Below are 111890 nucleotides of genomic sequence, written 5' to 3' on the forward strand. Positions count from 1 at the left end.
ACCGGTGTTGCACCCGCCTGAATTAACGCACCATGGTGGTTAGATTTATGGTTGTTACGGTCAAATAGCACCAAATCGCCCGGAGCCAACATCGCATTCAGCACGACTTTGTTTGAAGAAGAAGTCCCGTTCAATACGAAGTAAGTTTTATCAGCGTTAAAGACTTTGGCCGCATGCATCTGCGCGGTGCAAGGAGCGCCTTCATGGATAAGCAAGTCACCCATTGATACGTCAGCGTTACACAGGTCAGAACGGAATAATGTTTCGCCAAAGTAATCAAAGAACTGGCGACCGGCAGGATGGCGGCGGAAGAACTGACCACCTTGATGCCCTGGGCAGTCAAATGCAGCGTTACCCTGCTGCACATATTCAACGAGGCTACCAAAGAAAGGAGGCAAAACCTCTTTCTCATATTTAACCGCAGCGGCTTCCAGTTGTTTGCCGTAGAAATCAACGTTGCCATCACACAGCTCAAACACGCCAGTCACGCGTGGCAGCACTTCTGCTGGCAATTCTTCTTCGCAGCAAACGGCAACAAAAACAGGAATACCGAAACCAGTTTGTTCAATCGTATCCAGCATGCCTGAAACCGCATCTTCAACGGAAATAACGGCAGCGGAAACGTCAGTAAAGTTAGTATTATTAATATCTACAGTTTCGCGTTCAGTACTAAAGCATTCAGAGGTGTTGTTATTAACTGCTATTTTTAGTTTTTCCATTTTATTTATGGTCTCTTATTTTATTAATAGTCATTAATTTAGGGTAAAGCATAGCCGTCAGATATTCCCCTTAGGGATCCGAAGCGTAATTATTTTTTAAAGGCAATATTACCCTGCAATAATTCAGGTTACTGAATTACTGGAATAGGTAGATAAATGCCAGGTGGCTAAGCCACCAGATTGGCGCATGAGTTTATTGGGATAGTCAAAATCTGCTTACCGAATTATGGATAAAACTAGATTATTCAGATAGATACTAGATTTACCAACGAATGAGATCGGGCAAGCATGACGATCCGCAACAACGGACGCCGTAGGAGGGGGGATTATTTAGAGTTGAAAAGGTGAAAGTCAAAGCAGCTACGATGGGCCATCATCATCAGATGAGTGACGCGTCGGATATGCGGCATAGCTTTATTGTTATTTTCCATTTCCTATTTCCTCTTTATGTGGAAACCGAGGACATTGTAACCCGTGCGATTATGTAAACCGTGATATTTATCACATTTACGAGGTATATAATAAATAAAAAAATACTATTGTCCAGCCTTGAATGCATATTTAAGCACCAGTAATAGTTAGTAATATGTAACGAATTCCTTTTATCTGTATTATTAAAATAAATCCTATCATTAAAGGAATTCGGCAACCTTGAATTTTTTGGCTGATACAAATAATGCGGTTTTATTATTTATTGATGCGTATTTGTAAACAAAATGTTTTACCTTTGGCTGCGCTATGACGCCTCATATGATTTTTTAACTGATAAAAATGCTTAAAAATTCATCTAACAAATTAACACCACTGACTATATAATTTTGAACCATGGTTTTTATCTCTCAGGACCTGCATCTCATCACGAGCAATGCGTCTTTATTGAGCGCTTAAACCATGAAAGTGATAAATTTATTGACGCGGCGCCGCTGATACGGTTTAATGCGCCCCGTTGCCCGGATAGCTCAGTCGGTAGAGCAGGGGATTGAAAATCCCTGTGTCCTTGGTTCGATTCCGAGTCCGGGCACCATCTTCAGAGCCTGTCCGTTAAGGGTTGAGATCCTTAACGGGCATGACATAAGTACCCGAAACAGCTTCATGTGATAAATACGCTTATCGCATCGATTGTTGAACATTCGGGACTAAGAAGCCGGAGAGTGTTCGTCGCACTCTCTGGCTTTCTCACGTCCTTCCGATAAGAATTTTGACAGTATCCCACCGGTAGTGTCAATCTTATGTAAAGAAAAGCTTCATTTTTTTGCTTTCAGTCACTTAGATTTCACTTTAGATTAATCCTAGCGACCAAAAACCTCCTCTAACGCTATACGTAAACTGTCCATGTTGCCTTCAACGTACTCCAGTGTGACAGCAACACTTGAGTGCCCTAACAGTGTTTGAACAACTTTCAGATTACGATCAGGGGATTTCATCATGTCGGTAGCAATGGTATGCCTAAACCTATGTGGCGTAATAACACACTGGCACTCAGTTGAAAGTCGGCGGAAGAAGCCACGCAGGGGTTGATAAGCCATCACGTCTGTTAAGATATTTTTTCGCCCATCAAACCTGCTCGCATTAAATAACATATCGCCATGTGCTGCTCCGCGCTCAACCGCAGCCAGCATCAATCGTTCAAGCCTTGGTCGTAATAATCGCGTAATCGGAACCCGGTGTTCTCTGTGATTTTTTGAAGCTTCAGGACGCAAATTTATCCATCCCCCTTCTAAGTGAACATCTTCCAGGCGGATGTTGAGTAGCTGATTCTGCCTCATACCGGTATAACGGAGCGTATCTACCACGCTGAGCCAGAACCATGCCGGTCGCAGAGCCGAGCGTGATTTTTCAATTATCCCCAAACTTTCCTCTTTTTCTCTCGCTTCGAGTAATAAATATATTTTTTTAATCTCTGACTCGGTGAGCGTTTTTTTCCTTTTGATATCTGGTCTGGCAATCACACCATTGAAGGGATTATCTTTTAGAGTAACGAATTTTTGCTGCAGTGCATGATTATAAATTGCACGCATATGAGCAACTTTATTATTCCAAGTTATTGATGATAGTCCCTGCTCACTTAAAACATGCCGACGCCAGTTTAAAACTGTTAGTCTATCAACCTGACCTGGGAAAACGTTATCTCCAATATAACGTCGGAATGAATTGATAACTTTTCTATAACTCCACTCAGTGGCTGGCCTCAATGTCTTACTAAAAAAGTAGTCCTTAAGGATATCGTCATAACTAATTAATTCCATCTTCCTCTCCCTATACATCAATTAAATGCTTTAACTATTTATTAGGTGACAACCACTGACTGTCAGATAGAACGACACCTTCTTTAAGCAGTTGTGTTGCAAAAACCATATAGCCTGACATTCGGGTAAAACGCCCCTCACGGCCCTCATTCTCATATTTCTTGTAGATGTATATCCCCTTTCCACTTCTTGAAAAATGTTTGTTCAGCGCTTCAAAACTTTTTTGAATATCATCTTTGTCTGACTCTGTTTTTTCTTGTGTCGCCAGATATCGGTAAAAACAATCCGGCGTCTGAATAAAGACGTACTGAGCCATAACATGCAACAGACTGTCCTGTGCATTAACACTGAGTGCCCCTTTCTCAATGGAATCAACCAGCCAGTCCCAAAAAAGTTCGCCCAATGTGAATGTTCTGGCAGAATCAGACTGCTTTAATGTTTCCACGACGGGGTTATCATCAGAGGTTGTTTCATCGACTACTTCAGCGTTTGTCATTTTATCCAGCAGCGTCAACAAATCACCGGGGGTTACTCCCTCTGACGGCATATCTGCATGCACATCAGCAAGACTTTCGGCCTGACTGGATTGGCCGATAGCTGAGACCAGTTCTGGCATGATCGGAAGAGCATCCGCGCTGCTTAGTGAAGATATCTTATTGTCGTCAATTTCATTGGAAACAAAGGATTGAACAGGAATTTCATTAGTAGGATGCTCGGCAGGATCAGAAGAGGCGCTCTGACTTAAGGCTTCAGTATTATCTGTGGCAAGTTTGACTGAAGGCTGAGCAAATGTGTCTTGAGCGAACAGTCCACATTTTTCGCGAGCCTCACTCACTGCGGCATGAAGAATGGCCCCGGCAGGTTTATTACCTGACAGGTAAACCAGTAATGCGTCAGCCAGCGCTGGCCAGCGCGCTACCCAAATAAGCCCTTCGTAAGGTATCAGGCGATAAGCGCAAGTGGCAGCGCGAACTGCAGAATTTGTGTCTTGCTCACAAAATTTCATCCGCCAGGGAGCTTCAGGCATCCCCAGACCTGGAAACCACCGGCGGCCATCTTCGTAGAAAGCCGCCATCTGTTCGAGGCTGCCCAGGTCATGCATCAATGCTGCCCAGAAAATGGCTGTACACCAGGCTGCGCTCTGCGCCGACTGTTCTTCCGGGGGTGCCCCTGGCGGCAGCATCCATCCCCTGGATAACCTCACCGCGCAAACGGCCACCTCAAGCGCTTCATCTAGCATGCCGCCTTCGAGTGCGTAGGGTCCCGATGACGCAGCCGGCAGCTGCTGCAGGCTCACTGCCAGCCGCTTCACCGGCTCCAGCCAAAATGTCTCCCAAACTGGCCTGGAGAAAGGGCTATTGTCCCATAATTGCTGCAGCGCCTGTTTTCTGTGTCGCGTGGACAACAGTGCATCTGCGCTCAGCGGTAAAAACCACCCCGCAGCAGTTGGTCTCTCTGACTCCTTACGCACCTTCGGTGCGGTATCTATTTTCTGATTATGAAATCTGCCTGTCATCCACTTCAGCATTGCCGCCCCCGTCAGTCATCGATAAAGGGGCATTACGCTATGCTTTCCCCCTTTTCTGGCAAGCGAGAACTCTATATTCGTTTCCTCGATTAACCCCTTGATCTTTATTTTTTGGATCTGCATGAATAATTTTTGCAGGCCATGAGCGTCCAAACGTGCCTGAATGTGGCTTTTCAAAGAGAAGAAACCGCCATGAAATCGAACGCTGTTCCTGTGGCCATTATAATCACCTGCTGGATGTTGATTTGCTCAGCGCTCACAACCCTCATCACTAATGGACTTTTCACATTGGACAGTCTGATCGTATTTATCACGCTCACCGGTACGCCCGCGCTGTTCAACCCCCTGGCAAAAGTTGTGTTTAATCTCAGGCCATACCCCTTCGTATTGATGAAAAAGAGACGCCGGTTATGGCTACACCTCAATCCCTGGCTTGCTGTCGGCCAGCCGGGGATCCGGGATATGAAAGGTTACTGGCATGCCCTGTCAGACACTCTCCGCACTGCCATGAAAACGCCCCAGCACACAATTATCCTGTCGTCTCACCTGCTCAGTCCCCGACGAACAGCCCGGTTGTTACGACACTTCCCCGCAGATCATTATTTCTGCCACACCCTTAGCAGACCCATCGGCCACGCGGAACGAACTGGCTTGCAGATCGACACATTTCTGAAGGAATGGCGTTGGTACACTCCCTCAATGCAATGCGGCGTCCTGGTGATACGCAAAAAAGAAAAGAGGTAATGACGACGATGCTCTCCTGGAAACTGATGAAAGCCACCGAACGCGCCTGCAGGAACATCTGTGAGGAGGAAGAAGCGGCCTTTCATTACAATTACCAACTAAGTCCTTTTGATCGTCTCTTACTATGGATTAAAGGCTTCATCGCTGGCTGGCCACTGGAGGAAGAATACAAACCGCTGTTTGGAAACATAATTCGTCTCTGGAGACGAAAACAGCGGTGAATAGCTCTATCCCGGAATATTAATTTGTAAATCTGAATACATAATTTCCCGTTAAATCTCTGTTTCAACGTATTCATACTGGCTACATGAAACGTATCGATCTGAACGATCGAAATTGTCCGTTATACAAAAGCACAACACCCGATTATTGTATTCACATCGAATACAAATAATAAAAATCATAAATTTTAGTTGGTTATACCAACATCCTATTCAACACCGGGGAGTCTCATGAGTCTTAGTGTCACGTCACTGCTTTCACGCCTGACCCTGGAACAGGACGATAAACTCAACGTCCTGCTCAGCGCAGCGGCGACAGAAAGTAAAAAATCGGGCGACCCGCTGGCGGTAAGATTTAAACCTGGGATCCGTGAGTACATAACACTCGCCTCTGCAAAACTGGGCATATCAGCGTCTGAATTCATCAATATCTTAATTGAAGGCGTGATAAGGGAAACGCTGTCCCCCTTTCAAACACGCGCTACCCAGGTCGTGGAACGGTTTCAACTGCTTATGGACGCCCACGGTTTGAACATCACTGACGTCGCGACGCTGCTGTCACCGTGGAATATCGGACTGAGCGTACTGGAAAGCCGTGAGCGCACCATGGATTATCTGACTGACCCTTTGCTTTCCGAAATAGCGGAGTGGTTTAGCATTAATAAAAGCTGGCTAACAGCGGCGTCATCATCACCAATTGTCGCACCCGGCAATAATCCCGACTGGCATAAGTTAGCACTGCAAATTAGCAATAAAATAGCGGATGTTTCATTAAAAGCCTTACCGCAGATTATTTTAATTCGGGATACTCTGGCTCCCTCAGTCGTTCACTTCAGTTATGAAACGCTGATTGGCGTGTGTTTAATCACTGTGAAATTGAAAAATGGGTTCCCCCTGCGCGTTGCTGAATACTTAGGCGAACAAATACCGTATGGCGGACACGAACAGCTCTTTATTGATTTCATGGCCTATTGCGGTGTCTTACAAAAGAAAAGACGGGCCATTGTTACAACCTGCACAACAGACGTCTCTTCTTTAAAACTCTTGTCATCCGGTAAAGTCTTGCCCGTCATGTTATTGGATAATCGACTAAACCAGAATTATTTGAATCAATGGGAAAAAGAAGAACTTAATCTGCTGCATTATCCGGAGAAATACGTCACAGAGGAGTGGCTAAAAGAAATAGATAATTTGAACTAATAATAAACTCGTTAAGTAGCAAATCTTTTTATTGGTGCGTCTGCACCAGGGAATTCTTTTACCTAAAAAACATAAACTGCACAGGAAAATATAATGATGAAAGCCACGTTAATAACACGCTGTCTGATGTTTGCCGGGCTGGTCTCTTCACTGCCCGCGGCACATGCTGCCGGCACCTGGTTTGAAGCCAGGAACGATGCGATGGGAGGAACCGGCGTTGCTTCATCAAAATACGGCGCGGCTCCGTTGCTTAACCCGGCCTTACTAACAAAGTCAGAACCCGGAAATAACCTCAGCATTATCCTGCCAACCGTGGGCGCCCAGGTCAGTGACCCGGACAACCTGCAGGACGGCTTTGATAACGTCAAGCATGCCTGGGATGACCTCGAGAATGCCAGCGGCACCGGCAACAGCGCCTCCTCAGCGACAGAACTCAAGAAATCGCTGACCGATATTTCTGGCCACAGCGGCCGAGCGAATGCCGGCGCAGGCGTAGTGATTGCCATACCTAATGACACACTGCCCTTTGCTCTGGTCATTAAAGGCTGGGGTCAGGCGAAAGCCCGCGCTGAGGTGAGCAACAGCGATCTGGCTTATCTCGATGCCGCCAGTGCTGGCCTGGTTCATCCCGATGAAACTGCCCTTAACAGCCTCACCTCACGCGCTGAAGGCGTGGCAGCTCTGGTGAGCGAGTACGGCATCGCGATGGCACATCATTTTACACTGGGTGATATTCCTGTATCGGTTGGGATCATTCCCAAATTTCAGCGTGTTGATACCTGGAATTACAACGTAGCCATCAATAACTACAGCACCTCCGACTTTCGCAGCGGTGACTGGAAGCGTTCAGAGAGCGGCGCCAACGTTGACCTTGGTTTTTCTGCTGACCTGACGCCTGAATGGACTATCGCCCTGGCTGGACAAAACCTCGTGGCACGCAATGTTGATACCCGTGAAGTGAATGGCCTGCAGGACAACTTCAAAATCCGCCCTCAGGCTACTGCGGGCACAGCCTGGAGTAACGGGCTCGTGACTTTTGCAGCCGACGTAGACATGACGCCCGCCAGCGGATTCACCTCCGATGAGAAAAGACAATATGCCGGCGTCGGTGCAGAGCTCAATGCCTGGTCCTGGGCGCAGCTGCGCGCCGGCTACCGCGTTGACATACGTAACAGTGACAACAACGTCGTGACAGCAGGTATTGGTATTTCCCCATTCGACGTCGTTCATCTCGATCTGACCGGCATGGCCGGGACAGATCGTACTTATGGAGCCGTGGCTCAGCTCTCTGTGACCTTCTGATTCTCATTGGGCATGCTCAACATGCCCTTTTCCTTCAATGGAGAAACACCATGACAGCAGTAAAAGAACGCCACTTACCTTCGGTCATTTTAGTCATCGCGGTGCTAAGTAGCATGCTCCTTACCGCCGCGAACGCGCGAGCCTCGACACTTACCAATTCAACAGAAAAGGCAGCCGGAGAAGTCTTAATTCCGCAGGCTTGTGGGAGCTGCGTTTCTTATGATGTATCAGTTTGGATGTTTACGCCGACGCGCCCTGACGCGCTCAAAAACATTCTCCAATCACTTAATACACTCCCTGAGGGGGAGCCTGATGAGGTCGAGGGCCAAAGGGTAATTTCACCCGATAAAAGCACTGTCGCTGCTGACACTTTTAGGCAATCAGGAACATTAGATCCTTTAGTGCTTTGGCATGCGATGTCTATTTTTGGGGAACCACTGCCATTGGAATTAGTTTCGTCTGCTGGAACTTTCCGCGCTGAACTCAACATGAAGGCTGTCCCTTCAACCACGTTCTTGAAGCCATCGTCTGAAACGTTCAATCAAAAAATATTGAGCCTTTCGCGCAACGCAGACAACGAAGATTCAACCTCTCAGATTCAAACGTTTTTGAACTTCAAGCTTATAGCAGGCTTGCCAGTAGGTTCTGGCAGTGGGGTTAATGACATCGCTAGCAGCAGCGGGCGAATGCTGATTAAAAACGGCGGTGCGTTATTGAATGTTAACCGCATGGGGAATCGCTACCTGGTTTGGATAGTTCACGCGACTTATATCAACTTCTGAATCTGACCGGGGCAGGCATTGCATGCAAGCCCCTTTAACGGAGATATAACATGACGATCGTAAAACAACTTCGCTTTACCCCTGCCATTTTGGTTATAGCAATGCTGCTAGGAGTGACAGGATGCAGCAATAACGACCTGAACGCGATAACGCATCAGGTCAGCACCCTGAGTTCCTCGCTGATGCCTTCAAATGCTTCAAACGACAATGTGAAATCACCTGAATGGGGTGAAGTCAGCAAAACCCTGACGGTGCATGCAGATATCGATACAGCCGCTGTAAGACTGAAACGTTATTACCGCTTTACCTCAACCGATGAAATCACCGCAGCCGGTAACAGCGGTAAAGGGAACTCGGGTTGGGTCGCCAGCGCGATGGCTGAAGGCACTGACTGGAGCGCCCAGCCAGGCTCTTACTACCGTATGAGCCGTATATGGGGAAAAGCGGACCACCTAACTCTTGAGGTCAGTCGCGAAGGGAGTCACAGTCAGGTCATTGCAACCTATCGCTCAACTGATCCAGCTCATCTGAAAGAAGCCTGGACGAAAAAGCTTTGGGCGCAAATTGGACCAGTGGCGGAAGGTAAAATTCGTTAGGCATCCCTTATCCATCAGAACCCGTACACGATTTTTCGGGCATATCCTCTACCCAAGTTATACTTTTAAAGTTTATTTGTTCAATGCCGATAAGTGCTTAATTGCTTTTATTTAACGGTAATACAATATGGATAATTCTATAGTCAGTTCCAAAAGTAATAAAGTTACAGACTATGAACATTTGAAGGAATGTTTAAGAATAGAAGTGATAAAAAGAGATGGGGCAAGGCATTCTCATGGTTGAAAGTTCTTCACCGTGTTGCTTTTAATCGCAAAAAACGCTTCTACTTTTGGTGGCGAATTGCAAACTATTTGTATAAATCCCCATCATCTCGTCAGCAGAGAATCGCCAAAATAATTGGAGTTAACTTAGCCAGAAAGTATGGTGCAGACATAAGCATTGCTGCGCATATCGGAACCGGTATGAAAATAAACCATTATGTGGGGATCGTAATCAGAGCTGAATGTGTGATTGGCGACAATGTGAATATCCGTCAAAACACGACTATTGGAAGGAAAAAATCAACACCTGATATAGGATATATCACAATCGGTAATAACGTCGATATCGGTGCTAACTCCTGCATCCTTGGGGACATAGTTATTGGAGACAATGTCACTATTGGGGCAATGTCATTTATCAATAAAGATATCCCCGCAAACGCCCTTGTTTATAGTCAAAAAACTACTCAGATCGTAATTAAAAACATCGAGTCTACTAATCAGCATTGATTGTGTATCAAACGACACGCCAATAAAAAAGCCTCTTCAAAAAAAGAGGCTTAACTTTTGCTTACTCACAACTTAATTTGTCTTTCTTAGACGTAATGACCAGTTTCCAATCCAATGCGCCGGCGTATACATCACTCGCCTGCGTTCACCGTTCAGTGCGTTGCCCGTAACAACTTCACCTGCTACCCCCATCAGAGACAATTGTATATAGGCCATTCCGGATGCCACAGTATCAATATCGGTACAGGAAACCCACAGACGTCGCGTTGGATTGAATCCCTTTTCGCGTAAGACTTCTGCAATAGCCAGGAGCATGCCAGCAGAACCACATGCCGGCTCGTAAACAGTAAAAAAAGGTTTATCGGCCAGCAGGCTGTCGATATCACCCAACTGCATTTCTGCCATCATTCGTGAGACGCAAAACGGCGTAAAAAACTGACCACGCGCTGCTTCACCGAGTTCCAGTGTCATGTAAAGCGAGCCCAGGAAGTCACCACTCCCAGCTTCCAGCCCCATGACAACCTCTGCCAGTAACATGGCCATCCGCTCAGCATCTTTTGCCTCGTACTGGCTTACGGTTTCCATGTACTCATTTTCCAGCTCGTCATTACAGTTTATTCCGTTATGAATCGACGCTGCAGCAAGGGTAATAAAGTCTCGGAAGACTTTATTACGGTGATGATAGCGGGCGGTTTCATTGAAAATTGAGATGAATTGTTTCTTATGATCAACCATGATTTTTATCGCATATCTCCGGGGAAATATGCCCTGAAGGGGATATTTCCCCTTCAGGATGGTAAGTGATGCGGAACGACGTTTCGCTTATGTTATTGAATTGTTAACACTCAATATAACCTGCACGTAATTGTGTTTCGGACACATCAATGAATACGTCACATCCCTTATTAATGACCTCTTCCAGGAAGGTGCCCCAAAAATCGTTTCCAAGAACCTCCCCAAAGTCATCGCCGCCCACTTCGAGATAAGCCTTTTCATACCAGTCTTTGTTTTCAGTTAATCGGGGATCAAAACCCTCCGCATAGGCGATATGCAGCCTGCGGCCTTGTCTGAATGCGCCCTTTTCAGCCATCAGGTAAATGCCTTCATCTTTCACTAAAAGCATGTTCCCTCCTTTTTCCTGCAGTTCTTCCATCACAGGTTTCAGAACGGCATTTTTGAACAACAACATGATTTTCACCTTCATAAATTAAGGGGAAAATCACCCCAGGGGGATGATTTTCCCCTAGGGTTTGGTTAACGAGATATCAGCCTGAACATGGGCCTACCAGTCATGGACGGCAAATCCGGCCAATATCTCACCACAGCAGTCAAAATGAACGAGCGAAACATTAAACCGCTTCGTCAGTACGTAGGTCAGGCGGCGCGCATCTTTTGAAAACCCCCGCTTCTTTAATTCAAGCTGCGGAAAGTTATAGGCACTCAGCCGCACTAAATAGCCGGTACCGGTGAGGTGGATCCACTCGGCATCCCCCCACTCGCAACGCTGATGCCCCAGACGATGAAACAGTTCAGCATCTTGTTCAGTCAGGTGCGCCGTACTGCACACGACATACTGGTACAGTTCCACCGGTCGCACATCGTTGATAGTGACCATGTTAAGCATCCCCTGCCGGTGATGCACTTTGCTCCTGCACCGGCAGCGCCTCCGGCGGGAAAGCCATCAACAGAGCCGAAAACGGCCCCGCCCCGTACTTCCCGCTGTCAACGTGGTCTCCGCGGTCATAACAGTCATAACCCAGGACACCGTTGACCGGCTCCTGATACCAGTGGCGGATCTCACAGTCAAACACGGCCGAGAGTTCCCCCATCAGCTCGCTGGAAGGCGGATATGACGGTGAATCAAACTCCAGGCGCAAACTGTTTATACGATCACGATGCCAGAGAACGTTATGGCCACACGGCCACTCCACCCCGTGGATGCGGCTGTACAAACTGCCCGTACTGGACATACCTGCCAGCAGGCGGCTGTTGCCGTTGATTTCCGCCGCAAGCCGGGAAGGAATAATCATCAGCATGTCGCAGTGACAGGCACGCTCAGGTCTTCTCCCCTGTTTCTCCCAACATTCACCACCGTTGATATGGGGTGACCAGGTGGCCACACCAAACCAGTCAACGTACTGCCGGGTCATCAGCTGCGCCATTATCTGACGTGCTCCTATCGGGAGAGCTTCCCACCGGACAGCACCGAGCCCTGACTGCGTCCAGATACGGTCAATTTGTCTGACGGTATCCGGATTAAGTACCGCATCCTTCTGCAGTAATTCCAGCCAGTGCTGGAAAGCCAGGTTGGAGGCGACAGCCGGACCGGTTCCGTGGGAGACCAACTCCGGATAAGGGAGATACTCCACAGTTTTCACCGGCTTAAGCACCCCGCCTGAGCCTGCCAGAAACAGCTGAATGCTCTGTTGTACGGCGTGGCGGTATAGCGGCACCTCATCGCCGGTAACCCACTGCAGCATGACGTCGATAAACACGGAACGGCCGGTAATTTCCAAGCGGTTTTTGCACCATTCAAACATCGTTACTTCTCCTCTTCAGACTATAAAAGAGGGAGCCTCCCCATCGGGGGAGGTCTCCCCCGATGGGTGGTTTACAGGTTAAGTCGGGTCAGCCCCGGATCACAGGTGGCTGATAATCCCGAGTGTGGCACCGGCCTCAAGGCCGGCAATCAGCTCATCGGCCGCGCTCAGATAAGGCGAGCGTGGCAGGTAAGCAGAGTCTTCAAGGTGCGTCAGATGATATTTGTCCACCAGGTCATTAATGGCTTCAAAGGGCTTCACGCCCGCTTTTTGCAACGCTGCCACACAGGCATCGTCGCATAAATCGGTATCATTCAACGTCAGGCCATAGTGCCTGGCCAGCAGCGCCGATGCGGTGGCCTGCCAGAATTGTGGTGTCTGCATCATTGTCTCCTTCAGGCCACTTTTGAGGCCGTTGATACTGCCTGAGTGTCAGCCGTCAGAGTTAAGAGAAACTCTGACGCTTCCCGCGCCTGCCGGCATGCCCGGAACAGCGCTCTTTTGTCTTCTTTGAGGGCCTTTAGCCAGCCACTGACGTAGCTTTCATGCTGCACCTCACCGTAAACGCCAAGTTCTGCGCAGAGAAAGGCGCTGCCCATCTCGGCAATGAGCTCCTCAAACGCATATACCGGATCTCCGAATTTTCGGGTTGATGAAGTTATTCCCTCCCGGTTTAGCCGTTTTTGATGCCCACTCGCATGCACCAGTTCGTGAAGTAACGTGGACCAGTAATCAGCCTCAGTAAAAAACTGCCCGGAGGTGGGCATCACTATCTGATCCACCACCGGCCGGTAATAGGCACGGTTTTGCTCCAGAAAGTTGACGGCCACGCCGCTCGCGTTGAAAATTTCCATCACCCGGTTCATCACAGGTACAGAAACCGTCTCCACTTCTTCTTCAGTCATCAATATGTCCAGTTCATCGGAAAACGCTGCCGGCAGACCGTCGCACTGCTGGATGTTAAACAGCTGCAGAGGTCTGATCATCGTCCGGGACTCCATGACGGGGTTACCATCCTCGTCAGTAAGTTTGGTGCCCTGCTTATCTTCCGCCTGGACCTCAAACGGTTTGAAAATTACAGCAAGACTGCAGGTCTCTCCCGGGCGGACGTGTCCGCCGGCGAGCTGCGCCCGCCGGAAGGTGAGCCAGCGGTCAGAGCTAAACCCACACTCCTCCGCCGCCATCCAAAGCAGTGGAATATTTATCCCGCTGTAGGCTTTGCCTGTTGTGGCATTCGCTGGCAGGCAGCTGCCGGTTCTCTTTTGTGCAGCACGCCAAGGTTTACGCCAGGGCGCGGTGCCTTTCTCAAGAGCCGCAATGATTTTGTCAGTGACCTGCTGATACAGGTCCGCACGTTCAGTTTTGGATGCCCTGCGGGCTGAGGTATGTTTTTTCATGGGATAAACCTTAAAAAAAGGGCGTATCCCGGCCAGTGGCGGGATACGCCACTGGGAGTGGATGAAAATTAATGCGTGAGATAAGGGGTGATAATGTCCCCTGTCGGTGTCACCGAACTTATTCGGTCTTTGAGCCGGGAGAACGCGCGAACAAATTGTTCGTGGTCAGCCGGTTTTGCCCGCTTGCAATCAGTACGGATAACGTCATCGAGCACATAAAGTGCCGCCAGACGCCACGCTGCTTTCTCCCGCCGACCTACGCAGGCATGAAAGTGTTTATGCGACTGATCAAACATCCGTTCGATACCATTTCGGAACTCTGCGACCGGTATAAAAACTTTCTCCGGAAGCCGGGTTTCACTCCGTACGGTTGAAATCAGGGGCGTCACCAAGAAGTCATGATGTTCCTTGAGGATCGCCTCCCTCGTGGTGTGACTGATAAAGAAGGTGAAGGAATAGTCGATGCCTGGAAGCAGTTCGTAGATCTTTTCCTCCCATCCATCGTCTCGTCGGGGATCGAAACCCTCGGCATAAGCCATGTTCATATACCCGGGTTGTTTTTCATCCTCAGCCCGGATGTAAAAGCCGTAGCCGTTTTCTAACGTGATCGGTTTATTCAGGCCGGACGGGAGAGTTAATACCTTACGCAGAGAAGCGGAAGTAAAACGGAACATGATAAAGACCCCTGTGATTCACAGGAGAGACTTCCCGGGAGGAAGTCTCTCCGGGAAGTAAGGTCAAATAAGGTATTACGCGACGTTTTTAGCACCATCGCTAAAACGATAACGGTACAAAGCCAGATCGCGGGCCATTATTCGGGCCGCTTTCATGGCCTGACGTGCAGATCGCCATTGGCCGCAGGTACCAAAACCCTGTACCTTCCAGTCTCTGGAATTGCACCCCGTGCGGCACGCTATCGTGGCGATAAACTGCCCCTGGCCGTTTCGAATCACCTCGGGACGAAAACTCAGATGCCCCGTACGATTAGTAAACCAGTCATTGTCGTTCTGCCCAAGCACAGCAGAACAATGAGCCAGGACATCGGACGCCTTCTGTAAAAATGAAATGATAATTTTCATGGTGTTTCTCCTGCAGTTGAGCGGAGAAATCTTCACCACCAGCGGGGGAAGTTTCCCCGCGTGGGTGGTCAGTTAGATAGTCCCGTCAGGACATGAGTGAAACGCAATTAATAATCGTAAACAGCCTCGACGCCTTTACGGAAACCATAACTCCAGGCGTATGCATCTATAGCGTGACCAAGAAGCACGAGCTCGGTCACATACTTTTGAAAAAGATAATCTGGTATCAGGCCGGACTCGCAGGCCTGGCCGAGATGTTTAGCGATCCAAATTATTTCCCAGGTTCGTGATGGGAAGCCGTCAGCATCGACGTCATCCGCAATACCACAACGTTCCAACGCACGTATCGACAGTAATGCCGTTTCAATGTCAGAAACCAGCACAATAAAATCGACAGTTGAACGTGTACACGCATGGATACGCCCGACAGTGATGTCGTATGAAGACATGGTAAAATCCTCGAAGTAAAGGGGTACCATGCCCGCAGGGAGCAAAGTCCCGGCAGAGTAAAAAATGTGAAAAGCTAGATGGCAAAACGCCGTGAGGTAGAGCGAAAAGAGTAAAACGTGTGAAGTGAGCCTTAACCCGAAGGTCTCTGTTTGCAAAGGTTAACAGATTTAACACCGCCCGAAAGCGCCATCTCTCAGGTCATGATGGCATTGGCATGTGATTACCCGAAGGCGTCCCTCTCAAATCACCGGAACATTGGCAGTTGTCAGAGACAACGTAAGCAAATTAATCGTACACAATCCGCGCATCTCCGGCAATAGCGTCAACGTATAGATTTTCCCACGTAGTACTATAAGCTGTATTAGCTCAGACTTGACCTGATACAGCAGCGGCACAGAGCCAAACCTAATCTGAAAGGCCGCTCTGTGTTGTGAGTTCAACCGATGGATGCAACACATTGGTTAAAACGCTCTGCGGGTGATTCATAGTCTAGCGTTTTTCTTGGCCTCTCGTTGAGCTGCATGGCAACACTGTTTAGTCTTTGTTGGCTGTGAACTGATAAGTCAGTTCCTTTTGGAAAATACTGCCTAAGCAATCTGTTCGTATTTTCATTGGAGCCGCGTTGCCAGGGAGATTGAGGATCACAAAAATAGACCTCAATTTCTGTCGCTACAGTAAAAAGGGTGTGATTAGTCATTTCCGCCCCTCGATCCCAAGTTAATGTTTTATACAGTTCAACAGGCAGCTGCCCGGCTTGTTTGATTAGTGCGGATATGACTGTGGCTGTCTTGTTATCACTGATTTTGGCAAGCATAACAAAGCGGGAATGGCGTTCTACCATCGTGACAATATATGAGTTTTTAGAGCCCTGTATCAGGTCTCCCTCCCAGTGACCTGGTATGGCTCTGTCTGCAACATCAGATGGCCTTTCGCTGATAGATATTGCATCCGGAATTGAGCCTAATCCCTTTCCTTTAAGTGATGTCGTTCTGGATTTACGTACTACTCTTCCGCTTCTTAGGCACTGCTGCAGCTCTTTTTTTAAAGCTCCCCGGGTTTGTATAAAAAGCGTTTTATAAATCGTTTCGTGTGACACCTGCATTTCCTGATTATCCGGATAACAGCGTTTAAGCCAACCGGCGATTTGTTCCGGCGACCAGTCCTGATACATCTTCTCTGCAATGATTTTACACAATGCGGGGCATCCAATTAGCTTGCAAGGTTTTGGCCTCAGGGCACTGTCCCACGCGTCCTTATCAGCTTTTGCAGCTCGGTAATGTTTTGCACCTCCATGCCTTTTGATCTCGCGGCTAACAGTTGAAGGGGCTCTTGATAATTTGTCAGCGATGTCCCTGATGCTACTTTTTGCTACCAGCCCCCTGGATATTTCCTCTCTTTCATCAAGTGAAAGAGCCAGCCGGTGTCGCTTTCTGACAGGAGGGCGATAACCACCAGTTTGGTGAATAGTGGGCATAACAGAAGAGTGATATCTGTCGAACATTCTGGCGATATCATGCAGGGAATCACCTTGCTTATACCTGTCCCAGATAATCGCTTTCTGTTCTGGCGTGTAGTAAATGCGCGTTCTTCGTTTCATGGCAACGTCCCCCCCCCTTTTTTTAAGGATAGCGTTGCGTCGACCCGTTGAACTCACAGTCAGGAGCGGACGTTAAGTTGTTCAAGAAAAGCTCTCATATCTTGTCCAATGTATGTCGACCACTTGACTTTAACAATCATAATGGCTTCGCTGATACCGCAGAAGTACCTGATGAACACACACGGGAAGACCATCACCGGATGATTCGCAGTACATCCTGAAATGTGGTTCAAGCCCAGAGTACCGCAACGTCCAGTAGGTCTAGATTTGCCTTGTTCTTTATTTAGCTGAACTGCCATGAGCGAAAATCAGGAAGTGACATGAATTAAAGTCCTGGCCTTTCGCCCAGGACTTTTTTTCTTGCTGACAACTGCCATAGGCAGCCATTGTCCAAATTTATTTACGTTTCCTACGTGATTTTAACACGATCAAGCCAAGAATGAGCACCACCAAAACGACAACAATCATGCCGGCTTTTGCCAAGACAAGCAGCGGAGAGGATTCGCCTCCCTGACGCAGTGCTTTCACACGCGCCGGCGTGGTTTGGACTTTAGGGTCGCCATAGGTAGTGAACAAATAGTTCACCAGCGTTGCGACCTGTTGGTCGTCCAGATTGTCATTGAAAGCTGGCATCGCCTGTCCTTTCGAGGGTATAAGCCCCTCTAAAACGGCCATCACCGCATTGTCTGCAACCGGACGTCTTAGCGCAGCGTTATTGAAGAGTGCAGGTAGACCATTGCTACCCTGTCCTGAGACCTGATGGCACGCGGCGCAATGCGAGGCATAGAGCTTTGCGCCTTCCGGCGCACTACCATTCATCAGAGAAATGTCGGAACTTTCCGGCGCTGCTCCCTTCCGTTTTTCCGAGGTCGCATTCATGCTTTGAGCCGGGACACTTTTAATGTAAGTCGCAATAGCTTTCAGATCTTCAGGAGACAGTTTGCTAAAGCTTTTATCAATGGCTTCAAGCATCGGTCCTCCTGCCTGAGAGCCATTTTCAGCGCGCCCCGTTGCCAGATAGCCCATCAAATCCTGTTGTGACCAACTGCCAATACCCGCATGCGGATCGGACGTAATGTTCGGCGCAAACCATGTCCCCAATGAAGCACCCGCCAGTGACTTGTCTGACTCCTCGGCCATCAGCGGATTTCTCGGTGTGTGACAGGTTGAACAGTGCGCCAACCCCTCGGCTAAATACGCTCCCCGGTTCCACTCAGGCGATTTGGTGCTGTCTTCGACAAACGGTTTTCCTTTGGCAAATAGCAGGTTCCAGCCCGCCATTGATAAGCGAATATTAAACGGGAAAGGAAGCGCAGTTTCAGGTCCTTTAACGTCAACAGCCGGCACGGCAGACATGAAATAGGCATAAAGCGCCTTCATGTCGTCATCGCTTATTTTGGAATAAGAGGTGTAAGGCATGGCCGGATAGAGATTTCCCCCGTCCTTGCGCACACCGTTACGCACGGCGTTATCAAATTCTTCGAGCGTGTAGTTGCCAATGCCAGCCGTTTTAGAAGGGGTAATATTGGTTGAGAATATTTCACCAATGGGCGTTTTTATCGCCAGACCACCGGCAAATTCCTTGCCGCCAGAACGGGTGTGGCAGGCACCACAGTCGCCGGCAACCGCCAGGTACTGACCCTTTTCAATCAGTGACTGACTGTCACTTTGCTGCCCCAGCGCGGCAAGGCTCAATAACAGTCCCGTCATCACTCCTGCAATCTTTAACGAAAGCAACGTTTTCATAGTAACTCTCCTTAAATTTTGCCAAGAATAGCGTCGGCAGTCCGCAGTCCTAATGCACAGGCGGTGAGCGTCGAATTTGCTGTGGCCACCGTCGGCATGACGCCGGTCGATACCATATAAAGATTGTCATATTCCCAGGCTTTACCCACGCGATCGGTCACCGAAGTTTTCTCATTAAAACCCATCGCCAGCGTGCCGGTAATGTGCTGATTGTTGCTGTAAACGCCGGGAGCTGAATAACGAACGTCGGTGGCACCTAACATTTTCGCAATATCGGCATAGACGCTTAATGAATGTTGCATCCCTTTTTCCACATACTCATCGTAAGAGTAAGAGAATGACGGCGTGGGCAGTCCCAACGCATCTTTCTTACCTGAGCTCAGCATGGTTCTGTTATTGGGATCCGGTAGCTGCTCCAGCACATTTTTGATGCTGAGTTCGTGGGATGAGCGAAAGCGAATAGCTTCCTCCAGTTCCTGCCCGGTCAGCCCTTCTTTAATGGCATTGGTGGTGACGCCGGCAACACGCGAGGAGTTCGAGAAGTCGATGCGGAAGGCCGCAGATTCTGAGCGGAAATCACCATCGCGCATCTGCTGGATGGATGAAGGACTCATCGGGCCACGGCCTGGCCACAGCGGTTCATCGACGTAAAAAGTGGCTGAGTTGGACGGGTGATCCATAAGATTACGTCCGAGCTGATCGTAGTTGTTGCAAAGCCCGTTTGGATTTTTTGCATCAGCCGACAAGAACAAAATTTTTGGTGTTTCGATAGCATTTGCGGCCATCACAAACACTTCAGCCACAACGCGGTGCGACACCTTATTCCAGTCATAGTAGTGGGCGGCGGTGATTTTGCCGTGACCATCTTGTTCCAGCTTATACACCACGGCCTGCGGGATTAATTTAACGCCTGCTTTTTCTGCCGCATCCGCTGCAATACCGCCGTGGTATTGCGCATCAATCGGGCAAATGGGCATGCAGTTGTTATTTCCGCAGCACTGAGGGCGGCCATCATAGGGCAGCGAGTTACGGCCCGTGGTGTTGGTCATCAACTCATATTTAGGCGAAAGGCGTTCGGTAACCCGCTGTTCTAGATAGGATTTTTTGACAGGAGGAAGAGGGAAAGCTTCTTTACGCGGAGAATACTTTGCCATCTCGGCCGGACCAGAAACCCCCCAGAGTAGTTCTGCTTCGTAATAGTAAGGTTCGAGCTCGTCATAGCTAATCGGCCAGTCGCGCCCTACGCCATACTGAGATTTCAGCCGGAAATCATTGGGAACCAAACGCCATGCCTGCGCGGCCCAGTGCCAGCTGGTCCCCCCTACCACGCGGAGATATTCCGGTTTATAAGGCTTTGGCCCTGCCTGATCCAGATATCCATTATCTTCGGGTTTATAATCAGGGAAAGGCGCTATTTTGGAATTTGGATAAGGTGCAATAAAGTCGTCTTTACGCGCTGAGTGCCTAAAATTAGTCACAATATCATCGCGCTGTATTCTTGGACCTGCTTCAAGCATCAACACCTGCCGCCCGGCCAAAGCCAGCTTACGTGCCGTCAGCGCGCCAACGACGCCCGAACCAATGACGAGGACATCGGTAGTTATAGTGTCAGACATTTTTGTCACTTCTTCTTAATGAGTCGAATTGAGAACGAAATATGTACCATGGAAATCAAACCGGTTTTGCTGCCCAACTGCCGTAGGCGCCATAGGCATAACTGGGTGGTCTGAGTACGTCGGCCACTTCTTTGTTGGCCAATGCATCGACGTAGGCCACGCAGACAGCTTTGTGTCCCGAACCCACAATGCCGAGATACCATCCGGTAAGCAGCAGCCCTGGTAACCCCATTAAATCGGCAACGGACAGATCCGCGTTCAGTCTGGTTTTTAAATCTGCCGCTTTGATTGAGTTTGCGTCGATGTAAGCGCGCAAGTGAGAAAGTTTAGCGGGAATGGTGTTATCAAATTTGGTTAACGCGGAATAGAGTGCGGTGCTGTAGCCTGCCGAAAGCTTTTCACGGCCAGTCAGAAAAATTGAAATTGTTATAAAATCGTTACTTATAGCCGATGAGGCATACGCGGGAAAAACGCCCGTAGGGACTAGTGTAGTTGCAGCAAGCACCCCCATCCCTTGCAGCAGGCGTCTGCGCGTAAAACGGCTAGGTATATCAATCATTTAGCGTTCCTGGATTTGTTGTTCTTCTGAAAGTAATCAATTTATAGAATGAATTTTACGTCTCGGGTGAGCGTAAGAGCCCTATCTAATAACATTAGTCATTATATTGAGTTAGCAAATGATCGCCAATGACGTTAGGGGAATGGTCGAGGTGAGACGGGTTTTTTGATTTTGTAGGAATGATGATAAGTGTGTTTTTACAAATGTGAAACTGATGTGAATTTTTAAAAAAATGAAACATTACATGACGTTATGGCGCTAATTTTTTTTACTGTGTATGAGTGGTAGAAAAAAGTGTAGCTCTTTAACTTGTATAACATCTATAGATAAGTTGTGTAACAACTGATTTCTTCTGCTACGTATGCTTATTTTTTTGCTGAGATCACTCAAGGATGACCTTGCGGAACGTTTCTTTTTAGGGATACAGCCCTGGATGTGTGTACCCACGAAATAACCATTCTGGGCTCACTGAGCTGCGCCGACAAACGTCGTGTCTTAGTTATGTCTACGGACTTGAAGTACTCCAAAATCCTTAAAAAAATACTTTTGACAGCCTCACTTCAGAATAAAATGCCAGGCTAAATGTGATAACTGGAATGCGTTACATTTTGAAACAGACACGTATTATTGTATAGTCTTTAAGTCACTTCCTTCCGGACCCTAGTCTCTGCACGATAGTCATGCTTGTACGAGGTGTATGAGGCCAGCCGGCGGTCCGCCGGCGTCACGAGGACTTCGGTATGGAACTGAAACCAGTGCTGGTTCGCCAGTATATGCGTTTCCGTCTCGGCCGCTGGGAAAACGTGTGCATGCACACGCGCTCCTTGCCAACCCGCTGATGGAAAATCCGGAGGAAGTGACAACCTCATTTCATGCCACATCCTGCCCCATCATTAATTGATAATGTTCCCGATCGTCTACAGCGTCAAACACGCGCTCAAACCAATCCAGGTAATGCGCCACAGATGCTGTTTCGAGCAGTTTTATATTACGTGCATCCGCATGAGAATGACGGTTGATATAACGTGCGAATGCCCGCAATCCCGGCGCGCCTTGTTCACGAGCAAGTCCATCAAGTGTGGCGCTTAGCTTCGCGTGTTTGCCTGAAAAACCGAAATAGTACTCCAGGATCTGTCGCATGGTATTTGGAATGACAATCGAAGCAAACTGCTCGTCTCGGGACTCTTTCAACACATGCCACATCGCCTGATAATCGTTCAGCAAAGCATTACCCGAGATAAGACTGGCTATACTGTGAGTATTTTTTGAAAGACGGTAAAGTAACCACCCAGGTGGCAAACCTTTTCGGTCTTTTTGACCCGGAGCGGAAATCAGCATTTCCTGGAAAAAGAATAAACTGTGAGTCAGAACGATCACTTTGGCGGCAATGCGGCTTCTAATCACTCGATGTTGTATAAGTGAGGCAATTTCAAAAATATAATTTTGCGAGAGACTCGAAATAGGATCGTCAATGACGATCAGTTTTTCACGGACATCATGATCATCGCGATTGGCTCTGCCTTCGCAAGTTTCCAGAAAGTATAAAAAAGCGATCAGGGTCTTCTCCCCTTCGCTTAGCGTATCGAATATTCCTTCTTCACTCTCTCTGCCACTCCTTACAAGCCGATATGAATCCTGTGCGGCATCATGAATATCAATTCTGAAACCATGTATTCCAAGAGCCTCTAAGCTAAGATTGATATTTTCGACAGTGTCGCTGCAGTTAATAATTTGAGCATTCAGCAATCGCATCTGTCCGTATAACTCGCGCACTTTGTCTGTCAGTGAATTATGATCTTTAACGATAGTTCCGATAGCATCAGACAGTTCGCGAACCTGGGTGTCATGCCCACTGATTACCTCAGCAGACAACGCCCGGATATGGCTGCGAAGACTGTATGCCATTTTTTGATATTCGATCTGATAATTATCCGCACGGTGATTATGAGTAGAAATGCACTCAGACACTGCAGCATAAGCATTACGGAAATCCGCAACTTCGCTGGCGATATCGTCAAATACAACAGATTCAGAAGGCGTGGCAATTTTTTGTTCAGCGCGTCGGTGGTTCTCGGACCATTTATGTGTCAGCGCGACAAGTGCAAGCAGCAGTGGATGTTTGGCATCAACCAGTGGGCAGAGTTTCGCTGCTGTACTCCACGTTTCTGCTCTCTCTAACCAACTTCCTATTTGTGCAACAATGTCCTCCATACGCCTCATTTTATCTTCCCAGCTGCGATCAAACAGAGACGTAATGTCTTTGCGCAGATGTTCAGCATCAACGCTGTTCTGACAAAATGGGCAGACATCTTGAGTGAGCCAGGCTCTTCCAGCCGAGACCCATTCTGAATTTCCAAGTTGTGCTATAGCGGCAGAAAGTTTGCTGTCACCTGAGGGAACTAATACGGTAGCCAGCAGAGCTGTATCTTCTTCATTGATAATTAGCATATCCAACTCGGCAAGCGGCAATAAACGGTTGCCCTGGCTTGACCGGAGTTGTCGAAATGCCGCATCCAGTTCTGCGGTTGTAGTGGCGATAGTATCCGGATGACCCGTAATAGCCTGAAACAGACGAGGCCCCTGCTTCACCCCTTCCATTAGATCCCACAGATCTGTTTTTTTAATTTCAGCAACGCTGCCTTTGATGGCTTCCTCGCACTGCTCTCTCACGCGTGCGATCATGTCCGTCTTATTCTGGTGGTCTCGTCTATTGGTTTCAATTTCCACGCCCAGCTGGCTGATTACCTCTTCGAGCGCAGCTATTTCACCTCGAACTGCCGTATTTTCTTCGCTTAATGAAAAAACACCGGGCTGGAACGGGGCACTAAAAATATCAGTTACATATTCCTGGCTGAAAACAAGAGTGCGCATATCTATAGCCGGGGACAACGAGCAGGAAGAAAATTCGGCCTGATTAGGATGATAAAAATAACCAGAAATAGTTGATTTACCTGCACCATTCTGACCATAGATCATGGTAACTGGGTTGCTAAAATCAAATTGCACCGGCGCTGGGCCGCGATAGCTTCGTACATTGTGTACTGAAAGAGTACTCATGATTTATCCCTCCTTGGGATCACAATATAAACCTCATAATGTTTCGATTTAAATCACTTTGATAACCATCAAATCAATTCGGTAACCGGTACATCAACATACGCTGTAAGGTAGAAAGTACAGTTATTAAGATGGCGGCCCTACCAGTCGCAGCATGCCAGTTTGCAGATAATGTGTACAAGAATATGTTTTTTTCTGAACTATTTTTCAACTGGTGAGTAGTGGCTAGGCTGGACGGATTTATGGGGGGAGTTAAAGAGTATTTTGGTTTATCAGCGATAAAAAAGCCCGCGACAGGCGGGCAAGTACATCAGGATTCATTTTTATTTTGAGGGTGTAACCAAAATAAGATATGAATCGCTACGGGTAATCTAGACACTTCCGGGCCGTTGATGATACTGCTGTTCATATTCATTCGGCGACATTTGATCGCTTGAACCATGCCGACGCCTACTGTTATAAAACATTTCGATGTAATCAAAAATATCGCTGCGGGCTTCTTCCCGCGTTCCATAGATCTTTTTCTTTATCCGCTGACGCTTTAAAAGCTGGAAAAAACTTTCTGCAACTGCATTGTCGTGGCAGTTGCCGCGTCGGCTCACGCTGCCTTCCAGACCATGTGACTTCAGGAATGACTGCCACTTATGGCTTCTATACTGACTGCCTTGGTCAGAATGTACCAGTACCTATTTTCGTGGACTACGTCGCCACAGTGCCATCAGCAACGCATTCAGAACGATATCTTTCGTCATTCGGGATTGCATCGACCAGCCAATGATTTTGCGGGAGAACAGATCGACGATCACTGCAAGATAAAACCAGCCTTCATGCGTCCTGCTATACGTAATATCTGTCACCCAGTGCTCATCCGGTGCAATCGGATTAAATTGCCGCTGGAGTCTGTTAGGCGTCACAATTCTTGCTTCGCCCTTGTACGATCTTGGACTGCGATAACCCACCTGAGCTTTTACTCAAGCGCCGTGCATCAAACGCCAGACCCGGTTTGCACCACACCGCTCACCCGTATCGCACAGATCTAGGTGGATCTTGCGATAGCCATATACATATCCAGATTCAAGCCAAAAATGCTTAATCAGCACGGTCAGCTTCTGGTCTGTGTGGTATCGCCGTGAATGTGGTTGCTGAAGCCAAGCATAAAAACCACTCGGATGAACATCCAGAACACGGCAGAGCAAACGAACCGGAAAGCCACGACTGTTGTCACGAATAAAGACTTACCTCAGTCGGACAGCTTTGCGAAATACGCGGCTTTTTTTAAAATATCTCGTTCATCAGTAACCCGTTTCAGTTCCTTCTGGAGCCGTCGGATCTCAACCTGAGCATCAGACTGGTCTTGATTTACCGAAGAATCTGGGCCGTACTTCTTTATCCACGCATAAAGACTGTGTGTGGTGATATCGAGGCGTGTTGCAACGCTTAAAACGGAATGGGCACGACCAACAACCTGTTTGACCGCTTCAATTTTAAACTCATCGGGATAACGCTTACCGCTCATGGGCACCTCTTTTTTAAGCCATTTTAAATGTCTCTGAGGTGTCTAACAAACCCGTAGCGATTCACAAGGCTTTTGACATGTACCGGCTTATACCATCCAGAAAGAACCAGCCGGGCGATACCAAAAGCATCATTTTGATCGGTTTTATTCAACTGCATCGACAAAGCGGCATGGACGTGCCTGGCGTGGACACAATCAATATCCAGGCCAAGACTCTTGAGTGAATGGTAAAGCCAGACGCAAAGCGGCCCTGTTTCCAGACCGATTTTTGACTTATCAAAACCTTCAGAAAAGAGATAATCAGCTATAACCCCAGGATGGGTATCGACGTTAGCCATACGAATTTTATTGCCATTATGGTCTATCACACAAACGCTTGTTTTCTTCTGAGAAACATCAAGCCCAACGAAAGTTTTCATGACAGTCACCTCGGATATCACAGACTGGGATCGTATTAAGATTACAGCATGTGGTTCCAGACGTGCCCCTGCCTGCGAAGTACCTGAAAAAGCTTCTTAAAACCGTAGCGGGGATAGCGCTCAGCGACCTCGGTCAGCCTCTGGATCACCGCTTCATCACGTCGCGTATCCGGTTGATAACGAAACACCGTCCTGCTTAGCGATAACGTCCTGCATGCCTGGCGTATGCTCATCGTAAATTGCGTGGTCAGATAGTTGACGATCTCACGCTTTATCGCTGGTTTTAAAGCTTTTTTCGATGACGTCTTTCAGCGCCCGGCATTCCAAACTCAGATCGGCAAACATTTGCTTCAGACGACAATTCTCGTCCTCAAGGTCTTTGATTTTTTTGATATCAGCGGCTTCCATCCCGCCATATTTTGCTTTCCAGTTGTAATAGCTGGCTTCAGAAATAGCAGCATCGCGGCACACATCTTTGACGGTCCTGCCAGCCTCGACTGATTTCAGGACGGCGATGATCTGGTCCTCAGTGAATCGGATCTTACGCATAGCGATCTCCTCAGGGGACATAATCAGTATGTCGGAAGATCTCTAAAAATGAATGGCCCGTTTTGGTGGGATACTTACAACAACTTCCAAGCCCTTAAACCTGCACCTTCAAGTTAAGTGTGTATAAGTTTACCACTTCCCTAAGGAATGAAGTTATTGAAAAATCCATTACTCAATATAATCAAGCAATAACAAAGCAGAAAGTGTCTTTGAACATACAAATAAAAAACATATGCCGTCAGAAGGTAATATTCTATGCGAAGGCCATCTGCATATTATTAAAACTAAGCTTTATAATGAAAAGCCATTAGAAGTGGCCATAAATGTAAGCTGGGCGAAATGAAAGTTATTTCATGCAAAAAATTTACTTCTCCTCCATTAAACTCGCGATAAAAATCTGGGGAAGATTTAACAAAAACCATTAAATCCAAAAGTAAGATTTGTGCTCATGTTTATTATGGGGTGAGCAAATGTGCTATGTCGAACTTGAAATTATTGGCACTTTGGACAGATGGATTAAATTACGAAATACTTGCTGCCAAATACATACCCTTTATCTTTAAATTTTCTACCTAAGATAGTTCACATGTCTTTATTCAGGGATTCACTAAAATAGTAACACAGCAGATAAATAAGAAATAATATTGCATGGATTTTATCTTGTATTTTTCATTTCGCGCCACAAAAAAAATAACCCTAGATGTTTTATAGGTTATATTTTCTCGATTAAAGAATCTAAACATCAGCACGCTGCATTTAAAATGCTACCCTTATTAAAAGATTGCTGGTGATGGTTTTTAACTTGGCAAGAATACCTGCATCGTTATTTTTGAACCCGGCAATGGACCAGGTAAATGCCCATGAATTTAATGGATGGTCTTTACGGTTTCTTAAAAAATTAATCTATGGTTTACCTGTGAATGAAAAGCTGATATTGAACCTTTTTAATTATTATTCTAATCATGACCTGTATGTTCTGGTATTTCATTAGAGCATGCACAGAGAAATTCTGATGAAAGTACTTATTGATGAAAATCATTCAGGGGCTTAAGGTTTTTGCTCAGGAGTTATTGAAAATAGATTATGAATTAAATTCTAAAATATTCGAGTTGTTTTTTCAAATTATCTCCGATTTTCTTGACAGCAAACGTCAGGCTGAAGTGGTCAAAAATCAAACACATTAAGCAGTGAATTTATATCTCCGTGTATTAATCAATTGTATGAGCAAAAAAAGTTAAAGAAATGACACTTTTGTTATGTTATAACATAACTCAAATTTGTTTTTTAATGTAATAAATTGAGGATGTATGAGTGTAATGGTTGGAACTCCTGAAGGTCCCCTAGCGGACGCACAGGCAATGAAGGATAAAGCGAGTAACATTGGGCTTGATTGGGTAGGAATGGAAGGAATAGCTCTTCCCGTAGAAATCTCAGGGAGGCCGGTAAGTGCCTTTGTTAATGCGGGTATTAACCTCATCTCCAGAGATGAGGGACAGAAGGGAATACATATGTCTCGCCTTTATCAAGGGCTCGATGAGCTCACGCAAGGGGAGCTTACTCCACAGCGTATCGAAAAAACGCTCAACCACTTCCTTTCTTCTCATGAAGGTCAAACTTCACAAGCCAATATGCGTGTTAGTGGGGATATATTACTGTCTCGCTCTTCAATGTTATCCGGCAATAGAGGATGGAAGGCGTATCCATTAGAAATTGATGCCACACTTGCTGATAGCCTGATATTGACGCTTAAAATAGGCGTACCTTACTCGTCGACATGTCCTAGTTCTGCAGCTTTAAGTGTCCAAGTTGCACAACAGCAATTCAATCTTGACTTTGACAGTCACGGGGACAGTGTGTCTCAGAAAGATGTATCCAAATGGCTTATAGAGCGAGGGCTTCCCGCTACACCTCACAGTCAGCGAAGCTGGGCCTGGATAACGGTTAGATTAGGCCTTAATGCCTCTCAATTCCCAGTTATCGAATTAATAAATCGAATTGAAGTGGCACTGTCTACCCCGGTACAAACCGTGGTTAAGCGCAATGATGAACAAGCTTTTGCAATTGCAAATGGACAAAACCTCATGTTTTGTGAGGATGCGGCAAGAAGGCTTTATAATGCGTTAAAAAATCAATGTCACTTTGATCGCGTTGATATTCAAGTTGAACACCAGGAAAGTCTGCATGCACATAATGCAGTCGCTCGTACAAGTTGGAAAAGAGGTTTCTATGCTGCGTAAAAATCCATCCGGTCATACCCCTACTGTATCTGAAAAAGCCTACGTTGATCCCACCGCAATTATTTGTGGGAAAGTTTTTATCGAAGATTACGTCTATGTTGGCCCTTATGCGGTTATCCGTGCTGATGAACTCAACGAAGATGGGGATATGTCTCCTATTATAATAGGATCTCATTCCAATATTCAGGATGGTGTTGTTATTCATTCTAAAAGCGGTGCTGGAGTAGTTATTGGATCACATACCTCGATAGCGCATCGTGCGATTGTGCACGGACCTTGCGAAGTTGCAAGCCGTGTATTTATCGGATTTAACAGTGTCCTATTTAATTGTGTTATCGGGGAGGGTTGTGTTATTCGCTATAACGCTGTAGTCGATGGTATAACACTTCCGCCTGCACTTTACATACCCTCTTGCGAACATGTTGGACCGAATAGCGATCTCAATACTTTCACAAAAGTAGATTTATCTTCCCTGCAGTTTTCAGAAGATGTCGCGGCAACTAACGTTAGGCTCGTTGAGGGTTATAGTCGTTTGAGAAATGAGTTTTAAAGAGCCAGGGAATGCAATTTATGGATAAGCATAATCTGAGGGGAAGAACACCACTCACCATACTGAATGGCTTTCTTGGTGCGGGAAAAACAACGCTACTAAAGAGCCTGATTTTTAAATTACATACCAAAAAAGTCAGGCTTGCCGTTATCGTTAACGATATGAGTGAGCTTGATATCGATGGCGTCATTATTGCTAACACTGAATTGGTAAGTAAAGAGCAACTGAACTTTGTAAGTATCTCAGCAACAAGCATAAGCAGCAATGAGGGAATAGAAAAGCTGGATATAGCAATCTGTAAACTCCAGGCTGAATTTGATCCCGATATTATCTTGCTTGAAACTTCGGGCAGCAGTCACCCGGCGCCTCTTTTACGGTACTTCAACGAGCATCCCAAGGTGGCTTTAAAAGGATTTCTTACCTTAGTGGATGCGGTTATGCTTAAAGAGGATTATGATTCAGGAAAAAAACTAATAGGAGTGTTTCAGCGTAATTTATCCGCAGGAACTCATAGTATTGAGAATCTTTTAGTAGAACAGATAATGCTTTCTAGTAAATTACTTCTCACTAAAGTTGATCGCATTCAAACAGATATCATTAGTAACATTGCTCAAGAGTTACATCCCTTAAATCCTTATGTAGATATTATCGCAACACAGTGGGGTGAGCTCGATCCAGAAGTGATTTTTTCTCTTCCTGATTATAACTTTCATCTTGTCAGTAAATTACTTGAGGAAATGGAAGACGCTTTTGAACTAACCCCAGGAGGGGGTATAGGCTATCCATTTGAACTCACAACACAAGTTATTGATGATCCCCGCCCATTTCACCCACAGCGTTTATGGGATACTTGCCAGAGATTTCTGGGAAGAGGTATACACCGTAGTAAGGGGTTTTTCTGGATGGCCAGTCGTGATGATTTGGCTCTTTTATGGAACCAGGTTGCCGGAAGTATCAATCTAGAATTTGTCAGTTATTGGAAAGCTGGCGTGTTGGCACATAATAATAATGGATTAACAGTTGAAGAACGCGAGGCTTTGGAAAAGCAACTCGCCAAAAAATGCTCACGCTTTGGTGATCGCCAGTGCAGATTAACCGTCATCGGAGAAAGCAAAGATGTCGCTGAATTTACCAGGGCTTTAAGACGGTGCTTTTGTACTGAACTAGAAATTGAGGACTGGCTTAATGGCGGAGCATTTGATGATCCGTGGCCAAAACGCGTTGTAAGATTAAAGGCAAAACAATGAATGTGACATTAATAAAAAATGCGACGATTATTAATGAAGGAATAAGACGTGAGGCTGACCTGCTTATAAAAAATGGACGTATTGAGAAGATAGCCCGTGACATCAAAGCGGCCCCTCAAATGGCCATCGTCAATGCAGATGGTAAGTGGCTTATCCCAGGAATGATTGATGACCAGGTACACTTTCGTGAACCCGGTATGCCGACTAAAGGTACAATAGCATCGGAATCACGAGCTGCTGTAGCGGGGGGATCACCAGTTACATGGAAATGCCTAATGTCGTTCCGCAAACAACCGACCGTTTAGCTTTACAAGATAAATTCGCTCGTGCTGCTCAGGTCTCCCTCGCCAATCATAGCTTCTACCTGGGGGCCACCAACAATAACCTTGATGAGATTCGTCAGTTAAAACCGGATGAAGCATGCGGGGTTAAAATTTTCATGGGAGCTTCAACGGGAAACATGCTGGTTGATAAGGAGGACACGCTAGCAAAGATATTTGCTGATTCACCTGTACTCATTGCCACTCACTGTGAGGATTCTCCGTTCATTAAAGAGCGGGAAAAAGCTTATCGGCTGAAGTACGGTAATGAGGTGCCTGCCTATGAGCATGCAGAAATCAGGAATGTTGAAGCTTGCTACCGGTCTTCCTCACTGGCGGTGTCGTTGGCCAAAAAATACGGGTCACGCCTTCATGTCTTACATATTACAACTGCTGAAGAGCTGGCACTTTTTGAAGCAGCGCCCACCCTTGAGCATCTTAAAAAAAAGCAAATTACGGCAGAGGCATGTGTACATCATTTGTTTTTTAACCAGCTGGATCATCATCGGTTAGGCCACCTCATAAAATGCAACCCCTCTATAAAGGCGCAGTCTCACCAGGTTGCGTTGTGGCAGGCGCTTAACGACGGCGTTATTGATATTATTGCTACGGACCATGCCCCCCATACTTGGGAAGAAAAAAAGGGGCATTACTTTAATGTGCCATCTGGCTTACCGCTCGTGCAGCATGCATTACCCGCACTTTTAGATTTATGCGTACGTGGAGTAATGACACCTGAGCTTATGGTGCAGAAAATTAGCCATGCTGTAACTGAGCGTTATCAAATCAAAGATCGAGGCTATCTACGAGAAGGTTATTGGGCCGACGTCGTGCTTATTGATCCAACAGAACGTTATAATGTTCGAAACAATGAACTGTTTTATCAATGTGGCTGGACACCATTTAACGATTATGTGTTCAACGGGGGTAGCATAAAACAAACGTGGATAAACGGGCACTGTGTTTATCATAATGGAGCAATACTCCCCGCTCCTACCGGCCAGCGATTGACATTTAACCGTCAGGCTTAACAGTCGCACTCTTCATTATCACAGCAGCAACCTGCTGCCCGGAGTGCAAAAGTAAAGTATGGTTGTCGCATCACTGCAGTTGCTGGAGTGAAAAAATGAAGCCAAAGAGCACGAAACTAAGAACCATGACAGTTAGCAGACCCACAAGTAATTTCCAGCCCAACACTTCCCCCTCCATCAAGTTAATTTGATAAATCTGAACGATATTAATGCTATTGTTGGATGATCAATCATAGCGGGAGCATGAACTAACTGGGTTTCGAACAGTTAAGAACTGCCTTAACAATTAGGTGAACGGATTGCACTGATACTGGTGGGATCCGCTTACATTCCTGGCCATTTTCTGATGTAAAAAACCTGTAAAATCAATGACATTTTAGGCAGTGATAATACCTGGATACTTACTGGGTATCTGCCGTTGTCTATAGTGGGCTTTCAAATTCGCCTGAGAAGTGGGAAGAAACATTTCCGTTCTTATCTTCTATGAGGAGGTGACCTTTTTCGTCGATCCCCTTGCAGTTTCCTGAAATCCAGTGCTGCTTGTTTTCATCCAAAGAAAATCTTATCGACTCTCCAAAGAAATGCATCCGGCTATTATATGAAGCCACAAGCGCCCCAAAGCCGTAGGTTTGCCACATGTCATAATAGTCCTCCCAACGTTCGACAAGTGAGTGAACCAAGTTTGACGTATCGGCATCGGTTATCTCACCGAGAGTGACTGTTGGGTAACCAATATCTTCAGGCTTCGCAACCCTGTTTATCCCAACACCAACAAAGAGCGCTTTCTCATTCGCTTCAACCAGAGTGCCTGAGACTTTAGCCCCATTGATGAGAATGTCATTTGGCCATTTGATGGTCAGGGTTCTGCTTTTTGTGACTAGGCTCGAAAGAACATCATAAATTGCCAGCCCTGTGACCAAAGCAATTGTGGACATTTCGTTCTTGTTCTCAGGAACGGGGACAACAATAGTAACCGCAACATTTCCCCGTGGGGTCTGCCATACCCGGTTGAAACGCCCCCTTCCAGCCGTTTGCACATTTGATGATACAGCAAAGGACATATCTCCTGTTTCTTTCATGATCCTCAGAGCTTCACTGTTCGTGCTGTCGACCGTATCGAACTCATAAATCTTCACTTGCAATCCCCCCGTACATTTTTCCATTTAAATATCACAACAAAGGAACATTCTAACAATGGGTGAGGATTTAGTCATGTTCACATCTGATCCTCATTTCTTCATCTGCGCTGATTTGTCCCTGAACAACCTAAGCGGCACAGAAGCATTCCCTGCGCTTATCCGTCAGCCCCACCGAAGCAAAAGTGGGGACAGCAGACGGGGCTTATGACATAAAAGTGTGCTAAGACGAGCGGCGGCGTAAGAAAACCAAGCGAATACCCCCGCCGAGAACACGCGACGGTTAATGCTCATCAGAGTATGTTGACAAAAATCAGGCGATGGCTTACAGAAACTGCGATCGAAACGCTTATGTGCCGGCTCGGTTGTTCGGTGCACACCTTATGCTGCGTTGCTATGAAGTGCCGGTCAGTGAGGCTATGACCTATACCATACATTAACAAAACGACGCGCGCAGGCTGCCAGACAGTTTATGGACTCACTGAGAAAAATGAGTAGCAGGTTAGTTGTGATCAAAACTGATCGATTTAACAAAACCCTTTTCACCCCAAATGTAAATTTTTGGTTAACTAAAGTATGTGTCTGTTTTTATAGCTTTTCTGTGGCTACATCCCCATTGTTCTTCGTACAAATGGTAGTTTCCCTCTCCCACAAACCAATATTGACATGGTTATGTTAACCACATAACATGGTATGTTATAACATAACAATTTGAGTGACTTAATCGTGCTATTTAAAAGAAATGCTTTATTGACCATGCTCCTTTCGTTCAGCAGCTTGGCCGCGGCATCTACCAATTACCCGCAGACTTTGGATAATTGTGGTCACACTGAAACATTCACGCAACCACCAACTCGCGTGGTGACCATCGGGCAACATGAAACAGAATTATTGCTGGCACTCGGGTTACAAAATAAAATCGTAGGGACGTCCGTGTGGTTCGGTAGTTTACCTAAGGAGTTTAAAGACAGCGGGCACGCTCTCAATCGTCTGGCTAACAATGCGCCGAGTTTCGAGGCCGTTGTCGCACAAAATCCAGACCTGGTTCTTGCACAATACAGCTGGCATGTAGGGCCTCAGGGGGAAGTCGCAACCCGTGAACAGTTTGAGAAGTTGGGTATAAAAACATGGATATCGCCTGCAGATTGCATGGGTAAATCCGTTACAGAGCGCTCAAATGGTGACGGTGCACGTACGACCCCATACACACTTGATTATATCAAGAGTGAAATCAGCGATATTTCTAAAATATTTGACGTTAGTGATCGTGGGGAGAAGCTTGAACGTGCGCTCGCATCAAGGATCTCTCACGCTCAGCGTGAAACCGAGCAGGTAAAAACACGTCATCTAAAAGTCGTTTATTGGTTCTCAAGCAGCCGTCTGAAAGGGGACCCTTGGGTAGCTGGCAGTAATGGCGCTCCGGGATGGATCAGTAAAACCTTAGGGATCCAAAATATCATCGACTCCAATGATGAATGGCCTGCCGTCACTTGGGAACATATTGCTGAGTCTAAACCGGATATTATTGTCGTAGCAGACATGGAAAGAAGGCTTTATCCTGCCGATGATGTAGCCGTAAAACTTGCCTTTCTAAAAAATGACCCTGTTACACGGGAAATGCCCGCGGTCAAAGAAGGTCATATCATTGTTGTACCCGCCATGTCACTGAACCCATCACTTCGAAATGTTGATGCCGTCGAACTCATCGGTAACAAAATTTCTACATTTAATAACCAACCATGAAAGGCATAGGTAGGATTCAACGTCGCATTGTTATCTTAGCCATCGCAGGCACAATAGCTTTGCCTGCGATGATGGTGATAGCATCCTCAGTTGGGGACATGCAAGTGTCATTAATCAATACGATTCATGCCATCACTAATGGTCTGGGTATCACCCATTACCAGATGTCACCTATTGAGGCAGGAATTATCTGGCAGTATCGCATGAGCCGGACTTTGATGGCGGTCTGCTGCGGCGGTGGTCTTTCTCTCTGTGGGCTTGTCCTTCAGGCTGTACTGCGTAACTCTTTGGCTGACCCCTATCTTTTAGGTATTTCATCGGGAGCTTCTACCGGGGCGGTGTGCATCATGCTGCTCGGTTTTGGAGGCGGGGTGCTGTCTGTCGGACTTGGGGCTTTCATCGGGGCATGTGCGGCTTTTGGCCTGATTATGTTTCTTGCCGGCGGTATGCGCAATAGAACAGGACATATCATCCTGGCAGGCATTGCAGGATCACAGTTGTTCAATGCGCTAACGGCTTATGTTGTCAGTACATCAGCTAATGCTGAACAATCACGAAGTGTCATGTTTTGGTTACTGGGCAGCCTGAGCGGCGTTCGCTGGCCGGATGCTATATTGGGACTGATTGTTACCGTCGTGGGCCTTATTATTGTCCTCTGTTATGCCAGTTCACTGGATACTTTTACCTTCGGTGAAGAAGTCGCAGCAACACTAGGAATACGCATATTGTATGTCCGTTTTATGCTCTTGCTAACGACAGCGCTTATCACTGCAACCATTGTGAGCTCAATCGGAGCGGTGGGATTTGTGGGGCTTGTCATACCTCATATTACAAGGATGCTGGTTGGGCCTCGCCATATAATTTCTATCCCCGTTACGTTTCTAATCGGATCTCACTTTATGATCATTGCGGACCTCATTTCAAGAACTCTCATCACCCATCAGGTTCTGCCAATAGGTGTAGTGACCGCATTAGTCGGGGCTCCTGCTTTTGCCTTCATTCTTTATCAAAATCGGGAGAAATCCTTTTGAAAGTGAATGTAAAAGACCTGAATGTAGAATTAGGGGGAAGCCCAATACTTAAAGGTATTAATTTTGAGGTAGGTTCAGGGAAAGTCGTCGGTTTACTCGGCCCGAATGGTTCAGGTAAGTCAACCCTGATAAAATGTCTTGCAGGGCTTATTCCTACTGCAATGCCGTACGTTGCCATAAATGATAAATTGTTATGTGATATGACGCGCAGATCGCTGGCACAAAAGGTAGCGTTTGTCCCGCAACATGCAGAAGCAGATGGTGACCTCAGTATTCTCGATATTGTTCGTTTAGGACGGACGCCTTTTCGTGGTGCCTTTAGTTTTTGGAGTGAGGAAGACAACAGTGCCGTAAGCGATGCTATGGTATACATGCATCTGAATACGCTTAAGGATCGCGCCTGGCGACACCTATCGGGTGGAGAACGTCAGCGTTGCCAAATAGCCAGAGCATTGGCGCAGAAGCCAGATGTTTTAATACTGGATGAACCGACAAACCATCTGGATATAGAGTACCAACTTGAGCTTATGCGTCTCATTATGGAACTTCCTATTACCGTCATTGTTGCATTGCATGACCTTAATTTAGCTGCCAATTACTGCCAGCTGCTCGCAATCCTCGCCAGGGGCCAGCTTGTTGCGAGCGGTGCACCTTCTGAAGTATTAACCGCAGATTTATTAAGGTCAATTTGGCACGTTAATGCTTCCATTGATCACTCTGTTGAAGGCTGTATTGATATCAGATACTCCTACCATGCCAGTAGTAAAAAGAATACAGAACCAAACATACTGCGTAAGCATGGGAAGCCGGTGATAACGCCAATGGAGCCAGTTGAATATACCGATTATGTCTCTTAACGTTGAATCATTACCATGGAGAGTTGATATTATCTTGAGTGAATACTTACATTTTTTAGACATCTGATATTGATATTTACAACGTCAGGTTTCATTTATCTTCTAACTGATTCTAGGATACATATTATGGTTAAGTCCCCATGTATAGATGAGTGTCTTTTTTTAAACCCTAAGGGCTGGTGTCAGGGTTGTGGACGGACGTTGAAAGAAGCTCGAGAATGGCAAAAACTCTCTCCTTTTCACCGTAAAAAAATAGAGAATGCACTCCCCACTCGTCTTAGAAATTTAAAGAAAAATATGAGTTAGATTATTTATTCCGCTGCTCTCCCAGACGTTATGCGGCTATGTATTTTGTGCCGAAAAAGAGTTTATACGACGATTACAGTTTTGCACTTAAGGGGAAAGGCCAATCTCAAGTCTTTTTTATCATCATAAAAATCGGTGTTGCAACCTTATGCCCCTTCAAAAAACGAATGGTATTCTGAGGGGGCATATAATTATTCTTTCATCTTTACTACCGTGGTCACTCTTAATTCTCTATGAGAACGTCATTAACCGCACCACATTATAGACCAAATAGAATTAGGCAAATCGGATGTTGTCTAGCGTTTTTCTTTCTAAAACCAGATGTTCGAAATGTCGTTCACCACCATTACCTATTGGAGCTTGGGCGACTAACCCGACCTTAACGATGTCATCAACGGGTAAAGAAAATACACGAGTCATATTAAATGACTTTCCATCTTGGGAATAGTGAAGGGCAAAAGACTGGCCGATGCGTACAACTTTCAACCAGACACTGTTGCCATCAATATTACAGCCGTTAGCATCATCGGTTACCTGATTCATCACAACGCTGACAACTGCGTTGGTACCAAAGTCTGTCTTTTCAAAACATGATTTTACCCAAACATGGTCATTTTTCATGACCATTACTGCAGCGGCATCATAGGTGTCTTTAAAATCGACAATGACTTTGACGGTTAATACGAAATCGCCAGAAACCTCCGTGAATAAGAAAGGCGCATTACTGAGATTATCAGGTGTAATTCCATTCTCTGACGAGGTGTTGTTATTGAAGAAGAAATCACATTTCTCAGGAGCCAAAATAGTTATTCGACCATCACTGAATGTTGCCTTACTTTCATTCATCCATAGAAACTCAGAGAAAAGCCTTTTATCCATACGCCCTCCATTTCAAGATTGTTTGAATTAGAAAATAGTGTTTAATATTCAGGCGTCAACAGTGATAACCTGTCCTGAAATAAAACCTTCGACACATCGTTGAAAAGCTTTTCCAACAAGTACGCCTGGGACAGCCTGGAAACCTGGCATCATCTCGCCGTAGGTATCCCAGGACTCCTCCAAAACAGTTGGGTTAACGACATTAACTCGTAAGTTTCTTGGCATTTCAAATACGACGCATTTTGCGAAAGTTTCTATTGCAGCACTTGTTGTGGCATCGGCAATAGCCATAGGGATCGGCTTGACGGACAGAATGCCAGAAATCAGCGTGAAGGACCCACCGTCTCTTACGTAGTCGCTGCCAATACGAACAATGTTCATCTGACCTATAAATTTGCTGTCAATAGTGGTACGCCACTGTTCGTTGGTCATTTCCTGGAAACTGCCATATTCGCAATAGCCAACGGTATTGACCACCGCGTCGATGGTACCTACAGCTTCAAATAATGACCTTAAAGAGTTTTCATCAGTGATATCAACTACATATTCAGCCCCCACTCCAGAACGATTGGCTGTAATAATTGTATGGTGTGACAAGCCCGACAGAGCGGCTTTTCCCATGCTGCCAGTAGAACCAATGAGAAGAATTGTTTTCAATGAGTGACCCCGTATTGTAAAAAAGATAGCATGCAGTGATTAAGTTACCCTTAGTAACTTAATCACTGCATGCTATCTTTCACTTTTAAAACTGTCAACAACATACGGAGAATATGAAAAAGAAAAGAATGACAGCAACTCAGCGCCGTGAGCAACTTCTTGAATGTGCGCTGGAAGTGCTAAGAGATGAAGGCGCTGATGGGTTGACTTTAAATCGGGTGGCTCAAAAAGCGGGAGTGACAAAACCTGTTGTTTACCGACAATTTGAAAGTCGCGCCGGCCTATTAGTCGTTTTATATCAAAATTATTGCCTTAGTCATCTAAACGCCACGCAAGAAGCATTAAAACATGCTAACGACTTAGCAAGTGCTGCACATATTTTGGCCCATTGCTATATTCAATGTGTATTGTCATCCGATTCTCTCTCCCTAGCCGTTGATGCAGCATTAGATGGTTCGGCTAGCACGGAGGCAGTGAAGGAAACGTGCGACAATAATATGTTAGAATTCTGGGAAGCTTCTTTGTTAAAGTTTAAAGGTAAACTTATAAACAAAATTTCCTTTATCGGTTTTTCCGGTGCTGCAAAATCTTTGTCTAAAGCGGTTGCTGGGAAAGAAGTTTTACAATCCGACGCTGAGTCTTTTTTAGCAAATTTACTCTTATAAAATTACCAATAATTTCTATATTCTCACTAAATTTTCACTATACTGCCGTAAGGCTGATAAGCCGATGCGGCGCCATGTACCTATTCACTTAAGGTGAGGAGTTGGAAAGATAATTTTCCTGTGACATTTAGTTTTTATCGAGTGATGATTTTCGTTGTAAATTCCACTTCTAATCTCTTTGCGTGCAAATATTAATGTCTGGGAAATATATTTCATTTGCAACATTAAGTGTTTAATATGATTAATCAACGCATGCTATAATGTAACTCATGGTAATTAAATGTTAGTGAAAGTGTAATCCCCAGTTATCTCAAGGTATTAAATGTATTATCCTTTCATTGCTTTCAACTAAAATACTTAAATTAATTTCAATGAAGATACATATTAATACAACATTAGCTATATTTATTTTTCTTCTGTCCGCATGTTCCTTACACGCTAAACATGCGAAGTCCAGACAACATACTGCAATGAAAGCACATGACTTTCACAAGGATGAGTCCGACTTAATTCCGGTTATTGCAGCCCTTCATGATCAAATGCAGACGTGGGTAAATACACCTTACCAGTGGGGTGGGACAAAGTTGAATGGAGTAGATTGTTCTGGATTTATCTGGAGAACACTCAAAGACAGGTTTAATATTGATATGCAACGCGTGACAACCCGAGAACTTGTTAAAATGGGAAGAAAGATATCATCTCAAGAATTAAGCCCTGGTGATTTAGTTTTTTTTAAAATCCACCGCCAACTGCATGTGGGATTCTATGATACGGATGGATATTTTCTACATGCATCCGTAAGTAAAGGTGTAACTCGTTCTTCACTTAAAAACCCGTACTGGAAATCTGTTTTTCTCGAGGCTCGTAGAATAAAAAGTGAGTATGGCGCTAGAATTTCCTTTAATTATCCAAAAACAAACCATGGTTAAGGACCATTTTTCATCGAGTGAATGTAGTGTTTTTGTTGATATAAACATTAGACTAATTTTAATGCAGGTTTATTCATGAGTAAGCGCTTGTACTAAAATAGTATTTAACATGAAGCTCTGACCTGCCCCTAGGATTAGATACAAGGCACAGTTAGTAATGTCGGATAACACGGTGATTACCCCTCTACTCCACCGCTTCAGGGGGTAATGATATACGTTGTGCCGGTTCAAGGTGTTCGCCATACTATATGTAGTGTCGGACGAGGCAGATTCGATTAACCGTGGGGGTGTTTTCTGTCCTGCCTCGCTCCGGCCATTCGGTAAGACTACGCAGGGAGAGGATTTCCCCGATTACTGGTGTTCATCCAGTGGATTTTTGTTTCTTAACATTCTAATTTTTCATTTATTGCCTTTTACTGTCTGATACTACATTACAACTTGGATTAAAAAATCGGCTTATCTCTTATAGCAGCCTTTGTTGTCAATGCCATCAGCTTCGTTCCAAGAACTGGCGTTACTCATATAAATGCAAGTAAATATATGAAAAAATCAAGTTGATTACGATATGCCCTGTAAAAAATATGAATAATATTTCAAGTTACTAATATATCTTTTTACTCATCCTTGCCTGCCTTATTATAAACACGAGTCACGTAATGTCCCCGACCGTCTCCATGGCCTAAATCCATGGACACTAATGCCTCGGCTTCTTTCTGGCTGAATCCCTTGTCTAAATGGTATTTCATGGCATCTCTTGAATAAGCATATCGCAAACTGTGAGGAGCATATTTACCAACAAGACCGGCCACTCTGACAATATTACGGTATCGTTCAATGGCAAGGTGTATCACCGCTTTATCTATCAGTTTCCCGTTGTTATTTTTCATAAAGCGTATTGCATTATTTACGACGCTAAGCAACGTCTGGCGATCAATTATCGTCGTATCGCGAGGTCGCCCCCCTTTCGTACCGAAGACAATCCTGACTTTTTCCTGGTCACTCTGAAGAACCTTTTGCCAGGTCATTAATGACTTAACAGATTGCATCGTTTCTTCCGTACGTAAACCAAGATGTCGCGATAATTCCATGGCGATCGCAGCACCCGCATCGACTTCACGGATTTTATCAAGAGTCTCTTTATATACATCATCAGGAATAGCGACTTTGGTACCCTCTCGGCTGGTTCCTGAAATACCTAACGCCGCGTTGCTTAATTTCTCATGCTCTGGATTAGCCATAAACGTTTTACCCGCAGTGCGAAGTATCGCCCGGATTGCTGCCATTTCATTTTGCAACGTACGTTTGGAGATATCCTCTGAAAGCCGGCTTTTTATGTAAAGCGCAATATGCTGTGTTTTCAAATTCCCGGCATCGCGAATTTGAATATTCATTTTTAATAAACGGTCTGCCAAACGATCGGCTATTTTCATTCTGTCGGAAACGGTCTTAAAACTGCCTCCCGCCTGGCGAGCAAGCGTGACCAGGCTTTTATTTAATTTCGCCATAAACACTCCAAATTGACACAAGGTGAGTTAGGCATTCCGTCCCGGTGAACGGAATGCCTAACTCACCGGTTCCCCGGATACTTCAGTCAAAAACATCTCACCCCGACGGCACGGTTAATTTTGCGCTTCCTGCGTCTCAACAGACATCTATGCATCGGGGCGGCGAAATGTTGAGTTCTTGCGAGGCTCCCCAGATCTCAGACCTGTTCGCGGCTTACGCCGGGCTGATTTACATCAGTCTACCTCCACACACCAGCTTCCTGGTGTCGCCATCGATATCGTGTTGATTTACCTCCTCTAATTTAAAAGTTGTCTTCATACGAGTTTCCGCTGATAAGACAGTTGGTGAGTGATTAATGACCTGAATGACAGTTAAACGATCTGTTATGCGTTTTAAAACCGTCACTACGTGTTGGTCAGATGGTAGAAATGTTGTTGAAGTGGCAGTACGTCAGTGCTGCCGGTTGTGCGCTGCGCGCGTCACTTGGTACTCGTTTCACTCGAACGCAAGTGACGCCGCGCTCCTCTGCTCTCAATGCGTACGTGGCAGATGTCAAATGTTCCAATTGGCATACCCACGGTCCGCAAATCTCGCAACCGGTAGCTAACGTCAAAGCATCAAATCGAAGTAAAACTGCAGTGAAAACTGCAAAACGTAATTGCGTAAAAATCAGCAAATTGAAGTTGAAGAGACCTTACCGCGATCCAATCGCGATCCCCATTCTCAAAGGTTGACGGGGGTACCGCCCGAAGGCGCCACCTCTCAGGTTATGGTGGCATTGGCAGTGCGATCACCCGAAGGCGCCCCTCTCAGATCACTGGGGCATTGGCATGTTGCTCTAGGCAACGGTAAAGCAATCGAATCATAATGGGGATCATTGGAATATGCAATACAATGAAATTGGAAATTTAGGATATTCGACTATAAGTAATACCTGATATAACTCGTTCAACCTGAAGTTCATTTTTTTCATTAATATTTCCCACAACGTCTGAAACTATTCCTTCTTGTCTACTATAACAAGAAAATAAAATAATATTATTTATTCATTCTTTACTCCAGTTTTATTTATGTTATTTTCCATCATAGCGATTGTGCATCTTCTATTCTTAACATGACAATCTGTTTCCTATCATCATTGGAAGTATTACATTCTATATCCAAGTCTAATCTACGTTTGAGATAATATAACTGTGCTTTGCGTATGCGGATTTTTGCCTCACCATTTATCATCTGATAATCATGTTCAATGGTCAATCGTTTGTTAGTGTCGTAATGAGGGTTTGGGCCTATTACAACATCAATAAATGAGTTCCAATCCGTGTCCTGTGGCACTGACGTCGGTGATGTTATTGATTCAATAATTTTAAAAAATCTACTAAGAACAAAATCTTTATACATTGCAGACTTAAAACAATAAGCGCGGATATGCCATCGATTACCATCATGCGCGAATGCATTCGGTAATAACGTACGAATAGCTACTTCATTTGTCATTGATCGATAATCAACAACTAATGCCTGTTGGTTATGCATAGCACGAATTAAATCAATAAGTATTTCCGGCTGTACCTTCCTGGCAGGTAGGGGGAGACTGGCAACTGGGGGAACCCATCCAATGAAACTTTCAGTAGGAGCCAATATGCCATTTTCACGGCCAATTAGTTCGTTCAAATAATGATTACTGTCAAAGGTTGCGAACACAGATTTAAAATCTGCGCTTGGAATGTAAGCCTTCTGGGTACGATCGTACACCATATTATTCGGAGCAATTTCTTGATATTTCGCTAAATCTAGCGAGGCCTGTGGTACAGAGATTCTAAAAAATGCCGTGATATCTGCACGATTAAGGCGACCTTCCCATAGCAGGCGAAAATCAATGAACTCAAGTCGTCTTTCCTGACCCCAATGGCCAGTACGTGTAGTTTTCTCAATCATTTCTTAATAATTTCCTGAAATTACATTATGGGTATAAAAATTATGCGTATAGTTAGTAGACTAGTAGCATTACTAGATGTATCTTAACAGTAGATGTTCTTAACCTCAATGCTACGTACTCGTACAAGGGGATGTTGATGACTGGGAAGTTACTTTTTTCAGGTTGTCAATGAGGGTCGGACGCTCGTGCAGATGGCAGATACTCGAAGCACGTCTATATGTACTGTATTACAAGCCGTTTCAACACATGATATTGAACTCATATTAAGGGCACGTTCATGAACAGTTCGACATCGGTTTTAAAGCTAAGTAAAGAAAAAAAGCAGTATGTGGGCGATTTCCTAGGTTCCATCGTGGAAAGCTTGGATCTGTCGGAAACACAATACAGCCTTATTAAAAGAGCCTATGAAACAGTGGGGACATACCTTGCCGAAGGAGAAAACCCAATCCTCTCTGGAGCTGAGATTTATTCGCAGGGCAGCGTAAGGCTGAACACAACAGTTAGGCCTAAAGGAAGCGAACAGTATGACGTGGATCTCCTTTGCTACTTACCTAATGCTTGCAAAGCTACAGGTTGGGCGGAGGTACTAGAAGCAGTTCGTGAGCGTCTTGCTAACCACGGGACATATGGTGAAATGCTGAACCCTCTTCCCAGAGGCTACCGCATCATGTACGCAGGTGAATATCATCTTGACATCACCCCTGGGATTGACTGGAGTAGCAATCCCTCAGAAGAAAATCATCCTCTTCTGGTTCCTGATTCACGCCTTAGAAACTGGAAAGAGTCGAATCCAGCAGGTTATGCGACTTGGTTCGATAGCATCACCGAGAAAACTCCTCTATTTCTTATGCTTGAGGTCGCGTGCGATAGTTTTATCAAGTCGGCGGCGGTCAGGCCGTTACCCGATCACACCCAGAAGAAACTCCTTAACCGCATTGTGCAGATTTTCAAGCGCCATCGAGATGTCTGGGCTGCTGACCAAGGAAAAGAATGTGTGGACCTGAAACCTATATCAGCAATCATTACGACTCTTGCTGCTCATGCCTATAACCATATTTGCGACGAAGCCAGAACCTATGAAACTGACTTTGATGCGATCCTCGATGTACTCGAACTGATGCCACATTTTATCGGATACAGATCCGGCTTATATTTTGTGGCAAACCCCAGCATGCCAGCAGAGAATTTTGCTGAGAAATGGAATATTGCAGAGGGTGGGAAAGGTGAAAAACTCAAAAATAACTTTGCCTCATGGCATCGGACTGCAATAGATAACATCAAAGAGATTGCATCATCTGTAGGTGAAGATCAGTTGCTCAATAATCTCAGCCAATATTTCGGTGAAAGACCAGTTAAAGCCGTGCGTGAAGCCATGCTTGGAGGAATCAGTACAGCCCGTAATAATAGTGAATTAAGAGCTTCCGCCATCACAGGAGCCCTAACAGCGGGTGCAGCTAATTCTTCAGTAGCAAGGGCAATGCCAGCTAACACATTTTATGGCGAAAATTCCCTGTCCTCGGTAGCTATGCAAAAAAATACTTTTTTTGGGGACTAATCGCAAATGAATATATCCTTGCCTAATCGACGCCTTACACTTGCAGAACAGTACCACGGACTTCGCGCTCGCTTCCCTGATGCGCGGTGCTATATTACGGATAAAAATAAAAAACTTGTCTGGGAGGGCATCCTTTCACCGGGTCCATTCAGTAGAGAGTACACGATTCGAGTGGAGTATTCTCCCCCGTCAACACCGGATTGTTATGTTTTGTCCCCTGTCCTTAAGGAGCTTTCCCAAGGAACAAAGATCCCTCATACATACGCAACACTGCCACATTTAAAAAGAACACAGCTTTGTCTTTATTTGCCAAGAAAAAGACACCCTGACAAATATGCAGAGTGGCGACCACAACTTTTACTAAGTGAAACCGTCCTTCCTTGGGCATCTTTGTGGCTATTTTATTTTGAGCAATGGCTATTCTCTGGGAAATGGGAAGGCGGAGGAGCACACCCTAATGACGATGATGCCGGCATCTATTATGACGACTAACGCTACCATTCTCCGGAAACGTCCGTAGCTTTGTTTGAGAACGGTCTAATCATCTGGTAATTTCTCCTTAAATAGCGATGCTACTAGCTAGCGGGAACAAAAATGAACGAGTACTGGAAACAGCAGCTTTCTAAAATTATTGATTATTTCACCCGTCAAAAGCGCCCTGGATATGTACTTATGGCTACAGGAGCAACCATTCTGGCCGGACAGAATGCGATTAGTTTTGTTATCACCGGAAAATTTAGTTGGGGAACACTTAGTGTTGGTACAGCAGAAAGTAATTTCCTCTTGGACTATATCGTGCCGGGATTAGCCATCGTATTAATTATTTGCGGGCTGACCTTGGTTGCTATTAATGAGATACAGGCAATAAAACAAAACTCTCTCAAACGCATCATACTTATCACAGGCGATGGTTTAAGAACCACATCAGGTACCGGTCTAGTAACATTTGTTAAAACTGTTTTAAAAGGGACAATTCATCCAATCGAGATAGATATCACCCAGAAAATACGGAACGGAGTTATTATTGAACCTGAAAGCACTTTCAAACGGCAGATACTACCCGCCAAGGATAATCTTGTGCAGCTTCTCTCAAAAGGCGAGCAGAATATAACCCAGATTGCATACGGTGGTTTTCTTCCTATTCCGTTTACTTTTCTTCTGGGGAATATAATTGATGATAAAGGGGATGTTAATGTGTTTGACTGGGACCGTGAAAATGATTGCTGGAAATCAATTTCAGCTGCAAACGCTGATGACGGGCAAAGTTTTCTCCACGAAACAATCCACTCAGTGACGTCGAATGAAATAGTATTAATGGTTTCTTGCTCTTACAGGGTTAGTAAAGAGCAAGTTGAGAGAAGCTTTCCTCGTATGGGCATTGAGCATCTGATGCTTGAAACGAATTCATTTGATAATCATTGGTCGATGACAAAACAACGCCGACTCTCGATGCAATTTGCTGAAAAAGTTAAGTTCCTATCCTCTCAGGGAATCCAAACGATACATCTGGTTCTGGCAGCACAAAGTAGTATCGCTCTAAATCTTGGCCGTCGTTACGATAATCGAAATATGCCTGAAATTGTTGTTTATCAATATGAAAAAACTAATAATAATCCTTACCCATGGGGTATATACGGTCTGACACACGGCCGCGAAGACAGTGGATTTGTAACGCGACTTTTGCATTCGGAAGCGATTGAATAGGCCTATATGTAGCATATTCGCTCCATGAAAAACATGCGGTGCACGATCACCCTCCCAGACCTAAAAATCACTTCATTAATGCACTACTTCACCTGTTAATCATTAACGAGAACAATTCGGCTTGAAACTGAGCGTCATCCAGAGCATTGTGGCTAGGGCGGCTTTCAGGGTGAAGCCTGCTAACTATAAATGATGATTTGGTCTCAGCCCAAATACATCCCGTAAGCCCCATATAATAGGCCTTAATATCAATGGCAGTAAATCCAAATGGATTATGACCAAGGTATTTATAGAAATAATAATTAATAAACGCCCAGTCAAACGGAGCATTCAGTCCGACAAAGATAGCCTTTTGTCCCGACTGTCTAACCGAATTAATCCAATTTGAAAGTTGCATCATCGCTTCCGCAGGATGAAGCCCATTTTGCTGAAGATACTCCAGACTTATCCCTGTGACAGCCAGTGCTTCAGGATCGTGTTGAAGACTATCGGGCTGTAATTCAAGATAAACAGATGATTGCGTTTCCTGAACTAAGCAAGCTCCAATGGATAGAAGACTAAATTCACCAGGAACGGGACCTGATGTTTCAACATCCACTGAAATATAAAGCTCTTCATTTTTCATATTTTGACTAATCCTTTTAGTAGATACGCGAGAAATGCCATCAGTATATTTATTAACAAACCACAATAAAGTACGCATACTCTACTGAGTAATACTCTATTTATTAGCACAATGCGAATACTTAGAGCTTGAAGAGTTTGCTCCGATGAAGCAGCAGATCGTATGTTCCAGGTCGTTCAGGTACTGGGTTACTGAATATAATATGATGTGTGAAGCAATATGCAGCCACGCCGTACGGGTGGCAGAAAAAATCCGGGGCTAACATCAATATTGTCACTATATTTTAGCATTCATCAAAACGAGCCCATTTGCCGTGAATGAGGTTTACTACAGTAAGACAACCGGCACTAAATTATATATACCGACACAAGATAGTCGGGATATCGTTGCCGCCACAACCAAATACCTTGATGCGTTCTGTCAGAACGGCCACAGGTTCCAGAAATGCGGTATGATGTTAGGGTCAAGGCATCGCACAACTTGGTCTTTTCGATGAGTACAAGCCGGGTCTAACAGTGAACAGTTGATGGCTTTGCTCGACGGCATCAATATACAGCGGAAAGGGACGTGCATGGTTTGCCGGACATGGTATTCAGAAGAGTTGGGATGAAGCGTTAGATGCTCTCGCCAGCTTACACGACACGCTTCAGTGATTTGATGCGTGTAAAAGTCTAAACCAGAGGGACAGATGTTGGTTCAATCAGCCCCGGGCCGTTGTTCCTATGGCAAGGCACTAACTTGAGTCTATTCGCAGGCCATGATATTTTGGCATGAGTGATTTATAACCAGAGCGTGAAGAGCATGGATTCGAAAGGTTTTGATCCGAAAGACTTGGAAGAAATTTGCACCAGGAAGCGGGCAAAATTCACAATGAAGAAATCTGATTACAAAGAATTAGGTCGTAATCTGCTTTTAGGTTCTGTTGATGTAGTAATTGGAAGCGTAATGGCTGCGGCCGTAATCGTAAGTGCAATACCAACCAGAAGTTCAAATATTGATGATGACTTGCCGAATAGCAATGGTTGGCAGAATGGTTCACAAGGTTACGGATATTATGAAAATGGGGTAAAAATGTATGATTGAAGAGCCAAAATTTCTTACTGGCTCTTCAACATAAAATTAATAACTAACCCCCTTTTTTAACCGCAGTTTTAGCAGCATCTACAGCAGCTTTTCCCCCTTCGCTCCCTGCTTGTTGTGGCATTTTAGACCCGGCACTCACAGCTGAATCAACTACGCTACCAATCTTCGCTCCAGCCCAGCCAAGTGTGCCGACCCAAAATGCTGGAAATACAACGTACATACTCCCCAACACTAGGTTCATAATCCAGCCATCGGCGGTTGAACTGGTAAATTCTGCAAAAGGCACACTGCTGTTCGATATGCCCTGCGCTGACATGCTGTCATACAAAATGGTAATCATCCTGTCATCGAGCCAGCCCGCAAGTTCCCACCAGAAAGTGATAAACATAAGCGCAAACAGCGCAAACGAAATGGTCACCACGGTTTTTGGCTCATAAGCGCTGAACATCATCAATACCGGGATGACGATGATAATCATCATCTCCAGTAGTGCCTGTATCATTGGCAACGCCTGCTTCAGTGCATCAAACCCCGGCAACGCTTCCGCCTGCTTAATTCCCACACCAATTGTCGACACGAGACGGGTCACGTTAAAAGCCAGACCTGAGCCCACATCACTGCTGCCAGTAGCATAAGTCTCACCGCTGCCTGAAAGCCCAACGTTGCGCGGACTCACCAGCCAGCGCAGCGCCATCTCCTCCCACTGATCCTTGCTAAATTTCCGCTGTAGCTCAGCCTTAGTCGACTCATCCATATTGGCCAGCACCTGGGCCTTCAGGCCATTAGTGCCGTCAGACCACCACTGTTTACAGGTCGGATATCCACCTTTTCCCACATCCGGATAGCCGCTGTCCCGGGCATTGTCATACGGCCACTGGCTGCGCGGGCTGGTCGATGTGTAATAATCATAGTAACCACTGGTATTGAGAAAGTAGCTGCTGCCTATCCACCCTACTGAATTGATTGTTGCGTCACTCAGCTGGCTGTTGCTGTTTTTAAGCTTGAAGTAAGAACGGGAATAGCACTGATCTGCAAAGTCCTGCACTTCCTGCAGCACTATAGGGTCGCGAATTTTGGTGTTTTGCACGTCAAAGCGCATCTGGCGGAGCTGGTCTCCGCAGGGGATCGAGGCAATCATCGCCTGGGTGATGCCCTTGGATATCATATGCAACAGATACCACCAGACCGGGACTTCTGCCGTCTTGCCGTCAAAGTCGTTAACCAGCCCCTTGTAACCGGAGTTCTGGGGCGTAGGTACGCTTACACCGCACTGTTTCGCCCGTGAAGTATCGAATTTAATGGTGCTGATATCGACCGGCAACAGCGGAATGCAGCAGAACAGCATCACGCAAAATGATACGTAGAGCGCGTGCTCAACCCGCGGCAGTGCAAGAACACCTTTATTCCCCTCATCGGCGCCTTCTTCTCGCACCTTCAACCAGATACCCAGAACCTTGAAAACCAGAGGCAGCGCGAAAAGTCCCGTACTAATAAGGATGTTCCACAGGGCGTTATTCAGCATCCAGCCGAACAACACCAGGAAGTACTCCAGAAAACTGTTGGCCGTCATGACGCCTCCTTATGCCAGTACGGAACGCCAGGCGGCGAATTCGATAACGATAATAAAACCTGCCGCCATCCACTCAAGGCGATGAAGTGATTGACCCGGAGATTTCTTCACAACCTGCGGTCGCACAACATAAAACCAGGCCCAGCAAAGCCCGGTATACATTGTCAGCCGCCAGACAAACAGACCGTACCGGCTTGCACTCAGCCAGTCGCGCACCTTATGCCCATCCGGATCGACTTCAAACAACACTGAGGCAATGAAGAAAAGCCCCACAGTCAGCGCGAGGATAACCAGAAAAGCCAGCACGAAACGGCGCGTACGACCAAAACGACGCTGAGGGGAGACGGGTATCGTCATTATTGTGCTCCTGATTTCTGGCTCATGTTATTGAATCCCTGATCCTGACTTCCGCTGTGCTGCTGCAGACGGCTGTCCTGATTGCGTACACCCTGACGTTCCAGGGTCGTGAGCAGACTGTTATTGCTGATGGACTTTCTCAATGCCATTTCGTTACTCAGCGCGGCCAGCTCCCGGTCGAGCGCATCAACGCGACGGTCCCCCTCGGCCAGCGCTTCCGGCTGGTCGGCCGCATTGGGTTCAGACTGGCCGGTAGTCAGCATGCGTCGCATTGTCAACGCCTGTTCCACGGTGTCAGACATGGCCAGTTCTCCTGCGAGGCGCTGTACCAGTGCGGCACTGTCCGGGTCATCCTTCAGTGACTGGATCACGCCGCGGGTCACGACCAGGCTGCCCGTTTTCAGCTTGGCCAGGTTGTCGGTAGTCGGCGCTTCAGAACCCCCGACCAGTTTGGTTAACTGCTCGAGGTTTTCTTTAGTGGTATCTTCAAGTATCGGTGAAAAGCCGGTACCGGCGACCGTGCTGCCGGCGGCATTTTCATCGCCGCCGCCGCCGCACTCGCTGGCATCACGACAAGTTCTAATCGACCTGTCACCCAGCACTTTCACCACCGCGCTCGCAGCAGTCTCGGAGTTCGGATAACGCTGGCAAACGGACCCGTTACAGCTGGAAGCTCCCACGCTGCTGTTGCTGGTCACCGGCAGGTTGTTCATCATGTTGTAACCAGCCTTGGCCAGGTCATGCGTCGGTTTGATTGCCGGCTGGCCTTTGCCGCCACGCTTCTGGCCCCCGATCCATGTAGCACCTTCCTCACCCGTCGCCTTCTGCAGCTTCTGGTCGCTGCTAACGGCATCGCCGTCGCTGGAGGCGACAATATCCTTGTACTCCTCGGTGACGGCCGCCTGCGTCCACTTGCTTCCCATCGTGTAATCGGCCATTTTATTGGCCATGTTCTGACAGTTGAGTTTGGCCTTGTCAAAACTCAGTCCGGCCTGCAGCACGCCGTTGGTCAGCATTTCATACAGCCCGGGATTGGCGCGCTGGATAATCATCGCCGGCATACTGGAGACCGCGCCGGTAGCCCCCTGCATCACGGTGCCCATCAGATCCTTAAAGCCGCTGGTCACACCGTTAAGCTGATTACCTACCGTCGTTTTCAGGTCAAAATTACCGCACATCAGGTCGCTGCTCATGCCGGCGTTCATGCCCAGACGCGTCATGCTGTTTCGGGAAGCGGGTGGCGATATGACCGAGCCGCCGCCAATGGAATAAAACAGGCCGTCACTGATGGCTCCGTTGGCAGAAGCGCCGCTGGGAGGGGTGGTGACCTCAGCGTATGCATTGGGTGTGCCGCTGGCGAACATCACCAGCAACGTCAACGGGAGAGCGAGAGGGACTTTTTTTAGCATTGTCATAGTGTGAGTCTCACGAAAAATCAGTGCTGGAAAGGAAGGTCTGACCGCGGCGTTTACAGCAGCTGTAAGGTTGCCAGAGTGCCCAGGCATAGTTACCGTCCTGAGAAACCGTCGCGCCGGTGTCGGGGAAGACTGCACAGGTGGTCGAGAGCGTCGGAGAAAGACGTTGCCATTTATGGTTTTGGATACCGGTATTCTCTTTCACCGGTGCAGGTGGCCAATAGCCTGGGGATTGCTGGCCTACCAGCGGCTGGTAGACGTGCAGTTGGCCGGTGCGGGTGATGACATCGGCCACGCGCTGGGCGACGACGGCTGCGGACTTATACGCGTCCTCCTGGGTGACAAAACCGCTACGCGGATAGATGTTTCCCCACATATTGGCCCCGGCCTGACTGCCCAGCTCACGCTGTCCGGGGATAAGGGCTTCCGGGTACAGGCCTTCCGGCAGGCCGCTTCGCCAAACCAGCGCATCGAGCGAACTGACAAAGTAAGGAACGAAAGGCGTGGCGGCGGACTTGCAGGAGTACCCTGCTATCTGTCCTCCAATAAGCGTGGTGGCCGGATGGCCATAGGCATCGGCATAGTGAAAATGTAGATTCTGTTTACGCAGCCCGGGGGCCTTCATTACTTGTTGTCCCCCGCCCGCGCTGAAGCCGCTCAGAGAACCGATGACGCTGCTTTCTCCGCTGCCGGCCGCACCGCTGACCGCTGACATTTCCGTCCAGGGATTATCGCCGGGGCCGGAATAGGCTGACACCACAGCTTCCGGGATGAAATGTTCAACCTTCACGGACGTTTTGACAGAGCAACCAAACGGCGTGCAGAGGAGCCAATAGCAGATCCCCTTCACCTTCCAGCCGATACAGGAGACGCTGGCTGCACTGGAAATCAGGCTGGCCGTGTTGACGCTGGCCGCACACAGCCCACTGCCGGTCAACAACGTGGCCAGCAGCAGCCGGCGGGAACGGGGTGAAGAAAATATCATTGATTTCCCCCTCGCCAGTCCGCCAAATGGTGCATGGCTACGCTGACGTCCGTGGTACCGTAAACCACCCATTTATCGTCAAACACTACCGCAGGATATTTGGTCAGCCCCAGTGACCAGGCTTTCATCACCCTCTGATAGGCGCTGGTCAATTGCTGTTGTTGCGATGAGAACGCGGGTGAGTTGAGAACATCCCGGGCCTCTTTTTCAGCCAGGGCGGGATTTGCCGGGAGGGTGCCAAAGATATTCGTTTGAACATGCTCGGGCGCATCGAGGTACACCACAGGAATATCGGGAGAGGGGGAGACAACGGGGTTCGAACTGTCAGTATAAATGACGGTGCCGGCACAGGCACTGGCAGACAGGCACAGTGCCGACAAACAGCTGATGAGTTTTTTCATAGAGAACACTCCTTAAGCGGATAACCCGCCTAAGGTGCGTCGATACGCTGTTCACGTCAGTAAACAACTCAATATCTGACTACGAAAATTTATCCGGCCTGCTGGTCAACCTCCTGCTCTGCACGCCACTTCAGGTATTTCAATTCTGTATGGAAATATCCCATACAAAGTCTCGAAAACAAATGCTGTCGGATGTGAGCTCAACGGGTCGATGCAACGCTATCCTTAAATAAAGGGGACGTTGCAATGAAACGAAGAACTCGCATTTTCTACACGCCGGAACAAAAGGCGTTTATCTGGGACAGATATAAGCAAGGTGATTCCCTGCATGACATCGCCAGAATGTTCGACAGATTTCATTCTTCTATTATCGGTTGAACTCATAGCACATAGCGGTCAGCAAGAAGCGCACAATAACTGCTACGAACCGACTGCGGACCTAACATAGTATTGTGTTTATCAACAGCGAGCAGTTTAGTCGAGAACATTACATGATTCTGTTTTTTTAAATACTTAGGTTTAGATACAGGTTGCACATGTTGATAAAAATTATTAGAGAAAAATATAATTGTGCTTTACGATGTAAAACGATAAATTAAATAATATAATAATCTACAGATTGCACTTTTTGAAGGAACTTAAAATGACAGAGCTGGAAAAGAAAAATGGCTTTAATGAATCTGAAAGATATTTAGCTAACCTTTGCAATAAATCTTTCCTTAACCTATGGAGTTACCCTAACATATATACCAATGAAGGAAAGAAAAGCGTTAATGGTGATGGTAAAGAGCTCTGTGATTTATTGGTTGTTTTTGATAAGCATGTAATAATATTCTCTGATAAGGATATTGGATTTAAAGATACTGGTAATATTAAAGTTGATTGGAGTCGGTGGGTAAAAAAAGCCGTTTTAAAATCTGCGAACCAATTATATGGTGCAGAAAGCTGGATTAAAGATAGGCCAGACAGGCTATTCCTAGACAAAAAATGCACTACCCCTTTCCCTCTTGAAATACCATCAAAACAGGAAATAAAAATTCATCGTATTGCGGTCGCTAAAAATGCCTCTCAACGCTTCTCAAAATTAGCAGGAGGATCAGGAAGCTTAATTATAAACCCTGGAATTTCTGGTAATGAGCATTTCGAACACCCTTTTATGATTGGTCACCCTGTTGCAAACAAATCTTTCATACATGTTTTTGATGACGTAGCTTTAGATATAATACTCACTGAGTTGGATACAATTTCCGATTTTGTTGACTACATTGAAAAGAAAGAAAAATTCATATCTTCTGGGCAACTTGCTAGTGCGGCCGGAGAGGAAGAAATTCTTGCGCACTATCTTATGAGCGCACACAGCGGGAAGGAACCAGGATTTTATATTGAGGAAAACCAAAAGGCAGTTATCTTTGAAGGACATTACGAGTCATTAAAAAGCCTCCCGCAATATAAAAGAGGAAAAAAAGAAGATAAAATATCATATTTTTGGGACGGATTCATAGAGCACTTTGGAAAACATGCTTTAGCTGGCACACTAATCTATGAGAGGAAAATTTTATTATCAGATGCCATATTGGGTTTGAAAATAATGGCCTCAGAGAGGAGGGTTGCTCGCCGAGTATTATCTAATTCAATACTAGAGAAAATTGAATCATCAGATCCTAGTAGACTTGCTGCTCGCGTAATACTATCTCCAACCATAGTTCAAAATGGATATATCTGGCTTTTGGTCCCAATCCCTCCAGAAGCCAAAAATTATGAGGATTACCGAAAATATAGACAAGAACTTCTTCGCATCTATTGTACATCAACAAAGTTGCTCCAACCTGCCATAGATTTTGTAGTAGGGGTTGCGACCGAGACTAGAACCGGTGGCGGTGGTGAAGACATGATTTACTTAGACACAACATGTTGGGAGAAAGAAGATTACGAAATGCTCAAAAAGACAGGGATGAATTCAATATTCTTCAACCTAATGGGGTGAAACATTTCTCAGGAACAGAATATCAGTACCCAATATCGCCGGGGGATTACCCCTCAGAAAAAAACCTAAAGTCTAACGTTAAAAAACAAAAAACAAGATCTAGAACGCAACAGAAAAAAGCAAGGAAATTAAATCGAAGGAATAATTAATTTCCAGGATGCAGTGCGCTCATAGCTCCGCTTCGCCTGCCCGCGTTAACTAAGTAGTGGTTTTCATGCAGGTCATGACATACAAAAGACCCTGACCTGTTCCCTAATGATTAACACAGATTGTTGTTAGCAACTTCCAGTGTTGGCAGACAGCAGACAAACACGTGACGCTGAAGGTCTGCTCAGGGCGTGAAGCGCAAGTTGGCTACGTAGATTGTATGAATACGGCTACCGCAAACGCGATGCAGGCACTGTATAATATTTAGCTTTTGAGACATAAAGGAAAGCACCATGTCTACGTGGGTTGGTATTGATGTCAACGGCTTTGAGATTGAGAGCTTCCAGAATCATCACGATACTTGGTTTTTTCGTAATAACGATCGCGTGAGAATGGTTCCTCCCCACTATGACGGTGAGTATAGCCAGGATGTCTTTATTGGTTATCGCACCTCAATTTCCACTATCCGCAGACGTATGACACTGGCAGGCTATGACATTAAGGCTTGCGAATCGCACTTCTGTGAATATCGAAAAAAGGTAATTTCTTCGATAGAGGACACAATTGACTTACTGCAAGACTCTCTTCATAAAAGTGATCATTCGGATGAGGTCAGCGACCACTATTCTAAGGAAATAGTGGTTTATAAGAACTACATTGGTGCGATAGCAAACTCGGCACTGAGTGATTGGATTGCGCTCTTTCCTCAGGCTACTAAGCGTATGACGGAGGAAGGGCGTTTTCATGATTCGTTTAGTGACGCACAGTGGTATAAAGAAAGTAATGAACCATTGCTTTGCGCCATGCTTAGCAATGTACCTTTCTTTTCAGAATATCCGATTACTGGATTGTTTAACTTCCCTGGAAATGACCCAAACATCTTTATCAGGGCTTTTCTTGATTCTTTTCCGGAGGATGCTGTTTGTGAACTTAACATCGCAGACCTAATCTGGGCAGGATATGAAGAAGATTTCGAAGATTTAGAAGAAATACAGAAGGGAACGACTGTTCCGTTCCGGAATTTTCGCCAATCGATGAACGATTTAAAGCTGCTCTCTGCCCTGAAATCTGACGATCTGGTTCTTCAACGGATGTGCTTTTCCAGCATCATCACCGCAATGGAAGCTTATATCGGCGACATTGTGAAACGAGAAGTATTGCATAATGAAGCGGTAAAACGCCGTTTTGTTGAAAAATCAGGAGTTTTTGATAATAAACAGCAAAAGCTGGAGGTTAAGGATATTTATATTTTCCTTGATAAACTAGATAACTTACTCTCTGTAAAGCTCGAAGAGATTTCATTTCATAATATTCAAAATGCTAATAATATATTGCGGAATGTATTGCTTATTGAATTCCCCAGTGCCCTGGTACCTGAGCTAAATCGTGCTGTGCTTAAGCGACATGATATCGTGCACCGTAATGGTAAATCGACGAATGGGCAGGCTATTCTTGTCACCAGCGCTCATGTTATGGAATTATTAAATCTAGTGATGCAGTGCATAGAGAATATTGATCAGCAAATTCTGGATGCGCTTGCTAAAGACAACGAAGAAGGTGAGGATAAATAAGATTCTATCCCACAAAATTTCATCTTCATGATGATCATGAATATCCGGATACTGAAGGTTTACCAACATCCGTTTCTGGCAAGACCTGCCTATCAGATTAGCTTTGGCTTGTGTCGTAGTTGTATCAAGTCAAGTCTGAGCTAATTCAGCTAACGCGCCTGCGGCTTGTTCAACTGGCGTCGTCTGCACAAAAGATTTGAGCAGCCGTCGCCAGTTTCCTGTTTCCTGTTTCCTGTTTCCCTATTTATCCTTCTTTGACAGTCAACACATCCAGTGATTTCAGCAACCACATCATGTCAGTGGCATCCGCAACATTGATATACCATCTGGCTCCCCGCGCATACTCATTATCATCCGGCCAGACGGTGTTACCTGTAATGGTGATCAATAAATCCAGTGTGGCCCCTGCATTATCTTTCAGATGTACGGAAACACAATTGAGCGTGCCCACCCGGTGTGCTCGCATCGAGAGAAGCGCCGGCGACTGCAGACGCTTTCGGATATGGTCACAGAGCGTCATAAGCTGACCATGATGAGTGACACCGATACGGGCGTCTCCCTGCGGTGGCACATCAAACATGACGGCCAGACTCACTTCATTATCATTGACTACGGCAGGTGGTAACATTCCCAGTCGTCTCATACCGCCCTCGCGTCAGTGAGTATTCCCCTGGCTTTATCAAGCTTTCGGGCTACGTGAAACGCCGCTTCCAGTTCAGTACAATGGTATTCATTCATCAGCGCACGCCGCTCCGCTTTTTCTTCTTTTTCTGTCATCCCGAGTGCCAGGTACAGGCTGGGCGGCACCGCCCTGAACAATGCCTCCACCCTTTTGGCCAGGACCACACCTTCGGTATAGCAACGCGGGAGCTTGGTCGCCGACAACAGCATGGCTTTTTGCTCAATCGTGAGCTTTTTAAAACGTGAAATTTGCTCAACCTCATCCGGCGGCATGGTCAGACACAGCCACCATTCGGCCATGTTGAGCATTTTTTCCGCCGTATCCGGGTAGTCTGCAAGGTTCTGGGTGGCCAGCCACAGCCAGGCGCCGAGCTTACGCCACATCTTTACCACCTTGGTCATGTAAGGCGACAGCAGCGGGTTCGTGGTCACGATATGGGCCTCATCAATAACCATATTGATTTCACGGTCAAGATACTGGTCACGTTCGGCAATGTTGTTCACCGTATTGACCAGGGCAATGACCGCCACCGCCATCTGCGCCTCATAACCTTCGCGGGCAAGCGTTCCCAAATCAATCAATGTGACGTCCGCCTCCGGCCACGGCGTACCTGGCCGGTTAAACAGCTCGCCCTCAAATCCTTCGGTGAACATGCGCAGCGCTTCTGACATTTCTTCCGCACGCGCCCGCCGGCTGGCCGTTCTGCGTTCGCGGCCGTCGGCATCTTTTGAGTTATCGCGTGCAATATTTTCCAGCGCATGCATCAGATCCTCAGGCAGCATTTGCCGGTTCTCATTAAAGGATGTGCGCGCCGCCGCGAGGATAGCTTCACGCAGCATCCCGCGATCGGCCCGTGTCATGCGGGCCTCCTCGGCCGCCTCCCCGCCGGTTACCATCAGACGCGCCGCAATTTCCATTTCCCCCAGGATGTCACGTTTTTCATCGTCTTCCTCATCGCCCGTGCCGGCATCAAGCTCGGGCAGGGCTGACTCATCAATGACCAGCTCATCGGGTGAGGCCTGGAGCAACAGATGGGCATCGGTGAAGGGGGCCAGCGAGACACCTTTCCCCGGCTTCACACTGATTTTATTGACGGTCAGCCCCAGCGACTCACAGTAATCTGCAAACAACCCAAACGAGTTTCCCGCCTCCAGCAGGAATAACCGGGAACGGTGTACCGCCATCAGCTGAGACAGCGAAGCACAAAGCGTGGCCGATTTACCTGAGCCGGTTGGACCGAACAGCAACAGGTGTGCGTTCTGCGTGCGGTCATCTTTGTTCATCGGATCGAAGGTCAGCGGAGCGCCGCCGCGGTTGAAGAAGGAAAAACCCGGGTTACCGGTGCCGGTATCGCGGCCAAAAACCGGCAACAGGCATGCAAAATGCTGCACAAACGTCAGCCGGCTGTACCAGTGGTTTTTATCCACCGACGGGTTAAAGCACATCGGCATGGCACGCAGATATCCGTTCAGCGGAGCCACATCGTGCTCAGGATTTACCGGCTGCAGCCCGGCATTGAGCAGTTTGGCACTGATATCGAGATAGCGCTTATCGAGGCTGTTAAGGTCGGGCGCGCGCAGGAGAAACGTCAGCGCAGACCGGTACAGCTTATGCTGGTCGCCCAGGTATTCCCGGGCTTTTTTGGCATCCTCGCGGGCGCGGGTAGATTCAATATTTTCCCCCATGGCGTTGCGCCCCAGACGGCTGAATTCTTCTTCCAGCACATCCTGCGGTTGCACAATCAGCGTCATAGCAATCATGGTACCCTCCGGCATCAGGTCCATCAGGGTATTGATGTTCTCCCCCCGTCGGACTTCACCGGTCAGATGGCCCGTTTGCGGCGCGCGGCGTAAGCGTTCGACCGGCACGGCCTTATGAGCGACGTTATCAAACCACCATACTCCGCGCTCGGCATCGCTGCGCGGGCGCGTAAACCACAGGGTTTCGCTAAAATCATTCAGAATAGGCAGGCTGTCCGATTCGCCGTCGTCGTGCCGTGCAGCACGGTAAAGCACCTCGGGAGCCACCCACTGTGGACTCGGATTAAACCAACGCAGCAGCCAGCTGTGGATCTGCTCTCCGTTTTGTCGCTCACAGCGAATGCCGGCGCCGGCCAGCGCCGAGGTCAGCCGGTCACACACCTGATTAAGCAGGACGGCGGGCGGGAGCGGATCGCGGGCATTCTTCTCGACATAACGATAAATAACCATGCGCGTGCGACGGGTCTGACCACGCCAGGGCGCGCCGGTGACAATCTTGTCCTCAAAAAGCCCCTTTTCTACTGAAATGCTTTGCATATGTCGTTCAGTTTCGGCCAGCCAGGCGCGGGTAAACGGCGTCCCCTGTGCCCAAGGTTTGACATAGCCCCGCAGCTTATCCATATAGGCCGTCACGTCAGTTTCATCCTGACAGTAAAACTGCACTACCCACTGGTTCCCGTCGAGCTCCGGCAGGCTGTCCTGCAGCGCATCCTCCACCACGTCGCGGATTTCTTCCAGACGTTCGGCCGGACGTCCCTCCGTGCCCACAGGAATTACTTCAAACACGGCGCCGACGGACACGCCGTCATCGAGAAGCAGGCAGCGCCCCTCCGGGAGATATTCGCCCCAAGGCATATAATCAATAATCGACGGCTGCAGGCCATAGGCTCTGGCCTCATCGCTGTGGGTGAACCGCCCCTCACGGCTGAACGGCTCATGTCCCTCAACCGCGAAGGGTCCGTTGCCGGTAAGCTGTTCGTCTGAGGTATCGGGTTGACGACGAAACAGTGAAAACATTACAACTCTCCCGTGCGTTCGCCCGGCAGGGCATATTGGATCTGGCTGTAGAACGGAAACACCGTGCTGTATCCCGGCACCGGCGCATTGCCCTCGGCGATGTGCGGGTAAACGTACATCACCATGTCCGGATTGGGCAGGCGTGGAAACGTCTGCTGTATTTCATTTTCCTGCGTTCGGCTGTAACTTTCTGCCACCTGCGTTGATACGGTGCGTTCACTATCGTTGAGCGATCGGCGAAGCGTAGTGCGTCCTTCCCCGGTCGCGTGCGTCGTCGATGCACCATCATTCCACAACTCCAGCATGGTACTGTCGCCCGGGGGCAACATCGTGTCTTTACTGGTACTGCAGCCGCTCAGCAGCATAAGTACCCCTGCATACATCAGAAGTGTTCTTCTCTTTTTCATTCGCCTACCCGCCTTTCTTGTAGAGTTCATCCGCTGAAGCAAAGTCCTGAAAACAACGCAGTAAAAATCTGTCCAGCGCCTTTCGCTGAAGCTCTCCTGTGACACGCGGGATCCGTAATGCCGCAGCGGGCAGCCAAAGCTGCGCCGCCGCAGGCGTCGGGTCATTGACCAGCGCGACCATCCAGCTGAGTGAATTCTTTTTGCGGGGAGCGACCGGCCCCGGTCCACGACAGCACCACCACATCGGTTGCAGCACGCCAGAAAACAGCAGTGCACTCACTTCCTTCGCCCCGTGCCCTGCCACTGCAGGGGAGTGACAAACGGACTGCCAGGGCGTGACCTGATGCGTGATGAGTGAGAGAAACAATGCCTGTGCTGAGTCTGAAACCATCCCGACATCCCCCCTTAATCAAGACCGGTACCGGCCTGGCTCAGGCTAAAGCCATAGTTCACCTTGCGGCCCTTCTCTTCATAATCAATGGCAAGCTGTTTGGTGATATGGATCGCCACCTTCATGCCCGGCGGCACGTAAATGGCATCAAAGGTTTGGCCATAGCGGGCTTTCACCCAGTCCGCCGTATCCCGCATGCCCCCGGACAAGGCCTTGCCCAACACGGCCTGCCCGGCATCCCCCGTCAGCGTAGAGGTCACCCCGCCATATCCGTTGGTCTGCGTGCTGTTCTGGTTCTGGGCCAGGGCATCACCCGCCGCGCTGCTGGCCCCCAGCGCAAAGAGCGTCGGCAGGTAAGTTGAGGCGTTGGATTTGCGCTCACCGGAAAGGCACGGAATACCGTTTTCATCAGACAACCAGCCAATACTGCCGGCATTCCCGTTGCTTTCGCCCTGGCCTCCACCCTGACTGTCAGCCTGCCCGGCAGGCCTTGGCAGGGTGCGTACGGTACCGTCTGAAAACACAAACGTAATGCTAGTCACTGAGCCGCGCACGCACGACAACGTCCAGTCTCCTGTCGCCGTACCGGATACGACAGCCCCCCTGCACATCCGGCAGATCGATGCCGTTTGCGGTCAGGTTGTCTTTTCCTATCAGCACTTTGAAGGGGTAAGGGTCAGTCACTTTCCCATCGATGGGAACGCGGCCTAGCAGCGCGGTCATCGCCCGACTGCCGATTAAGGTAGAGTTCTCAGGCAGGGTATACACCGGGTCTACGGGCCCTTCGGCGGCTTTATTGCCACTCAGCGTCTGGCCGGTATTCGTTTTGTTGACCAGCTCCGCTTTCTGACGGGTAATGGCGTTGTCGTCCATAAAAGAGGTGGCAAAGGAGAACCCGCTGGCAGTATTGGTGTTTCCCTCTCCCACGGGTTTGCCGCTGGCATCGACGGCTACGCCGTCTTTCGGCTCAATCCACTGAAGCCCGTCGCTGCCCGCCGCGGGGGCGGGAGTGCCACTGCCCTCAAGGCCTAATCCCACAGGAATATCGCTGCCGACCGTGGAGGAATTTCCTGTCACCGTCTCCTGGGTACGGCTGCCTTTATCCTGTAACTGCTGCATGAGGCCGCCTATTTTTGCCGTCAGATCCTGCACCTGGTTCTTCAGTTGGCTCTGCTCCTTGTCAGCCACGGACTGCGCATTGACCACCGCCTGATTAATACGCTCATCGACGTTCTGGTTAGTCTGCTTAAGGTTCTTGTTTTCCTCAGCCAGGCTCTTATTGTCCGCATCGAGCTGATTTTGTCTTTTGGTCACCGTCTTCAGGCTGCCGACCAGCGTTCTCAGGGTATCCTGCGGCGTGTCCCCCTCGATGCCCATGGCCTTCATATCCTCCGGCGTCAGGTCAGGAACGACCGTTCCGGCCGTGGTCTGCGCTTTCTTCTCGCCGCCTGATGAGCAGGATTTGACGCCGATAAACACCGCGCCAAGGATGGCCAGAGGCACCATGAGTTTGACTAAACCATTGGATTTGATTTTCATTGACGGGAACTCCGCGACTTTTTGGCATGAACGGGCGTCACGGCGGGCTCGGCCAGGAAAGCCCCTTCCGGACGGCCTTCAACCACCAGATACAACACCGTGGTATCTTCCGGCGTCCCGGCATTTCCTAACCACCGGTGCTGGAACGTCGCCGACACAAATTGCCCGTCCAGTTCACGGGGATCGAGAATGACTTTTGCCGCCGACGTATTGCGTACCTGCAGAGCCACCACGCTGTAACCATTGAGGGTCCAGGCGGCCATCGGGCTGACCATCACCGGCGCTGAGGGATAAAGGGTCGTGACCCGGGACGGTAATTTCAGGGCGACCGTACTGATGCCCGGCACCGCTTCAACCGTCCGCAGCGGCCCATAAAGGCTTTGCGCGGCATAGCGGGTCAACACCACAGGTAGCGGCGCATTCAGCTTCGCGGGTTTACGTCGTTCTGTTGTCCCCTCCCCCTGAGTGGTTGCCGGCTGCCCGCTGTTGCCGGCACCGCTGACCTGGGTTTTATCGCTGGCAGAGGCTGACGACACCTCACCGTCATAGACCACCTGAACCGGCTCACGGGTTGCTTTCCCCGCCGCCGCGCTGACGTCGAGCAGGATAATTTCGCCGTTTTCCTTGTTCTGCAACTGCAGGCGCGTCACAGGAAACGCGTCGGTGGCATCCAGATAGACCGCCCCTCCACTGCTCTGCACCCGCAGCTTGCCGTTAAGGGAAGGTGGAAAACCCACCCGCACGTTTTTGTCCACGAACACGATCCGCTCCTGTCCCACGTTGAGCGGTATCTGCAGAGGGATCCGTTCCCACTTCATCAGCTCCACGGCATGGGCGGCACCGGCCGTTGCTATCAGTAACCCACCGGCTACCAGGATGTTTAATTTCACTGGAATACCCCCGTTTTCTTCTCCGGTGCCTGGACAGGCATCGCCTCCAGACGCTGCGGCACACCGTCATAGCAGTCCATGGCCAGCCCAAATGGATTACGCTCAGGGTCCCCCTCCCAGCGGATCACCTTTATCGGATAACGCACCATCGCCCGCTTAACCGGTTCGGTGTGGTAATACTCGTCCGCCACCAGATCAAGGCGGGCCACCCATTCATCCTCGGATTTGATCTCCACGCTTTTACTGCTGTAACCGCGTTTGGGGATCTCGTAAACCACACGCACGCGGTCTTTCAGCTCGCCGCTGTTGGTGCGAAATTCGGCATCCTTATTCAAAAAATCCTGGCAGGCAGGCGTCAGGAAAGGACTCATCTGGGCAATCTTTGCCGGATAGTCCACCTCCCCGTCTTTGGGCCAAGCATTGAGCTGCTGGAAAATGTAAAAGGCAAAGCTGTACACCGTTGACGGCGGCACTTCCCACCATTTTTTGGTACTGCCCGACCGCAGATCGGGCGGATTGTGGATGGTCAGGTTACGGGGTGCCAGCATCCAGCCAGTGCTGGTTGTCAGCAGCGCAACAAACAACATGCCGCACACCAGCCGAAGGGTAAAAATATGGTTGTCGCGTGCGCTTACCGCATTGCGAAAACGGCTCATTGAATAACTCCCCGTTTAACCGGGCGCGTACGCCGCAGCGCCCATGCCCGGCTGTGGACGATCAGCCCCCGAAAAAGCCCGGCACGGGCATGCAGCTCCTCCAGCCGACGCCACAGATAGTTGTCTGGTTTTCCGCGTTTGTAATTACTGACCCAGCGCCCGCCGATAAACACCACGATGATGGGCATAATCAGCATGCAAGTCGGGATCGCAATCCAGCCGACTGCGGGGATGAAGACCAGAGGAAGAGAGACCGGGATACCGAGTACAAAACCCACCGCGGCCGCCAGAAGAAATTCTCCGGCGGTAAAGCCTCTCCAGACGACGGGCGGGGTATTCAGACGGTCAGGTAAAAACTCGATCACGGCCATACCGCCTCCTCAGATGATGTCGCTGGATTTGGTGACAAGCCAGATAACGACGACCAGCAAGATGACGCCAATAATCACGAAGGTGCCGAATTCCGTCCAGGTCGCCTTACCCTGACGGACGTGATGGAAGCAGCTGATTGCCGCATTAGCGACAACGATAAAGGCCACAGCCGCAATAATCAGACCGCCCAGCGTCAGACCGTCGCGCAAATAGCCTTTGATGGTGGCATAGGTACCGCTCCCGCCTCCTGATGAAGGCTGCTCAATGGGCGGAAGGTCAGCCAGGGCATTACCGATATAAAAAAGGGTGCTGCCTGCCAGCAGGGAAAATTTGTTACGAAAAAATGTCATTAACTTCATATAATTACCCTTACTTCAGTGGAAAAACAGGAAGAGTGTTACGAGCAGCAGAATCACCAGACGGATGGCCGATTCCGGCAGTTTGCTCATGGGAATGGATTTGTCAGACACGCCGCGATAGGCCGTCACCAGCACCCAGGCAACGAACAGAAACAGCACAGCCCCCAGCAGACCTAAAATCAGCAAATTGAGAGCCGACGGTTCCATGCCGCCGCCAGTGCCGGCACTCCAGCCAGACTGCTGAGCAGAGGTCATAGACATCAGCGATCCTCCTCGCCGCGGTACTGGCCAGTGACTGACATCGGTATCGAAGGCTGAGCGCGGGAAGGTTCCAGATAGCGCGCTATGCCCTGCTTCATCGTGGTGATGTCGCGGGTTGCGCTGAGGTAGTCGAAGTAGAAACGGGCATCCTGACCATTCTGGTTGGCCAGGACGCGAGCCCTGTCCAGTCCGGCCTGAACCTGATCAAGCTGACGCATCACCAGGGCCAGTTCATCTTTTTCGGAAGCCTGCGTCGGGAACGAGCTGAAGCTGCACATAGCCAGCAGCAGTACGCAGAGTCCTGGGGTTGGGCGCATGACGCTCTCCTGTGTGTTTAAGGTTGCGGGGAAAGACTGACGCAACCGAACAGGGAGAGCAGCAGGAAAGTGTTTATGGCAGGGTAAAAATTAAAATGAAAAAGTCTGATTCCAGGATGAATGTGGTTATACCAAGACTTCGGGAATATATGTTTTTCAACCAGGTTTGATAATGCAACCCATGAGAATCAATGCGGTTCTCAAGTACACTTTAGACGACCAAAAGCATTGGGTAAGCATCAATTATTGTTCCCTGCTTCCTTTATTAGCTCAAAGCCAACCCCGGCTATTTCTTCGTGCTGCTTTTAGAACAGGGTGTGAAGCGGACATTCTGCCCCCTTATTAAACTTGCCAGCAGTGCGTCGACAGATTGCTTAAGAACAATACGTTTCAATAAATGCGGAGAACTAGAAGGGCATGCTCAAATAAAGTCCCTGCGGTGATTCGTTTTTAGAAACCGACTAGCCCTCACCCCTTTATGTTTATAGCTGGCTTTGGTTCCTAGAATTCATCAGCGGTATTTTGGTAGTAAGGTTCTTTTAGAACGAGGTCTTTGTTGTGCCAGCGCTCTTAGAACTGCCGAAACGGCGAAGAAAGTTGGCCTTATGTTAAATCCCATCACCTAGCAACAAACCCATCATGATGATTTAAAACAACAAATAAATTAAAACCTTTTGTATAAGTAATAATTTCCCTCATAACTGGGCACGTTGACGGCCTCCGCAATTCAGGCATAGCATGCAAACACTGTATGTAAAAACATATATATATATACAGCATCAGTGGTATGGCAGAGCACTAAATATAGCGAACCTGATGTTAGTTAGTGAGCCATAAAACGCATACCACACTTCCCGTAAGTAAAAAATATAATGATTGAAAGAGGAAAAGACTATGCCTGGATTCAGTTATAACGGTGACGGTAAGGTTCCCACGGGCTATTTTAATGGGCCTCCGGTGACCTATGATTCTGACGGCTCTGTGCGTGTAAATCTATCTCATGTTGATGAGGGCAGTACGAATACAGGAACTGGCAATGCAGGCGGGCATGATACCGGCAGCGCTTCGGGGTCATCCGGTTCTGTAGGCAGTAATTGGGCTGGCTCTGGACCAGTTAATACGTCGTTGATTAACGCCACCATTTCAGAAAGCCTGAGTAACTTACTCGTCGCAGTAACGTCTACCGCATCTTATCGAATATTGCGCGCGGCTTTTGATGCTTTAGCTCTTGTTCAACAGCCTGTTGCACGTGACCAGATTGTTCAGGCCTGGCAGCGCGCCCATGACCTGATGCCGGATAAAGTGACAGAAAGTTATGAAACCGGCGGAAGCAATGGTCATACAGCAACCCGAACAACCGATAATGCCGCTAAAAAAACGATGGCCCAGGCCGTTACTCAGGTTCTGAGCGATCTTCAGAGTGCAATATCTCAGCATCAGAAAGCAGGCGCTGCAGCCTCGGAGGCGGCAGCATCTGCAGCTGCGGAAGCTGAAAAACAAAGACAGGCGGCGATTGCCGCTGCAGGCATTGCGGGGCTGAATCAGTCGGTTTCTCAGTCTCAGGCGAATCTGAATACTGCGACCGCAGAGCAGTCGCGTTTGCAGCAGGCAGCGAATGTCGCTGCGCAAAACGCGGTGAATCTTCGACAGGCCGCTCAGTCAGCCGAGTCCGCTGCGCAACAGGCGGCGTTACGTGCTAACCAGCTGAATGCACAGGCCGCCAAGCTCACTAAAAGGAACGGTGACTATGGTCACTGGGAAGCACGTGATGTTGGTGGGAAAAATGATCGAACTGTCAGCATTTTTGTCACTGAACTCACCGGTAGCACGTTGAATGCGGCGCGGACGAACGCAACAAACACTCGTAACTCTGCCAATCAGCAGGCTGGCCAGGCCAGTGCGGCAGAGCAGGCCAGTGCGGCGGCGGCGGTGGCCGCACGTGATGCAGAAACCCGTCGACAGGCTGCGCAGGCTGCGTTGACAGCTTCACAGCAGGCTGCGTCACGCGCTGCGGAAGCTGAGCGGCAACGTAAGGCCGCAGAGGCCGCCGCGGCAGCGGCAGCAACCGCCGCCCGAGCAGCAGAGGCTGAACGACAACGTCAGGCGGCAGAAGCCGCCGCAGCGAAACTCGCGCAGGCTATGCAGGCACGCCAGGTTGCAGCTGACTCGCTGAGAACAATCAGTATTCAGTCTGTCCGTGGGATCCCTGTGAGTGCTTCTATGACCGGTACACCCATTAGCTGGGCTGTAGCATCCGAGGGCGGCATTGTGCTGGGTGAGGATGTCGTCGGCGCTGCCTGGGGCAGAATCAGCGCAGCCCTCGCCGAATTGCGCGGTATTGCCACGGCAAGTCTGGCTGGCCCGGTAGCCGTGACGATTGTGGGGCTGCTGTATTCAAGCAAAGTAGGTGTGGGCAGTGATGTGGTACCGGGACGGGATATCAGTACGTTGATCTCCGGAGACGTCTTGTCTTTGCCCGATTCTGCGGTATTAAATCATGCGGCTGATACGAACGTGGGTATTTCTATGCCCGTTCGCGGTCAAATGGTTATGCGTGAAAATGGTACGTTAGAAGCGCAACTGGTACGTACCGGTATTGCCGGCAGCGTTCCGGTCGTAAGAGCTGTAAAGGATAATAAAACCGGTTACTGGAGTTATACGCTGCCGACAATGGCGGGTGTGCCGGCACAGACCATTCTGGTGAGTCCTGCAGATGCGCCTGGTGTAAACACGCCTCTGACGATGAGCGGTCCGGTTCCATTGCCTGAAAACATTGTGCATACAGGAAACCCAGTCTCCGCGCCACAGGGCGTGACGGTCACCACGACGCCGGTGGCAGACGATCTGGATTTTAGAGACGTCATTCTGATTTTTCCGGCAGAGTCCGGGCTGAAACCGCTGTACGTGATGTTGCGCAGCCCCCGGAATATGCCCGGTACCGTCAGTGGTAAAGGCCAGCCCGTTGGGGATAACTGGCTTGGGAACGCCGGTGTGGGTGATGGTGCGCCGCTCCCGAGTCAGATCGCCGACAAATTACGCGGAAGGACGTTCAGGAATTTTGACGCGTTCCGTCAGGCATTTTGGTCGGAAGTGGGAAAAGATCCAATTCTAAATAAACAGTTCAAAGCGGGTAACTTAGGGAATATGCAAGCGGGTAAAGCACCTGTGCCGCGAGAAGTGGAACAAGTTGGTGGGCGTGTAAAATATGAGTTGCATCATATAGAACAGATTAAAAACAGTGGTTCGGTTTACGATATCGATAATCTACGAGTAACAACACCAAAGCGTCATATTGAAATACATAAAGAGGGTAAGTAAATGGAGAACAAAACAATTTCGGACTATACCGAGTCTGAGTTCTTAGAGTTCGTTAAGCAATTTTTTAACGTACAAAGCACGACGGAACAAGAAGATACAAAAAAAATTCTTGAATTCAAACGCTTGACCGAACACCCATCGGGTTCTGATCTTATTTATTATCCCAATGATGACAGGGAAGACAGTCCTGAAGGAGTTGTAAAAGAAGTTAAAGAATGGCGAGCTGCTAACGGTAAACCTGGCTTCAAATCGTAATAGCAAAGTCGATACGGCCCTCATATGGGGGTCGTATCGATGATTAGCAGATATTCGGAAATAGCCCTACGCTTACATGGATTAGCTCAGACTTGAACTGACAGATTTCGTAGGTAGAACATCATCAAATCTGACAGTCCGGTTTGAGCGAGGAGCTGACATTGGCTTTTCATGTCTGTAAGAGATACCCACCGGCTGGTGGCTTTTTTAGCGTGTCATCGTCAAACTTATACCGCACCCGCCACTGGTGTTCCCTGATGGAAAGCCAACTCCCATTGCCCCCTGTCAGAATACACCCAGCAAGAAGAACGTAGGGATGCTCGGCTGCCGTCCGAATTAAACGTCTTGTAGTGCAGAATGGCGCAGCACTCCCCTATGCTGAGCAGCCGGAAATCACTGCTAAGAATGATCGTTGGACTTAATTCGTCAGCCAGAGATGCTATCGTCTCCGTGCGGTCAACTATTACACCTGACCGTGTAATTTCCCGAAATTCGGGATGCAATATCTGTTCAAGCCATTTCCGATCATTCCGCCGGACACCGTGAAGACTGCATTCAAGTGCTTTCAGCTTTTCCAAGAGCATTTTTCTCACCCTAATTGAACCCTGCAATTGAATGAATTTATCATAATAGCTAAGGCTAATCTTTAATGCCCCCGAGAGGTAACCTCCGCTTTTGGCATAGGAGTACCAAAGGGCATCTATGAGCAAGAAGTAGACGTTTTGCATAAATTGGTTTTCTGAAGAGCCACAAGCCATTCATTTTCATAATTAACACATATCAAAACGCATTAAAGCAATGTATATATAGGGGTCTTCCCCGATCATGGTGGGAGACTCAGAACGCCATATTCAGTTTCCCATAGTGGAACATTACACCCAGCTTGAACCGTTCTTTATTCCTGAAGCCTCGTGATTTGATCCTCAGCAGCCGTATTTTACTGTTCAGAGACTCCGCATTGCCGTTCGATACCCGGTTTTTCATTGCATTCAGGATGCCGTAAAGGCGCTTTGCCACCATGCGGGCAACGCTGGCCATGAGCGGTATGCCGGTGTCTTTGGCCATCGCCATCCATTCCTGCCACAGCTTACGGCTATGATCGTCATACCTGCGGTGCCAAAGATCCCGAGCAAGCTCTTTCATTGCCCAGCACTGGCTCGTTTGGGGTAACACCAGACGGGCAACTTCTAACCTCTCAGCCCGGCGCCCGAGGCGGTTTTGTTTGCTGTAAAACCACAGGTAGCGTGAGCGGTGGGCATCTTTCCTTTCTGACGACGGGATCTGTTTCATCTCAGCCTGGCGGGTTTTATCAACGACGGCGCACAACATTTTTGCCACATGGAAGTGATCGAAGGCGATTTTATCGACGGCATTTGGGAGATGGATGCGGGCTGCACTGATATAGGCCATGTTCATGTCCATAGACAGCGTTTTTATCTCATCAAGCTGGTGATCTCTCAGACTACGCAGATAACTGGCAAGACTTTCTACACCGCGATCATCGGTCAGTTGCAAAGCCCGTCCTTGCCTGTCAGAGATTACGGTGACGTACTGATGTCCTTTTTTGAACCCAACTTCATCTACGCAGAGGTGACGCGCCGATAAGGGTTGTTTTATCCGGGCTAATCCTCGTCTGACTGCGCGCATCATAATGCCGTCCACGGCATTCCAACTGAGTTTAAGTTGCTTTCTGACAGCATCCACGGTGCTGACTTTCAGCCATGAGAGAACAAAGGCCTCGAACAGCAAAGTGTAGCGGCTGCCTGGCCCTGCCCAGGGAATCGGCAGTGTCTGGCAACCGTGCTCTGGGCAGTCAACGCGGGGGACATCAGCCTCAACCAGCGTGGTGAACTGACAGGTGTCAAGGTGACGCCATTTACGCCGCCGGTGATCATGTATGGAGCAGGATTTACCGCAGGTTGGGCAGGTTAGTTGTGCGTGCCCAGCAATGCCGACAATGACCGTCACAGAACCGGATTTTTCATCAAGGGAAAGGGACTGAACCTGCCACGGTGCGGACAGGTTAAGGATATGAGCATAGAGGGATTTTTCGTCCATGAAAGTGCTCCGGGTTGATTAGATACTTAAAAGATTTACACATTCTTCTGGCACCCAACCAGACTCTCCAGAGTGTTTAAGCGCCCAGTACCAGCCATTAAGAGACTTGATGACAGTAATTTTCTCGCTGGACCTGACTGATAATTCAAGGGCCGTGTAGTCTTCAAGACAGGTAACTTCATTAGAACTGAGGGGAGAAAATATTTGTTGGGGAGCCCATCCGGCTTTGCCTGAGGGGAGTGTTATCCATACCCACCCCGGATATTCAAGGTCACAATGGCTGATAACGACAGTATCATTCTTCGTTATCGAAATGGGGTCAGGAAAAGCAGAAGTGTAATTTTTGATGACAACAGCAGCATTATTCAAGTGACATCTCCCATTGTTCGGTGAACAGCCAAAATCCTACAATAGCCACCACAACAGGGGAAGACCCGTGTATTCACAGTAATTAGACAATATTCTTCAGAATGAATAGCCTCAACGCGTAGCAATCGTGTCGGCGATGGCACAACAAAGTGTGGCATTAGTCCTCTCAGCGGATAGGTTGTGTCACAAACTTCCGCTTTTGGCACTAAGCGGCCTGAGAAGGTGTCCAGGAATAAACAAAAAAGCTGATTTCTTTTCGTATCTCAATGAAAAATATGTTCAGCGTTCTTTCTCATCAATCCAGGCAATGAGATCGGCGAGCCTCTTCTCAGAAAACACGGCTATACCATGTTCAGTGAGTAGCGAAGCTGCGACTCCCATACCTGACTTACGTTGGCCGCTAAATGAACCGTCATAGATGAATTGGCTACCGCATGTTGGACTGCCGTCGGTTAACAACGCAGCGGTACAACCTGACTCCTGAGCTGTACGTAAGGCCAACCAGGCGGCAAGCTGATAGTGCTCAGTTACATCCTGCCCCGTAATTTCAAGTATTCTGACCTGCGCCTTCATTACGTCTTTACCATCAGTAGAAACAATCTCAGCTGAGGGACGTGGAATTGGCAACCCAGCGGCCAGTTCAGGACAGTGGATCACAAGACGCTGCTCTTTCTGCCAGCGCTGCAACTGATCGGTCATTTGTGCTTTCTCACTTCCGTCATAGCGCACCTTGAACCCCATTAGGCAAGCACTTACCAGTATTTTATTTATCATCGTTATCGTATATCAGGGCAAATGAATGCTTGAATTATAACACTTTCACTTTTTACATAGACATGCCTGTGGCAGGGTCAATACGTCGCTAAGAGTGAAAAGCGGACCGTACGCCGTTGTCACAAAAATATCTCGCCAGGGATAACAACGATATGGCTGAAAACAGTGTGCCTTGAGCACGGGCAACGGTTCAATATGACTCTCAATCCATAACTTTTCCTCTACAGGAGACACTGCGGCGCTGTCGCTTTACCTTTATTGTCGTCTTCATATCCACGTTATTTGGCTATACAGTAACAGCTGATTATTTGCTGAGTATAAGGCATGTCCAATATGAATATTTACGAGAAACAGTATCGTGAACTGATAGCGAACGGTGCTACAGCATGGGCTGGAGATGGTTATGTAAGGGCGAAAGAACAGCAGGAACGGGTGTTTTCCTGGCTCAGCATACATGAATATCTTCCACCATCTGGAGCAAAGGTTCTTGAGCTTGGATGTGGAAATGGCGCAATGGCAGCGCAGTATCTCGCCGAGCATGGTTATGAAGTTTGGGGAGTAGATTTAGCTGAAACTGCAATCAAATGGGCTGAAGAACGCTTTCAACAAGCTAATCTCACCGCCCATTTTATTGTTGGTGATGTCTGCAACCTACCTCAATTTTCAGATTTAGAATTTGATCTGATTGTTGATGGTAGTTGTTTGCATTGTCTTATTGGAGAAGCCCGGCAACGCTGCCTGGCTGAAGTAAAACGAGTTCTTAAACCCAAAGGGCACTTTGTGATCAGTTCCATGTGTGGGAGCCCCCACAACCCTGAAGACATTGACTGTTATGATATCGAAAAACATCAATTGCTAAAGAATGGTCAACCTTGGCGTACCTTACGACCACTTCAGGCATTGCTGGATGAGGTGCGGGAAGCACAATTTACCGTTCGCGCTACAAAGATTAATAATAACCCATGGTGGGATCATGCAACTCTCGTTTGCTCTGCACTCTAAGCTCATCCAATTGGTAAGATTGATAAAGTGTAATGTGATTGTTAAGCACCAAGCTAACTCCTGGCAGTTATGAGCGAACAGCAGACGTTTACTGAGGACTACTAAATATTTTCATCATTTTAAACATAACATCCCTGTTGTGAACCTGAAGGATTCTGGTTATAAAAACAGCAAGATAACTCATTGAATGAATCAAAAACTCAGGAGACATTTTGCCGAAAACTACCTCTCGACTGCATCTTCGCGCCGTAATCAACTCAGACGGAGATGACCTTTTCAGAATTTATGGCGACCCTGCTAAAAATACGTTTAATCCTGCAGGACCGTATCCTGATATTGATTATGCCCGCGATGTTTTGGCTCGATGGCTTAAACACTGTATACCGCCAGAACAAAATCACCGAACGAAGTACTGATTCTCGAACATCGCTAAAAAAATGAAACGACATTCTTTTATCCGGTATAATATATATAACAAAAAACAACTTAAAATGGTGCTATATGTATAATTATGAATGGATTTTCTTTGATAAAAATGGCGAGAAACTTCCAGTAGTGAAGACATCTGAGAATCGCATTTATGCTGCGGGCGATATAAAAACTCACAATGGGAAAAGCTATGAAATTGTTCACAGGATCATCGATCGCGTGAACAAAGATAGTGACCTCCAAATAGCCGTCGAAGTTTAGCATTTACCATTACGCCTGTGTGACAAATCTTGATGTTCATCCCTGCTAGCAACTATAGAAACCGCAGGGCAACAAGCATTCTATTTCTCCAAAATCGGCATCAAGGCAGGAGTCAACATACTCTCCACTCTCTCATTGTCAAAATTACACGCAGACAATTTCACTGAAAATCCAGTATTTCTTTTCAAAAAAAACGACAAAAATAAAATTTAAAGTATCTATCACCAATAAGTAGTATTGGCTGGAAAAGTACTTTTTTTATAAAAAAACTGCCATATAATTATGGTCGTTACATCCATGTAATCCATTATTAATAAATAGAATCACCACCTTTATTTTGGCCGACGCTCGGCCTTTTTTTTGCTATTACCGCTCGAATCCAGGACAATTTTATCCCCCACGCACCCCAGCTGTAAGTAGCCCTGCAAAACGAACCATCAACTTTTAGGGAGCCTCTAGCACTCCAACTTCCGCTTTTGGCACAGAGCTGCCTGTCAGATTAGCTTTGACTTGTGCCGTAGTTATGTCAGCTCAAGTTTGAGCTAATACATCACATTTATAGTTCAAACCTAATTTCATTTCATTCAACTGACCTGTTCCCTGTTTATTAATGTACGGAATGTTAGTGACATCCGCTATGGCCCTAGCGGACTGTCATATTTATTTCCTTCAGATAAACAATGGTTTTAGGTCTCTAATAACCATCGCCATATCGTAGCTGTTGTTTGTATCGCTTACGATTTTCCCGACGACGCTGATCGGGTGCTATCTGACCGGACATGTTCAAACAATGTTCCCGTCGCCTGACAATTGCCTCACGAACAGAATCATCAACAGTGAGATCGAGCACATCCAGCCAACGGCGGGCTGCCCGATACCACCAACCACGCTCTTCAATCATCTCAGCTTGTTCATCTTTTAACGTCATGTTCATCTTAAAGATACTTTTTGAATGCACCGGTCACGACCGTCAGCACAAAACCCAACATCATCGCCGAGGGTAACAGAAGCAAATTAGGCCATACCGCCGTTGGCCAGGCTAGATAGAGCATACAGGGGCCGTACATTGCCGGTTTCACGTAACGCTTCGCGTGATGGTAAACAAAGCTGGACTCATAACCAGCGCCGTAGCGACGTAAATCCCGACGAACGAGGCCGTCAACAATACCGATAACGCTTACCATGATAAATAACGGTACTGACAACACCAGGATAGCCACGCGAATGGCGAAGATAATCGTTACATACACCGTGGCCTGTAAATATTCCCACAATGCCCTTGCCAGCCAGCTACCAGCCCGGCTAAGCGTCTCTACTGTACCGCCCTGACTGTGCACACTGCGGGCGTTATTCACCCAGCTGATAAATCCGGTATCCACAAAAATCCATTGATACGCCTGTTGTATCCACGCGCTGATGACTACCACTGGCTGTGACAGTATCAGGCTGCGGGTAAAGCCTTCAGACAAATAACCGCTTTCCGTTAACATGACTTGTCGGCTGTGTTCGGCACCCTCACCGGCCCAGATAAAGGTCATGCCGGCATATTCGATAAGCAGGCTGACCAGAAGAGAGGCCAGTAATATCCCAACCACCTTCCAGGGCATCAGCCAGAACAGGGTAATGAACAGACCGGGTTGTTTGGGCGGAACCGTCTGCTGTCTCTGCTGAACTTTCTCCTCGGCCATTATCCCTCCGCAGATGCCGCCAGGGCATCAGAAGGTAAGGCGCTGCCCGTCCACCAGGTTTCGCCGGTGCGATAATTCTGTTGCATATATTCTGCGATGCGGCTGATGCTTTCCGGCATCAATGGGTCGTTACCGCTCCCCGGTAACGGCATCCGGATTTTCCACAGCCGCCCCCCTTCCAGCAGGGCAAATGCCTGTCCCTTAGGGAGGTTGATGATATCCGCTGGCGTTATCATCGGCATTCTGGCCAGCGTTACCTGATCCTGCACGTTACTGTTAAAATCGGTTCCCTCACCCGGGCGCGAAACGTCGGTCACGCCAGACGTGAGGGTTTTATTGTACACATCCACTTCTGGCAACTGACTGGTCAGCAGCTCCGCCGTGCTGTTCTCACGTACCCGCAGCATAATCAGTGAGTTGAAGTTACCGACTACCTGGTTCGCCTTCGCACGGCTACCCACGCGAGCCTCAATATCTGAAAGGGTTTGGGTGTACGCCGTCACCTGGATACCGGCACCGCCCCCCTTGTTGATAAGCGGGATGAACTCATCCCCCATCAACTCATTAAACTCGTCGCAGTGCAGGTTAATGGGAACTTTCTTTTGCGTGGCGATGCCGGTTTCATCTGCCAGACCAAATTTATAGATATGGCCGGCGACTGAAACCAAATCTGCAAACATGCTGTTGCCAACGGCCGATGCGACCTCCGAATCCGACAGTGCATCGAGGCCGACATATACAATCCCTTTCTTGCGGATCACTTCCTGCCAGTCAAAGATGGGACGCTTATCGTCCATATCGTTGTAATCCGGAGCCAGCAGCGCCGCCGTCTTGCCCGTGGTCAGTTTCTCCAGCAGGGGCAGCAGGGAGGCCACGATTTTATCAAAATAGGTTCGGTCATAGCGAACTGCGCTTCGCAGTCCATCGAGTACCGGATCCCACAGTTTCTTCCCTTCATCCGTGCTCAACGTCATCTCAATGGCCCATACCCGCATCGCGTTGGCTTGTCCCTGCATGTTACGCGGCAAGTCTTTATCTTTGAGCATGCCCGATGACAGCAAATTCTCCACCTGCATCAGCAGGTGAGGCGCTTTTGAGGCCAGCATATTCTCTACGTAGGTTTCATAGAGCTCACCAATGTTGGTGACGTAGCGCAGGATAAGGGTGTAGTCAGGACGCTGTCCAAGTGCCACCAGCGCCCGGGTGATGATATTCACAAAACGCCAGGCGAATTCACGAAACGCCGCCGAGTTCCCCTCACCGGACAACTGCCCTGCGACGCGTGAAGCTACTTCAGAGAGGCGGCTAAAGCGGCCGATGGCGTTATAACGTGCGCTGACGTCTGGCCACCCCAGGTGAAAGACGTAAAACTCATTCTCCCTGCCCGCTCTCCGGGCTTCTGCATACATGCGTTTGAGCAAGTCTGCGTCCCCCTTGGGGTCAAACATTACCGTGACATCACCGCGGCGAATGTCCTGGGTGACAAGCACCTCGGCCAGACGGGTTTTGCCCACGCGGGTGGTACCGATCACAAGCGTATGCCCCACCCGCTCGCCCAGGTCATACAGCACGTCACTTTCATCAGGTTCGACACCGTGATAAACAGGACTGCCTCCCACTGGCGGTAAAGGCCGTGCGGGATTGAATATTGAGTCGGTCTGCGTCAGACGACACAGCCACGGCAGGCTGTATTCCAGCCGTTTCTCCAGGTCGCGAGCCATGCGATAGATAACGGAAGGCTGAACATAATGTTCCGCTTCAGGCCGTCTTGCCTCCAGCAGACGTTGCGTGTGTTTTTGCGTCCATTGAAATCCGCGGCCCAGGAACAAATACCTCTGGCTGACGGGGATTTGCCGGCTGCTCAACTCATAGCGCGGCAAACGCTTAATATTGCGACGGTAACGCAAGATACGCAGCCCTTGCCGCGTACGTTGAAGAGCCAACACGCCAAAGCCGGCGGCAGTGACCCAACTGACAGAAGGGGCCAAGGCAACGGCCCAGGGTGCCGTCAGACAGATGTAGGTTGCACTCCACGCAGTACCTGCCGTATACAGCTCTACGGCAGGTCGCAAAAGGGACTCCATAACATAACGATCGCTCATCGCTGCTTATCCTTCAGATTATCGCTACCCTTTTCCTCTGCTGTTTCTACCGCGCTTACTGCCGGTTTTAGCAATGACGCATTCAAACTCCATACGTAGCGAATTCCCTCCAGCAGCACGCTAAAGAGAAGGACACACTTCCCTATTTGATTCATCAGGTAGTGATCTCCCAGAACTATTCTAGCCAAGTCAACAAGTTGTCCCACAGGAAGGAAAAGCCAGAAGCCGAACGTGGACGCTCCCATTAAGAAGAAAGGCACTGCGACACACACCCGCCAAAACAGGCTTATCCCATAACGAAATGGATCGACCAGAAGGAATGCAAATGCTTCAAGACGACCAAAGCCCAGCTGTCGCAGTCGATTGAATTTTGAAATAAAGGATTGAGGGGATGTCATAACCGGTCTCTCACTTATCGATGTATTGCCAGCCGGCGTTGCCGGACAGCAGTTTTAACAGACGATTGCCGCTGATAAGCGAAACGTCGGGTACTGTAACCGCGCAAAATATTTTGCATAGAATTGCGGCATATTTTGCATACCTAAAACCACTAGTTTCCGCACAATGCAAAATGAACTGCAACAGTTAAACCCAGAAACGAGATAGATATTCTGTTGCACCGTTTGCAAATATTCGCCGCGCCCTTGCCACAACATCAGCGGTCATAACTAAGCGGCGGCCACCGATCCGGCCCTCAGCCCTGGCTGCTGCTAATCCAGCTCGCGTTCGTTCAAAAGCCATCAGCGCTATCGATATAAGCACCGCGCCAAATATCGCATGGCCGAACGAACCAGCAAGTTAATTTGCTGAAATTGCCGCTGGCGCGGTAAAAACTCCAGCAGCATATGTATAGCCTATCCCAGCTATAGTGCCAGCTGGTATTTTTACCTCCTCGCTGCCGTCTGGCGGTGCCCAATCTGATGCGCCATCCCACATTACGATATTCACAACAATGCCGCTTTCAATTACAGCGTACTGCGTTGCTGTCGATGTTACTGCCGCTTCTTGATTCATTATGCGTACTCCTCAATTTCCATCATGCCCGGCAGGCCGTTGCCGCCGGTATATGCCACACCAGATGATAATGAAACAGCACCAGATCCGCCGCCGCCAAACCCAGCGTAAGGCGTCAGCCCAGGACCGCCAACCACACCATTTGCCCCCGTCCCCATCTGATTACTCCCCCCGCACCCCGACCGGGCCGTAGTTGGCGTTAGTGACATTCCTTCAGCTGACCACACACCGCCATTTGCCGTTAATGTCGTAACAGAGCCAGTTACAGATGGGGATGCCGCGGCTTGGCCCTGGACCATGAAGACCGCAGATGACATGACGGGAGCTACGCCGCCGGTGCCTCCAGGGCAACTTATGCTAATTCCCGGCGCGACAAAGCTGGTAGTTCCGCCATTACCTCCGGCTACATTGCCTGTTGTACCGATCCCGGCAGCACCGATTGTTATTGTCGCTGATGCCGGCACTGGCAAAAATACTTCAAGATAGGCACCTGGGCCACCGCTTCCACCAATGCTTGAATATCCCGCTGCGCAAGCAGATGACCCAGCGCCTGCTGCACCAGCGCCGGTCATTCTGATGCGGATATATCGAGTTCCTGGTGTCGGTGTGTATAGTCCGCTGGCAAGAAAGACGCGCGGTGCGCTAAGCATTCGACCGACATAGCCTGTGCCGTCACATAAACCAAGGTTTGCGAGAGCCAGGGCCAATGCAGAGGGACCAGCGGCGGCAATCTCTGAGAAACGATTGGACGTCTGGAGGAATAAAGATTTAAGAGCAGTAAGCAACTGATCTGATTTTGTTTGGTCAAGAACTACTGCGGGATTTGCAGCCTTGATGACAGAAATGATTTCTTTCTGTGTATTTTGAACGGCAGATTGAACATCATTTTGAAACTTAGCTGAAACAATAGTGCCGAGGGCACCAGTGGACTGGTCTCCATCATGGAAGAGACCGTCAGATGTGTTAATTGGGTTAATGACATCTTTCATTCTAGCTGTCCTGGTAAACGAAATAGCAAAAGGTATGGGCAGGTTTCAAATCATTGAAAACGGATTCAATCACAGCATCTGCAAAAACAGATAAGTGCTCTCCAACTGCTGAGGAACCTGTACGGAAATAATAGGGCTTGACCTTAAGACCAGAGATAACTACACCCCATGTCCACATGGTTCCTTCAATCATGAGGCGGTCGCCACATCGGTTAATCCCGACATGAAAAGCTGTAGGCTCAACAATTTCAATGCTGTAGCCGAGCCTTGATGCAAGCTTTTTGAAATAAGGAATACTTAGACCACCGGTTTCAGCAATTTTTAACAGCACCTTTTCAAGTCGTTGTTGGTAGGTCATATCCGCATTGGAACCAATCCCTAAAACACGTTCCCAATCACTAAGTAAGTTGGCGGCATAAATGGGGGTAACAGCTTTAACTATCGACTCAGACAGAAGATTAACTGCATCAAAGGCGTTACCCTCTGCGCTAAGTTCCGCCTCAATAAGGGGCTGTTGCGTGGCATAAGCCACAGGCGGAAGAAGTAAAGCCAGCAGAGTGGCGTTGTCTTTACTCATAACATTGTCACCGTGATAGTCCCCGCACGGATCCATTCCACAACAGAGTCGTCAACAGTAGGTAAAACATTGCCAACAGGTGAAATAATGCTGCGGTCAATAACGCCGGTCACTTCGGATATAAGCATTTCAGCCTGAGAACGGATAAACGCATCGCCTGGAGGCAAACGGTTGATATAGTCGGTGATGCTGGCCTGAATCGCCGCAGTGGCTGCAGCAAGCGTGACGCCATCGAGTGAAACCCTTATATTCAGGTCAACAACTTTAAACGTCGGAGCCAGTACCAGTGAGTTTTTAGCGGTCACTGGCCGGACTGTATCGATATAGGTCTGGGTGGCCAGCAGGATTTCGGCTGACGGCGCACCGGCAGCGGAGGTAATAACAACATCGACCGTACCCAATCCCCGTCTTAAGGGGTAAACGTAAGCTCCGGTGACGCCATCAACCGACATCGCCCAGCGCTTGTAGTCATATTTATTGCCACCAGCTGGCGGACGGCGAATAACGTCAAGCAGCCTGACCAGCATTTCAGCATCGGTTTCCTGGTCAGTGCCGCCGCCCATGATGCCAATAGTCACAGTGCTGTCGAACCCGGCAGGCGTGGAGGCAAAGATACCGCTGACTGCCGCCAGTGTATTACCGGCTGAGCCTGATTGACTTGCAATGGCATCAACGCTCGCGGTTCCGTCAGCGCCGATAGTGACCGCTGTCGTGGTGGTGTAGGAGAGTGTGCCGCGATTGATGACATAACCGGCCGCGGCTGTCGCGTTAACCTCGCCGGTGACGCCGATTTCCCCCGTGGCCGTGGTCTGAGACTTGCGATAGATATCACGGGTTCGGCAATGCCATTCGAGGTATTCAGTATCGGCCGTATCAGGAAAAATCTGGCGGACAATCCAGGCCTGATGCTGATAAATACCAGTAGCAACGCTGGCAACCGATGAGGCCCGGATGTAATAATCGCTGTCGTCTCCGGTATCCGCATCCGGCAATAGGTTCACGATATCCCGCAGGATATTCTGGCGGATGTCTTCAAAGGTCGGCGACGTGAACGGCATCAGGAGACTCTCACAGGGAGTTTAAAGGTTTGTTTTTGGTTGGCGGCGGAGACCACTTCAACCCGTAAGATCAACCAGCCAGGATTACCCTGACTGGCCGTAACCGTGATGCTGGTAGCACGGCCATCATTGACCAGAGGTGCCAAAGCTTCTTCGGCATATTGTTTCGCCAGCACCCTGACGCGGCTGACATCCTTCTCGCGCTGCAGTAAATGCAGCTTTGAACCCAGTTTGGGATTTGCCCACCAGGAGCCGAGCGGCACCATCAAACGCAGATAAACTGGATTTGCCAGGGTTTGAGTCTGAATGCCGGCGTAGTCGCCAGTCGTCGGGTCGAGAAGAGTATCCATGCTGGCAGGTTAGCAGCATGGATCTCAGTGATTCAGTTGAAGGGGTTCAGTGGCTATGCGAGAGGGCCGTCGGTGCCGGAATGGTGATGGGTTTTAAGGCCGATATCACCCGCTTTAACATCACCGTCAGTGGTGTAGTTACCGCCTTTCTGGGTGACGCTTCCGTTAAAGCTGGCACCCGTTCCGCCCTGAATGGCCATGCCGCCATTGCCGGTCAGTTTTTCCTGTGCGGTCACCTGATGTGTTGCATTGACCATCGGGGTATCGAAGTTAGCCTGTTCTTCTGCGGTCACGTTGTAGTTCTTGCACCTGACCTGATATGTATCACATTCCACATCAACGATGCGGCCCTTTTTAATCGTGACATGGGCACCTTCATCGCTGTAAATCGATACCTCACCAGATTTCAGTGCCTTGATACGGTAGGCCATGTGTTCGGTAGCGATGATGATGCCGTGTGAAGTCTGGCCGCCCAGTGGTAAAATGATCGCTTTAGAACCGGACGGTGGCACGGACGTAAAGCCAAAGTGCTGGTAAAGCTCTGCGTCTTGCAACTGCTCGCCGGCAACACCATTGACCTGCACGGTTTGCACAGGGCCTGCGCTGTTAACGCGTGTTAAAACCCCTCTAAACGCCCGACGAATGCCGGATAAAGCGCGGCTAATACGCTCATCAACATTATTCCACATCGACAATCCTCACATCGGCTTTCTTTTTCTTCGCGTTGCGCTTCTTCTTTTTCTTCGGAAATGCATCCGGTATCCAGACGCCATCTTCTTTGAGTCTCAGTGTGGTAATGGTACCGCCGCTGCGGCTGCGATTGAACTCACGACCCATCAGGAAAAAAACGGTGTCGATTTCATGCGGTTCGCTGATGATGTGAATACGCTGGCCCGGAGACCACAGCACCTTGTCCGACGTGCGGTGACCTTGAACGGTGGCATTGAGTGCATAGCCCGCCAGACGGGCATCAGCCATCGCCTTGCGGGCACGGTACTGGATTTGTTCCTGGCTGTCCGCGTCGTGCATGACAAGCACCTGCGGACGATAATAAGAAATCGACGGGTCTGACACGACCGCCTTCATGCCGTGAAAGCCGGTCTCGGCCGTGCCAACCGTGCTGTCCTGGCTGTCGTTCGTATCAGTGTCGTCTTCGACCGTGATTGCCGCTGTTGAATCAACATCGACAATAGCCAGGCTGCTTTTTTTGGTGGTGTGCGCGTGCCCCTGGCCCAGCACGGTGAGCTGGGAAAATGAGCGCTCGATAGAACTGGTATCACTGAGCTGCAGGAGATTATTCCCCTTACCGCTGAGGCGCATTATCAGCGTGGCCACCGGCGCGGTGGTGTAGTCCGGGCCGCCGATAATTAAGGTGCCGTCCGGGGCGAACCACGGCCACAGACCGCGACAGGCACACGCACGCATCAGCGTATCCCAGGCGCGTTCGCCGGGCTCGACGGTTATTTTGTCATTGCGGATTGAGCTTTCAGCCTGCAGCCGGATGTTGGTGATACCGAGCGGCCGGACAACCTGGGCGATAACTTCTTCCAGTGTCACCTGGCGGGCGGTCAGTACCGGTGACGCGCAGTCCACCAGTATGGCCGTGCTGTCACGGCCGCTTAACGATAGTGCAACCTGACCACGGGCAACGGAGCGCTGGACATTATCAATCCGACCCACCATCACCGTATCCGCGCCGATTTTTACCTGGGCGGCCGCGCCGCGTTTCACATCGGCTGGAAACTTACCGGACGGCAGACCCAGCGTCATGCTCCACTGGTCTGCCGGGATAAGAAAATCGCTGTCAATCTGGTAGGTCATCCAGTCTGCGTGCGCTTTGCCGGCGATAATGACGCTGACCTTATCCTGGTCAACAATCGCCGCCTGCTGATTATTCACTGTAGGCATTGATGATGTCCCCCGGTTTAAGGTTATTTGGGTCGCGCAGTTTCGGATTCAGGCGCTGCAACTCGTCGGCCCGGCTAAAATCGCCGTACCACTCGTAGGCAATCAAATGCAGGTTGGCCACGCGATTGACCGTGCGCTTTGTCAGCGGTGGTCGGGCATTGATTACCGCGTCACCTAGCGTCTGCAGCGACAACGCAATATCTTTTAATGCCGATATCACGGGCTCATATTCCAAGCCTAACGGTTGCTCACTACTACTGATTGTACTGAGCGCCGGCGCGTAAAGCGTGCGGTGCTGGTCGATGGTGTCCTGAATCGACTGACGAGTAGCGTTCACAATGGTTTCAACATCATCCGGGGTCATGTAAGCCGTCAGCGTATCCTCACTGAGAATGGCGGAAGCCTGCTCGGTCAGCTCTATGGTGACGGCAAGTGAGGTCAGTGTGATGAGTTCGGCAATGTCCGCCGTGGTGGTGCGTGACGGCATCGCGACCGGGGCTTCTTTCTCCCCCGTGACCAGGTCTACCGGCAACGAGGCCACGCTTTTAGCCTGTGCATACACGGCTGACCAGTCCGACATAATCAGTCCGGGCGTGGCAGCATAGGTCTGTAGTGCCACCTGTGACGCGATATCGGTACTCGTTGTTGACGTAGGAGTGGCAGTAGAATAAGCCCCAACGCTTTTGCCGGCACTGCTTTGCGAGCTGGCTGATTTAAGGCTCAGTGTGGACTGCAGGTCACTGAAAAATGCCGCCGGATAATTAATGAAATCCGTCGTACTGCTGATAAAGCCCGTCACTTCGCTTTTGAAAACGGTCACCATATTCAGTGCGGCCGTAGCCAGAGACTTGGCTTTCGACATCAAACTGCGGGCGGTACGCAAAGGTTTAAGTGCGTTGTCTATCAGGGTATTGGCATTATCAATCATGCCCTGGATTTTATTGAAAATCGCATCAGCCTGAGACGTTGGGTAACCGGTGACAAAAAACGGATTACCTGTTTTTGACTGTATAAACTGGATATCTAGCGTGCAAGCATCTACGTTTTCAGCTTCGTGGTTGACCTGGTAAACCTTCACTTGCATATTCGGCATAGAGCCGAATATCGGGTGGATCAAATCCCCCGCATCACGCTTATCCAGCGCCTGGAGTAACGTCTGTAACCGGCTTTCATAGTCATCCCCCCACAGCATGGCCGTAAGCTGCAGGCTGCGGGGTTGTGCGCCCATGTCCTCGATATCAGCACCATCGAGATAGGGATATTCATGCTGAGCCAGGGCGCGTTCTACACTATCGCGCGTATTGATCACATCAAAACGAACGCTGCGGAAACTCGCATCCTGCATATTTTCAGACCAGGACATTAGTAACCTCCCGTCGAGCCGCGATTAGCCTGGCTGGCGTTGACTTCATTGGTAGACTCCGCCACGACTTTGCCGTCGAGCATCATGGTGTTCTGGATTTGAATCGGGATAAATGGATATTGCTGTTGCTGAGGCCGCAGATAGGAAGGCACTCCTGTACCATCGCTGCCCGCATCCATTCCAATTGTGGATGGCTTACTCCACCACGATAACGGGGTATCATCCGTAAGTTGGTCTTTATGTGCGTTAGCTCTATCAACCATCAGTTGTCCCACACTGATACCTTTTGCATCCGCTTCTTGCTTTGCAGAGTCGAGACGATCACTTAGGTCAAATGCAGACCCGGCATAACCTGAGAAGCTACCCAAAAGTGAACCTAACGGGCCTTTAATGCCGTTACGTGAATTTTTGGAGCCGTTGTTCCCATCGGAATTTTGCCAGTTCGTCACATACACTGGGACGACACCAGACTTTTCACCCGTCAAAATATCGGTGGGGTTGAATTTACCCCCGCCTTTTTTACCGAATCCAGGAATACCACCACCGGTCAGAATGCGAATACCTGCTACAGCTGCTGCGACGGCCGCTAATGCCTTAATACCTGTTGTTGCACCTGATATTGCTGTAGTGAGTTCAGGATATTTTGAAGAGTAATCTGTAAGTTCTTTCGATAAATTACCTAGGACATCTGACAGTGATTTTATAGAGTCCATTTCCGAGAAATCGCGAACGTTTTTTAATTGGTCAGTTTTGTAATCATTCGTATCCTGAATAAGACCATAATTAACATCCCCCGCACGCTGCCCATCCGGTAAATCACGTTGTTGATTTGCACCAGATACCACATCATTAAAGTATTTCTTGTTTGCGCGATAACCTACTAATGCAAAAAGAGCTTGCTGATCAGCAATAATTTGTCCGATACCTGAACCTTCTAACAGTTTCTTTTGCGCCTCCATTATTTCCTGACGCTCACCACCTTTAGCCGTTTTTAATCTGCTCTCTAATTTTTGATATTCTGGATTATTACCAACAACCTTATCGACAACACGGTTAAATGCCTCAAGGGGATTTATACCCTTAGCACGCGCGGCGGATAACGTTCCTGGCAGGTCGATGCCATGCCCATTAATTTTAACCCTTGCCGCCGCTGTGGCGGCATCCTTACTATTTATTTTAAGCAGTAAATCAGTGACGTTAACGCCAGCCTGACTGCTGTCACCTGATGTGATCGCAGCAGCCTGGTTAAGGCCCAGTATGGTGGAGAAGTCACCTAAACCTTTCATACCCAGATTACTGGCTGCCGCTAATTGGGCGGGTAGATATTTCGCCTGGTCAGATAATTCAAATGAACCCGCCTGACCCGCAGCAAGAGCCATGTTTAGCGCCTTGCCAATGTCCTGGTCTTGAATGCCGAACGTCTGTTTAAGGCGAATAGCAATTTGTGCCAGGTCTTTCGGGTCAGCTCCTGATGCAGTAGCGTATTTCTGAATGACCGGAAGTAATGTTTTTGCAGAACTAAAATCAACCGCACCGGATGCGAGCAGCGCATTCAACGTATCGGCCGCACTGTCTTTATTACCACCGCCCGTTTTAACTGTCTCACGGATAAGTGAGTCCATCTGCTGCATACCGGCTTTGCGACCGCTAATTCCCTGGTCAGCAAACGCAGTGTTTGACATGTCCGCGAGCTTGCGTTCATACGTCATCTGATTGTTAACGGGCTGAGCTAGGACAGCCCCTGCGGCAGTAACACCGCCTGCAATCGCCATCGCATTGGAGCCCCAGCCTTTGGCTCGCTCCATGCGTGACATGGACTGTCCGGCGCTGTTGAGTTCACCGCGCAGTTTGCTGACTCGGCTGGTCATGGCTTCGAAGGCGCGGGATTGTTCGTTCGCTGACATGACGCCGCTTCGGGTCAGGCGATTGTACGCCGCCTGAGTGAGCTGAATCTCCCGCTGAATGTCGCGCTCCGCGCGGATGCCCAGCGTAGAACGCGCTTTGGCCGACTGCTGGTACTCTGAACGCAGGGCTTTGGAGGCCTGGATTGCGCTGTCGCTGTTTTGCTTTTGTGATTTGCCCAGCTGGTCGTCCGCTTTCTCAACGGCCTTGGTCTGAGCAATGGTGTCCTGCATGGCTTTTTTCAGGACTTTGGAGGCGGTGTCTTTGGCGGCCAGGGTGAGCGCCAGTTCCAGATTACGGGCCATTACTTCTTCCTCCGGTTAGGCTTCTGGCGGCGGGATTTGACGCTGCGGGTAGTATGGCTCGCGCCGGCCGCTGGCGGTTTCTTGCCATGCAACCGGGCGAGCGCGTTGATGTAGCCGTCAAGCTCGGCGCGGGTCATTGCGCCGATTTGTTGCTCGGTTATGCCGTACTTTCCGAGGGCGAGGACGGTGAGGCGGTATCCGGCGATGTCGGCCTCAAATCCATCCGCTTTTTTTTAAGGGCGGAAATCTGCGCGTCAATCAGATCGAAATCATCGTCCGTCAGCTGGTCAAGCAGCAACTCAGCCGTAATGTCATCCTGACTCAGGTCACCCAGCGAACCCAGCACGCGAGCAATGATGGCCACGCGGTAAAAGATATTGGCCGCTGCGCCGTCCGTGGTGCCTTTGGTTTCTGCTGTCAGTTCAAGCGCTTCCACGGTGTCACGAATGACCGGCAGGCGCACGGTGAAATCAAAATGCACCTTGCCGTTCGCTTCTACGCCGTGCAGTAGTATGCCGCTGTCCATCATCATTCGGTCACCCTGCGCAGTGCGCTGACCGTAATGTCGCGTTTGGCTTCGTTATCGACGGTGTAGGTGGCCCCGACCTGGGTACTGAAACAGTCCAGATAGGACACGCGCTTACCGCCGCTGCCGCTCAGCGGGTACTGCGTGATTTTCGAGCCTTCCATTGCTTCCCAGTCAAGGTCGCCCGTTAACGGCACCACAACGGAAATGGTCAGCTGATATTCCGCAATACCGCGTGCAAACCCTTTGGCACGGCCCGTTTTGTTCATCGTCTTCACAAGCTTGCGGCCGGTGGTGACGTCTTCCTTAAGGTCGGTAACCTCGATTTCCTGGCCGTCCATCTCCAGGATGATCGAACCGACGTATTCTTCTAATGCCATGTTTAAGGCTCCTTACAGCAGCAGGTCGATGCGGCCGGCAAATACGTGCAGGCCGTTCACCACGTCACACGGGATGGCCGCGTCCAGGCGGTTAACGTCCTGAGAATCACGCTCAACAATCAGCGCGTCTTTGTTGGCGTCAACTTCCTCCACAATCTCCAGCTCTTCGAGCTTATAAAGGACGTCGAGCAACTCGCTGCGCACTTTAGGCCCGGTTCGGGTGCTGAGCTTGTCGCGCGGGAAGCGCAGCGCGATACGCTCACGACAGGCTTTACGCACGTAATACAGGGTGCGGATGGTGGTCAGGTCGAGCAGTGCCACATCATCAATGCCCTGGGCATCCACGGTGTAGGTGGTGATGGCCCGGACAATCTGCACCACGTCGCCGGGGCCAATCTCAAACGGCGTCAGGCCGTTATAAAGGGCGTTCTCCTGCTCGTTACGCCCCGGACGATCGGCCAGCGCGGTGACATCGAGCGCCTCCAGAGCCAGGGTGTTGAGCGGACGGGCCGGGTCTTCTTCACTGGCAATGACCGCCGCATAAGCCGCCGCGATTTCACCCGGCAGCATGACAGAGCCGTTATGCCAGCCGAGGGTGATCGCACCGTCATTTATCTGACCCGCCAGCGTGGTGCCGGTGGCCAGTGTTTTCGCCCAGCCGCCGACGCCGATAGCGCTGCGCTGCTCAAGCGGCCCGCTGACCGATTTGATGTGCGTGCGTAGTGCGGTAAGCGCGGTCTGCGTGGAGAACGGACTCACCACAATGTCATGACCGGCCGCAAAGACTGCCGCCAGCGCTGGCGCAATGTCCGGGTCTGTCGCACCATTAGCCATCGCCACTACTGCGACGGTAGCACCGGTCGCCGTAGACTGTGCCCGCAGGTTGATATCGTTACCGACCGTGCCTTTGTGCTTCGCTGTCAGGGTAATGATGCCGGCATTTGCCGAGGCCGTCACCGGCAATGCCGGCGTCTGGCCAATCAGCGTGACCAGCGCTGCGGCCGTGACTGTCGCGGTGTCCCCTGCAGTGGCCGTCACATCCAGACGCGTATTGCCAATCCACAGCGATACCACGCCGGTTGAGGTCGCAGGCCCCGTCAGGGTCAGCGTGCCGGTGGCGGCAGCACCGCCGTTGGCTGCATCGTTGACGCCAATCACCTGCAGTGACAGATAGCTGTTGCTGCTGATAGCGGCCAGCGTCATCAGGTGTGCCAACGAACCGGCACCGAAATAAAGTGCCGCCTGGTCACCGGAGAATACATCCACGGCGGCCAGCGGTGTCGCCGTACCCGTCGCCAGCATCTGGCCGATAATCAGCATCTTTTGGGTGTTGCCCGGCAGCGTGCGCACGGCCAGCGCGGTATTAAATTCAAAGTACTTGCCCGGCTTGCGGATACCGGAGCCGATGGTATTAAACGAGACGTTAGGACTGGCCATCGGTCACCTCTTTGGATGCAGTTTTGAGAGTGGCTGAGGCGGCAGTGCCCGTATCAGGCTGGGCCGTCACGGGCGTTTTAGCCGGTATTGGAGCTTCAGCATTCACCAGGATCACATCGCCGTCACGAAGGCGGCGCTGGTAATACGCGCTGTCCGGCACAGTGACAGATTGCGCATCCGTGATGTAACGCCGCGCATTGTCTTCCTGCGGGACGCGCACGCCGGCGGCGGCTTTGAGGGTTAAATCAGTCATGGGAAATAATGTCCTCTCCATCCGAAAGCCGGTGGCTTCCCGGAATATGGTAATCAAGACGGGTGGTCAGCCAGTCAGGGTCAGGCTGACTGACCTCGCCCTGGTAACCGGTAAAGATGCTGTCTACCGAATCTGGCGGTGCACCGACCACAGGGAATGCGCCGTTCTCCAGCGCCTCTTCAATCCAGGCGGTATCGAACTCGCAGGAAAAAACGGACAGCGCCTGGTGTTCCAGCGGCGTATTAAAGAGCGTGCGCACCCGCCCCGGAATAAGGTGCTCAATGGGCAGCGACATATCCTGACCCGAGAGCAGGCGACGCACGGCCGCAATCAGCTTATAGGTGCCCACCTCGTTCAGGTTGGGCCCGCCCTGGCGGGAGGCTTCCTCACTGCGCACGTTGCGCTCACCGACAATGACCACAAAGCGCCCGTGCGTTTTATACTTACGCTTACCCACGTTGACGTTTTCGGTTTTCTGAATGCCCCCAAAGGTCACCCAGACGGCCGGTAACTGCCTGGCGATTTCTGCAATATCACCATCAAGCTCGCCGCCGTAAGAGCGCACAGCGCTGGACATCCGTCCCAGCCCCTGACGCAGGCGTTCGCAGATGGCGCGTTCAGTCTGGATAATCAAAAGGCACCTCCATCCGTTGAATCACGGCCAAAAGCGCGGCCGTTAGACGAGAACTTCACCCGCGCCCCGGACGGCACCACGTCACCATTGGGTAATCTGCCCAGGGAAACCGTGCCTCTGGCCACCTGTTCGAGATAGCGGATGGCATCGCGGTAGCGGTCACGGATTTCGTCCGTGACCTGCGTCTGTGCGCCGCACGCCAGGTAACGGGCAATCGCGCAGCAGCGGCCGACCAGCAGGCGCGGCGCATCCGGCCACGGCGTGGGATAACGGGCGACCAGGTAGCTGTCGATTTCAGCCGAGGCCTGCTCTAAAAAGCTGAGCATCACCGCATCATCGACAGCGCCGGTAAACTCCCGGTCGGTGAGGGAAATACATTCCCGCTCACCGAACGCCGTTACCATGTCATCGCGCGTGGCGTACATAAGATGCTGTCCTTATTTTTTCGTTTTATCGTCAGCCGGTGTCAGGCTCACCACCTGGGCTTTCAGGGTCTCAATCTCAGCCGCCTGGGCTGCGATGGTCTCCTGTTTCGCCGTCAGGTCTGCGGTTGCCTGGCTCAGGTCACCATTTAGTTTCTCAACCTGCGCATTGGCGGCGGTGAGCTGTTCCGTCGTGGTCTGGAGGTTGTCCGTCAGCGTGTCAATTTTCTGCTGAGCCGACAGCAGCTGATCACTGATGTCGGTGGAGTTGACCGCCAGTTCCTGGTCAGACAGGCGTACCACCACCAGTTGATCTTCCGCTTCCAGCACCTGCAGCTGTGCGGCGGAGAAGTGATCGTCAGCGTAGGTCTGGGTTTTATCGCTGTGGGCCATGCCACAGCGGCGGAATCCGTCCCGCTTCGCGGTGATTTGAATCGGCATTATGCGGTCTCCCCGGTTGAGCCATACGCCATCTGCCAGAAGCCGTATCCGCCGTTGGCGCGGGCTTCAGCACCAAACAGGAACTTCTTACGCATGAAGACGTTGTCGTTGTTGTAGTCGGTCTGCTCCACGAACTCGGCTTTTTTACGTTCCTGGTAAATCAGCGGTTTCATGACCTTGGAGGTATCGAGCAGGAACCACGCGGTGTCGGAGGTCAGCTCTGCGACCACCAGCACTTCCGCCGTGCCTTTGTACGGGTTCGGCGTGTTGTCCGGGAAGCGGTCTGCCGTCATCAGGTAATTGGCGGTGTCTTCCAGCGCTGGCGGGACGACTAAAATACCTGGCAGGATTTTCAGCGATGAGCCTTCATCATCCTTCATCTGACGCATGGAGGTGCGGGCGGCACCGTAGCTGGCTTTGGCTGCAGCATAGGAATCCGCCGACAGCTTTTTGGTGCTTTTGTTGGAGACCGATACCCCTTTCACCGGGTGATCGACGTCAAAGAACATCTGGCCGTCGTAACACAGGTTGTGGAATCCGCCACTGAGCAGTGCAAAGACAATGTCGGCGGGCAGCTCAGAGGCTGACTGACCGGCAGCCTGCGCCTGCTGGGCATATCCCAGCAGCTGATCGTCTTCGATATCGTTACGATCAACTTCGATGGTGGCTTCCCAGTCCTTGTTTTTGATGGTGTACCCGAAGGCAGCCAGGGACTTGACGGCCTTGTCCCCAATCCATTCGCGCATTTTTGGGAAACGACTCAGCCAGGCATAGTCGTTCTCTTTACTGGTGGAGGTGACCAGCATGGCGACCTTCGTCCAGTCTGTTGGTGCCTGGGTAAATGCTCCCTGAAAGGTGGCTTTCAGGTTGATGAAGATGCTCTTAACGTTCTTTTGGTTTACTAACACGGTGACTCTCCTTAAATCAGAACCCAGACGCCATCGGCATCAACACCCAGCACGATACCGGCGACCGGTCGAACATCAGTGTCGCTGGTTTTGGCCACGGTCTGGCTGTCGGCCAGGTAACAGGTTTTACCAATCTGCGCCTGCGTCACCGCATCCGCGCCCAGGTTGGCAAAGTTCCAGGACTTGCGGCGGCGAACCACCACGACAGCGTCACCCGCCGCGCCGGCGGTGTTGTCCACCCAGCCGTCGCATACGCCCAATACGGTAAATCCCGCCGTGGCCACACCGGGTACAGCAAAACCGGCAGCGTTGGCGCAAATCATGTGGCCGCCAAAAATTTCTGTGGCCGCTGCGACGGGAACCGGGAACAGCTCGCCGTCTTTGTGCATGGTGTTACGGTCACTCATGGCCGTTCTCCTTCATAAACTGCGCCACGACTTTCGGGTCGGTGCCCAGCAGGCTGCAGACCGCGAGGTCAAGTTCACCGTCATCCGGTGATGCGGGTTCACGCGGCAGCGTGCCGGTCGGTGGCTTGCCGCCCGTCTGGCTCTGGGTCAGCGCTGCGATAGGCTGCGCTTTCTCCAGGAAGCTTTTGAGGCTGGCCGGGTCTTTTTTGCCCAGGTCTTCCGCCCAGGACTTTTGCGCGGCCAGCAAACGACCGTCGCTGAGCGCGGCGGTAATCAGCCCGCTGCAGTCCTGCTGACTCAGCGCCGCCGCCTGTGCGCGGGCTTCTGCAACAGAGGCCAGCATGACTTCAACCGAAACAAACTTGGTCGGGTCTGGCGTCTGCTGCTGAGTAGTCAGCGCAGCAATCTGGGTGGACAGCGTGGAAACCTGCGTTTCGTTACTCTCCAGGATGTTCAGGAGATTCACGGAGGCAGCGGCAGTGCCGTCACCATTGGAAAGACGGGCGATCACTTTTTGTAATTCAGCAATCACGTCTTCCATCGTGGCGGACAGCGGGAGATTGAGCATCCAGCGGAGTTGTTCAAGTAGTTCATCCATTCCGGCATTACCCTCTTGGATTGGTGGAGTGGCCAGGAGAGAGGCGGCGGCTAACATCACCGCATCCATATCGTCCAGAGCCGGCGTATTAGTCAGCGCGGCGTGCAGAATGCCCGTCACGCGACCGGATTTGTCGTAGCTGAAAACAGGGGAAATGTAGCGATATTCCAGGCCATCGATATAACTGGCAGCCGCAGCCGTCCAGTCAACGGTCGCAAACAGGCCTTCGCCTTCGCGCCATTCGAGGTCTTTAAACCAGCCGGAGGCCGGTGCAGGCTGGCCGTTGGTGGCCGCCTTTAAGGTCTGATGCTCATAGTCGAGCACGTAAGGCGTGACCTTGGCATTGGCGGCCGCAATCAGCGACTGGGCGATATCGGCATTCATCAGCCAGCACGCGCATTCGGTCGGCCGTCCGTCAACCGCACGAAACTCACCCGCCGGAAAGAGCTGGATGGTTCCCTTGGTTGCCTGGGAGATTTCATTTGCCAGTGCGGCGATAAGTGTTTTCATGACACCAGACTACCGGTGTGCAAAAAGCGGAATAAGTTGAAGGGGTTCAGTGGCTATAAAAAGGAAGGAAATACGCGGTCAGACTAGAGTGCCTCCTAAGCGGACAGATGGCAATGCGTCTCATCGTTTTTAAACCCCGTTTAAAAACGGCGTAAAGGGGGTGTCGCGAAGGTATGTGACGGTTTTGCAGCTGAGGCGCTTAGAATGCCATACAGCGCGTTATTCACTAATCGTCAATCAGGCGTTTAAAATAGTTCGATACGGTCTCTTCCATCCCCTCGACGTCCTGCTCGGTCAGATGCAGGAATGGCCGCGCCGGCATTTTGATTTTATAGGCGGCAACCGCGACGGTCTGGGCAAAGTTAGAACGCGATTTTTTCACGAACTGCTTACCGACGTTGCCGTGTTTATCCTGCCTGAAATGCACGGTCTGCTTACGGGCGGGCTGATTGATGGTGCCGCCTTCCTGATGGATGCGGGCGTATTTCACGTTGGTGCCGACCGTTGCACTGTCGTTGTCGCTGTACTGGTTGATGCTGGTCGCGAGCCGGCCGGATTTTTGCAAAATCTTCCCGCCCTGACGGGTTTTGGCATAACGCGGACTCCAGCCCGCCCAGGCGGGACGGCCTTCACTGCGGAAGTTTTCCTCGACCGCGTCACCCATCGCCGCCGCCATCTCGCGCATCAGCGCTTCGCGGTTCTCCAGCTTCTTGATGAAGTCACCGAGATTTTTGCTGAAATCGGTGACGTCATATTTAATTTCCAGCTTGTCACCCATCAGAGCGCCCCTGTAAGCGCTGTCAGTTGGCCAAGTTTCGCCAGTGTGTCCGGGGTGAGTGGCAAGCCCTGGTCAAGAAAGGACAGCGGCAGGCCTTCGCGGGCAGCAATGAGGTCAGCCCGCACGGCATAACGCACCCCGTCCTTGCTTACTACATAGACCAGGCCGGTATCATCCAGCAGGGTGGCGTCGGCCTGGCGTAATAACTCAGGCAATGAATCCCAGGGCGAAGCCGGCGCGGCCAGCACTCCGGAATCGTAAACAGTCAGCGGGGCCACGGATGGCGTGATGCCACGACGCGTCAGTGCATTCAGTGTGTCCGGGTTAATCGCGCCCACGTGGCGCAGCGTATTGGCCGGTTTACCCTGGGTTACGGTCTGATTAACAAAGCGCTTAACGTCATTTGACATCGCGTTCACCAGCGTTGGTTCACGCAGCGTCTGGTCAACGGCCAGCGAGGCCAGCTGAGGCGTGGCCACGGCAGAACGGTCAAGCAGCCGTTGCCCCAGTGCGGCCAGCGAACCCTGTCCCGGATTGTGGCCAAAACCTGCATCCGGAGTGTACAACTGACCGTTCAGCGGATTGCGCAGTGCCTGTACCTGGCGGGTATCGTTCGGCCCCCAAGCCTGCTGCACGGTCTCAATCATGTCGCTACTGTCCTGCACGGTGAGTGAGTTACGTTTCACATCCCCCTCAGACCGCGCCCGGACGCGGCAGCGGCAGTGATACCCATCCGGCGGGTACATGAACTGCCACACCGGATCATCATACCGGGCAGTAAACCCGTTGAGCGCGGCATGGGCCGGGCGCGTATGCGTATCCATGACCGCGACGCGCTCCCAGTAGGGGCGGAACTCGACGTTCGCCAGCTGCTCTTCATAACGGCCGGCGTTATATGCTGCCTGCATGTTGGTCTGAAAGATGGTATCCAGGCGGCGCGGCGTGAGCTGCTTGCCTTCGAGCACGCCGTCGGCATCCGCCACCAGGCCTTTGCCCATCCAGCCCTTTTGCGTGAGCGTCGGGATCAGGGCTTTTTTGAACTGGGCCAGCGTTGTGCCGTTGGCCAGCGCGTCGCTCAAGCCCTGGCGGATATCGGTCAGCACATCCTGCTTGAGCACGCCAGCCACGGTGAAGGCCGTAGCGTGGGCGCGGGCCTCCACGTCGTGCCAGTTAAACCCGATGGTGTAGCCCTTATCCTCAAAATAACGGATAGCCTCTTCGGGTTTAAGGCCGATAGCATAAGAGAGATCGACACCGGCTTTAGCTGGCACTGTTGATATGCCCCCAGATGTCGGCAACGAACAGCGCCTGGGTCAGCAGTTGCTGCAGCTGCGCGTCGTCGAGCTGCGGATAGCTGGCGGCGATGATGTTAAGCGCCTCATCAGGATGCTGGCCCGTGCTGAGCGCGGTGACCAGCGGCGCTATCAGCTGCTGCATGGCATTGTTGATGGCCTCCGGCACACTGCTGGTATTGTCGAGTATCACCTGAGCGGGGTCATCGGTGAGCGCAGCCGCAGTACTGAGCGCGGCAAAGCCGGGTTTCGGCTGGCGGGTTAAGGCGGCAGTCACTGAGTTTACGGCGGGCGTACGCAGCACCGGTTCATTGTCCAGCGCGTCGGGGATGCCCAGCTTTTTATGCACCCAGGAAACCGGGATAGCGTCATCGCCGGCCTCGACCAGCGTTTTCACACCGGTGGAGAAGTTGGAGATTTCTTCGATATCGCGGGTATCAAACACCAGACGCGGCTGTCGGCGGCTGCTGACCGAATAGCCATTGAGCGACAGCAACATGCGGATAAAGCCCCGGAAGAAGCCCTCAATCTGCTTGGCGTCCGCCACCAGAATGTCATGGCGCACATCGTTGTGCACGTTGCCCAGGGCGTTGGTCGAGGTCTTGCCATCGGCCTGGCTGGTCAGTGTCGCGCCCAGGATAATCTTAGACTCGGTGCGCTCTGCCCAGTCAATCATTGCCACAAAGGGATCTGCCTGACCGCTGGCGGCGGTTTTGAAATCAATCTCGCTGCCCTGCGGGATAATGCCCGACGCGTTGTGGCCCAGCGTGACCAGCGCCTGCAGCAGCGCGTTGCGCTCGTCTTCGGTCGCGCCGCTGGCGTAGGTGCCGACGCGGGCAGGCAGGCCGTAGATTTCCAGAAATTCAGCTAGGTCGCGAATGGAATAGTTCTTGAACAAGTAAGGCCAGATAAGCACGCGGTACAAACCGGACTGTGCGATATAGCCGGATTTGGCATTGTGGTAATGCACCAGCCAGCCGAACGGCCACAGTTCAGTGCCCTGCATGGAGCCGTCGTTGAGGCGTATCTGATCGTCGATCTCCGGGTTGGTCATAAACCAGCGGTGCGGGCGGAGTTTAATTTTAGTGGGTAGCCAGACGTCATCTTCCAGCTCCCATTTTTCGATTTCCATCGCAGCGAACCCGTGGCCAATGGCCTCGGCGGCGTTGAGGATAATATCTTCAAACTCAGGAATATCACGCAGCCAGCCCGACACCAGGGCCGCGAGACTTTTCTCTTCTTCGCTGGCGTTCTCCGGGGGCGCAACGCTCCAGTCGAGGGTCAGCAGCGCATTCTTACGCTTGGCCATCTCTGAAAATACGTGACCGTCACGCTCGACCATGTCTTCAAACAGGTCAGCCTGGGCGGACAGGTCACCGCGTTCCGCCGCTTCCAGGATACGCGGCAGCTTGCGAATGGTCATGCCGCGTGAGGGATGCTCCGGCCAGTGACGGTTAAGCTGTACCATCTGCGCGGTCTGCGGGGCTTTGAGCACCGCTTTATTGAGCGGATTACCGTGCTGGTCGAGAATTTGCACCATGTTTACCAACCTCCAGAGTCAGAACCAAAGCGGTCACCGCGTGCGCTGTCGCGGCTCGTCGGCACCGGGGTAAAAGAAAAGTGACCGGCACCCGACATGGCCAGCGCCCACAGCATGTGCAGGCAGTCCGGGCCATCGTCGTGATCGGCTTTAGGGAAATGTCGCAGCTGGTCAATCAGCGTATTTTGCGACGAATGCAGACGGATAAGGCCGTTGGCCATGTGCGGCTGCAGGGATTCGATGCGCAGCATTTTATCGGCATGGGGCTTCACCGCCCGCGCCGGCACCGGAATGCCCAGCTGCGCCGAGCGCTTCACCAGCTCGGTGCGCAGGAACTCCTGAAACTGCACGGACTCAATCGACCAGACCAGGCAGCGGTAAATGCGCTGCAGCTCAATCACGTCCGAAATGATTTTATCCGGGACGCGCTTACGGATAGCCGCCTCAACCACGTCCAGAATGCCGGTATGACGGTTGAATCCGCCGACCAGAAGCGCGGAGGGGTCACGCCGGGCATTGCCCTGAATACCGAGGCTGGGGTCACACGCCCCGAAGAATACCCACTCTTCCAGCCGGTTGACCCAGAACTGGATGCAGCCGGTGAACGGCGCGTCTTCGCCGCTGACCGGGTCATTCTGGTACTCAGCATCGAAGGTGCTGTGGCCATCACGGGCACGTATCAGCATCAGGTCCAGAATTGGTCGCGCTGACCAGGACACTATCGCGCCAGCGTTCATCTCCAGACGGTGATTTTCATAGAAGGCGTTGGCCATCCATTCGCCATCTTTGCCGTTATTGCGCAGGATTTCTTCCCACTCATCCCACAATGACATGTTCTCAGGCCACTGGATGATCGCTTTGAACCGCGCCGAACGCCACAGCGGGTTGTTGAGGGTGCGTGACAGCACCGAGTCGTAATGCAGGATGGTGCCAATGTAGACCACATCGAATTTTGCCCCCGCACCGCCCAGCGGCAGCACGGTCTTTTTCAGCCAGCTGTCCAGTTTGTCGCGCTGGTCGGGGTTGCGCACCTGCTCATCGTTCTCGATGTCATCGAGTACCGCCAGGTCAGGACGGTACGGGGCATGACGCAGGCCGCGCAGTTTTTTACCTGAGCCCGCGACCTGCACTTTCACGTCATTGCGTGTAAGAATGGTGCCCATCTGCCAGACGCGCCCGCCGCCGCTGGCTTCGGGAAAGTCCATCAGCAGGCGGGGATTGAACTGCAGCTCGCACTTAATGGCTTCGAGCATCGGATAGGCCTGGTCGATGGAGTCCATCACGATGACGACATAATGTTTCAGCTCGCAGATGATGCACCACAGCACAAAGAGCTGACTGACGAGCGTGGATTTTGCCTCACCACGGGGGGCAGCAATGGCGTCGTTCTCGCCTTTGAGGCTGGCGACGATTTCAGGCAGGCGCTTAAACAGGTGTTTGTGCAGCTCGCTTTTATCCTGATGGCGGACATAATGCGGGAAGTACTGCGCAATGAAATACTCGTAGCCGGTAACCGGGTCTCTGACTTTTTCCCTACGCTCGGCCACGGCCGCCGCAGACGGATCAAAGCCTACGCATTCAGCCTCAATGGTGCGGCGCAGGCCAGCAGCAAGCTCCTCGAGCTCTTTGGCAAAATCGCGGGCGGTAAGCTTGATATTCTTCTTGGCCATGACCTGACTCGATGATGAACATGCCGGCAGAAGCCGGCATGTCAGGGTTTCAGAATGTTTGGATCAATATTTTTTTGCAAACGCGAACGCATCTTTCAACACGTCGCTGACATCATGACCGGCAACCAGTAAAACGGTTTCCAGCTTGCCCGCCAACTCTTCTTCGGTCTTGATCGCTTTTTTCGCGAAGGCCACCGCGTCGTCCCAGACATCAGTCACCGCATGGTCAGCAACCAGCAGCAACGCCTTGACGCGGCTCAGTGTGGCATCCAGCTCAGAGACGGTCTCTTCGACCGGCGCTAAAGTTTGTGGCTGAATAATCGGCTGCGTCGTATTTTCCTGACCCTGACCGACTAACACCGGTTCAACAACGGTGCCAGGCAATGCGGTGGTGGAAAGATTTTCTGTTGATAAGTCACCAGACGACTGGAGACCTGCTGTACTGTCGAGGATTGGTTCCATTTTCACTTTTCTCGCTTTGTTAAAGAGGCCTTTAAGCCAGGTTAAAAAATGCATATCGCCTCACTCACTGGCGTCGGTTTGTGCCAGTGCGGCATTAATTTCATCGATAAGGCGCGACTTCGTGGTGTAAGCCGCTTCGCCATAGCCCCGGTCTGCACTGTGCGTACAACCATCATTCGTTTTGACTATCACATAGTCGCTGTAATCGGCACGCGAGACAGAGATAATGGCGCTGGCCATCACGGACACGCTGTCACTGAGCCGGATTAATTTGTCAGCCATACAGTTGCTCCACCTGTTGCCCGAACGGCTCCAGTATTTCCAGGAATGCCGCCAGGTGCTTGGAATGGTGTTCGGAAATAAACACAGACAGTTTCTGGATCACATCCAATGCCACCGCCAGTTCGCTGGTTTCTGGCAGGATGCGCTTGCTGGCCGACGTGGCCTTGTTGAAGGCATCCGCCAGACTGGCCAGAAGTTCGACGCGTTCACGCGGTTGCATGGTCGAATCACAGTTCAGGGTATCCAGCGTGGTCTGGTACTGGATCAGCAACCCTGTCAGGATGGCGCGGCCGGTATCTTCCAGCCCGTTTCCCGCCAGCGTGTTCGCCGCTCGCATTTTGTCCCAGTCGTCGCCGGCGTCCTGCGATTCCTTCTTCCAGCGGCGGGCGGTCGCAAACGCGACACCGGCCTGAGCCGATGCGATTTCCAGCGAAAACTGACCGAATATATAGGCCTTACGCAGTTTGTCCCTGGTCTCCTGCGGATGCGCCATATCAGAATCCCATACGCGCTTTGATAAGCATGATCGTGGTGCTGACCAGGCACCCGGACAGCCCGCCAGCAATGGCTCCGGCCACCGCGCCTTTTTTGGATGCCGCTGCGTCGATGGTGTCTATACGGCGCTCGATGCGGTCGAGCTTGTCGTAAATCAGGTCGATACCCATCGCACCGGGCAGTGTGTGCTGCAGGGCGTCAAGTTTTTCGCCGATGCTGCGCAGCTCCTGTAATTCACCCAGCATCGGGTTAGTAACGGGCACCGGTGAGGGGGTCAGCTTTCTGCGGCTTTGGCGTTGCTGGCGTGGTTTCATTTATCTGCCTTCCTGTCGAGTTTCTCTTCGATACGCTCCACGCTCTTTTTCATGTCGCGCAGCAGCTCCTTAATCGTGTCCTGATCGCGGCGGGAATCTTCCCGGCGCTGATACTCCTGTTTGATGCGCTCGACGTCGATTTCGAGGTCGGTAATGTCCTGCTGCATCCCCCGAAGGAACAATCCACCAAAGGTGGCGCACAGGCCAAGAGCGATGTTAAATGCCAGATCAAACGTCATTGGCCGTCCTTTTTATCCGCGCCCTGATAGAACGCATTGAGTGTCCTGAGTTTGCTCTCTAGGGTCTGGCACCAGGTGCCGTAATCACTTCCGAGGGTGAGGATGCCTGCGGGGCTGAGTCCGCCTGCGGGGCTGGCGGCATCGGCGGGATGCCCAGCATCTGCGCCGGTGGCACCCGGCACACGCTCACCACAGCCGGGGTAGCCAAGACTGGCACGGAGGGCGCACAGGCTGTGAGGGCCAATGCCTGTATAAGCAATACCATCTTTTTCAATGACATTTTTGATTGTCCTCTGGAATGCCTGGCGGGCCTGTTCAAGCTCGCCCTGTTTGGCCAGCAGCTGTGCAGAAAGCGTTTCCGCCTCGGCCTGATACTGTTTTTGCAGGGTCAGCGCATCCGCCAGTTCGGCGGCGGACTGTTGGGCTGCGGCAGTTTTTTCGGTCTGGGCGGTGAGTTTGAACGCATCGAAATCCGTGCGCGTCGCGCTCTCACGCTGATTGGCCTGGTCAATATCATGCTGGTAGGTATGACCGGCAGCGAGATACCCCAGCCCCGCACCGGCGACCATCAGCACCGCGATGACAACCAGCGTGACCCAGTTATTTTTCAGGAAATTAAGCAGCAGGGTTGGCATCGGGTTTGACCTCCTGATCGCGCTTAATGGCAGCGCGTTTTGAGGCCTGACTGTGGAATACCCAGGCGGCCAGATAGGCGGCAACGTGCCACTCTTCGAGATGACCGGTCACCGTAACCCAGACCAGCACAAACGAGCTCACCAGGAAGGCACCGAACAGCGTGGTGTCTGATGTGGAAAGCCGGTCAGTGACCGGATTAGAGATAAGTTGCAGAATTTTTAATGACATAAGACCGCCTCGGCGACCTTGAGACGCGCCGTGCGCTCCGCCAGGCCGGTGGTGCTGCCATTGATGCGGCGGGTCATGCCGACAAAATCACGAATATCGGCATAGCTGTTGAGGTTGTTCGCCTGCCAGAACCAGCCGGCTGAACGCGCCGCCTGGGCATCGTCGAGCAACAAATCCGGCTCGGTAAGCAGGTCGAGACCCAGTGCCACGCCACAGGCCAGATAATTGCTTTTGCCGGTCACCTGTTTAAGCCCGCGCCCGCGATACTTCCAGCCATCGCCGGAGGATTCGGGCCCGTTGCCCATACGTCCGGCATAGGCACGATTGGCCAGCTTTTCAGGATTGCGGGTGTAGGCTTTGGCGAACTCGATTTCGGCGGCATCGACAACGCCATTTTTATTAAGATCGAAACCGGTTTTAAACAGCGCGGCCACACGGGCTGGGTCGTTGTAATAGAGGTTTTCAGACAGTTTGGTAAAACCTGTGCTTTCGTGGCCAATCTGGGCAATGAACGCTGCCTGACGGCGCGGAGTAGAAATACCAAACTCGGTCATTGCCGCGACAACGTGCGGAAACCAACGTTGTGCGAGAGCGGAAGTTAAGCTTGCAGCTTTGCGGAAGTCTTCGAGAGTCATACAGACGCCAGGTTGATGAATTACGTGGCGTCAGTATCGGATTTTAAAAGTGGGGGATTAAGTTGAAGGGGTTCAGTGGTTAAAGATCTTCTTTTAAACTATTAGATTTAACTAGCGCTAGCTTTTCTTCGAAATCTTTAGATGTATAAGTTAAAAATGTAGTGTCTTCGAGAGTTTCAGAGTCGCGATTCATTTGTAATATGACAGTATCCCCATCAAATTTTATGAATAAATTCCCACCATTCTTTATCGCAGCGTCATATTCTTCTTTTGTGAACACAGAAGAAGCCTCTCCATACTTTTTAACGAGACCAGCAATTACGCCATCCGTATCATTCCCATTCACCGTGATCGCGAAACGCTCAAATTTATCATTTAGGAAAATTGCAAAAGCAGTCGTTTTCTTTCCTGCAAATTTAAAGTCTTCACAATAAAGAGTTTTCATATCCTGCGTATCTGATTTGTGGTCTTTCATGTTGCATATATGAGCATTTTTTAGTTCATCTATCGATGCCCCAAATTTGACATTTCTAAACCCATCAACAGCATAAGCTGACGAAGCAGAAATCATGAACACCAGAAATATCGCTATTTTTTTCATAATCACCTCAGAATAAAAAGTTTTGTTGATTATCCTGGACAGCCTTTTTCTCAGCTAGCAATCCCCAGGCAAACCGGTCACTAAAACCATACTTAGGACATAACGCTGTCATCACCATCAAAGATGATGAACCTTGACTGCGTAATTCTTCGAACTCATTAAGAAAACGGCGGTTGCGCAGTTCCCGCAGGGCGCGGTCGCAACGCGGGAGGTAAAGCACCTCACCGCCGAAAGTCTTCACGATCAATGCGGCGTTCTCGTCGCCAATAGTCTGGCGAAGGAGTGCTGAACGCGTTGCCCCCAGAGCACGCAGCCCTTTCCCGACCGGAAACGTCGTGCCACCGAAAGCCTCGAGCAGGCGCACTGTTGCTGGATAGCCGATCAACTCAGCAATTTTTTGTACTGATTCCGGCAAAAGGTCTGCAACCTGCTCAATGTTCATCATCATTCTCCGCGTTGATTTCTTCGTTTGGCATTCACTATCAGTGCCTGCATCAGCTTACGAAGCTGATTATCGTCAAGCCAGATAATATAGTGTTTTTTAAACATGTGTTGCGCCATTTGTTCCGCGTAAGCCCACGGTAAATCACGCTCTGCCAGCAACGCTTCGATTTTATTCAGAACAGTTTGACGTGATGCGGCCACCCGAGGTTTCTTGCCATACTGCTTTTTAGGGGTCGGCTCAAACCCTTGCCCCTTCATGTATGACAGGATTTTTTCGCCTTCGGTATCGGTACAGCGTGACGAACTGGACTTACCGGTCAGGCGATATAATACAGCGCGATACGTCTCATCGTCCCAGTTCAGGGACGACTTGCCGACATGGATCAACTGAATCAGTCTCTTCTCCATAGGGCCCCCATTGTTTCCCGTAGCTCAGAGCCCACCTGGGAGGCAAGCCCAAGCCGCATTAGCCAGTCAGATAATTTACCCAGCGCCGCCTCCGGGCTGTCACATTCAGGGAAATCGGAAACAGTAACCCGGGCGAACCAGGATCCATGTTGGTAAGTCAGCATCACTTCCTGTTCTAACATTGAACGTGACTTGCTGTGACGCAGCACGACACGCATTGATGCTACTGTCTCTGAGGTGTAATTCGGGCTGCGTTCAAAATGCACGAGTTGCTGTGAAGCTTTACCGCACTCGGTAATCAGATTAGCGGTATCAGCGGGTGAGAAGCCACCGAACGCTAGCACCTTTGCACGCAGTTCAGTGATTTCATTCAGCGCTGATTCGAAGAGCGCCATCTGTTCAGTGGTATAGCCCTCACCGTAAGTCAGCATGTTTCTAAAAAGATTCAGGTCAGTCATGGGACACCTCATCTAAATTAGCGTGACCAGTCACGTTAGTAAGATTTAACGCTTTAGCATCGCGGGTAAACCAACAGCGGCTTTCTCCGATAAACGCTGCACCGCAACCTTTCGGGAGTTGCTCGCCACACTGCCTGCACTTGCCCAGGCTTGACTCCTGGCGCTCAAGGCGCTGGCCATCACATAACAACAGCAATTCCAGATACTCTTTAATGCTGTAAGGATTACGGCCAGGATTACGGCGGCTGCATCCTTGCAGCGCCATTTGATATTCCCGTTCAGACAGTTGTATTTCGATACGGTGCAGACCAGTAGCTTTGCTCTGACGGGCACGCTGATCGGCTTTGCGTTCGGCGGGAGATTTAGCCATCATTCATCTTCCCAGGTATCTATAGGACAATGGCGACCAGAAGCTGCAGGCTCATTGTCACTAAGTTGCGGACAATCGGGATGATTACATTCACCATCCCGCCCGGCTGCACATCTTTCCAGAGGTTTAGGCGGTATTGCATTCAGAGCCCGTTCTACTGCGTCTTTCTCCCCTGGAGTAAAGCGCAGCGAGCGAACAGCTCTTGCCAGTACCTTTGGATCAGCAGAACGCTGGTGCAGCATCATGGCGAAATTGGCGATATCCTCGAACGTTCCGGCATTCCCCTTCGTCAGATGATGCACCAGTAATTCAGCAAGATGTTCAACTGAACAGACCTCGGGATTATCCCAGCCACTGCGCCCTTTGTTGCGAGCAGTGGCCAGCTTTTCTTTGCAGCAGGCGGCGAACAGGTCAAAATGGAAATCATCAGAGTGTTCTGCTGGTGGAGCCTGCAACAGGAGCCGGCCCATCATATTGATTTCACGAAGGGTCGCGCCCGTTCTGCCATAAGCCAGTTCATCGAGACGCTTTGGGGTAAATTCATCTTTCAATTTAATCATTTGAGTTTTTCCCCCGACGCTGTTTAAGTACCTTCAGCACGTACAGAATGAAGTCACCAAGCTTTGCGCCTACCCAGACAGCGGCCTTTCGCCAGGTGATCGCACCGCACAAACCAAGGTAACCACCGAATCCCAGGCCGATCCCCGCGACGACACCGAGACCACACAACACCCAGATTGAATCGATAGTAATGGTCATTTTTGCGCTCCCGTTCCCAGGCTAACCTGATTGGCCAGACGCAAGACCAGCTCCGGCGTGATGGTTTTTAGCCACTCGTCGAGTACCGCTGTATCTGCTGTCATGCCATAAACTTCAATGGCCACCTGACGTTTGGTGGGCACAAGTCCGGTGGCATCGAGATAACCTTCGCCCTGGCACATCGGACATTCGGCTTTGCCGATAATCTCTTCGCTGGTCAACGGGTAGTGGCTCATGGTCTTGACGCACAGGCCTTTCACCATCTCAATATCAAAGATTGTGAGACGCTGTACTTCCTTCAGTGGTTCTCCCAGATACTGCAGATGGTTTATATGAAAACCACCGGCGCGGCCTGTCAGGCTGACGACCACATGACCGCTGCCGAGTGCCCAGGCAGTTGAGCGCGTGGTGACTTCGACGCTGTCAGGAATGCCCATGACTTTGAAATATTTGAAGCGGCTACCGACCGGGAATTTATCGTTAAAGGCTTCTGCGGTAAGGTGTTTCAGAAAGTGAGTCATGGTATTAGCCCTCAATCTGCAAAGGTGACTGGCCTGAACCATTGACCGCATGATTCAGGGTGGCGTTCTTACCCGCCAGATAACCACTGTGGCCAGCATCACCCTGACCACCACGGGTCTGTTTGGCTTCGCGTGGCGTGGTGGTTTTCATCTCGGATTTGTATTTATTGATAAAGGCCTGCATCAGGGTTTGCTCACTCTCAGTGACAACAAACCTCTGCACTACCTCGTACACACCCGCCACCCAGCCTTCGCAGAACTTGTCAGCGCGGGCAATGCGGGTTTCAGATTTGATGCTGCGGCGCACACCAGATAAATATTCAGACCTGGCGCGAACAAGCTGACGACTCAATACAGTCCAGGCATAAACGGCAATTTGCGGACGCTCTTCCGGGCCGTAGAAGGTGACAATGCGTTTAGGAATACCGCGAGGGGTATAACGCCAGCTGGCGTATGACTGCACGCCGAAGGCTTTCTGGATAACCTGAATGAGTCCCACCATGTAGGCTGGCATTGACTGGGCATCAGACGGTGCGCCCTGGCTGCTGGCTTCGCTGATATCGGAAATGCCGACATCAAGCTCCGTGACATGGTATTCCGCCATCAATTTACGGGCACGGGCGAGAGCTAAAGCGGCTTCGTGACTATTAGTCGATTTCCCTAAAGCCAGAAGTTTCTTTATTTTCGCGAGATACTTTTCTTTATTCATAATAAGCCTCTGCATAATTTTGGCGTAAGCGCGCCCCTGGCGGGTTTACGCCATATTTAAAGAAGGTTTTAAAAAGAGTTAAATCAGCCCGCAGGCGTTAACGACTTGGTATTCACAAAATAAGGTGCAACGTTAATTTCAACGACCGTAGACGATGTAAAATCACGCGCCGTATCAACCGTCTTGACTGCCCGACCCCCGCGAAGCGCCTTGCACGGCTGGTGGATGAAACACGTACCCACCGGGTACAGCTGATTAAACTGTTTCGCATTCATCTTTCAGACCCCAGCGCTTTTGCGCAGCATTGGTACAAAAATCAGCACGTAAGAGCGCATGTTCGGCATTGACGCGGTGGCACGGCATATTGCAGGCCTTACGCCACAGGTCTGCCGCAACGTCATATTCAGCGCGGCGTTCAGCAGCTGCCGCCCCGCGCGCGTAGGCAATAAAACGGTTACGCACGGCATTTTCATTAATCCGGTTTGAGCGGTTCGCCATATCACACCGCCGCAATATCAAGAGGGATATTCAGCAGCTTGCCGTCAGCATCTTTCTGACGGAAATTGATGTAAGCCTTGGAGACCGCCACCTGCAATGACTCAGAAATCGCCTCCATCGCCTGACGCCAGCGGTCATCGTCAATCTTGATACGGCGCAGGGACAGAATGCGGCCGGTATTGAGCTGGCCTTCTTTATCGACCGAGAACGCATCGCTGATGATGGCCTGCAGGTTGGCATTGGCACCCTGTGACCATTCATTGATGCATTCATCAATGATCTCTTTCGCAATCTGCAGCTCCGGCCCGAAGGTCAGCGAATCCTGCACCTTGATGCTGATTTGCTGGCTGCCGTCGTAGCTGGCGAACGTGACGTTACCTTTCACGCCACCACGGGTTTTGCCGTATTTCTCAGCCACCAGGTCGAGCCAGGCATAGCACTCGTCGAAAGACTTTGACTTAAACGCCTTGATACGGGCGCTTTCCTCCAGAGCCTCGGCAACCTGAGTACGGACGAACGCGTCCATTTCCAGGTCGAATCCGGACACCTGATCAACTGGCACCAGACGGTCTTTGCGGTCGCGCATGTAGCCTGCGGGTACTGTGTTCTCTTTAATGGACATTGTTTTTTCCTTCTTTTTTACGGTTGATGATGGCTTTACGAACTTTTTCACTAACATGGCCTGCAAGGCCAAACCCTACAGTTGAGGCGATTTTGGTGAGCAATGTGCTGTCACCGTCTTCTGCCTCGATGCGACACCCGCACCCGACACGGCTGGCGTTTTCAGTTAACGTGATGATGATTTTGGCCATTTACTATCTCCAGATGATGTGGGCGCCACGCCAGATGGTCATTTTGACGACGGACTGCACGCCGTTGCGGGTTTCGGTGATTTCTGCCGCACCCCGTTCCCAGGCTTTGAATGGGCGATCTACTTCAATGATCGGGCGACGAAAACGGGTGTTAAATTCCACAATTTTGATGCCGGCACGCATCAGCCCATTAATTGGGCGCATCAGTTCAGGGTTATTAATCGGTAACTGGCACATGTCGAATCTCCTAATTAATCAGCATTTCGGCGAACTGCCGGACGGTAGTAACGTTAACTTCGCGGTCATTGATATGACTGGTGCGGATGACACCACGCAGCAACTTGAACAGGCGGCGGGCATTGCCCCGACTTTCTTTGTAAAGCACTTCACTCATGTCCCTGGAAAGCACATCCGGCAGGATGGTTGAGGCAATAAGGTCGCTGTCGTCCTGAGAGAGGGCGTTTCCGATATTCAGGGCAAAACCGACGCGGCTGTGGAGCTGTACAAACTCGCCGCGCTTACCTTTCAGATTAATAATGAGGCGAGGCATACCGGCCAGGACAATGCCGATCCCCGTTTTGTCATGGATGCGACGCAGCACCTCCAAAGCCCGGTGTGGCAACAGTTCGCCTTCGTCAATCATCAGCAGATAACCCGTGTTCCGAAGCTTGGCCACGCACAGTTCAAACAGTTCGTGCATGTTTCCGCGCGTGGACAGGTTCAGGCGGTTGCAGATTTCTTCCAGCAGCACACGGGCGGTATAGCTCGGGTCAGCCTCAATGAGCAGCGCCGTCGGGTTGCTGGCCGCGTAGGATTTCAGGGCCATTGTCTTGCCAAGTCCGGCTTCGCCGTACAGCACGTTGATTTCACCGTCAACGTGTGCCAGCCGGATAATTTCCAGCGCCTTACGAGCGGTAGGTGTTGCAACAAACTTCACCTCGACCTTTTGCGCCTTGTCTTTTTCGCGGGTGCGGTCAATAAAGTCCTGCACCAGGGCATTAACGCTTTCCATATCGCCGGTGTACTTTTCCTGCAGGAACTGACTGACCAAAGCAGTACTCTTACCGATAGCGCGGGAAACCTGCGTTTGGGTGAGGCCTTTGCGCTCCATTAATTCGACAAGCTGTTCTTTTGTTGACATACTTTATTTCTCCAGTTGTGGTGAAGCGGTTCTGATGGCGGTCAGACCGCTTTATTTTTTTTACTCAAATACTCTTCACGCTCAGATTCGAATAAAAACATCGGCTCCCGGTCATCAATAATCTTCTCAGATTGCCCCTGCAGTAATGCCCCGAAATCCGGTGCGTGCTCGATAGTGCGAACAGGGTTCAGCTCAGCGTTAATTTCCTCAGCCTTACGCTCATTCAGCCCCATCCGGCGGGTATGACGGTCTTTCTTCACTTTCTCGATGTATTCAACCGGGAAGGCGGCGCGGGTGTTGCCGTTCCAGATGGCGGTACAAATAAAGGTGCCGTCGATATGGCGCACAGTGACGGACTCCGCACTGTGGATATCAAAAGCAACGGCCACTTCTTTGCCATCGACCTGGATCAAGTCTTCTGAGAAGTAATCGTTATTGAACAATTTGACCCAGCCACGCTGCGCGATACGGGTAACCTGCGGTCTGAACATGTCGCGCAATTCAACTACGGAAAGGCGGTCAATCTCAGCTTCCGGCAGCAGACTTTCACGGTATTCCGCCGGCGTGAAGTGCTTGCCGTCTTCGCGCTGTGGCAACTCACTGTGACGGTGCTGCGTGTTGTAACTCTCAATTTCAATCTCCATGGCATCCAGCAACTGATTCCACGAAGGCAGCTTGGCCAGCGCGTTCTGCTGAACGTTATTGAGTGGTTTGTTTTGGTTAATGGCGTTTACCGCTGAGTCGATTGCACGACTGGTAATACGCGCCGTTTCACGGTCGGCAAGCTTTCCGTTATAAGTGGCGAACTTACGGGCGATACGCGCCGGGATTTCCTTGTTCAGGCGTTCGATGATGCCGCGAGCCTGCGGATTGCCAGGAATACCGGTCGGATGCTCAATACCGAGACGCGGCAAGATACCCGTCAGCGGAGCGTCGAGCAGTTTTGCTGTTTCACCTGCACCGTTATCGGAGTAGTACAGCAGCGGCACGCCGTGACGCTCCATGCCATAGCGCAGCGCATCAGCCACCGCGATGGTGTTTTCAGACAGGCTCAGGCTCCAGCCCACAACAAAACGGGTGCGGCCATCGATAACCAGCGTGATTTCAGGCGTAAACGGCCGTCCGTGGTCTGGGTGCTGAACCTTCATTTTCATGCTGTGACCATCCCCGATCCAAACGCCATTCACCGGCATTTGTGACCAGTCACGTTTAACGTAAGTTTGCAGGGCTGTAAGCGCAGAACCGGTCACGCGACCACGCTGGCGAACCAGCTTTGGCAACTTATTCAGGGCGCGATGTACCGCATGTATTGACGGTATGGCCTGCAGCATGGCGGGCTGGTCGGCATACTGCTGCTGCCAGTCCAGGCAAAAACCTTCATAGGCTTCGGCGACAGTGATACCGTGCGTAGTACGATAATTGGCCATAAACATCGGCATCCAGCGGATGTTTTCGACTGGCTTGGCCTTGTTGTACCCCGGAGCCAGCAGAGCCAGGCGCTCAGCAGCATCTTTCCCGCGCAGATAATCCAGAACCCAGCCATTCAATGAACGGACACTCAACGTGCGTTCTTTACCACGGCGGGCATTGGCAAAACTGACACATTCCTGCAGCTGTTCCGGCAAGCTTTCAGACTGAGCCTTTGCAGTGATGTATTTGATCGCAGAAATGCGGCTTAAACCGGCTTCGTTCTCCAGGCGCAGAACCTCAACGACCAGAGCCATACGAGCATCGGCTGTGACACGCTGATCGTTATTAAGCACAGAGACCTTATTTTCCAGAATGGCTGGGCACTTACGCATCAGATCCAATTCCTGTGTGACCCTGACTGCGCTTTTACTGGTTTTTAAACTGTGTTTAAAACCGTTATTGGGTTTGGTTAACAGCGTATTTAAAAAGCGCTCTTGAACGATTTGCTTTGCTACTTCTGGCAAACAATCCATGTGATATTCGAATGCCTTTGAACCTTCACGGCGGCGACGTAATGCTGAATTCCCACCTGACTGCTTATCCAGGCGATTACGAATGTTGTGCTCCATCGTCGGAAAACCTGGAAGACCTGCACACTCTTTAGCTGTTAGCCAAATAGACATCTTTAAATCTCCGTCTTAGCAGCAGCACGTTCGCCAGGGAGATAGCGGCTTGGCCATATAACTTCTGGAGCGATACCGATTTTTTGTGCGATAGCTTCTTCATACCGACCGCACTTGCGATAAAAAACGTTACGAATACTGCTTTCCTTCAGCGACAACTCTTTCTCAATGTCACGGAGGTTGACGCCCTGACGATCCAGGGCAGCAATGATTGCCTTGCTAGACCAGTCACGCCCCGCATGAACAAACAAATTGGCCATATCTTGTTTCAGCAACTGCATTGTGTGATCCTCTTCTGTTTACCTAAAACGATAATCAAATGCGGTTATCGTATGCGTTTAAAGTTACTCGAACAATAATCCGATGTCAAATAAATACCTCGGTTTATTGTTTGGCTTTAATTTGACCCAGCAAGCACCACTAAATGGATTAACATCAATGACTTACAAGAAAAAAACCGCAGAAACCACAATTGACCGAGATCGGATTTTTGTCACGAGCGGAATAAACCGATTTAGCGAAAGACTTAAAACAGCAATGAATGGCATGAGTAACAGTGAGCTGGGTAGGAAAAGTGGCATGTCTGAAACG

The 111890-nt window shown here is 49.8% G+C and carries 124 protein-coding genes, 1 tRNA gene and 7 pseudogenes (2 of these 132 cut by a window edge); 33 read left to right on the top strand and 99 right to left on the bottom strand.

Going from position 1 to position 111890, the window contains the following annotated elements; genetic code table 11:
* Together speF and speFL are read right to left on the bottom strand one after the other, a co-directional pair.
* On the bottom strand, nucleotides 1-719 hold the beginning of the coding sequence (gene speF / locus DSM2777_RS00290; RefSeq protein WP_046460131.1) for an ornithine decarboxylase SpeF. 1444 nt of this gene lie to the left of the window's left edge; the window shows 719 of its 2163 coding nt (coding positions 1-719); its start codon is at nucleotides 717-719; its stop codon lies beyond the left edge, outside the window.
* 326 nt (nucleotides 720-1045) lie between these two features.
* Nucleotides 1046-1150: a leader peptide SpeFL gene (gene speFL / locus DSM2777_RS24025; RefSeq protein ID WP_016361109.1), complete on the bottom strand. Its 105-nt coding sequence runs from the start codon at nucleotides 1148-1150 to the stop codon at nucleotides 1046-1048.
* Between the two features lie 517 nt (nucleotides 1151-1667).
* Between speFL and DSM2777_RS00295 the strand changes: the two genes are divergently transcribed.
* A tRNA-Phe gene (locus tag DSM2777_RS00295) sits at nucleotides 1668-1743 on the top strand.
* Between the two features lie 265 nt (nucleotides 1744-2008).
* On the opposite strand, the gene DSM2777_RS00300 is transcribed toward DSM2777_RS00295, so the two are convergent.
* A complete protein-coding gene (locus DSM2777_RS00300) occupies nucleotides 2009-2965 on the bottom strand; it encodes a tyrosine-type recombinase/integrase (RefSeq protein WP_061552828.1) in 957 nt (318 codons plus the stop codon).
* 34 nt (nucleotides 2966-2999) lie between these two features.
* A complete protein-coding gene (locus tag DSM2777_RS24815) occupies nucleotides 3000-4493 on the bottom strand; it encodes a TraI domain-containing protein (RefSeq protein WP_061552829.1) in 1494 nt (497 codons plus the stop codon).
* A gap of 192 nt (nucleotides 4494-4685) precedes the next feature.
* On the opposite strand from DSM2777_RS24815, the gene DSM2777_RS00310 reads away from it, so the two are divergent.
* From DSM2777_RS00310 to DSM2777_RS00340, 7 genes are all read left to right on the top strand, one after another.
* Entirely contained in the window at nucleotides 4686-5237 is a 552-nt protein-coding gene (locus tag DSM2777_RS00310) for a hypothetical protein (protein ID WP_061552830.1), read from the top strand.
* On the top strand, nucleotides 5237-5458 hold the full coding sequence (locus DSM2777_RS00315; protein ID WP_061552831.1) for a hypothetical protein: 222 nt from the start codon (nucleotides 5237-5239) through the stop codon (nucleotides 5456-5458). The genes DSM2777_RS00310 and DSM2777_RS00315 overlap by 1 nt, the downstream gene beginning before the upstream one ends.
* A gap of 231 nt (nucleotides 5459-5689) precedes the next feature.
* Nucleotides 5690-6658 carry a hypothetical protein gene (locus DSM2777_RS00320; protein ID WP_061552832.1) on the top strand — a complete coding sequence of 323 codons (969 nt, stop codon included), beginning with the start codon at nucleotides 5690-5692 and terminating at the stop codon, nucleotides 6656-6658.
* Nucleotides 6659-6751: 93 nt separating this feature from the next.
* Nucleotides 6752-7960 (top strand): conjugal transfer protein TraF, encoded by a 1209-nt coding sequence (locus tag DSM2777_RS00325; protein WP_061552833.1) that lies wholly within the window; start codon nucleotides 6752-6754, stop codon nucleotides 7958-7960.
* 50 nt (nucleotides 7961-8010) lie between these two features.
* Nucleotides 8011-8742 carry a hypothetical protein gene (locus DSM2777_RS00330; protein WP_061552834.1) on the top strand — a complete coding sequence of 244 codons (732 nt, stop codon included), beginning with the start codon at nucleotides 8011-8013 and terminating at the stop codon, nucleotides 8740-8742.
* 50 nt (nucleotides 8743-8792) lie between these two features.
* The gene (locus tag DSM2777_RS00335; protein ID WP_061552835.1) at nucleotides 8793-9338 is read left to right on the top strand and encodes a hypothetical protein; all 546 of its coding nucleotides are present in this window, start codon (nucleotides 8793-8795) and stop codon (nucleotides 9336-9338) included.
* A gap of 189 nt (nucleotides 9339-9527) precedes the next feature.
* Nucleotides 9528-10070: a serine acetyltransferase gene (locus tag DSM2777_RS00340; protein WP_237087801.1), complete on the top strand. Its 543-nt coding sequence runs from the start codon at nucleotides 9528-9530 to the stop codon at nucleotides 10068-10070.
* A 72-nt stretch (nucleotides 10071-10142) separates the two neighbouring features.
* Here the strand turns inward: DSM2777_RS00340 and DSM2777_RS00345 are convergent, their stop codons facing one another.
* The 17 genes and pseudogenes from DSM2777_RS00345 to DSM2777_RS24030 all read right to left on the bottom strand — a co-directional run.
* A complete protein-coding gene (locus DSM2777_RS00345) occupies nucleotides 10143-10805 on the bottom strand; it encodes an N-6 DNA methylase (protein WP_061552836.1) in 663 nt (220 codons plus the stop codon).
* Between the two features lie 103 nt (nucleotides 10806-10908).
* Nucleotides 10909-11259 (bottom strand): DUF3085 domain-containing protein, encoded by a 351-nt coding sequence (locus tag DSM2777_RS00350; RefSeq protein WP_061552837.1) that lies wholly within the window; start codon nucleotides 11257-11259, stop codon nucleotides 10909-10911.
* A gap of 93 nt (nucleotides 11260-11352) precedes the next feature.
* Nucleotides 11353-11685 carry a DUF5983 family protein gene (locus DSM2777_RS00355; protein WP_061552838.1) on the bottom strand — a complete coding sequence of 111 codons (333 nt, stop codon included), beginning with the start codon at nucleotides 11683-11685 and terminating at the stop codon, nucleotides 11353-11355.
* A 1-nt stretch (nucleotide 11686) separates the two neighbouring features.
* Complete coding sequence (locus DSM2777_RS00360; RefSeq protein ID WP_061552839.1) at nucleotides 11687-12610, bottom strand: DUF1281 domain-containing protein; 924 nt, start codon at nucleotides 12608-12610, stop codon at nucleotides 11687-11689.
* 99 nt (nucleotides 12611-12709) lie between these two features.
* Nucleotides 12710-12997: a TA system toxin CbtA family protein gene (locus DSM2777_RS00365; RefSeq protein WP_061552840.1), complete on the bottom strand. Its 288-nt coding sequence runs from the start codon at nucleotides 12995-12997 to the stop codon at nucleotides 12710-12712.
* 8 nt (nucleotides 12998-13005) lie between these two features.
* Nucleotides 13006-14007: an ArdC family protein gene (locus DSM2777_RS00370; RefSeq protein ID WP_061552841.1), complete on the bottom strand. Its 1002-nt coding sequence runs from the start codon at nucleotides 14005-14007 to the stop codon at nucleotides 13006-13008.
* A 68-nt stretch (nucleotides 14008-14075) separates the two neighbouring features.
* Nucleotides 14076-14681 carry a hypothetical protein gene (locus DSM2777_RS00375; protein ID WP_061552842.1) on the bottom strand — a complete coding sequence of 202 codons (606 nt, stop codon included), beginning with the start codon at nucleotides 14679-14681 and terminating at the stop codon, nucleotides 14076-14078.
* A gap of 75 nt (nucleotides 14682-14756) precedes the next feature.
* A complete protein-coding gene (locus tag DSM2777_RS00380; protein ID WP_237087802.1) occupies nucleotides 14757-15086 on the bottom strand; it encodes a hypothetical protein in 330 nt (109 codons plus the stop codon).
* A 107-nt stretch (nucleotides 15087-15193) separates the two neighbouring features.
* Nucleotides 15194-15535, bottom strand: a complete 342-nt coding sequence (locus tag DSM2777_RS00385; protein WP_061552843.1) for a hypothetical protein — start codon at nucleotides 15533-15535, stop codon at nucleotides 15194-15196.
* A gap of 437 nt (nucleotides 15536-15972) precedes the next feature.
* Nucleotides 15973-17133 carry an IS30 family transposase gene (locus tag DSM2777_RS00390; RefSeq protein WP_061552844.1) on the bottom strand — a complete coding sequence of 387 codons (1161 nt, stop codon included), beginning with the start codon at nucleotides 17131-17133 and terminating at the stop codon, nucleotides 15973-15975.
* 396 nt (nucleotides 17134-17529) lie between these two features.
* Nucleotides 17530-18879: a cytochrome c gene (locus DSM2777_RS00395; RefSeq protein WP_061552845.1), complete on the bottom strand. Its 1350-nt coding sequence runs from the start codon at nucleotides 18877-18879 to the stop codon at nucleotides 17530-17532.
* Between the two features lie 11 nt (nucleotides 18880-18890).
* Complete coding sequence (locus DSM2777_RS00400; protein WP_061552846.1) at nucleotides 18891-20495, bottom strand: GMC family oxidoreductase; 1605 nt, start codon at nucleotides 20493-20495, stop codon at nucleotides 18891-18893.
* Between the two features lie 55 nt (nucleotides 20496-20550).
* Nucleotides 20551-21054 carry a sugar dehydrogenase complex small subunit gene (locus DSM2777_RS00405; RefSeq protein ID WP_061552847.1) on the bottom strand — a complete coding sequence of 168 codons (504 nt, stop codon included), beginning with the start codon at nucleotides 21052-21054 and terminating at the stop codon, nucleotides 20551-20553.
* 870 nt (nucleotides 21055-21924) lie between these two features.
* Nucleotides 21925-24111 carry an AAA family ATPase gene (locus DSM2777_RS00415; protein WP_061552849.1) on the bottom strand — a complete coding sequence of 729 codons (2187 nt, stop codon included), beginning with the start codon at nucleotides 24109-24111 and terminating at the stop codon, nucleotides 21925-21927.
* Between the two features lie 371 nt (nucleotides 24112-24482).
* A pseudogene (locus DSM2777_RS00420) lies at nucleotides 24483-25627 on the bottom strand (IS3 family transposase).
* Nucleotides 25628-25650: 23 nt separating this feature from the next.
* The gene (locus tag DSM2777_RS00430) at nucleotides 25651-26046 is read right to left on the bottom strand and encodes an IS110 family transposase (protein WP_061552851.1); all 396 of its coding nucleotides are present in this window, start codon (nucleotides 26044-26046) and stop codon (nucleotides 25651-25653) included.
* Nucleotides 26047-26096: 50 nt separating this feature from the next.
* Nucleotides 26097-26595 (bottom strand): annotated as a pseudogene (locus DSM2777_RS24030) (transposase); the annotation flags it as partial.
* A gap of 1028 nt (nucleotides 26596-27623) precedes the next feature.
* On the opposite strand from DSM2777_RS24030, the gene DSM2777_RS24345 reads away from it, so the two are divergent.
* The 6 genes from DSM2777_RS24345 (at nucleotide 27624) to DSM2777_RS00455 (ending at nucleotide 31980) form a co-directional block, all read left to right on the top strand.
* Nucleotides 27624-27779, top strand: coding sequence for a hypothetical protein (locus tag DSM2777_RS24345; protein ID WP_156088307.1), 156 nt, complete (start codon nucleotides 27624-27626; stop codon nucleotides 27777-27779).
* Nucleotides 27780-27902: 123 nt separating this feature from the next.
* Nucleotides 27903-28832, top strand: a complete 930-nt coding sequence (folE2, locus tag DSM2777_RS00440) for a GTP cyclohydrolase FolE2 (protein ID WP_061552853.1) — start codon at nucleotides 27903-27905, stop codon at nucleotides 28830-28832.
* Nucleotides 28822-29382 carry an LbetaH domain-containing protein gene (locus tag DSM2777_RS00445; protein ID WP_061552854.1) on the top strand — a complete coding sequence of 187 codons (561 nt, stop codon included), beginning with the start codon at nucleotides 28822-28824 and terminating at the stop codon, nucleotides 29380-29382. The genes folE2 and DSM2777_RS00445 overlap by 11 nt, the downstream gene beginning before the upstream one ends.
* A gap of 20 nt (nucleotides 29383-29402) precedes the next feature.
* Nucleotides 29403-30629 (top strand): CobW family GTP-binding protein, encoded by a 1227-nt coding sequence (locus DSM2777_RS00450; RefSeq protein WP_061555287.1) that lies wholly within the window; start codon nucleotides 29403-29405, stop codon nucleotides 30627-30629.
* A complete protein-coding gene (locus DSM2777_RS24820) occupies nucleotides 30626-30934 on the top strand; it encodes an amidohydrolase family protein (RefSeq protein ID WP_237087803.1) in 309 nt (102 codons plus the stop codon). The genes DSM2777_RS00450 and DSM2777_RS24820 overlap by 4 nt, the downstream gene beginning before the upstream one ends.
* Entirely contained in the window at nucleotides 30892-31980 is a 1089-nt protein-coding gene (locus DSM2777_RS00455) for a dihydroorotase (protein WP_237087804.1), read from the top strand. The genes DSM2777_RS24820 and DSM2777_RS00455 overlap by 43 nt, the downstream gene beginning before the upstream one ends.
* A gap of 422 nt (nucleotides 31981-32402) precedes the next feature.
* Here the strand turns inward: DSM2777_RS00455 and DSM2777_RS00460 are convergent, their stop codons facing one another.
* Entirely contained in the window at nucleotides 32403-33143 is a 741-nt protein-coding gene (locus tag DSM2777_RS00460; RefSeq protein ID WP_061552855.1) for a biotin--[acetyl-CoA-carboxylase] ligase, read from the bottom strand.
* A gap of 699 nt (nucleotides 33144-33842) precedes the next feature.
* Here DSM2777_RS00460 and DSM2777_RS00465 point away from each other — a divergent pair.
* The 4 genes from DSM2777_RS00465 to DSM2777_RS23545 all read left to right on the top strand — a co-directional run bounded on the left by DSM2777_RS00465 (nucleotide 33843) and on the right by DSM2777_RS23545 (nucleotide 37053).
* Nucleotides 33843-34859: an ABC transporter substrate-binding protein gene (locus DSM2777_RS00465; RefSeq protein WP_061552856.1), complete on the top strand. Its 1017-nt coding sequence runs from the start codon at nucleotides 33843-33845 to the stop codon at nucleotides 34857-34859.
* Nucleotides 34856-35890 carry a FecCD family ABC transporter permease gene (locus tag DSM2777_RS00470; protein WP_061552857.1) on the top strand — a complete coding sequence of 345 codons (1035 nt, stop codon included), beginning with the start codon at nucleotides 34856-34858 and terminating at the stop codon, nucleotides 35888-35890. Before DSM2777_RS00465 ends, DSM2777_RS00470 begins: the two co-directional genes overlap by 4 nt.
* A 2-nt stretch (nucleotides 35891-35892) precedes the next feature.
* A complete protein-coding gene (locus DSM2777_RS00475; protein WP_237087858.1) occupies nucleotides 35893-36747 on the top strand; it encodes an ABC transporter ATP-binding protein in 855 nt (284 codons plus the stop codon).
* A 126-nt stretch (nucleotides 36748-36873) separates the two neighbouring features.
* On the top strand, nucleotides 36874-37053 hold the full coding sequence (locus DSM2777_RS23545) for a DUF1289 domain-containing protein (protein ID WP_071889843.1): 180 nt from the start codon (nucleotides 36874-36876) through the stop codon (nucleotides 37051-37053).
* A 276-nt stretch (nucleotides 37054-37329) separates the two neighbouring features.
* Here the strand turns inward: DSM2777_RS23545 and DSM2777_RS00480 are convergent, their stop codons facing one another.
* Nucleotides 37330-37932 (bottom strand): DUF1349 domain-containing protein, encoded by a 603-nt coding sequence (locus DSM2777_RS00480; RefSeq protein ID WP_061552858.1) that lies wholly within the window; start codon nucleotides 37930-37932, stop codon nucleotides 37330-37332.
* Nucleotides 37933-37980: 48 nt separating this feature from the next.
* A complete protein-coding gene (locus tag DSM2777_RS00485) occupies nucleotides 37981-38589 on the bottom strand; it encodes a short chain dehydrogenase (protein WP_061552859.1) in 609 nt (202 codons plus the stop codon).
* 113 nt (nucleotides 38590-38702) lie between these two features.
* Between DSM2777_RS00485 and DSM2777_RS00490 the strand changes: the two genes are divergently transcribed.
* The gene (locus DSM2777_RS00490; RefSeq protein ID WP_061552860.1) at nucleotides 38703-39254 is read left to right on the top strand and encodes a TetR/AcrR family transcriptional regulator; all 552 of its coding nucleotides are present in this window, start codon (nucleotides 38703-38705) and stop codon (nucleotides 39252-39254) included.
* 371 nt (nucleotides 39255-39625) lie between these two features.
* A complete protein-coding gene (locus DSM2777_RS00495) occupies nucleotides 39626-40183 on the top strand; it encodes a C40 family peptidase (RefSeq protein WP_061552861.1) in 558 nt (185 codons plus the stop codon).
* Nucleotides 40184-40797: 614 nt separating this feature from the next.
* Here the strand turns inward: DSM2777_RS00495 and DSM2777_RS00500 are convergent.
* Entirely contained in the window at nucleotides 40798-41688 is an 891-nt protein-coding gene (locus tag DSM2777_RS00500) for an integrase domain-containing protein (RefSeq protein ID WP_061552862.1), read from the bottom strand.
* 1084 nt (nucleotides 41689-42772) lie between these two features.
* The gene (locus DSM2777_RS00510) at nucleotides 42773-43627 is read right to left on the bottom strand and encodes a WYL domain-containing protein (protein ID WP_061552864.1); all 855 of its coding nucleotides are present in this window, start codon (nucleotides 43625-43627) and stop codon (nucleotides 42773-42775) included.
* A 278-nt stretch (nucleotides 43628-43905) separates the two neighbouring features.
* Here DSM2777_RS00510 and DSM2777_RS00515 point away from each other — a divergent pair, with 278 nt between their 5' ends.
* From DSM2777_RS00515 to DSM2777_RS00525, 3 genes are all read left to right on the top strand, one after another.
* Nucleotides 43906-45183, top strand: a complete 1278-nt coding sequence (locus DSM2777_RS00515) for a nucleotidyltransferase domain-containing protein (protein WP_061552865.1) — start codon at nucleotides 43906-43908, stop codon at nucleotides 45181-45183.
* A gap of 6 nt (nucleotides 45184-45189) precedes the next feature.
* Entirely contained in the window at nucleotides 45190-45675 is a 486-nt protein-coding gene (locus DSM2777_RS23550; protein ID WP_071889845.1) for a type II CBASS E2 protein, read from the top strand.
* A 102-nt stretch (nucleotides 45676-45777) separates the two neighbouring features.
* Nucleotides 45778-46887: an SAVED domain-containing protein gene (locus tag DSM2777_RS00525; RefSeq protein ID WP_061552867.1), complete on the top strand. Its 1110-nt coding sequence runs from the start codon at nucleotides 45778-45780 to the stop codon at nucleotides 46885-46887.
* Between the two features lie 88 nt (nucleotides 46888-46975).
* Here the strand turns inward: DSM2777_RS00525 and DSM2777_RS00530 are convergent, their stop codons facing one another.
* Complete coding sequence (locus DSM2777_RS00530) at nucleotides 46976-47512, bottom strand: 3'-5' exonuclease (protein WP_061552868.1); 537 nt, start codon at nucleotides 47510-47512, stop codon at nucleotides 46976-46978.
* Between the two features lie 121 nt (nucleotides 47513-47633).
* On the opposite strand from DSM2777_RS00530, the pseudogene DSM2777_RS24825 reads away from it, so the two are divergent.
* Both DSM2777_RS24825 and DSM2777_RS00535 read left to right on the top strand, forming a co-directional pair.
* Nucleotides 47634-48187 (top strand): annotated as a pseudogene (locus DSM2777_RS24825) (DinB/UmuC family translesion DNA polymerase); the annotation flags it as partial.
* A gap of 126 nt (nucleotides 48188-48313) precedes the next feature.
* Nucleotides 48314-48595 (top strand): hypothetical protein, encoded by a 282-nt coding sequence (locus DSM2777_RS00535; protein WP_061552869.1) that lies wholly within the window; start codon nucleotides 48314-48316, stop codon nucleotides 48593-48595.
* Nucleotides 48596-48638: 43 nt separating this feature from the next.
* Here DSM2777_RS00535 and DSM2777_RS00540 read toward each other — a convergent pair whose 3' ends face one another.
* The 5 genes from DSM2777_RS00540 to DSM2777_RS00560 all read right to left on the bottom strand — a co-directional run bounded on the left by DSM2777_RS00540 (nucleotide 48639) and on the right by DSM2777_RS00560 (nucleotide 53323).
* Entirely contained in the window at nucleotides 48639-50165 is a 1527-nt protein-coding gene (locus DSM2777_RS00540; RefSeq protein WP_061552870.1) for a conjugal transfer protein TraG N-terminal domain-containing protein, read from the bottom strand.
* A gap of 9 nt (nucleotides 50166-50174) precedes the next feature.
* On the bottom strand, nucleotides 50175-50522 hold the full coding sequence (locus DSM2777_RS00545; protein WP_061552871.1) for a hypothetical protein: 348 nt from the start codon (nucleotides 50520-50522) through the stop codon (nucleotides 50175-50177).
* The gene (locus tag DSM2777_RS00550) at nucleotides 50522-51886 is read right to left on the bottom strand and encodes an integrating conjugative element protein (RefSeq protein ID WP_237087859.1); all 1365 of its coding nucleotides are present in this window, start codon (nucleotides 51884-51886) and stop codon (nucleotides 50522-50524) included. Before DSM2777_RS00550 ends, DSM2777_RS00545 begins: the two co-directional genes overlap by 1 nt.
* A gap of 61 nt (nucleotides 51887-51947) precedes the next feature.
* Nucleotides 51948-52922, bottom strand: coding sequence for a TIGR03756 family integrating conjugative element protein (locus DSM2777_RS00555; RefSeq protein ID WP_061552872.1), 975 nt, complete (start codon nucleotides 52920-52922; stop codon nucleotides 51948-51950).
* Nucleotides 52919-53323 carry a TIGR03757 family integrating conjugative element protein gene (locus DSM2777_RS00560; protein WP_061552873.1) on the bottom strand — a complete coding sequence of 135 codons (405 nt, stop codon included), beginning with the start codon at nucleotides 53321-53323 and terminating at the stop codon, nucleotides 52919-52921. Before DSM2777_RS00560 ends, DSM2777_RS00555 begins: the two co-directional genes overlap by 4 nt.
* A gap of 246 nt (nucleotides 53324-53569) precedes the next feature.
* Between DSM2777_RS00560 and DSM2777_RS24355 the strand changes: the two are divergent.
* The 3 genes and pseudogenes from DSM2777_RS24355 to DSM2777_RS00570 all read left to right on the top strand — a co-directional run.
* Nucleotides 53570-53695 (top strand): annotated as a pseudogene (locus tag DSM2777_RS24355) (IS30 family transposase); the annotation flags it as partial.
* Between the two features lie 271 nt (nucleotides 53696-53966).
* Nucleotides 53967-55307 carry a hypothetical protein gene (locus DSM2777_RS00565; protein ID WP_237087805.1) on the top strand — a complete coding sequence of 447 codons (1341 nt, stop codon included), beginning with the start codon at nucleotides 53967-53969 and terminating at the stop codon, nucleotides 55305-55307.
* A 440-nt stretch (nucleotides 55308-55747) separates the two neighbouring features.
* The gene (locus tag DSM2777_RS00570; RefSeq protein ID WP_061552874.1) at nucleotides 55748-57025 is read left to right on the top strand and encodes a HEPN/Toprim-associated domain-containing protein; all 1278 of its coding nucleotides are present in this window, start codon (nucleotides 55748-55750) and stop codon (nucleotides 57023-57025) included.
* A gap of 244 nt (nucleotides 57026-57269) precedes the next feature.
* Here DSM2777_RS00570 and DSM2777_RS00575 read toward each other — a convergent pair whose 3' ends face one another.
* The 11 genes and pseudogenes from DSM2777_RS00575 to DSM2777_RS00625 form a co-directional block, all read right to left on the bottom strand.
* Nucleotides 57270-57653 (bottom strand): hypothetical protein, encoded by a 384-nt coding sequence (locus tag DSM2777_RS00575; protein WP_237087806.1) that lies wholly within the window; start codon nucleotides 57651-57653, stop codon nucleotides 57270-57272.
* Between the two features lie 11 nt (nucleotides 57654-57664).
* Nucleotides 57665-60484 carry a conjugative transfer ATPase gene (locus DSM2777_RS00580; protein WP_061552876.1) on the bottom strand — a complete coding sequence of 940 codons (2820 nt, stop codon included), beginning with the start codon at nucleotides 60482-60484 and terminating at the stop codon, nucleotides 57665-57667.
* The gene (locus tag DSM2777_RS00585) at nucleotides 60484-60891 is read right to left on the bottom strand and encodes a TIGR03751 family conjugal transfer lipoprotein (protein WP_061552877.1); all 408 of its coding nucleotides are present in this window, start codon (nucleotides 60889-60891) and stop codon (nucleotides 60484-60486) included. The genes DSM2777_RS00580 and DSM2777_RS00585 overlap by 1 nt, the downstream gene beginning before the upstream one ends.
* 4 nt (nucleotides 60892-60895) lie before the next feature.
* On the bottom strand, nucleotides 60896-61282 hold the full coding sequence (locus tag DSM2777_RS00590; RefSeq protein WP_061552878.1) for a hypothetical protein: 387 nt from the start codon (nucleotides 61280-61282) through the stop codon (nucleotides 60896-60898).
* Nucleotides 61283-61296: 14 nt separating this feature from the next.
* A pseudogene (locus DSM2777_RS00595) lies at nucleotides 61297-62821 on the bottom strand (TIGR03752 family integrating conjugative element protein).
* Entirely contained in the window at nucleotides 62818-63639 is an 822-nt protein-coding gene (locus tag DSM2777_RS00600; RefSeq protein WP_237087860.1) for a TIGR03749 family integrating conjugative element protein, read from the bottom strand. Before DSM2777_RS00600 ends, DSM2777_RS00595 begins: the two are co-directional and overlap by 4 nt.
* A 68-nt stretch (nucleotides 63640-63707) precedes the next feature.
* Nucleotides 63708-64367, bottom strand: a complete 660-nt coding sequence (locus DSM2777_RS00605) for a PFL_4703 family integrating conjugative element protein (RefSeq protein ID WP_061552880.1) — start codon at nucleotides 64365-64367, stop codon at nucleotides 63708-63710.
* The gene (locus DSM2777_RS00610) at nucleotides 64364-64738 is read right to left on the bottom strand and encodes a TIGR03750 family conjugal transfer protein (protein WP_061552881.1); all 375 of its coding nucleotides are present in this window, start codon (nucleotides 64736-64738) and stop codon (nucleotides 64364-64366) included. Before DSM2777_RS00610 ends, DSM2777_RS00605 begins: the two co-directional genes overlap by 4 nt.
* 9 nt (nucleotides 64739-64747) lie before the next feature.
* Complete coding sequence (locus DSM2777_RS24360; protein WP_061552882.1) at nucleotides 64748-65098, bottom strand: TIGR03745 family integrating conjugative element membrane protein; 351 nt, start codon at nucleotides 65096-65098, stop codon at nucleotides 64748-64750.
* Nucleotides 65099-65113: 15 nt separating this feature from the next.
* Nucleotides 65114-65359 (bottom strand): TIGR03758 family integrating conjugative element protein, encoded by a 246-nt coding sequence (locus DSM2777_RS24365; RefSeq protein WP_052184467.1) that lies wholly within the window; start codon nucleotides 65357-65359, stop codon nucleotides 65114-65116.
* Nucleotides 65359-65676 (bottom strand): integrative conjugative element protein, RAQPRD family, encoded by a 318-nt coding sequence (locus DSM2777_RS00625; protein WP_061552883.1) that lies wholly within the window; start codon nucleotides 65674-65676, stop codon nucleotides 65359-65361. The genes DSM2777_RS24365 and DSM2777_RS00625 overlap by 1 nt, the downstream gene beginning before the upstream one ends.
* 894 nt (nucleotides 65677-66570) lie before the next feature.
* Between DSM2777_RS00625 and DSM2777_RS00630 the strand changes: the two genes are divergently transcribed.
* Both DSM2777_RS00630 and DSM2777_RS00635 read left to right on the top strand, forming a co-directional pair.
* On the top strand, nucleotides 66571-68994 hold the full coding sequence (locus DSM2777_RS00630; RefSeq protein ID WP_061552884.1) for an S-type pyocin domain-containing protein: 2424 nt from the start codon (nucleotides 66571-66573) through the stop codon (nucleotides 68992-68994).
* On the top strand, nucleotides 68995-69249 hold the full coding sequence (locus tag DSM2777_RS00635) for a bacteriocin immunity protein (protein ID WP_061552885.1): 255 nt from the start codon (nucleotides 68995-68997) through the stop codon (nucleotides 69247-69249). It abuts the gene before it with no gap.
* A 227-nt stretch (nucleotides 69250-69476) separates the two neighbouring features.
* On the opposite strand, the gene DSM2777_RS00640 is transcribed toward DSM2777_RS00635, so the two are convergent.
* The 4 genes from DSM2777_RS00640 to DSM2777_RS00650 all read right to left on the bottom strand — a co-directional run bounded on the left by DSM2777_RS00640 (nucleotide 69477) and on the right by DSM2777_RS00650 (nucleotide 72450).
* Nucleotides 69477-70007, bottom strand: coding sequence for a nuclear transport factor 2 family protein (locus tag DSM2777_RS00640; RefSeq protein ID WP_335340654.1), 531 nt, complete (start codon nucleotides 70005-70007; stop codon nucleotides 69477-69479).
* Nucleotides 70008-70086: 79 nt separating this feature from the next.
* Complete coding sequence (locus DSM2777_RS00645) at nucleotides 70087-71307, bottom strand: ISL3 family transposase (RefSeq protein ID WP_061552886.1); 1221 nt, start codon at nucleotides 71305-71307, stop codon at nucleotides 70087-70089.
* Between the two features lie 18 nt (nucleotides 71308-71325).
* A complete protein-coding gene (locus DSM2777_RS23565) occupies nucleotides 71326-71676 on the bottom strand; it encodes an SH3 domain-containing protein (protein ID WP_071889847.1) in 351 nt (116 codons plus the stop codon).
* Nucleotides 71677-71955: 279 nt separating this feature from the next.
* Nucleotides 71956-72450: a 2-thiouracil desulfurase family protein gene (locus DSM2777_RS00650; protein WP_024191716.1), complete on the bottom strand. Its 495-nt coding sequence runs from the start codon at nucleotides 72448-72450 to the stop codon at nucleotides 71956-71958.
* 333 nt (nucleotides 72451-72783) lie between these two features.
* Here DSM2777_RS00650 and DSM2777_RS00655 point away from each other — a divergent pair, with 333 nt between their 5' ends.
* The gene (locus DSM2777_RS00655) at nucleotides 72784-73452 is read left to right on the top strand and encodes a class I SAM-dependent methyltransferase (protein ID WP_061552887.1); all 669 of its coding nucleotides are present in this window, start codon (nucleotides 72784-72786) and stop codon (nucleotides 73450-73452) included.
* 212 nt (nucleotides 73453-73664) lie between these two features.
* A pseudogene (locus tag DSM2777_RS24830) lies at nucleotides 73665-73829 on the top strand (GNAT family N-acetyltransferase); the annotation flags it as partial.
* A 1007-nt stretch (nucleotides 73830-74836) separates the two neighbouring features.
* Here the strand turns inward: DSM2777_RS24830 and DSM2777_RS00665 are convergent.
* From DSM2777_RS00665 to DSM2777_RS00920, 52 genes and pseudogenes are all read right to left on the bottom strand, one after another.
* Nucleotides 74837-75076 carry a PerC family transcriptional regulator gene (locus tag DSM2777_RS00665; RefSeq protein ID WP_237087807.1) on the bottom strand — a complete coding sequence of 80 codons (240 nt, stop codon included), beginning with the start codon at nucleotides 75074-75076 and terminating at the stop codon, nucleotides 74837-74839.
* 1 nt (nucleotide 75077) lies between these two features.
* A complete protein-coding gene (locus DSM2777_RS00670) occupies nucleotides 75078-75830 on the bottom strand; it encodes a TIGR03747 family integrating conjugative element membrane protein (protein WP_061552889.1) in 753 nt (250 codons plus the stop codon).
* Nucleotides 75830-77932 (bottom strand): type IV conjugative transfer system coupling protein TraD, encoded by a 2103-nt coding sequence (traD, locus tag DSM2777_RS00675; protein ID WP_061552890.1) that lies wholly within the window; start codon nucleotides 77930-77932, stop codon nucleotides 75830-75832. The genes DSM2777_RS00670 and traD overlap by 1 nt, the downstream gene beginning before the upstream one ends.
* On the bottom strand, nucleotides 77929-78330 hold the full coding sequence (locus DSM2777_RS00680; protein WP_061552891.1) for a hypothetical protein: 402 nt from the start codon (nucleotides 78328-78330) through the stop codon (nucleotides 77929-77931). The genes traD and DSM2777_RS00680 overlap by 4 nt, the downstream gene beginning before the upstream one ends.
* Before the next feature lie 214 nt (nucleotides 78331-78544).
* Nucleotides 78545-78667: pseudogene (locus DSM2777_RS25140) on the bottom strand (DNA-invertase); the annotation flags it as partial.
* Nucleotides 78668-78730: 63 nt separating this feature from the next.
* Entirely contained in the window at nucleotides 78731-78946 is a 216-nt protein-coding gene (locus tag DSM2777_RS00685; RefSeq protein WP_061552892.1) for a hypothetical protein, read from the bottom strand.
* On the bottom strand, nucleotides 78946-79935 hold the full coding sequence (locus DSM2777_RS00690; protein WP_061552893.1) for a glycine-rich domain-containing protein: 990 nt from the start codon (nucleotides 79933-79935) through the stop codon (nucleotides 78946-78948). Before DSM2777_RS00690 ends, DSM2777_RS00685 begins: the two co-directional genes overlap by 1 nt.
* Nucleotide 79936: 1 nt before the next feature.
* Nucleotides 79937-80512 carry a YmfQ family protein gene (locus DSM2777_RS00695; RefSeq protein ID WP_061552894.1) on the bottom strand — a complete coding sequence of 192 codons (576 nt, stop codon included), beginning with the start codon at nucleotides 80510-80512 and terminating at the stop codon, nucleotides 79937-79939.
* A complete protein-coding gene (locus tag DSM2777_RS00700) occupies nucleotides 80509-81570 on the bottom strand; it encodes a baseplate J/gp47 family protein (RefSeq protein WP_061552895.1) in 1062 nt (353 codons plus the stop codon). The genes DSM2777_RS00695 and DSM2777_RS00700 overlap by 4 nt, the downstream gene beginning before the upstream one ends.
* Nucleotides 81570-81920 carry a phage GP46 family protein gene (locus DSM2777_RS00705; protein WP_061552896.1) on the bottom strand — a complete coding sequence of 117 codons (351 nt, stop codon included), beginning with the start codon at nucleotides 81918-81920 and terminating at the stop codon, nucleotides 81570-81572. The genes DSM2777_RS00700 and DSM2777_RS00705 overlap by 1 nt, the downstream gene beginning before the upstream one ends.
* 53 nt (nucleotides 81921-81973) lie before the next feature.
* A complete protein-coding gene (locus DSM2777_RS00710) occupies nucleotides 81974-82609 on the bottom strand; it encodes a phage baseplate assembly protein V (RefSeq protein ID WP_061552897.1) in 636 nt (211 codons plus the stop codon).
* Entirely contained in the window at nucleotides 82599-83828 is a 1230-nt protein-coding gene (locus DSM2777_RS00715; protein ID WP_061552898.1) for a phage baseplate assembly protein, read from the bottom strand. The genes DSM2777_RS00710 and DSM2777_RS00715 overlap by 11 nt, the downstream gene beginning before the upstream one ends.
* Nucleotides 83812-85191 carry a DNA circularization protein gene (locus DSM2777_RS00720; protein WP_061552899.1) on the bottom strand — a complete coding sequence of 460 codons (1380 nt, stop codon included), beginning with the start codon at nucleotides 85189-85191 and terminating at the stop codon, nucleotides 83812-83814. Before DSM2777_RS00720 ends, DSM2777_RS00715 begins: the two co-directional genes overlap by 17 nt.
* Entirely contained in the window at nucleotides 85191-87398 is a 2208-nt protein-coding gene (locus DSM2777_RS00725; RefSeq protein ID WP_061552900.1) for a phage tail tape measure protein, read from the bottom strand. Before DSM2777_RS00725 ends, DSM2777_RS00720 begins: the two co-directional genes overlap by 1 nt.
* A gap of 157 nt (nucleotides 87399-87555) precedes the next feature.
* Nucleotides 87556-87930 carry a hypothetical protein gene (locus DSM2777_RS00730; RefSeq protein WP_237087808.1) on the bottom strand — a complete coding sequence of 125 codons (375 nt, stop codon included), beginning with the start codon at nucleotides 87928-87930 and terminating at the stop codon, nucleotides 87556-87558.
* Nucleotides 87927-88304: a hypothetical protein gene (locus DSM2777_RS00735; protein WP_061552901.1), complete on the bottom strand. Its 378-nt coding sequence runs from the start codon at nucleotides 88302-88304 to the stop codon at nucleotides 87927-87929. Before DSM2777_RS00735 ends, DSM2777_RS00730 begins: the two co-directional genes overlap by 4 nt.
* 12 nt (nucleotides 88305-88316) lie before the next feature.
* Nucleotides 88317-89741, bottom strand: coding sequence for a phage tail sheath subtilisin-like domain-containing protein (locus tag DSM2777_RS00740; RefSeq protein WP_061552902.1), 1425 nt, complete (start codon nucleotides 89739-89741; stop codon nucleotides 88317-88319).
* Entirely contained in the window at nucleotides 89728-89994 is a 267-nt protein-coding gene (locus DSM2777_RS00745; protein ID WP_061552903.1) for a DUF2635 domain-containing protein, read from the bottom strand. The genes DSM2777_RS00740 and DSM2777_RS00745 overlap by 14 nt, the downstream gene beginning before the upstream one ends.
* Nucleotides 89987-90628, bottom strand: a complete 642-nt coding sequence (locus tag DSM2777_RS00750; protein WP_071889850.1) for a DUF1834 family protein — start codon at nucleotides 90626-90628, stop codon at nucleotides 89987-89989. Before DSM2777_RS00750 ends, DSM2777_RS00745 begins: the two co-directional genes overlap by 8 nt.
* Entirely contained in the window at nucleotides 90625-91053 is a 429-nt protein-coding gene (locus DSM2777_RS00755; RefSeq protein WP_061552904.1) for a gp436 family protein, read from the bottom strand. The genes DSM2777_RS00750 and DSM2777_RS00755 overlap by 4 nt, the downstream gene beginning before the upstream one ends.
* 12 nt (nucleotides 91054-91065) lie before the next feature.
* Nucleotides 91066-91491: an HI1506-related protein gene (locus tag DSM2777_RS00760; protein ID WP_061552905.1), complete on the bottom strand. Its 426-nt coding sequence runs from the start codon at nucleotides 91489-91491 to the stop codon at nucleotides 91066-91068.
* Nucleotides 91491-92399 carry a Mu-like prophage major head subunit gpT family protein gene (locus tag DSM2777_RS00765; protein ID WP_061552906.1) on the bottom strand — a complete coding sequence of 303 codons (909 nt, stop codon included), beginning with the start codon at nucleotides 92397-92399 and terminating at the stop codon, nucleotides 91491-91493. The genes DSM2777_RS00760 and DSM2777_RS00765 overlap by 1 nt, the downstream gene beginning before the upstream one ends.
* A gap of 11 nt (nucleotides 92400-92410) precedes the next feature.
* Nucleotides 92411-92806, bottom strand: coding sequence for a hypothetical protein (locus tag DSM2777_RS00770; protein WP_061552907.1), 396 nt, complete (start codon nucleotides 92804-92806; stop codon nucleotides 92411-92413).
* Nucleotides 92799-93914, bottom strand: coding sequence for a phage protease (locus tag DSM2777_RS00775; protein ID WP_061552908.1), 1116 nt, complete (start codon nucleotides 93912-93914; stop codon nucleotides 92799-92801). The genes DSM2777_RS00770 and DSM2777_RS00775 overlap by 8 nt, the downstream gene beginning before the upstream one ends.
* 226 nt (nucleotides 93915-94140) lie before the next feature.
* Nucleotides 94141-94692, bottom strand: coding sequence for a phage virion morphogenesis protein (locus tag DSM2777_RS00780; RefSeq protein ID WP_061552909.1), 552 nt, complete (start codon nucleotides 94690-94692; stop codon nucleotides 94141-94143).
* The gene (locus DSM2777_RS00785; RefSeq protein WP_237087809.1) at nucleotides 94692-95963 is read right to left on the bottom strand and encodes a phage head morphogenesis protein; all 1272 of its coding nucleotides are present in this window, start codon (nucleotides 95961-95963) and stop codon (nucleotides 94692-94694) included. Before DSM2777_RS00785 ends, DSM2777_RS00780 begins: the two co-directional genes overlap by 1 nt.
* Entirely contained in the window at nucleotides 95953-97524 is a 1572-nt protein-coding gene (locus DSM2777_RS00790; protein ID WP_061552910.1) for a DUF935 domain-containing protein, read from the bottom strand. The genes DSM2777_RS00785 and DSM2777_RS00790 overlap by 11 nt, the downstream gene beginning before the upstream one ends.
* A gap of 2 nt (nucleotides 97525-97526) precedes the next feature.
* Entirely contained in the window at nucleotides 97527-99194 is a 1668-nt protein-coding gene (gene terL, locus DSM2777_RS00795; protein ID WP_061552911.1) for a phage terminase large subunit, read from the bottom strand.
* A 63-nt stretch (nucleotides 99195-99257) separates the two neighbouring features.
* Nucleotides 99258-99710 (bottom strand): hypothetical protein, encoded by a 453-nt coding sequence (locus tag DSM2777_RS00800; protein WP_061552912.1) that lies wholly within the window; start codon nucleotides 99708-99710, stop codon nucleotides 99258-99260.
* 6 nt (nucleotides 99711-99716) lie between these two features.
* Entirely contained in the window at nucleotides 99717-99938 is a 222-nt protein-coding gene (locus tag DSM2777_RS00805) for a hypothetical protein (RefSeq protein ID WP_061552913.1), read from the bottom strand.
* Nucleotides 99931-100431, bottom strand: coding sequence for a DUF1804 family protein (locus DSM2777_RS00810; protein WP_061552914.1), 501 nt, complete (start codon nucleotides 100429-100431; stop codon nucleotides 99931-99933). The genes DSM2777_RS00805 and DSM2777_RS00810 overlap by 8 nt, the downstream gene beginning before the upstream one ends.
* 1 nt (nucleotide 100432) lies before the next feature.
* Nucleotides 100433-100747 carry a hypothetical protein gene (locus tag DSM2777_RS00815; protein ID WP_061552915.1) on the bottom strand — a complete coding sequence of 105 codons (315 nt, stop codon included), beginning with the start codon at nucleotides 100745-100747 and terminating at the stop codon, nucleotides 100433-100435.
* On the bottom strand, nucleotides 100744-100986 hold the full coding sequence (locus DSM2777_RS00820) for a hypothetical protein (protein ID WP_061552916.1): 243 nt from the start codon (nucleotides 100984-100986) through the stop codon (nucleotides 100744-100746). The genes DSM2777_RS00815 and DSM2777_RS00820 overlap by 4 nt, the downstream gene beginning before the upstream one ends.
* Nucleotides 100983-101621, bottom strand: coding sequence for a hypothetical protein (locus DSM2777_RS00825; protein WP_061552917.1), 639 nt, complete (start codon nucleotides 101619-101621; stop codon nucleotides 100983-100985). Before DSM2777_RS00825 ends, DSM2777_RS00820 begins: the two co-directional genes overlap by 4 nt.
* A complete protein-coding gene (locus DSM2777_RS00830) occupies nucleotides 101602-101850 on the bottom strand; it encodes a hypothetical protein (protein ID WP_061552918.1) in 249 nt (82 codons plus the stop codon). The genes DSM2777_RS00825 and DSM2777_RS00830 overlap by 20 nt, the downstream gene beginning before the upstream one ends.
* A complete protein-coding gene (locus tag DSM2777_RS00835; RefSeq protein WP_061552919.1) occupies nucleotides 101841-102485 on the bottom strand; it encodes a glycoside hydrolase family 19 protein in 645 nt (214 codons plus the stop codon). Before DSM2777_RS00835 ends, DSM2777_RS00830 begins: the two co-directional genes overlap by 10 nt.
* A gap of 79 nt (nucleotides 102486-102564) precedes the next feature.
* A complete protein-coding gene (locus DSM2777_RS00840) occupies nucleotides 102565-103086 on the bottom strand; it encodes a hypothetical protein (protein ID WP_061552920.1) in 522 nt (173 codons plus the stop codon).
* A gap of 7 nt (nucleotides 103087-103093) precedes the next feature.
* Nucleotides 103094-103528 carry a Mor transcription activator family protein gene (locus DSM2777_RS00845; protein ID WP_061552921.1) on the bottom strand — a complete coding sequence of 145 codons (435 nt, stop codon included), beginning with the start codon at nucleotides 103526-103528 and terminating at the stop codon, nucleotides 103094-103096.
* Nucleotides 103529-103530: 2 nt separating this feature from the next.
* Entirely contained in the window at nucleotides 103531-103938 is a 408-nt protein-coding gene (locus tag DSM2777_RS00850) for a gp16 family protein (protein WP_061552922.1), read from the bottom strand.
* Entirely contained in the window at nucleotides 103923-104396 is a 474-nt protein-coding gene (locus DSM2777_RS00855) for a hypothetical protein (protein WP_061552923.1), read from the bottom strand. The genes DSM2777_RS00850 and DSM2777_RS00855 overlap by 16 nt, the downstream gene beginning before the upstream one ends.
* A complete protein-coding gene (locus tag DSM2777_RS00860) occupies nucleotides 104389-104769 on the bottom strand; it encodes a hypothetical protein (RefSeq protein ID WP_061552924.1) in 381 nt (126 codons plus the stop codon). The genes DSM2777_RS00855 and DSM2777_RS00860 overlap by 8 nt, the downstream gene beginning before the upstream one ends.
* Complete coding sequence (locus DSM2777_RS00865) at nucleotides 104766-105326, bottom strand: hypothetical protein (RefSeq protein WP_061552925.1); 561 nt, start codon at nucleotides 105324-105326, stop codon at nucleotides 104766-104768. Before DSM2777_RS00865 ends, DSM2777_RS00860 begins: the two co-directional genes overlap by 4 nt.
* On the bottom strand, nucleotides 105319-105525 hold the full coding sequence (locus tag DSM2777_RS00870) for a hypothetical protein (RefSeq protein ID WP_061552926.1): 207 nt from the start codon (nucleotides 105523-105525) through the stop codon (nucleotides 105319-105321). Before DSM2777_RS00870 ends, DSM2777_RS00865 begins: the two co-directional genes overlap by 8 nt.
* Nucleotides 105522-106046: a hypothetical protein gene (locus DSM2777_RS24725; protein WP_064645405.1), complete on the bottom strand. Its 525-nt coding sequence runs from the start codon at nucleotides 106044-106046 to the stop codon at nucleotides 105522-105524. The genes DSM2777_RS00870 and DSM2777_RS24725 overlap by 4 nt, the downstream gene beginning before the upstream one ends.
* Before the next feature lie 4 nt (nucleotides 106047-106050).
* Nucleotides 106051-106755 carry a DUF2786 domain-containing protein gene (locus tag DSM2777_RS00880; RefSeq protein ID WP_061552927.1) on the bottom strand — a complete coding sequence of 235 codons (705 nt, stop codon included), beginning with the start codon at nucleotides 106753-106755 and terminating at the stop codon, nucleotides 106051-106053.
* Between the two features lie 255 nt (nucleotides 106756-107010).
* A complete protein-coding gene (locus tag DSM2777_RS00890; RefSeq protein WP_061552929.1) occupies nucleotides 107011-107253 on the bottom strand; it encodes an ANR family transcriptional regulator in 243 nt (80 codons plus the stop codon).
* 1 nt (nucleotide 107254) lies between these two features.
* Nucleotides 107255-107875, bottom strand: coding sequence for a DUF3164 family protein (locus DSM2777_RS00895; RefSeq protein WP_061552930.1), 621 nt, complete (start codon nucleotides 107873-107875; stop codon nucleotides 107255-107257).
* On the bottom strand, nucleotides 107865-108065 hold the full coding sequence (locus tag DSM2777_RS00900; RefSeq protein WP_061552931.1) for a hypothetical protein: 201 nt from the start codon (nucleotides 108063-108065) through the stop codon (nucleotides 107865-107867). The genes DSM2777_RS00895 and DSM2777_RS00900 overlap by 11 nt, the downstream gene beginning before the upstream one ends.
* A gap of 3 nt (nucleotides 108066-108068) precedes the next feature.
* Nucleotides 108069-108302, bottom strand: a complete 234-nt coding sequence (locus DSM2777_RS00905; protein WP_061552932.1) for a hypothetical protein — start codon at nucleotides 108300-108302, stop codon at nucleotides 108069-108071.
* Between the two features lie 10 nt (nucleotides 108303-108312).
* Complete coding sequence (locus DSM2777_RS00910; protein ID WP_061552933.1) at nucleotides 108313-109206, bottom strand: AAA family ATPase; 894 nt, start codon at nucleotides 109204-109206, stop codon at nucleotides 108313-108315.
* 41 nt (nucleotides 109207-109247) lie between these two features.
* Nucleotides 109248-111299, bottom strand: a complete 2052-nt coding sequence (locus DSM2777_RS00915; protein ID WP_082790837.1) for a Mu transposase C-terminal domain-containing protein — start codon at nucleotides 111297-111299, stop codon at nucleotides 109248-109250.
* A 2-nt stretch (nucleotides 111300-111301) separates the two neighbouring features.
* The gene (locus DSM2777_RS00920; RefSeq protein ID WP_061552934.1) at nucleotides 111302-111580 is read right to left on the bottom strand and encodes a helix-turn-helix domain-containing protein; all 279 of its coding nucleotides are present in this window, start codon (nucleotides 111578-111580) and stop codon (nucleotides 111302-111304) included.
* Between the two features lie 82 nt (nucleotides 111581-111662).
* On the opposite strand from DSM2777_RS00920, the gene DSM2777_RS00925 reads away from it, so the two are divergent.
* Nucleotides 111663-111890, top strand: partial view of a helix-turn-helix domain-containing protein gene (locus DSM2777_RS00925; protein WP_082790838.1) — the 5' end (the start) only. It continues 411 nt past the right edge of the window; only the first 228 of its 639 coding nucleotides appear in the window; the start codon lies at nucleotides 111663-111665; its stop codon lies off the right edge, out of view.

The sequence above is a fragment of the Obesumbacterium proteus genome, assembly GCF_001586165.1.
Taxonomy (GTDB): Bacteria; Pseudomonadota; Gammaproteobacteria; order Enterobacterales; family Enterobacteriaceae; genus Hafnia; species Hafnia protea.

Bases quoted from the DNA above. Each gene is read 5' to 3' on its own strand.
- speFL (WP_016361109.1), bottom strand. From the start codon at position 1,150: ATGGAAAATAACAATAAAGCTATGCCGCATATCCGACGCGTCACTCAT.
- DSM2777_RS00300 (WP_061552828.1), bottom strand. From the start codon at position 2,965: ATGGAATTAATTAGTTATGACGATATCCTTAAGGACTACTTTTTTAGT.
- DSM2777_RS24815 (WP_061552829.1), bottom strand. From the start codon at position 4,493: ATGCTGAAGTGGATGACAGGCAGATTTCATAATCAGAAAATAGATACC.
- DSM2777_RS00310 (WP_061552830.1), top strand. From the start codon at position 4,686: ATGAAATCGAACGCTGTTCCTGTGGCCATTATAATCACCTGCTGGATG.
- DSM2777_RS00315 (WP_061552831.1), top strand. From the start codon at position 5,237: ATGACGACGATGCTCTCCTGGAAACTGATGAAAGCCACCGAACGCGCC.
- DSM2777_RS00320 (WP_061552832.1), top strand. From the start codon at position 5,690: ATGAGTCTTAGTGTCACGTCACTGCTTTCACGCCTGACCCTGGAACAG.
- DSM2777_RS00325 (WP_061552833.1), top strand. From the start codon at position 6,752: ATGATGAAAGCCACGTTAATAACACGCTGTCTGATGTTTGCCGGGCTG.
- DSM2777_RS00330 (WP_061552834.1), top strand. From the start codon at position 8,011: ATGACAGCAGTAAAAGAACGCCACTTACCTTCGGTCATTTTAGTCATC.
- DSM2777_RS00335 (WP_061552835.1), top strand. From the start codon at position 8,793: ATGACGATCGTAAAACAACTTCGCTTTACCCCTGCCATTTTGGTTATA.
- DSM2777_RS00340 (WP_237087801.1), top strand. From the start codon at position 9,528: ATGTTTAAGAATAGAAGTGATAAAAAGAGATGGGGCAAGGCATTCTCA.
- DSM2777_RS00345 (WP_061552836.1), bottom strand. From the start codon at position 10,805: ATGGTTGATCATAAGAAACAATTCATCTCAATTTTCAATGAAACCGCC.
- DSM2777_RS00350 (WP_061552837.1), bottom strand. From the start codon at position 11,259: ATGTTGTTGTTCAAAAATGCCGTTCTGAAACCTGTGATGGAAGAACTG.
- DSM2777_RS00355 (WP_061552838.1), bottom strand. From the start codon at position 11,685: ATGGTCACTATCAACGATGTGCGACCGGTGGAACTGTACCAGTATGTC.
- DSM2777_RS00360 (WP_061552839.1), bottom strand. From the start codon at position 12,610: ATGTTTGAATGGTGCAAAAACCGCTTGGAAATTACCGGCCGTTCCGTG.
- DSM2777_RS00365 (WP_061552840.1), bottom strand. From the start codon at position 12,997: ATGATGCAGACACCACAATTCTGGCAGGCCACCGCATCGGCGCTGCTG.
- DSM2777_RS00370 (WP_061552841.1), bottom strand. From the start codon at position 14,007: ATGAAAAAACATACCTCAGCCCGCAGGGCATCCAAAACTGAACGTGCG.
- DSM2777_RS00375 (WP_061552842.1), bottom strand. From the start codon at position 14,681: ATGTTCCGTTTTACTTCCGCTTCTCTGCGTAAGGTATTAACTCTCCCG.
- DSM2777_RS00380 (WP_237087802.1), bottom strand. From the start codon at position 15,086: ATGAAAATTATCATTTCATTTTTACAGAAGGCGTCCGATGTCCTGGCT.
- DSM2777_RS00385 (WP_061552843.1), bottom strand. From the start codon at position 15,535: ATGTCTTCATACGACATCACTGTCGGGCGTATCCATGCGTGTACACGT.
- DSM2777_RS00390 (WP_061552844.1), bottom strand. From the start codon at position 17,133: ATGAAACGAAGAACGCGCATTTACTACACGCCAGAACAGAAAGCGATT.
- DSM2777_RS00395 (WP_061552845.1), bottom strand. From the start codon at position 18,879: ATGAAAACGTTGCTTTCGTTAAAGATTGCAGGAGTGATGACGGGACTG.
- DSM2777_RS00400 (WP_061552846.1), bottom strand. From the start codon at position 20,495: ATGTCTGACACTATAACTACCGATGTCCTCGTCATTGGTTCGGGCGTC.
- DSM2777_RS00405 (WP_061552847.1), bottom strand. From the start codon at position 21,054: ATGATTGATATACCTAGCCGTTTTACGCGCAGACGCCTGCTGCAAGGG.
- DSM2777_RS00415 (WP_061552849.1), bottom strand. From the start codon at position 24,111: ATGAGTACTCTTTCAGTACACAATGTACGAAGCTATCGCGGCCCAGCG.
- DSM2777_RS00430 (WP_061552851.1), bottom strand. From the start codon at position 26,046: ATGAAAACTTTCGTTGGGCTTGATGTTTCTCAGAAGAAAACAAGCGTT.
- DSM2777_RS24345 (WP_156088307.1), top strand. From the start codon at position 27,624: ATGAAAATCATTCAGGGGCTTAAGGTTTTTGCTCAGGAGTTATTGAAA.
- folE2 (WP_061552853.1), top strand. From the start codon at position 27,903: ATGAGTGTAATGGTTGGAACTCCTGAAGGTCCCCTAGCGGACGCACAG.
- DSM2777_RS00445 (WP_061552854.1), top strand. From the start codon at position 28,822: ATGCTGCGTAAAAATCCATCCGGTCATACCCCTACTGTATCTGAAAAA.
- DSM2777_RS00450 (WP_061555287.1), top strand. From the start codon at position 29,403: ATGGATAAGCATAATCTGAGGGGAAGAACACCACTCACCATACTGAAT.
- DSM2777_RS24820 (WP_237087803.1), top strand. From the start codon at position 30,626: ATGAATGTGACATTAATAAAAAATGCGACGATTATTAATGAAGGAATA.
- DSM2777_RS00455 (WP_237087804.1), top strand. From the start codon at position 30,892: ATGGAAATGCCTAATGTCGTTCCGCAAACAACCGACCGTTTAGCTTTA.
- DSM2777_RS00460 (WP_061552855.1), bottom strand. From the start codon at position 33,143: ATGGAAAAATGTACGGGGGGATTGCAAGTGAAGATTTATGAGTTCGAT.
- DSM2777_RS00470 (WP_061552857.1), top strand. From the start codon at position 34,856: ATGAAAGGCATAGGTAGGATTCAACGTCGCATTGTTATCTTAGCCATC.
- DSM2777_RS23545 (WP_071889843.1), top strand. From the start codon at position 36,874: ATGGTTAAGTCCCCATGTATAGATGAGTGTCTTTTTTTAAACCCTAAG.
- DSM2777_RS00480 (WP_061552858.1), bottom strand. From the start codon at position 37,932: ATGGATAAAAGGCTTTTCTCTGAGTTTCTATGGATGAATGAAAGTAAG.
- DSM2777_RS00490 (WP_061552860.1), top strand. From the start codon at position 38,703: ATGAAAAAGAAAAGAATGACAGCAACTCAGCGCCGTGAGCAACTTCTT.
- DSM2777_RS00495 (WP_061552861.1), top strand. From the start codon at position 39,626: ATGAAGATACATATTAATACAACATTAGCTATATTTATTTTTCTTCTG.
- DSM2777_RS00500 (WP_061552862.1), bottom strand. From the start codon at position 41,688: ATGGCGAAATTAAATAAAAGCCTGGTCACGCTTGCTCGCCAGGCGGGA.
- DSM2777_RS00510 (WP_061552864.1), bottom strand. From the start codon at position 43,627: ATGATTGAGAAAACTACACGTACTGGCCATTGGGGTCAGGAAAGACGA.
- DSM2777_RS00515 (WP_061552865.1), top strand. From the start codon at position 43,906: ATGAACAGTTCGACATCGGTTTTAAAGCTAAGTAAAGAAAAAAAGCAG.
- DSM2777_RS23550 (WP_071889845.1), top strand. From the start codon at position 45,190: ATGAATATATCCTTGCCTAATCGACGCCTTACACTTGCAGAACAGTAC.
- DSM2777_RS00525 (WP_061552867.1), top strand. From the start codon at position 45,778: ATGAACGAGTACTGGAAACAGCAGCTTTCTAAAATTATTGATTATTTC.
- DSM2777_RS00530 (WP_061552868.1), bottom strand. From the start codon at position 47,512: ATGAAAAATGAAGAGCTTTATATTTCAGTGGATGTTGAAACATCAGGT.
- DSM2777_RS00535 (WP_061552869.1), top strand. From the start codon at position 48,314: ATGGATTCGAAAGGTTTTGATCCGAAAGACTTGGAAGAAATTTGCACC.
- DSM2777_RS00540 (WP_061552870.1), bottom strand. From the start codon at position 50,165: ATGACGGCCAACAGTTTTCTGGAGTACTTCCTGGTGTTGTTCGGCTGG.
- DSM2777_RS00545 (WP_061552871.1), bottom strand. From the start codon at position 50,522: ATGACGATACCCGTCTCCCCTCAGCGTCGTTTTGGTCGTACGCGCCGT.
- DSM2777_RS00550 (WP_237087859.1), bottom strand. From the start codon at position 51,886: ATGTTCGCCAGCGGCACACCCAATGCATACGCTGAGGTCACCACCCCT.
- DSM2777_RS00555 (WP_061552872.1), bottom strand. From the start codon at position 52,922: ATGATATTTTCTTCACCCCGTTCCCGCCGGCTGCTGCTGGCCACGTTG.
- DSM2777_RS00560 (WP_061552873.1), bottom strand. From the start codon at position 53,323: ATGAAAAAACTCATCAGCTGTTTGTCGGCACTGTGCCTGTCTGCCAGT.
- DSM2777_RS00565 (WP_237087805.1), top strand. From the start codon at position 53,967: ATGACAGAGCTGGAAAAGAAAAATGGCTTTAATGAATCTGAAAGATAT.
- DSM2777_RS00570 (WP_061552874.1), top strand. From the start codon at position 55,748: ATGTCTACGTGGGTTGGTATTGATGTCAACGGCTTTGAGATTGAGAGC.
- DSM2777_RS00575 (WP_237087806.1), bottom strand. From the start codon at position 57,653: ATGTTACCACCTGCCGTAGTCAATGATAATGAAGTGAGTCTGGCCGTC.
- DSM2777_RS00580 (WP_061552876.1), bottom strand. From the start codon at position 60,484: ATGTTTTCACTGTTTCGTCGTCAACCCGATACCTCAGACGAACAGCTT.
- DSM2777_RS00585 (WP_061552877.1), bottom strand. From the start codon at position 60,891: ATGAAAAAGAGAAGAACACTTCTGATGTATGCAGGGGTACTTATGCTG.
- DSM2777_RS00590 (WP_061552878.1), bottom strand. From the start codon at position 61,282: ATGGTTTCAGACTCAGCACAGGCATTGTTTCTCTCACTCATCACGCAT.
- DSM2777_RS00600 (WP_237087860.1), bottom strand. From the start codon at position 63,639: ATGAAGTGGGAACGGATCCCTCTGCAGATACCGCTCAACGTGGGACAG.
- DSM2777_RS00605 (WP_061552880.1), bottom strand. From the start codon at position 64,367: ATGAGCCGTTTTCGCAATGCGGTAAGCGCACGCGACAACCATATTTTT.
- DSM2777_RS00610 (WP_061552881.1), bottom strand. From the start codon at position 64,738: ATGGCCGTGATCGAGTTTTTACCTGACCGTCTGAATACCCCGCCCGTC.
- DSM2777_RS24360 (WP_061552882.1), bottom strand. From the start codon at position 65,098: ATGAAGTTAATGACATTTTTTCGTAACAAATTTTCCCTGCTGGCAGGC.
- DSM2777_RS24365 (WP_052184467.1), bottom strand. From the start codon at position 65,359: ATGTCTATGACCTCTGCTCAGCAGTCTGGCTGGAGTGCCGGCACTGGC.
- DSM2777_RS00625 (WP_061552883.1), bottom strand. From the start codon at position 65,676: ATGCGCCCAACCCCAGGACTCTGCGTACTGCTGCTGGCTATGTGCAGC.
- DSM2777_RS00630 (WP_061552884.1), top strand. From the start codon at position 66,571: ATGCCTGGATTCAGTTATAACGGTGACGGTAAGGTTCCCACGGGCTAT.
- DSM2777_RS00635 (WP_061552885.1), top strand. From the start codon at position 68,995: ATGGAGAACAAAACAATTTCGGACTATACCGAGTCTGAGTTCTTAGAG.
- DSM2777_RS00640 (WP_335340654.1), bottom strand. From the start codon at position 70,007: ATGGCTTGTGGCTCTTCAGAAAACCAATTTATGCAAAACGTCTACTTC.
- DSM2777_RS00645 (WP_061552886.1), bottom strand. From the start codon at position 71,307: ATGGACGAAAAATCCCTCTATGCTCATATCCTTAACCTGTCCGCACCG.
- DSM2777_RS00650 (WP_024191716.1), bottom strand. From the start codon at position 72,450: ATGATAAATAAAATACTGGTAAGTGCTTGCCTAATGGGGTTCAAGGTG.
- DSM2777_RS00655 (WP_061552887.1), top strand. From the start codon at position 72,784: ATGAATATTTACGAGAAACAGTATCGTGAACTGATAGCGAACGGTGCT.
- DSM2777_RS00665 (WP_237087807.1), bottom strand. From the start codon at position 75,076: ATGAACATGACGTTAAAAGATGAACAAGCTGAGATGATTGAAGAGCGT.
- DSM2777_RS00670 (WP_061552889.1), bottom strand. From the start codon at position 75,830: ATGGCCGAGGAGAAAGTTCAGCAGAGACAGCAGACGGTTCCGCCCAAA.
- traD (WP_061552890.1), bottom strand. From the start codon at position 77,932: ATGAGCGATCGTTATGTTATGGAGTCCCTTTTGCGACCTGCCGTAGAG.
- DSM2777_RS00680 (WP_061552891.1), bottom strand. From the start codon at position 78,330: ATGACATCCCCTCAATCCTTTATTTCAAAATTCAATCGACTGCGACAG.
- DSM2777_RS00685 (WP_061552892.1), bottom strand. From the start codon at position 78,946: ATGAATCAAGAAGCGGCAGTAACATCGACAGCAACGCAGTACGCTGTA.
- DSM2777_RS00690 (WP_061552893.1), bottom strand. From the start codon at position 79,935: ATGAAAGATGTCATTAACCCAATTAACACATCTGACGGTCTCTTCCAT.
- DSM2777_RS00695 (WP_061552894.1), bottom strand. From the start codon at position 80,512: ATGAGTAAAGACAACGCCACTCTGCTGGCTTTACTTCTTCCGCCTGTG.
- DSM2777_RS00700 (WP_061552895.1), bottom strand. From the start codon at position 81,570: ATGCCGTTCACGTCGCCGACCTTTGAAGACATCCGCCAGAATATCCTG.
- DSM2777_RS00705 (WP_061552896.1), bottom strand. From the start codon at position 81,920: ATGGATACTCTTCTCGACCCGACGACTGGCGACTACGCCGGCATTCAG.
- DSM2777_RS00710 (WP_061552897.1), bottom strand. From the start codon at position 82,609: ATGTGGAATAATGTTGATGAGCGTATTAGCCGCGCTTTATCCGGCATT.
- DSM2777_RS00715 (WP_061552898.1), bottom strand. From the start codon at position 83,828: ATGCCTACAGTGAATAATCAGCAGGCGGCGATTGTTGACCAGGATAAG.
- DSM2777_RS00720 (WP_061552899.1), bottom strand. From the start codon at position 85,191: ATGTCCTGGTCTGAAAATATGCAGGATGCGAGTTTCCGCAGCGTTCGT.
- DSM2777_RS00725 (WP_061552900.1), bottom strand. From the start codon at position 87,398: ATGGCCCGTAATCTGGAACTGGCGCTCACCCTGGCCGCCAAAGACACC.
- DSM2777_RS00730 (WP_237087808.1), bottom strand. From the start codon at position 87,930: ATGATGATGGACAGCGGCATACTACTGCACGGCGTAGAAGCGAACGGC.
- DSM2777_RS00735 (WP_061552901.1), bottom strand. From the start codon at position 88,304: ATGGCATTAGAAGAATACGTCGGTTCGATCATCCTGGAGATGGACGGC.
- DSM2777_RS00740 (WP_061552902.1), bottom strand. From the start codon at position 89,741: ATGGCCAGTCCTAACGTCTCGTTTAATACCATCGGCTCCGGTATCCGC.
- DSM2777_RS00745 (WP_061552903.1), bottom strand. From the start codon at position 89,994: ATGACTGATTTAACCCTCAAAGCCGCCGCCGGCGTGCGCGTCCCGCAG.
- DSM2777_RS00755 (WP_061552904.1), bottom strand. From the start codon at position 91,053: ATGTACGCCACGCGCGATGACATGGTAACGGCGTTCGGTGAGCGGGAA.
- DSM2777_RS00760 (WP_061552905.1), bottom strand. From the start codon at position 91,491: ATGCCGATTCAAATCACCGCGAAGCGGGACGGATTCCGCCGCTGTGGC.
- DSM2777_RS00770 (WP_061552907.1), bottom strand. From the start codon at position 92,806: ATGAGTGACCGTAACACCATGCACAAAGACGGCGAGCTGTTCCCGGTT.
- DSM2777_RS00775 (WP_061552908.1), bottom strand. From the start codon at position 93,914: ATGAAAACACTTATCGCCGCACTGGCAAATGAAATCTCCCAGGCAACC.
- DSM2777_RS00780 (WP_061552909.1), bottom strand. From the start codon at position 94,692: ATGGGTGACAAGCTGGAAATTAAATATGACGTCACCGATTTCAGCAAA.
- DSM2777_RS00790 (WP_061552910.1), bottom strand. From the start codon at position 97,524: ATGGTGCAAATTCTCGACCAGCACGGTAATCCGCTCAATAAAGCGGTG.
- terL (WP_061552911.1), bottom strand. From the start codon at position 99,194: ATGGCCAAGAAGAATATCAAGCTTACCGCCCGCGATTTTGCCAAAGAG.
- DSM2777_RS00800 (WP_061552912.1), bottom strand. From the start codon at position 99,710: ATGCATTTTTTAACCTGGCTTAAAGGCCTCTTTAACAAAGCGAGAAAA.
- DSM2777_RS00805 (WP_061552913.1), bottom strand. From the start codon at position 99,938: ATGGCTGACAAATTAATCCGGCTCAGTGACAGCGTGTCCGTGATGGCC.
- DSM2777_RS00810 (WP_061552914.1), bottom strand. From the start codon at position 100,431: ATGGCGCATCCGCAGGAGACCAGGGACAAACTGCGTAAGGCCTATATA.
- DSM2777_RS00815 (WP_061552915.1), bottom strand. From the start codon at position 100,747: ATGAAACCACGCCAGCAACGCCAAAGCCGCAGAAAGCTGACCCCCTCA.
- DSM2777_RS00820 (WP_061552916.1), bottom strand. From the start codon at position 100,986: ATGACGTTTGATCTGGCATTTAACATCGCTCTTGGCCTGTGCGCCACC.
- DSM2777_RS00825 (WP_061552917.1), bottom strand. From the start codon at position 101,621: ATGCCAACCCTGCTGCTTAATTTCCTGAAAAATAACTGGGTCACGCTG.
- DSM2777_RS00830 (WP_061552918.1), bottom strand. From the start codon at position 101,850: ATGTCATTAAAAATTCTGCAACTTATCTCTAATCCGGTCACTGACCGG.
- DSM2777_RS00835 (WP_061552919.1), bottom strand. From the start codon at position 102,485: ATGACTCTCGAAGACTTCCGCAAAGCTGCAAGCTTAACTTCCGCTCTC.
- DSM2777_RS00840 (WP_061552920.1), bottom strand. From the start codon at position 103,086: ATGAAAAAAATAGCGATATTTCTGGTGTTCATGATTTCTGCTTCGTCA.
- DSM2777_RS00845 (WP_061552921.1), bottom strand. From the start codon at position 103,528: ATGAACATTGAGCAGGTTGCAGACCTTTTGCCGGAATCAGTACAAAAA.
- DSM2777_RS00850 (WP_061552922.1), bottom strand. From the start codon at position 103,938: ATGGAGAAGAGACTGATTCAGTTGATCCATGTCGGCAAGTCGTCCCTG.
- DSM2777_RS00855 (WP_061552923.1), bottom strand. From the start codon at position 104,396: ATGACTGACCTGAATCTTTTTAGAAACATGCTGACTTACGGTGAGGGC.
- DSM2777_RS00860 (WP_061552924.1), bottom strand. From the start codon at position 104,769: ATGATGGCTAAATCTCCCGCCGAACGCAAAGCCGATCAGCGTGCCCGT.
- DSM2777_RS00865 (WP_061552925.1), bottom strand. From the start codon at position 105,326: ATGATTAAATTGAAAGATGAATTTACCCCAAAGCGTCTCGATGAACTG.
- DSM2777_RS00870 (WP_061552926.1), bottom strand. From the start codon at position 105,525: ATGACCATTACTATCGATTCAATCTGGGTGTTGTGTGGTCTCGGTGTC.
- DSM2777_RS24725 (WP_064645405.1), bottom strand. From the start codon at position 106,046: ATGACTCACTTTCTGAAACACCTTACCGCAGAAGCCTTTAACGATAAA.
- DSM2777_RS00880 (WP_061552927.1), bottom strand. From the start codon at position 106,755: ATGAATAAAGAAAAGTATCTCGCGAAAATAAAGAAACTTCTGGCTTTA.
- DSM2777_RS00890 (WP_061552929.1), bottom strand. From the start codon at position 107,253: ATGGCGAACCGCTCAAACCGGATTAATGAAAATGCCGTGCGTAACCGT.
- DSM2777_RS00895 (WP_061552930.1), bottom strand. From the start codon at position 107,875: ATGTCCATTAAAGAGAACACAGTACCCGCAGGCTACATGCGCGACCGC.
- DSM2777_RS00900 (WP_061552931.1), bottom strand. From the start codon at position 108,065: ATGGCCAAAATCATCATCACGTTAACTGAAAACGCCAGCCGTGTCGGG.
- DSM2777_RS00905 (WP_061552932.1), bottom strand. From the start codon at position 108,302: ATGTGCCAGTTACCGATTAATAACCCTGAACTGATGCGCCCAATTAAT.
- DSM2777_RS00910 (WP_061552933.1), bottom strand. From the start codon at position 109,206: ATGTCAACAAAAGAACAGCTTGTCGAATTAATGGAGCGCAAAGGCCTC.
- DSM2777_RS00915 (WP_082790837.1), bottom strand. From the start codon at position 111,299: ATGTCTATTTGGCTAACAGCTAAAGAGTGTGCAGGTCTTCCAGGTTTT.
- DSM2777_RS00920 (WP_061552934.1), bottom strand. From the start codon at position 111,580: ATGCAGTTGCTGAAACAAGATATGGCCAATTTGTTTGTTCATGCGGGG.